81 protein-coding genes, 1 tRNA gene and 1 pseudogene (1 of these 83 running past the window's edge) are annotated in these 81,142 nt (G+C 59.7%); 32 read left to right on the plus strand and 51 right to left on the minus strand.

Going from position 1 to position 81,142, the window contains the following annotated elements; genetic code table 11:
* Positions 1 to 933, minus strand: partial view of a DUF475 domain-containing protein gene (locus PY650_RS07450; protein ID WP_285878432.1) — the 5' portion only. The gene continues 168 nt to the left of window position 1, outside the view; only the first 933 of its 1,101 coding nucleotides appear in the window; its start codon is at positions 931 to 933; its stop codon lies beyond the left edge, outside the window.
* 424 nt (positions 934 to 1,357) lie between these two features.
* Between PY650_RS07450 and PY650_RS07455 the strand changes: the two genes are divergently transcribed.
* Complete coding sequence (locus tag PY650_RS07455) at positions 1,358 to 1,600, plus strand: hypothetical protein (RefSeq protein ID WP_285878434.1); 243 nt, start codon at positions 1,358 to 1,360, stop codon at positions 1,598 to 1,600.
* A gap of 102 nt (positions 1,601 to 1,702) precedes the next feature.
* Here the strand turns inward: PY650_RS07455 and PY650_RS07460 are convergent, their stop codons facing one another.
* On the minus strand, positions 1,703 to 2,206 hold the full coding sequence (locus PY650_RS07460) for a hypothetical protein (RefSeq protein WP_285878435.1): 504 nt from the start codon (positions 2,204 to 2,206) through the stop codon (positions 1,703 to 1,705).
* Between the two features lie 93 nt (positions 2,207 to 2,299).
* Entirely contained in the window at positions 2,300 to 2,530 is a 231-nt protein-coding gene (locus PY650_RS07465; RefSeq protein WP_285878437.1) for a hypothetical protein, read from the minus strand.
* Between the two features lie 216 nt (positions 2,531 to 2,746).
* Between PY650_RS07465 and PY650_RS07470 the strand changes: the two genes are divergently transcribed.
* The gene (locus PY650_RS07470; RefSeq protein ID WP_285878439.1) at positions 2,747 to 3,055 is read left to right on the plus strand and encodes a hypothetical protein; all 309 of its coding nucleotides are present in this window, start codon (positions 2,747 to 2,749) and stop codon (positions 3,053 to 3,055) included.
* 87 nt (positions 3,056 to 3,142) lie between these two features.
* Here the strand turns inward: PY650_RS07470 and PY650_RS07475 are convergent, their stop codons facing one another.
* The 3 genes from PY650_RS07475 to cpdR1 form a co-directional block, all read right to left on the minus strand.
* Positions 3,143 to 3,478: a hypothetical protein gene (locus tag PY650_RS07475; RefSeq protein ID WP_285878441.1), complete on the minus strand. Its 336-nt coding sequence runs from the start codon at positions 3,476 to 3,478 to the stop codon at positions 3,143 to 3,145.
* A gap of 243 nt (positions 3,479 to 3,721) precedes the next feature.
* Positions 3,722 to 3,796: transfer RNA gene (locus tag PY650_RS07480), tRNA-Val, on the minus strand.
* An 84-nt stretch (positions 3,797 to 3,880) separates the two neighbouring features.
* A complete protein-coding gene (cpdR1, locus tag PY650_RS07485; protein ID WP_004117561.1) occupies positions 3,881 to 4,243 on the minus strand; it encodes a response regulator CpdR1 in 363 nt (120 codons plus the stop codon).
* A 287-nt stretch (positions 4,244 to 4,530) separates the two neighbouring features.
* Here cpdR1 and PY650_RS07490 point away from each other — a divergent pair, with 287 nt between their 5' ends.
* Complete coding sequence (locus PY650_RS07490) at positions 4,531 to 5,415, plus strand: N-formylglutamate amidohydrolase (RefSeq protein WP_285878524.1); 885 nt, start codon at positions 4,531 to 4,533, stop codon at positions 5,413 to 5,415.
* A gap of 496 nt (positions 5,416 to 5,911) precedes the next feature.
* Positions 5,912 to 6,685: a histidinol-phosphatase gene (gene hisN, locus PY650_RS07495; protein WP_285878443.1), complete on the plus strand. Its 774-nt coding sequence runs from the start codon at positions 5,912 to 5,914 to the stop codon at positions 6,683 to 6,685.
* A 144-nt stretch (positions 6,686 to 6,829) separates the two neighbouring features.
* Here the strand turns inward: hisN and PY650_RS07500 are convergent, their stop codons facing one another.
* Complete coding sequence (locus tag PY650_RS07500) at positions 6,830 to 7,804, minus strand: alpha/beta fold hydrolase (protein WP_285878445.1); 975 nt, start codon at positions 7,802 to 7,804, stop codon at positions 6,830 to 6,832.
* Positions 7,805 to 8,014: 210 nt separating this feature from the next.
* On the opposite strand from PY650_RS07500, the gene PY650_RS07505 reads away from it, so the two are divergent.
* On the plus strand, positions 8,015 to 8,749 hold the full coding sequence (locus PY650_RS07505) for an SDR family oxidoreductase (protein ID WP_285878446.1): 735 nt from the start codon (positions 8,015 to 8,017) through the stop codon (positions 8,747 to 8,749).
* Here PY650_RS07505 and PY650_RS07510 read toward each other — a convergent pair.
* From PY650_RS07510 to PY650_RS07520, 3 genes are all read right to left on the minus strand, one after another.
* Positions 8,700 to 9,638 (minus strand): LysR family transcriptional regulator, encoded by a 939-nt coding sequence (locus tag PY650_RS07510; RefSeq protein ID WP_285878447.1) that lies wholly within the window; start codon positions 9,636 to 9,638, stop codon positions 8,700 to 8,702. The genes PY650_RS07505 and PY650_RS07510 overlap by 50 nt on opposite strands.
* 114 nt (positions 9,639 to 9,752) lie before the next feature.
* Positions 9,753 to 10,820, minus strand: coding sequence for a cyclic nucleotide-gated ion channel (locus tag PY650_RS07515; RefSeq protein ID WP_285878449.1), 1,068 nt, complete (start codon positions 10,818 to 10,820; stop codon positions 9,753 to 9,755).
* A 128-nt stretch (positions 10,821 to 10,948) separates the two neighbouring features.
* Positions 10,949 to 11,428 (minus strand): Lrp/AsnC family transcriptional regulator, encoded by a 480-nt coding sequence (locus tag PY650_RS07520; RefSeq protein WP_285878452.1) that lies wholly within the window; start codon positions 11,426 to 11,428, stop codon positions 10,949 to 10,951.
* A gap of 133 nt (positions 11,429 to 11,561) precedes the next feature.
* Between PY650_RS07520 and PY650_RS07525 the strand changes: the two genes are divergently transcribed.
* Both PY650_RS07525 and PY650_RS07530 read left to right on the plus strand, forming a co-directional pair.
* Positions 11,562 to 11,978, plus strand: a complete 417-nt coding sequence (locus PY650_RS07525; RefSeq protein WP_285878453.1) for a DUF2000 domain-containing protein — start codon at positions 11,562 to 11,564, stop codon at positions 11,976 to 11,978.
* Positions 11,979 to 12,329: 351 nt separating this feature from the next.
* The gene (locus tag PY650_RS07530; protein WP_285878455.1) at positions 12,330 to 12,794 is read left to right on the plus strand and encodes an Hsp20 family protein; all 465 of its coding nucleotides are present in this window, start codon (positions 12,330 to 12,332) and stop codon (positions 12,792 to 12,794) included.
* 106 nt (positions 12,795 to 12,900) lie between these two features.
* Here the strand turns inward: PY650_RS07530 and PY650_RS07535 are convergent, their stop codons facing one another.
* Positions 12,901 to 13,917 (minus strand): bile acid:sodium symporter family protein, encoded by a 1,017-nt coding sequence (locus tag PY650_RS07535; RefSeq protein ID WP_285878457.1) that lies wholly within the window; start codon positions 13,915 to 13,917, stop codon positions 12,901 to 12,903.
* Between the two features lie 106 nt (positions 13,918 to 14,023).
* On the opposite strand from PY650_RS07535, the gene PY650_RS07540 reads away from it, so the two are divergent.
* Positions 14,024 to 14,881: a LysR family transcriptional regulator gene (locus tag PY650_RS07540; RefSeq protein ID WP_285878459.1), complete on the plus strand. Its 858-nt coding sequence runs from the start codon at positions 14,024 to 14,026 to the stop codon at positions 14,879 to 14,881.
* 412 nt (positions 14,882 to 15,293) lie between these two features.
* Here the strand turns inward: PY650_RS07540 and PY650_RS07545 are convergent, their stop codons facing one another.
* The gene (locus PY650_RS07545) at positions 15,294 to 16,340 is read right to left on the minus strand and encodes a threonine aldolase family protein (protein ID WP_285878460.1); all 1,047 of its coding nucleotides are present in this window, start codon (positions 16,338 to 16,340) and stop codon (positions 15,294 to 15,296) included.
* 569 nt (positions 16,341 to 16,909) lie between these two features.
* Here PY650_RS07545 and gltB point away from each other — a divergent pair.
* Together gltB and PY650_RS07555 are read left to right on the plus strand one after the other, a co-directional pair.
* Positions 16,910 to 21,634 carry a glutamate synthase large subunit gene (gene gltB, locus PY650_RS07550; RefSeq protein ID WP_285878461.1) on the plus strand — a complete coding sequence of 1,575 codons (4,725 nt, stop codon included), beginning with the start codon at positions 16,910 to 16,912 and terminating at the stop codon, positions 21,632 to 21,634.
* Between the two features lie 176 nt (positions 21,635 to 21,810).
* Positions 21,811 to 23,265: a glutamate synthase subunit beta gene (locus tag PY650_RS07555; RefSeq protein ID WP_285878462.1), complete on the plus strand. Its 1,455-nt coding sequence runs from the start codon at positions 21,811 to 21,813 to the stop codon at positions 23,263 to 23,265.
* Positions 23,266 to 23,322: 57 nt separating this feature from the next.
* On the opposite strand, the gene PY650_RS07560 is transcribed toward PY650_RS07555, so the two are convergent.
* The 3 genes from PY650_RS07560 to PY650_RS07570 all read right to left on the minus strand — a co-directional run bounded on the left by PY650_RS07560 (position 23,323) and on the right by PY650_RS07570 (position 26,943).
* Complete coding sequence (locus PY650_RS07560; protein ID WP_285878463.1) at positions 23,323 to 24,354, minus strand: serine hydrolase domain-containing protein; 1,032 nt, start codon at positions 24,352 to 24,354, stop codon at positions 23,323 to 23,325.
* 90 nt (positions 24,355 to 24,444) lie between these two features.
* Complete coding sequence (locus PY650_RS07565; RefSeq protein ID WP_285878464.1) at positions 24,445 to 25,632, minus strand: SGNH/GDSL hydrolase family protein; 1,188 nt, start codon at positions 25,630 to 25,632, stop codon at positions 24,445 to 24,447.
* Between the two features lie 87 nt (positions 25,633 to 25,719).
* On the minus strand, positions 25,720 to 26,943 hold the full coding sequence (locus PY650_RS07570) for a lytic murein transglycosylase (RefSeq protein WP_285878465.1): 1,224 nt from the start codon (positions 26,941 to 26,943) through the stop codon (positions 25,720 to 25,722).
* A 205-nt stretch (positions 26,944 to 27,148) separates the two neighbouring features.
* Between PY650_RS07570 and galU the strand changes: the two genes are divergently transcribed.
* Positions 27,149 to 28,036 (plus strand): UTP--glucose-1-phosphate uridylyltransferase GalU, encoded by an 888-nt coding sequence (gene galU, locus PY650_RS07575; protein WP_285878466.1) that lies wholly within the window; start codon positions 27,149 to 27,151, stop codon positions 28,034 to 28,036.
* A gap of 52 nt (positions 28,037 to 28,088) precedes the next feature.
* Here the strand turns inward: galU and PY650_RS07580 are convergent, their stop codons facing one another.
* Entirely contained in the window at positions 28,089 to 29,615 is a 1,527-nt protein-coding gene (locus PY650_RS07580) for an outer membrane beta-barrel protein (protein WP_285878467.1), read from the minus strand.
* 197 nt (positions 29,616 to 29,812) lie between these two features.
* Between PY650_RS07580 and PY650_RS07585 the strand changes: the two genes are divergently transcribed.
* Entirely contained in the window at positions 29,813 to 30,808 is a 996-nt protein-coding gene (locus tag PY650_RS07585; protein WP_285878468.1) for a KpsF/GutQ family sugar-phosphate isomerase, read from the plus strand.
* On the opposite strand, the gene PY650_RS07590 is transcribed toward PY650_RS07585, so the two are convergent.
* Positions 30,809 to 31,267: an NfeD family protein gene (locus PY650_RS07590; protein ID WP_285878469.1), complete on the minus strand. Its 459-nt coding sequence runs from the start codon at positions 31,265 to 31,267 to the stop codon at positions 30,809 to 30,811.
* Position 31,268: 1 nt separating this feature from the next.
* Positions 31,269 to 32,291, minus strand: coding sequence for an SPFH domain-containing protein (locus tag PY650_RS07595; RefSeq protein WP_285878470.1), 1,023 nt, complete (start codon positions 32,289 to 32,291; stop codon positions 31,269 to 31,271).
* A 405-nt stretch (positions 32,292 to 32,696) separates the two neighbouring features.
* On the opposite strand from PY650_RS07595, the gene PY650_RS07600 reads away from it, so the two are divergent.
* The gene (locus tag PY650_RS07600; RefSeq protein WP_285878471.1) at positions 32,697 to 33,605 is read left to right on the plus strand and encodes a S1C family serine protease; all 909 of its coding nucleotides are present in this window, start codon (positions 32,697 to 32,699) and stop codon (positions 33,603 to 33,605) included.
* Positions 33,606 to 33,634: 29 nt separating this feature from the next.
* Here the strand turns inward: PY650_RS07600 and hemH are convergent, their stop codons facing one another.
* Positions 33,635 to 34,660, minus strand: coding sequence for a ferrochelatase (hemH, locus tag PY650_RS07605; RefSeq protein WP_285878472.1), 1,026 nt, complete (start codon positions 34,658 to 34,660; stop codon positions 33,635 to 33,637).
* A 99-nt stretch (positions 34,661 to 34,759) separates the two neighbouring features.
* A complete protein-coding gene (locus tag PY650_RS07610; protein WP_285878473.1) occupies positions 34,760 to 36,955 on the minus strand; it encodes a 5'-nucleotidase C-terminal domain-containing protein in 2,196 nt (731 codons plus the stop codon).
* A 241-nt stretch (positions 36,956 to 37,196) separates the two neighbouring features.
* Here PY650_RS07610 and PY650_RS07615 point away from each other — a divergent pair, with 241 nt between their 5' ends.
* Positions 37,197 to 37,379, plus strand: coding sequence for a hypothetical protein (locus PY650_RS07615; protein WP_285878475.1), 183 nt, complete (start codon positions 37,197 to 37,199; stop codon positions 37,377 to 37,379).
* On the opposite strand, the gene omp10 is transcribed toward PY650_RS07615, so the two are convergent.
* The 8 genes from omp10 to PY650_RS07655 all read right to left on the minus strand — a co-directional run bounded on the left by omp10 (position 37,366) and on the right by PY650_RS07655 (position 44,994).
* A complete protein-coding gene (gene omp10 / locus PY650_RS07620; RefSeq protein ID WP_285878476.1) occupies positions 37,366 to 37,737 on the minus strand; it encodes an outer membrane lipoprotein Omp10 in 372 nt (123 codons plus the stop codon). The two genes, PY650_RS07615 and omp10, sit on opposite strands and share 14 nt — an antisense overlap.
* A 181-nt stretch (positions 37,738 to 37,918) precedes the next feature.
* Positions 37,919 to 39,370, minus strand: coding sequence for a homospermidine synthase (locus PY650_RS07625; protein ID WP_285878477.1), 1,452 nt, complete (start codon positions 39,368 to 39,370; stop codon positions 37,919 to 37,921).
* Positions 39,371 to 39,506: 136 nt separating this feature from the next.
* A complete protein-coding gene (locus PY650_RS07630; RefSeq protein ID WP_285878478.1) occupies positions 39,507 to 40,409 on the minus strand; it encodes a heme-dependent oxidative N-demethylase family protein in 903 nt (300 codons plus the stop codon).
* Between the two features lie 9 nt (positions 40,410 to 40,418).
* Positions 40,419 to 40,787, minus strand: a complete 369-nt coding sequence (locus PY650_RS07635) for a nuclear transport factor 2 family protein (protein ID WP_285878479.1) — start codon at positions 40,785 to 40,787, stop codon at positions 40,419 to 40,421.
* 10 nt (positions 40,788 to 40,797) lie between these two features.
* Positions 40,798 to 41,082 (minus strand): YciI family protein, encoded by a 285-nt coding sequence (locus PY650_RS07640; RefSeq protein ID WP_285878480.1) that lies wholly within the window; start codon positions 41,080 to 41,082, stop codon positions 40,798 to 40,800.
* A gap of 3 nt (positions 41,083 to 41,085) precedes the next feature.
* Entirely contained in the window at positions 41,086 to 41,727 is a 642-nt protein-coding gene (locus PY650_RS07645; RefSeq protein ID WP_285878481.1) for an aminotransferase class IV family protein, read from the minus strand.
* Complete coding sequence (locus PY650_RS07650; protein ID WP_285878482.1) at positions 41,712 to 42,872, minus strand: aminodeoxychorismate synthase component I; 1,161 nt, start codon at positions 42,870 to 42,872, stop codon at positions 41,712 to 41,714. Before PY650_RS07650 ends, PY650_RS07645 begins: the two co-directional genes overlap by 16 nt.
* Before the next feature lie 271 nt (positions 42,873 to 43,143).
* A complete protein-coding gene (locus PY650_RS07655) occupies positions 43,144 to 44,994 on the minus strand; it encodes a M3 family oligoendopeptidase (protein WP_285878483.1) in 1,851 nt (616 codons plus the stop codon).
* Positions 44,995 to 45,218: 224 nt separating this feature from the next.
* Between PY650_RS07655 and PY650_RS07660 the strand changes: the two genes are divergently transcribed.
* Together PY650_RS07660 and PY650_RS07665 are read left to right on the plus strand one after the other, a co-directional pair.
* The gene (locus tag PY650_RS07660; protein WP_285878484.1) at positions 45,219 to 46,802 is read left to right on the plus strand and encodes a sigma-54-dependent transcriptional regulator; all 1,584 of its coding nucleotides are present in this window, start codon (positions 45,219 to 45,221) and stop codon (positions 46,800 to 46,802) included.
* Between the two features lie 174 nt (positions 46,803 to 46,976).
* Positions 46,977 to 48,947, plus strand: a complete 1,971-nt coding sequence (locus PY650_RS07665) for a peptidoglycan L,D-endopeptidase MepK (protein ID WP_285878485.1) — start codon at positions 46,977 to 46,979, stop codon at positions 48,945 to 48,947.
* A 146-nt stretch (positions 48,948 to 49,093) separates the two neighbouring features.
* Here PY650_RS07665 and PY650_RS07670 read toward each other — a convergent pair whose 3' ends face one another.
* From PY650_RS07670 to PY650_RS07690, 5 genes are all read right to left on the minus strand, one after another.
* Entirely contained in the window at positions 49,094 to 49,429 is a 336-nt protein-coding gene (locus PY650_RS07670; RefSeq protein WP_285878486.1) for a hypothetical protein, read from the minus strand.
* The gene (locus tag PY650_RS07675; RefSeq protein WP_285878487.1) at positions 49,416 to 49,757 is read right to left on the minus strand and encodes a helix-turn-helix transcriptional regulator; all 342 of its coding nucleotides are present in this window, start codon (positions 49,755 to 49,757) and stop codon (positions 49,416 to 49,418) included. Before PY650_RS07675 ends, PY650_RS07670 begins: the two co-directional genes overlap by 14 nt.
* Before the next feature lie 478 nt (positions 49,758 to 50,235).
* Positions 50,236 to 50,499 carry a DUF2312 domain-containing protein gene (locus tag PY650_RS07680; RefSeq protein WP_120705364.1) on the minus strand — a complete coding sequence of 88 codons (264 nt, stop codon included), beginning with the start codon at positions 50,497 to 50,499 and terminating at the stop codon, positions 50,236 to 50,238.
* Between the two features lie 94 nt (positions 50,500 to 50,593).
* The gene (locus tag PY650_RS07685) at positions 50,594 to 50,899 is read right to left on the minus strand and encodes a DUF1244 domain-containing protein (protein ID WP_285878525.1); all 306 of its coding nucleotides are present in this window, start codon (positions 50,897 to 50,899) and stop codon (positions 50,594 to 50,596) included.
* Between the two features lie 61 nt (positions 50,900 to 50,960).
* Positions 50,961 to 51,758 (minus strand): N-formylglutamate amidohydrolase, encoded by a 798-nt coding sequence (locus PY650_RS07690; protein ID WP_285878488.1) that lies wholly within the window; start codon positions 51,756 to 51,758, stop codon positions 50,961 to 50,963.
* 205 nt (positions 51,759 to 51,963) lie between these two features.
* Between PY650_RS07690 and PY650_RS07695 the strand changes: the two genes are divergently transcribed.
* The 7 genes from PY650_RS07695 to PY650_RS07725 all read left to right on the plus strand — a co-directional run bounded on the left by PY650_RS07695 (position 51,964) and on the right by PY650_RS07725 (position 58,857).
* Positions 51,964 to 52,452, plus strand: a complete 489-nt coding sequence (locus PY650_RS07695; protein ID WP_285878490.1) for a DUF1036 domain-containing protein — start codon at positions 51,964 to 51,966, stop codon at positions 52,450 to 52,452.
* Complete coding sequence (pyk, locus tag PY650_RS07700) at positions 52,452 to 53,891, plus strand: pyruvate kinase (RefSeq protein ID WP_285878491.1); 1,440 nt, start codon at positions 52,452 to 52,454, stop codon at positions 53,889 to 53,891. The genes PY650_RS07695 and pyk overlap by 1 nt, the downstream gene beginning before the upstream one ends.
* Before the next feature lie 345 nt (positions 53,892 to 54,236).
* Positions 54,237 to 55,631 (plus strand): selenium-binding family protein, encoded by a 1,395-nt coding sequence (locus PY650_RS07705; RefSeq protein ID WP_285878492.1) that lies wholly within the window; start codon positions 54,237 to 54,239, stop codon positions 55,629 to 55,631.
* 26 nt (positions 55,632 to 55,657) lie between these two features.
* Complete coding sequence (locus tag PY650_RS07710; RefSeq protein WP_285878493.1) at positions 55,658 to 56,287, plus strand: hypothetical protein; 630 nt, start codon at positions 55,658 to 55,660, stop codon at positions 56,285 to 56,287.
* 140 nt (positions 56,288 to 56,427) lie between these two features.
* Positions 56,428 to 57,312 carry an NAD(P)-dependent oxidoreductase gene (locus PY650_RS07715; RefSeq protein WP_285878494.1) on the plus strand — a complete coding sequence of 295 codons (885 nt, stop codon included), beginning with the start codon at positions 56,428 to 56,430 and terminating at the stop codon, positions 57,310 to 57,312.
* Positions 57,313 to 57,465: 153 nt separating this feature from the next.
* Positions 57,466 to 58,092 carry a LysE family translocator gene (locus PY650_RS07720; RefSeq protein WP_285878496.1) on the plus strand — a complete coding sequence of 209 codons (627 nt, stop codon included), beginning with the start codon at positions 57,466 to 57,468 and terminating at the stop codon, positions 58,090 to 58,092.
* Between the two features lie 129 nt (positions 58,093 to 58,221).
* Positions 58,222 to 58,857: a LysE family translocator gene (locus PY650_RS07725; RefSeq protein ID WP_285878497.1), complete on the plus strand. Its 636-nt coding sequence runs from the start codon at positions 58,222 to 58,224 to the stop codon at positions 58,855 to 58,857.
* A gap of 3 nt (positions 58,858 to 58,860) precedes the next feature.
* Here PY650_RS07725 and PY650_RS07730 read toward each other — a convergent pair whose 3' ends face one another.
* The 4 genes and pseudogenes from PY650_RS07730 to PY650_RS07745 all read right to left on the minus strand — a co-directional run bounded on the left by PY650_RS07730 (position 58,861) and on the right by PY650_RS07745 (position 61,286).
* Positions 58,861 to 59,832, minus strand: a complete 972-nt coding sequence (locus PY650_RS07730; protein ID WP_285878526.1) for a threonine ammonia-lyase — start codon at positions 59,830 to 59,832, stop codon at positions 58,861 to 58,863.
* Positions 59,833 to 59,920: 88 nt separating this feature from the next.
* Positions 59,921 to 60,493, minus strand: a complete 573-nt coding sequence (locus PY650_RS07735; protein WP_285878498.1) for a DUF4865 family protein — start codon at positions 60,491 to 60,493, stop codon at positions 59,921 to 59,923.
* A gap of 3 nt (positions 60,494 to 60,496) precedes the next feature.
* Positions 60,497 to 60,891: pseudogene (locus tag PY650_RS07740) on the minus strand (cupin domain-containing protein).
* Between the two features lie 5 nt (positions 60,892 to 60,896).
* Positions 60,897 to 61,286 carry a tautomerase family protein gene (locus PY650_RS07745; protein WP_285878499.1) on the minus strand — a complete coding sequence of 130 codons (390 nt, stop codon included), beginning with the start codon at positions 61,284 to 61,286 and terminating at the stop codon, positions 60,897 to 60,899.
* Between the two features lie 110 nt (positions 61,287 to 61,396).
* On the opposite strand from PY650_RS07745, the gene PY650_RS07750 reads away from it, so the two are divergent.
* Positions 61,397 to 62,338, plus strand: a complete 942-nt coding sequence (locus tag PY650_RS07750; protein ID WP_285878500.1) for a LysR substrate-binding domain-containing protein — start codon at positions 61,397 to 61,399, stop codon at positions 62,336 to 62,338.
* Here PY650_RS07750 and PY650_RS07755 read toward each other — a convergent pair.
* From PY650_RS07755 to PY650_RS07780, 6 genes are all read right to left on the minus strand, one after another.
* The gene (locus tag PY650_RS07755) at positions 62,317 to 63,369 is read right to left on the minus strand and encodes an alpha/beta fold hydrolase (RefSeq protein ID WP_285878501.1); all 1,053 of its coding nucleotides are present in this window, start codon (positions 63,367 to 63,369) and stop codon (positions 62,317 to 62,319) included. The genes PY650_RS07750 and PY650_RS07755 overlap by 22 nt on opposite strands.
* Positions 63,370 to 63,458: 89 nt before the next feature.
* Positions 63,459 to 64,088 (minus strand): tetratricopeptide repeat protein, encoded by a 630-nt coding sequence (locus PY650_RS07760; RefSeq protein WP_285878502.1) that lies wholly within the window; start codon positions 64,086 to 64,088, stop codon positions 63,459 to 63,461.
* 97 nt (positions 64,089 to 64,185) lie between these two features.
* The gene (ykgO, locus tag PY650_RS07765; protein WP_003582204.1) at positions 64,186 to 64,311 is read right to left on the minus strand and encodes a type B 50S ribosomal protein L36; all 126 of its coding nucleotides are present in this window, start codon (positions 64,309 to 64,311) and stop codon (positions 64,186 to 64,188) included.
* 152 nt (positions 64,312 to 64,463) lie between these two features.
* A complete protein-coding gene (locus PY650_RS07770) occupies positions 64,464 to 65,522 on the minus strand; it encodes a 5-(carboxyamino)imidazole ribonucleotide synthase (protein ID WP_285878503.1) in 1,059 nt (352 codons plus the stop codon).
* A complete protein-coding gene (purE, locus tag PY650_RS07775) occupies positions 65,519 to 66,013 on the minus strand; it encodes a 5-(carboxyamino)imidazole ribonucleotide mutase (RefSeq protein ID WP_285878527.1) in 495 nt (164 codons plus the stop codon). The genes PY650_RS07770 and purE overlap by 4 nt, the downstream gene beginning before the upstream one ends.
* Before the next feature lie 19 nt (positions 66,014 to 66,032).
* Positions 66,033 to 66,236 carry a YdcH family protein gene (locus PY650_RS07780; RefSeq protein ID WP_028752913.1) on the minus strand — a complete coding sequence of 68 codons (204 nt, stop codon included), beginning with the start codon at positions 66,234 to 66,236 and terminating at the stop codon, positions 66,033 to 66,035.
* 229 nt (positions 66,237 to 66,465) lie between these two features.
* Here PY650_RS07780 and PY650_RS07785 point away from each other — a divergent pair, with 229 nt between their 5' ends.
* Positions 66,466 to 66,639 carry a YdcH family protein gene (locus PY650_RS07785; RefSeq protein WP_081670329.1) on the plus strand — a complete coding sequence of 58 codons (174 nt, stop codon included), beginning with the start codon at positions 66,466 to 66,468 and terminating at the stop codon, positions 66,637 to 66,639.
* 205 nt (positions 66,640 to 66,844) lie between these two features.
* Here the strand turns inward: PY650_RS07785 and PY650_RS07790 are convergent, their stop codons facing one another.
* On the minus strand, positions 66,845 to 67,105 hold the full coding sequence (locus PY650_RS07790) for an ArsR/SmtB family transcription factor (protein ID WP_107109154.1): 261 nt from the start codon (positions 67,103 to 67,105) through the stop codon (positions 66,845 to 66,847).
* Between the two features lie 251 nt (positions 67,106 to 67,356).
* On the opposite strand from PY650_RS07790, the gene PY650_RS07795 reads away from it, so the two are divergent.
* Together PY650_RS07795 and PY650_RS07800 are read left to right on the plus strand one after the other, a co-directional pair.
* Entirely contained in the window at positions 67,357 to 68,010 is a 654-nt protein-coding gene (locus PY650_RS07795) for a thiamine phosphate synthase (RefSeq protein ID WP_285878504.1), read from the plus strand.
* Positions 68,011 to 68,019: 9 nt separating this feature from the next.
* Positions 68,020 to 69,258, plus strand: a complete 1,239-nt coding sequence (locus PY650_RS07800) for a tetratricopeptide repeat protein (RefSeq protein WP_285878505.1) — start codon at positions 68,020 to 68,022, stop codon at positions 69,256 to 69,258.
* Between the two features lie 134 nt (positions 69,259 to 69,392).
* Here the strand turns inward: PY650_RS07800 and PY650_RS07805 are convergent, their stop codons facing one another.
* Entirely contained in the window at positions 69,393 to 71,141 is a 1,749-nt protein-coding gene (locus PY650_RS07805; protein WP_432761502.1) for a chemotaxis protein, read from the minus strand.
* Positions 71,142 to 71,489: 348 nt separating this feature from the next.
* On the opposite strand from PY650_RS07805, the gene PY650_RS07810 reads away from it, so the two are divergent.
* Complete coding sequence (locus tag PY650_RS07810) at positions 71,490 to 71,759, plus strand: hypothetical protein (RefSeq protein ID WP_285878506.1); 270 nt, start codon at positions 71,490 to 71,492, stop codon at positions 71,757 to 71,759.
* Positions 71,760 to 71,965: 206 nt separating this feature from the next.
* Here PY650_RS07810 and PY650_RS07815 read toward each other — a convergent pair whose 3' ends face one another.
* Both PY650_RS07815 and PY650_RS07820 read right to left on the minus strand, forming a co-directional pair.
* Complete coding sequence (locus PY650_RS07815) at positions 71,966 to 72,700, minus strand: SDR family oxidoreductase (RefSeq protein WP_285878507.1); 735 nt, start codon at positions 72,698 to 72,700, stop codon at positions 71,966 to 71,968.
* A 75-nt stretch (positions 72,701 to 72,775) separates the two neighbouring features.
* Positions 72,776 to 73,354, minus strand: a complete 579-nt coding sequence (locus tag PY650_RS07820; RefSeq protein WP_285878509.1) for a TetR/AcrR family transcriptional regulator — start codon at positions 73,352 to 73,354, stop codon at positions 72,776 to 72,778.
* Positions 73,355 to 73,621: 267 nt separating this feature from the next.
* Here PY650_RS07820 and PY650_RS07825 point away from each other — a divergent pair, with 267 nt between their 5' ends.
* The 3 genes from PY650_RS07825 to PY650_RS07835 all read left to right on the plus strand — a co-directional run bounded on the left by PY650_RS07825 (position 73,622) and on the right by PY650_RS07835 (position 76,638).
* Positions 73,622 to 74,422 carry an inositol monophosphatase family protein gene (locus PY650_RS07825; RefSeq protein WP_285878510.1) on the plus strand — a complete coding sequence of 267 codons (801 nt, stop codon included), beginning with the start codon at positions 73,622 to 73,624 and terminating at the stop codon, positions 74,420 to 74,422.
* 134 nt (positions 74,423 to 74,556) lie between these two features.
* Entirely contained in the window at positions 74,557 to 75,603 is a 1,047-nt protein-coding gene (locus PY650_RS07830) for a flagellar motor protein MotA (RefSeq protein ID WP_285878511.1), read from the plus strand.
* Between the two features lie 3 nt (positions 75,604 to 75,606).
* A complete protein-coding gene (locus PY650_RS07835; RefSeq protein WP_285878513.1) occupies positions 75,607 to 76,638 on the plus strand; it encodes a peptidoglycan -binding protein in 1,032 nt (343 codons plus the stop codon).
* Positions 76,639 to 76,641: 3 nt separating this feature from the next.
* Here the strand turns inward: PY650_RS07835 and PY650_RS07840 are convergent, their stop codons facing one another.
* The 4 genes from PY650_RS07840 to PY650_RS07855 form a co-directional block, all read right to left on the minus strand.
* Positions 76,642 to 77,889, minus strand: coding sequence for an RNA polymerase sigma factor (locus PY650_RS07840; protein WP_285878514.1), 1,248 nt, complete (start codon positions 77,887 to 77,889; stop codon positions 76,642 to 76,644).
* 7 nt (positions 77,890 to 77,896) lie between these two features.
* The gene (locus tag PY650_RS07845; RefSeq protein ID WP_285878515.1) at positions 77,897 to 78,235 is read right to left on the minus strand and encodes a YciI family protein; all 339 of its coding nucleotides are present in this window, start codon (positions 78,233 to 78,235) and stop codon (positions 77,897 to 77,899) included.
* A gap of 252 nt (positions 78,236 to 78,487) precedes the next feature.
* Positions 78,488 to 78,670, minus strand: a complete 183-nt coding sequence (locus tag PY650_RS07850; RefSeq protein WP_285878516.1) for a YegP family protein — start codon at positions 78,668 to 78,670, stop codon at positions 78,488 to 78,490.
* 109 nt (positions 78,671 to 78,779) lie between these two features.
* Positions 78,780 to 80,600 (minus strand): ABC transporter transmembrane domain-containing protein, encoded by a 1,821-nt coding sequence (locus tag PY650_RS07855; RefSeq protein ID WP_432761503.1) that lies wholly within the window; start codon positions 80,598 to 80,600, stop codon positions 78,780 to 78,782.
* A 175-nt stretch (positions 80,601 to 80,775) separates the two neighbouring features.
* Here PY650_RS07855 and rpmE point away from each other — a divergent pair, with 175 nt between their 5' ends.
* A complete protein-coding gene (rpmE, locus tag PY650_RS07860; protein WP_120705332.1) occupies positions 80,776 to 80,997 on the plus strand; it encodes a 50S ribosomal protein L31 in 222 nt (73 codons plus the stop codon).
* Positions 80,998 to 81,142 lie beyond the last annotated feature (145 nt).

Here is an 81,142-nt window from a genome sequence, read left to right on the forward strand (position 1 = left end):
CGAGAGAATCAGGATGGCGTAGAAGGCGCCGTGTTCCAGGTAGCGATAGTGGGCGAGCGTGCCTTTTTCCACCAGCATGATCGTCATCGAGCGCACATACATGGCGCCGATGCCGAGGCCAATGGCGATGACGAAGAGATTCTGGGTCAGCGCGAAAGCGCCGATGACACCGTCGAAGGAGAAGCTGGCATCGAGGATTTCCAGGTATAGGAAGGCTCCGAGACCACCCCTTGCGGCAGCGCTCATCGTCTTTTGCGAGGCATCCAAAAAGCCGCTTACGACCTCCACCAGAAGAAAGGTCACGAGACCGTAGACGGAAGAATAGAGGAATGTCGTCGCATCCTCGCCGCCGAGCAGCGTGGCAAAGATCAGAACGAAGATCAGCACCAAGGCGATTTCGATGCCTTTGACGGTGGCGAAATGGGCCATCGCCCTTTCGACAAAGGCGATCCAATGGACATCCTTCTCGCGATCGAAGAAATAGGTAAGGCCGACCATCATCAGGAAAGTGCCACCGAAAGCGGCGATAGGCAGGTGGGCGCCGTTCATGACCTCGGCATATTGCGCCGGTCTGGTAGCTGCGAGCTTCAGTGCTTCCCACGGATTGATATGGGCGGCGATCGCGACGATCGCCAGCGGAAAAACGATGCGCATGCCGAAGACAGCGATGATGATACCCCAGGTCAGGAAGCGATGCTGCCAGACAGGCGTCATTTCCTTCAGCTTGTTGGCATTGACGATGGCATTGTCGAAAGAGAGCGATATTTCGAGCACGGCCAGCACCAAGCAGATGACAAAGGCTGTCGCCAAGCCGCCGAGCGTGCCGGTCATGTTCCAGCCGAGCACTCCACCGAGGACGAGACCGGCTATGGTGACGATGAAAGCCCAACCGAAATAGCCGAGCGCGGATTTGGAGGAAGAGGACCGCGTCATCGACGCACCTCGTCAGAGCCGGAAAAGATGTGTGCGGTGTCAGGGCACAGCCGCATGCCAGAGACGGCATGCGGGCGAGGCATGGTCAGACTATTCATGAAAAGAAATCCGCCGGCTCATCTGCAGGCGGTACCGACATCGCGAGAGCGCCGTTTATACTCTCGCCAGAGGGGCCCGGCACCAAAGTTCACTCCGCAGCCGATGTCAGAAGGCGCGGAGATACTACCATTAGTTAGTGAAAATATGGCGCCCGTCAAGAGCTTGCCCCGGTTCGCCGCGGTCATTGTCGCAGGGCAGGAAATTGCGGAACCAAACGGAGAAGCGGGCGTTTGGCCTTCAGGCGGGCAGGACGATGTCCGTTGCAAGACAGATCCATCCCGGATTTCAGTGTCGGATAGAGAGCAGCGGCCAAGGAGGACCTTCCATGAGCCCCCATCCCATTCATCACAAATCAAAGGAAAAGAAGCCGGAAGCACCGGCCCGGCACAAGCGTGCACGCCCGAACGTTCTGCGCCAGGCACAGGTGTTGCCACCGCACAATGTCGACCTGACACTGCAGCCCGCGGCACATGAAGATGTCCATGTTCCAGCCCATGTCAGCGGTGCTGACCTATCCCGCGAGGCCCCGGGGGACGCCAACCACGGCGGGAAGCACAAAGGCCATTAGAAAGAAAATTTGGCTCAGTAAAATTTGGCTCAGTAAATTTTGGAAGCCGGAGGTATTTCGGGCCGACGCAGGTCCAGTGGCCCCCGGGAGAGGGCGCTTTGCCTATTTGGCCCGGGGCTTGCCGCTCGACGGGGGCTTGCCGCTCGACGGGGGCTTGCCGTTGGACTGGAAGCTGCCGGTGAAGCTCAACTCGGTCGATTTTGCCGAGCATTCGATGGCAATGGGCTTACCCGAATAAGGGTTCGCGAAGGTGCAGACGCCCTTGGCCTCGACCTGGCCGGTCATCTTGTTGCCGGCGCCAGTGGAAATGACGTCGATCGGCAATTGCGCAGTCCCATTTTTCGCGCCGGGCTTGATTGCACGCCCATTGCCCTGGAAGCCAAGCATCTTGCCACCGGATGAAAAAATGAAAGTGACCGAGCCGTCCGGTCCGGTCACACTGGCGATCTCCGCCTTGCAGCCCTTCGAGGCATCGAGCTTGCCGACGACGAGCTTGGAACACGTGCCGCTGATGACGGCCACACCCGGCCCAGGAAAATTCTGTGCGGCGGCGCTGCCGGAAACGGTCACGACTGTCAATCCAATAGCGAGGCCTGCGAATCTCATGAATGGCTCCCTTCAAGCCCGCGCAAGTTTGCCGATGGAAATGTGGCAGTCAATCCCGGTGCGATGATGCGCGCGTGCAGTCAAGGGCGCTGGTCATTCCGGGACGAGCGTTCCGATCAACTGCAGCAGGGCGTTCTGGCGGTTGCCGCCGCCGGCGAGAAATTCGTAGAGCGTCATCTTCTTTTCGGTGCCACCGTCGACAAGGTAGTCGGATTGGCGGATGACGAAGACCTCGCCACTTTCGGTGTCTCGGGCAAGGTGAAACAGATATTCGTCGCCGTTGGGCTTGTGGTTTTTATAGAACTGTTTCTTCACGATCGCCATCTGGTCCTCCCGCACGATCAATGCTTTAGCATGACAGTAGTGTGACAGCGCGATCGGAAGTCAAGGGACTTTTGGATAGAAGCGATGCCTGCGCCCCCGCCTGCAGAGCATTTCAGCGCTGGGCATCAGCATGTGATTGGATATCGATAAAAAGAGCATTATTCTCAACCCGCGCGATCGAGTTTTCGAGACGCCATCAGCAAGAGGTCAAAGCAAATGAGAATGATGTTAGCGTTAGGAGCGGTACTAAGTTTAGCTTGCGTCTCTGCAGGCGAAGCGCCCTCGAACTATCAGTCATATCACGGTGTCCGCGTCGATGCCGATCCAGTGCTTTTAGCGAGATACGACAGGGCTCTGCACTATTGCGAACCGGAGGCCTATTCCTGGCACAGGGGGTCTCCCGATCCAAACAGCACCATGTATATACTGGCATTGAGAGATTGTTTATATCGGCACAGCTTTGTAGATCGCGGCGCCTATGCCTATCCAACAACGGCTTGGTACCGGCACCTTCTGGATCGCTGATCGCCAAAATTCAGCCCCGCCAGATGATGGGCTTTGGCGCCGCGTATAACGGCGCCTTCGCTCCTCGAGCTAAACGTTTCGCTGCTCTCAATCACAGACGCGCAGTCGTTCGTAGTGGTATCCGTCGTCATATTCGTTTTGAACCGGGCGGCTCTCATACCAGCATCTAGGCGGCGGTGGGGCAGTCTCATAGGCTCCACCGTTTGCGATTGCGCCGCCAATCAAACCACCGATGAGCCCGGCCGCTACGCCGCCGGCGATTGCACCGCCATAATTGTGATGGTGATGATGCCGTTCCCAATCGCCATGACGATACGTGGTCCGGCCATCATATTGCTGCGCTTGTGCGTAGCTGCCCGGGATTACAGCACCACTTGCAAACGCTGCAGCGATGAAAACCGAGAGAATTGTCTTCTTAATCATGACCACCTCCGGCGGAATGCGCCATATTTCACTAATGTTCGACTCACCCAAACAACGCTTTCAAGCATGATTGTGTTCAAATGAACACCGCCTGAACGCTGGATTAGCTGCGGTAACTTCCAAGCGCCGCAATTGAGTTATCGGTAGGGCCGTCCTTGTTGTAGAGGAGATTCCATGACCTGCCGATCACATGAAAAAAGGCCATTCGATCTCTCGAAAGGCCTTTTATATCAGAAACTTGGATGGTGGGCGTGACAAGGATCGAACTTGTGACCCCTACGATGTCAACGTAGTGCTCTCCCGCTGAGCTACACGCCCATCCGATGGCGGCGCATAGATCACAAAACCTTGGTGGCCGTCAATAGGCTTTTTTTCGGTTTTGTGACGTTGCTGCCAGAAGTCCTATGCAGCAAGGAGTTTGTTGACCTCGTCGACCAACTCGCGCAGGTGAAAGGGCTTGGAAAGAACCTTGGCATCCTTCGGCGCCTTCGAATCAGGGTTCAGCGCCACTGCAGCGAAGCCGGTAATGAACATCACTTTCAAGTCCGGATCGAGCTCGGTGGCGCGGCGCGCCAGTTCGATGCCATCCATCTCCGGCATGACGATGTCGGTAAGCAGCAGCGAAAAGGGCTCTTCGCGCAGCCGGTCATAGGCGCTTGCTCCATTGTCAAAGGACAGGACCTTGTAGCCGGCCTTTTCCAGCGCCTTCACAAGGAAGCGACGCATGTCGTTGTCATCTTCGGCAAGGAGTATCTTCTGGGTCATCATCTGTTCGCTAATCAACTTTTGTCTGGTTGGACTTGTCCAGCGTCCAACATAGTCGTTGGCCGTAAACAAGCGGTGAATGGTCTGCCAAGGGCACAGCCATTCGTGTTCGTTCGTTGCGTCCCGATTGCGTCCAAAACCGCTTTGCGCATCTTGGGATCGTGCTTTCGGGCATTACGCTGCGACCCATTGTATTAAGGCCATTTTGCTTAAGTTAGTATGGACTTGCGGGCGAGCAACTGGCAACATGGATGCTGCGACAAGTTGTTGACATGGTAAAGACGTTGATGTCCGCAGAAATGCGTAATTTCGAGATTTTTGAGGTATTGGAGCCCGTCTCTCAGACAATCCCCTTTGTCTACAGCTCACCCCATAGCGGTCGCATCTATCCACCCGATTTTATTGCCCAGTCCCGCTTGCAAGGCATCGCCATCCGCCGCTCGGAAGATCACTACGTCGATGAGCTGTTTTCGGCGGCGAGCGGCCTCGGTGCGCCGTTGCTGTTCGCCAATTTTCCACGCGCCTATATCGACGTCAACCGTGAGCCCTATGAGCTCGACCCTCGAATGTTCGACGGCGTGCTGCCGCCTTATGCAAATATCAATTCGCTGCGGGTTGCCGGCGGCCTTGGCACCATTCCGCGCATCGTTGCGGAAAACATGGAAATCTACGCCCGTCGCGTACCGGTCGAGGATGCGCTGAAGCGCATCGATACGATATACAAGCCTTACCATGCGACCCTTCGCCGGCTGATTGCCCGTACGCATGTCAAATTCGGTTTCGGCGTTCTGGTCGACTGCCATTCGATGCCGGGCAATATCCGCATTGTCGGCAGCAACGTGCGCCCCGATTTCATCCTTGGCGATCGCTACGGGACCAGCGCTTCGGCAGACCTTTCGCGCGCTGCCATGCAGATCCTTGAAGAACTCGGCTTTAACGCTGTGCGCAATAAGCCCTATGCCGGCGGCTTCATCACCGAGCATTATGGGCGTCCCTCTCGCGGATTGCACGCCCTCCAGATCGAAGTCAATCGCTCGCTCTATGTCGATGAAACGACGCTGGAGAAGCGGTCGGATTTCGATTCGGTGGCCGCCGCCATCACCCTGTTCATGAAGCGCATGGCCGAGCATGTGGAGTCCTACGCAGGCGATCCGGCGTTGGCGGCGGAATAATGCAAGGCCCCTTCGCCCCCGCAAGGCGGGGAGAAGGTAGTCCGGAAACATTGAGCTGGGCGAAACGTCGACGGATGAGAGGCCGTTTCGGACCTTTCAGAGCGAATTGAATCTGTCGATCCATTTGGCGATGGTGATGGTCAGGCGAGGTTGTCGTTGTTGCGCGCTGGTGTCTGATGCCTGGCCCCTCATCCTGACCCTCTGTCCACAAGCGCGGCGAGGGGACCCCTCCAACAAAAAAAGAACCGCGCTTTTGGCGCGGCTAAGTCTAGGGAGGAAACACCCAAGGAGGGTATTTACAGTCAGAAGACTGTAAGCGGATATTGCTATTGCATTGCACAAATGTCAAGCAGATTATTGCGATGCAAAATATTTGGGCATTCGCCGAATTTCTGCCTGATCGCCGGGCAATCCGCCTCTCGTATCGGCATTTGGTTTGCTTCCTGACGTTTATGCGCTATGACTTCGCCCGTCCCGTCATTTATCCGGATCGACGATGCTTCCTGACCGTACGTTCTTCTATCGTCTGGCCGAGGCGGCCAAGGCTGAGACCCTACCGCGCTTCCGCGCCGGTATCGACGTGGTCAATAAGGAGGCCAAGGGGTACGACCCGGTGACCGAGGGCGATCGTGCCGCCGAACTTTCGATCAGGGCACTCATCGAAGCGGAATTTCCCGATCACGGCATCCTGGGTGAAGAGCACGGCAATGTCGGTCTCGATCGCGAGCATGTCTGGGTGATCGATCCGATCGATGGTACCCGCGCCTTCATCTCCGGGGTGCCTGTCTGGGGGACGCTGATCGGCCTGCAGAAAAACGGCCGCGCCATTATGGGCATGATCGACCAGCCGTTTACCGGCGAGCGCTATTTCGCCGACAGCAATGGCTCGACCTACACCGGCCCGGATGGTGAAAAACGGCTGCAGGTGCGCGATTGCGGCCGCCTGTCGAACGCCATTCTCTTCACCACCTCGCCGCATCTTTTCGTTGGAGAAGAGTTGGCGAAATATCGAGAGATCGAGAGTGGGGTGCGCCTCTTCCGCTACGGCACGGATTGCTACGCCTATGCGCTGCTCGCCGCCGGGCACGTCGATCTGGTCATCGAAAATTCGCTGAAGCCCTATGATGTCGGCGGCATCATCCCCGTCATCGAGCAGGCGGGCGGCATTATCACCACTTGGGATGGCGGCCGGCCGGAAATGGGCGGCAGCATCATCGCCGCGGGCAGCCGTGCGGTCTATGATGAGGCAAGGGCGATCCTGTCGCGATAGAGCGGGAAAGCGTTTCACGGAAGCGCTTTCCCGCTCTATCGCTTGGTTTTTACGCATTCCGGGCGGAAAACCACTTCGACTTATCCCGGAATTGTTCTAGCGGCACATTTTCGGATTCGCGATCCCGCGGCGCGAGATTCCGCTTTAAATCCCGACCCCCGCCATATCCGTATTCGCCTCAGCATCGCTACCGGGGATAAAGGCGTTGATGGCGGCGAGTGCCGCGTTGCGATAGACGTCCCGCTCCTGAAGAATCTCGTGTTTCGCGCCGTGGACGGGCACGAGCTGTGCTGCGCGGAAATAGCGCGACAGTCGTTCCTGGTCGGCATAGGGCACGACGCCGTCGCGAGTCGGCGCGATCAGCACGGTCGGAATGGCGATAGAGAAAAGATGCTCCGGCGTATTGACGTGCTCGATCGTCCGGAACGCTTCCAGCAGCCAGCGCGCCGTTGGCGGTCCGAGGGCGAGCTGCGGATAGGTCGTTGCGATGGCGATATTGCGCCGATATCGTCGTTCGTCCGTCGTCAGCGGGTTTTCGGCGAAAGACCTTTCCTTGAATCTTTTGCTGAACTGCATCCGGCCGAGACCAACGGCGCTGACCGAGCCGGAGAGGAAACGCACAAGGCGAGGCGAAGCGCCGTGGCCCGTGAGGCCAACGAAGGGTGCAGATAACACCATGCGCTCGATCCGCGTGGTCAGCCGCGGTGCCGCCGACAGTGCGATCAGCGCGCCGGTCGAATGTGCCAGCAGATAGAAGGGCAGGCGCGTATCCGGCAGCACGATCTTTTCGAGGAAAGCGCTAAGGTCCCGCTCATAATCGGAAAAGTGGCGGACATGCCCGCGCAAGGGGTCCTTCAACAGCCGCTCGGAACCGCCCTGGCCGCGCAGATCAAAGGTCGCGACCCACAGTCCCTTGGCGGTCAGATCGCGGATCGTCTCGAAATATTTCTCGATGAACTCGTTGCGGCCTTGCAGCACCACCACGGTGCCCTTGGCGACCGGCTGTTTGCAGCGGAAGACGACATAGCGCAGCTTGCGCTCGTCAAAGGTTTCAAAGAACCCCTCGGTGCGGTTTTCCGGCACCGGATTGTCTGCTGTGGAATAGAGGATCGAATCCATGACGATGTCGCGCCTCGCTGACGGAATCTCCTTCTCAAGGGGATAGCGCAGGCTGGGGGAATTGCAACTGGTTTGTTGGCGTGCCCGGCGCCCGCGCGACGATGTTCCTCCATCGGCGTTTCCGATGACACTATCGTTTTTCTCCGTTTCCCCTCCTTGCGTGTCTCTGCGAATTTTCCGCCGTAGTCATCAATTGCAGGTAAGAACGACATGACAATTGCCGAAATCGCCAATTCAAGAATTCTTATTGTCGGCGGCAGCTCCGGAATGGGCCTGGCACTGGCGAAGCGCTTGCTCGCCGTTGGCGCCGAGGTCGTCATCGCCGGACGGAACGAGGAGAAACTTCAGTGCGCTTGCGCGGAACTCCAAAGTCCGGCGCTCTGCGCAGTGACGGTCGATATCACGCAGGAAGGCCAGGTCGCCGATCTCTTCAAAAGGGTCGGTCGGCTCGATCATATCGTGAGCACAGCCGCCGATATCGAAGGTGCTTATGAGCTGCTGCCTTCGCTAGATCTCAGGGCCGCGCAAAAGGTCGTGGAAAGCAAACTCTATGGGCCGCTATTGCTGGCGAAATATGGCGCGCCTTTATTCTCCACCACCGGTTCTATCACCTTCACATCCGGAATCGCGGCCTATCGTCCATTGGCGCGGGGGGCGGTCGTCGCCGCCGTCAACGCGGGCCTGGAGGGCCTGGTCCGCGCGCTAGCGGTTGAGTTGGCGCCAATCCGTGTGAATGCCGTGTCGCCTGGCTGGGTCGACACGCCCATCTGGAGCCTTGTTGCCGGAGACAAGAAAGAGGAGACACTGGGCGCCATGGCAAAACGACTGCCGGTGGGGCGAGTGGGACAACCGGAAGACATCGCCGACGCCATCAGCTTCCTAATGGGCAATGCCTTTACAACGGGGACGATACTGCATGTCGAAGGCGGGCATCGGCTGGTCTAGCCGGCGCGAAATTGTCGCCCGTGGCCGCCAGCAACAGCTTCAGGGCTGGCGGCTGAACACGCCTGCGCCGCCACACCATCACAAGCGATGCCGTCCGCACTGGACCCGGCCAGGGCATCTCGCTGAATTCGCCACGGTCGAGTGCGTCGGCGACCGCAAGCCGTGGAACCAGACTTGCGCCGGTGCCGGCTGCCACGAGCCGAGCAATTGTGCCGATGCTGCCGACTTCAGCGGCGAGCTTCGGTGCCGTGAGCCCTGCCTCAGCGAATGCCTTGTCGAAGAGGTGTCGATAGATGCAGCCGACTTCGGTTGCCACGAAGCTCACGGAGGCCAGTGCCGTAAGATCGCCTCTTTTCATTGCGGTTTCCTGCTCGCGAGGCGCAATAAGGATCAGCGGCTCCGCTGATATCACCCGCTTTACCAGGCGTTCATCGAGACCGTCCCTGTCAAAACAAAAGGCGACATCGATCTCGCCGACTTCGAGCTTGCGCAAGAGATCGCCGCTGCCCGCGACTTTCACCCTTAGGCTGATATCAGGATGTTCACTTTGAAAAGCCGGCAGCCATTGCGCAAGACTGATGGAAGCAATTGTCTCCGGCGCGCCGATCGTCACCGTCCCAGCCGCAGCGCCAGAGGCTGCTTCGACGGCGGCGCGTGCCTCGTCCGCGACCGTCAGGATTTCTTCGGCATAGGGCCTTAATGTCTCGCCTGCTGCCGTCAGTGCGAGAGCCGATCTCGACCGGACAAAAAGCGCGGTACCCAGTTCGGTTTCGAGCGACTGGATCTGATCGCTCACGCTCGATTGCGCGAGATGAACCTCCTCGGCCGCACGGGTGAAATTTCGGGTTCGGGCAACCGCGAGGAATGTCTTGAGCAGTCTGGGGTGCATCGAGTTCGTTCCATACTAGGGTCAGAACAAGCGCCATCCTGTCACGAGACAGCGCCCTATATGGACGACGCTGCCATGTCGCTTATGCCACCGTCAACATCACGTTGTTCTGTGTCAGGACTTCGGGGTGGTGCCGCCTCGCTCGAGTGCGGTTTTGCGAATGATATCGGCGATCTCCGGGCTGCTGCTGGACAGCATCTGGAAATCCGCCGCGTAAAGCGACAGCAGGGAGACCTCGGTTACGGCACTGACGGTCGCCGAGCGAGGTTCGCCGCTGATCAGCGCCATTTCGCCGAAGAAGCTGCCGGCGCCGAGTTCCACCGGGTTCGGTGTCGCGACGCTGACCCGGCCCTCAACGATGAAGAACATCTGGTCACCGGTCTCGCCTTTGCGGCAGATGATGCCGCCGGCCGGCACGACGCGGGACCTCAATGCCCGCACGATCTCGATGAGGACCGCCGAACCAAGCTTCTGGAACAACGGCACCGCCGCGACCAGTTGCCAGTTGCGCACGAAGTCCTGGCGGCGAACTTCGTCGTAGAAGCCGGTGGCGATAATGCCGGCCCAGAGTCCGAAAATGGCGATTCCGCTCATCATGACCAGCCCGGCAAGTATACGGCCGGCGAAACTTTGTGGGATCTCGTCGCCATAGCCTGTGGTCGACAGCGTAACCACTGCCCACCACATCGCCAGGGGTATGCTGCCGAACTTGTCGGGTTGGACGTCGCGCTCGATGATATAGGCTATGAGAGCCGCGCCAAATAGAACGATGCCGAAGATCGAGGTGACGCCGATCAGGTTGCGAGCCTCCTTGGACAGGACCCTGCCCAGCAGGCGGAAGAAGGTCGAACCGCGCAGCGGTTTCAGCAGCCAGACGGCACAATAGAGACTCTGATCGCGCCCGCCGACAAACAGGAACGCGGCCAATGGGACTAAAACGGCAAGCACATCGATTGTTATTTCCGGCGCCCTGACGCCAATGTCTCTCGCGCGCTGCCCGATCAGCGTCTCGGTCAGTTGCAGAACATAGGCAGCCCAGATGCCGATGAGCAGGAATTCCAGAATGAGCCTGGTCTGTCCGGTCATGTTCGGCGTCGTGAGCGCAGCCACGGTCAAGAGACCGATTATAGCGAGCAGCGCGTTCAGCGGTGCGGAAATCTTCGAGAACGGGAGCGCCGACATTCAATACCCCCCGACCGACCTGCCACTCATCCAGAATAGAATGCCTTCGGTCCAAACGTAAAGGGCTGGCGAAACATGCGCGGCAGCCAAGTGTCGACCATTGAATGAGCAATTTCGCCTTGGGGCCGTCATCGCTTCCCGACATCAAGCGGAAAACCCTTGAAAGGCTTGATTTCCTTGAGCACGAACGTCGTCTGCATCTCCTTGATGCGCGGCAATCGGCGAACGACCGCCATGGCGAAATCAGCATAGCTGTCGAGGTCTGCGGCAACGACCTGCAGTAGGAAGTCCGCGTCTCCGGCGATGCTGTAGCACGCCACGACTTCGCTCAACTTGAGGACGTCGTGCGAGAATTCTTCAGCTTCCGCCTCGCTGTGGCTGTCGATCTTCACTCTGATGAACGCCAGGACGCCGAGGCCGACCTGGCGTCTGTCGAGGGTTGCCATATAGCTTTGGATGACTCCGGTCTCTTCCAATTGGCGCACACGCCGCCAGCATGGGGAGGTGGAGAGTCCGACTTCGGACGAAAGCGCCTGATTTGTCAGGCGTCCGTCTTTCTGGAGTGCTGCGAGGATTCTCAGGTCGATCGGTTCAAGTGCGGCGGGCATATGTCACCTTGTTATGGATCGATATTGGTAGGGTCTACCACATATAACCAACCATCAGCAATAAAAGGTATGTTTCTCCGCGGCGCCGAAGATATTATTTTTGGGAACACCGACACCAAGCCACAGGCTTCCCATGCTTCCCGATATCCGCCTCGCCATCGTCATCAATCCGGATTTGCCGCTCGGGCTGATCGCCAATACCGCCAGCGCTATCGCGATTGGGCTGGGGGCGCGATTTCCCGCGCTTGCCGCGCGGCAACTGATCGATTGCGAAGGGCGGGCCATCGACATCAGTTCGAACATGCCGGTTCCGATGCTGCAGGCGGACGCCGGCACCATCCGATCGCTGCTTTTGAAGGCATTGCCACCGCAGGGTGAGCGGGCGGTCGTCGCCTTCCCAGCCTTTGCGCGCTCACTGCACGACTACACCCAGTACGAGGCAACTTTCCCCGACCGTGACCTCAAAATGGAAGTGATTGACGGTCTCGGAATAGCGGGTCCATCGAAATGGGTGAAGTCGCTGACAGGCTCGCTGAAGCTGTTGCGCTGACGCGGGAAGAAAAAAGGCCGGCTTGCGGAGATAGAGAGTTCCGCGTCGCCGGCCGAGCAAGGACTGAAGAAGAAGGGACGATACACTTCAGTCATCGGACAATCATGCATCCGATGGCTCTATTGGTAGTCCGGCCAGCCTGAACGGACCCCGAACCGAGCGTTCATCTGCGGTTCACGCGGTTTTCTGTGTGAATTTCGTTACAAACCAATGGGGTCTTGAACTCCCGAAAGGGGATCCCCATCTCCGTTCTGCGGGTGCCAAACGGGCTCGCGTAACTGCCCTAAGGCCGCCCAGAGCGGGGTCGTGGGATAAAAACTGAATTGCAATCGTCGCTCACAGGAGGACATTATGCGTCACGTAGACTTCTCTCCCCTTTACCGTTCCACCGTCGGTTTCGACCGTCTCTTCACCATGCTTGACAGCCTTGCGCAGCCGGACCAGGCTCAGACCTATCCGCCCTACAACATCGAGCGCACCGGTGAGAATACCTATCGCATCACTATGGCCGTTGCTGGTTTCGATGAAAAGGAACTGAGCATCGAGACCCATGCCCATGTTCTCCAGGTCAAGGGTGAAAAGAACGCCGAGCCGACCGAGGCCAACGAATATCTCTATCGCGGTATCGCCAAGCGCGCTTTCGAGCGTCGTTTCCAGCTTGCCGATCATGTCGAGGTCCAGGCGGCTTCGTTGAAGAATGGTCTGCTGCACATTGATCTGTTGCGCAACATTCCGGAAGCCATGAAGCCCCGCCGTATCTCCATCGCCGCCGAGGCGGTCGATACCCCGAAGGCGATCGAGGCTCACATCAACTAACGGCCTTCGACAGATAGCCCGAAGACCGATCCTCCCAAGGTCATAAAAACAAGGCGGCGCTCCGTTGGGCGCCGCCTCTTTATTTTGGTAGTGTCTGAAACGGTAGCTAAGCCGCGTTCGTGGCACCGTTCGCCTTGGCTTTGGCCTTTGCTGCTTCCCGGCTCTTGGCGGCATCGGCATATTTTTGAGCGATGACGGCACAGGCCATGAGCTGGATCTGGTGAAATAGCATCAGTGGCAGGACGATGGCGCCGATGCCCTGGCCGGCGAAAATGACGTTGGCCATTGGTACGCCGCTCGCCAGAGATTTCTTCGAGCCGCAGAAGGTGATGGTGATCTCATCGGCCTTGGAGAAGCCGAGTGCGCGGCTGCCGAACATGGTGATGCAGAGCACCAGCGCCAGAAGCACCATATTGGCGACGATGACCGTGATGATATCCACCAGCGAGAAGGTATGCCAGAGCCCCTCGGCGACGGCCTCGCTGAAGGCTGAATAAACGACCATCAGGATCGAGCCGCGGTCGACCGGCATCAGGATCTTCTTCTTCGAGCGTATCCAGTTGCCGATCCACGGCTGCAGGATCTGGCCGGCGATGAAGGGCGCCAGCAGCTGCAGCATGATCTGCTCCAGTACGTCCCAGGAGAATCCACCGCCATGGCCGCCGACCGAGAAGAGCACGCCGACGAGCAAGGGCGTCAGGAGCATGCCGAAGATGTTTGAGGCCGACGCGGCGCAGATTGCGGCCGGCACATTGCCGCCGGCAATCGAGGTGAAGGCGATCGATGACTGCACTGTCGAGGGGAGTACGCTGAGGAACAGAATGCCGGTGTAAAGCGCTTGCGGCAGAATGGTCGGTACCAGCACGCCCATCGCGAGCGCAAGAAGCGGGAAAATGCCGAAAGTGGTCAAAAGGATGACCAGGTGCAGCCGCCAATGCAGCATGCCGGCGATAACGACATCACGCGACAGTCGCGCACCGTGTAGGAAGAACAGCAGGCCTATGGCAAAGTTGGTGGCGATGCTGAAATAGTGAGCGCTCGCCCCGTGCACGGGGAAGAAGGTTGCCGTGATCACGGTGAGCACAAGCAGCATCGTGAAGGTGTCTGGAAGAAAGCGGCGCATGTGCCAATCCCAATCGCAATTACAAGCCGTAAGATTAATTCTTGCACATAGACCTATCGTGATCCACGATGCAAGAAATAACAGTTATCGTGAAATGGGATGACCGATGCTTGATCTCATACAGCTACGCAGCTTCGTCGCCGTTGAGCAGATGGGGAGTTTCACGCTTGCTGCCGAGCGGCTCGGCCTTGGTCAATCCACGGTCAGCCAGCATATCCAGCGGTTGGAAACCACTCTCGGCCGCAAGCTCCTGGCGCGCGACACGCATCGGGTGGTGTTGACCGGCGATGGCGAGGCATTGCTCGGCCATGCCCGGCAGATGCTGTCGATCGAGGGCGAGGTCCAGCAGCTTTTCGCCGGCAACAGCCTGCGCGGCAATCTACGGCTCGGCGTCTCGGAGGACTTCGTAACCAGCCAGTTGCCGGATGTGCTCGAAGAGTTCGTCCGCTCGCACCCTTCCGTCGATCTCGAGTTGACGGTCGCCCTCAGTGGCACCCTTTATGAGATGCAGGACAATGGCGATCTCGACCTCGTACTTGCCAAGCGTCGTCTCGGGGATATCCGGGGAAAACTGGTCTATCGCGAGCCACTGGTCTGGCTGGCGCGTGACCCGGAGCGCATTCGCACACTTGCGGCGCCCCTGCCGTTGATTGCTTTTCCTGCGCCGAGCGTTACCCGCGCCGTGGCCCTTGAAGCCCTGCGCCGACAGCAGGTGCCTTGGCGAATCGTCTGTACCTGCGGCAGCCTTAGCGGCCTGACGGCCGCCGCCCGCGCCGGCATGGGTGTCCTTGTTCAACCCCGCAGCATGGCGCCCACAGGGCTGTCGGAAATCGCACCGGGATGGCTGCCGTCATTGGAGGACGTCGAATTCGTGCTAGTGCCGCGAAAAGGGGCGGACACGCTGCTGGTCAGTGCCTTGTCGGAGGATATTTTGGCGAAGGTGAGGGGGCTGACATCGACCTAAGGTAACTGATCGGGTAAATCCTGATCCAGAAATCCATTATAAATCATGGAGATAAGATTGAGTAGGCCATTGTAGTTCCTTTGCCGGCTTCTGTCTCTCTTTTGGCGTGTCCCGTCCTTTAAACTCGCCCCTTCAGGTCGGCGTCAGTTTCCGTTAGTATCATCGAAACAACTAAACGAGCTGAGTCGAGGAAAATCAGCCCGATGAAATATGGTGCAATGTTTATTTGTGGCTTGATCGCCTGTGTGATGGCGATGACGGCCATAACCCGCCACATGCCAGGTCGGTCTGGTCAAGAGGTTTCACGTTCCGCCCTATTTATGCACCAAACGGAAAATTAGCTCTCCAAATGAGGAGTTGAGCGCCGCGTATGTCCCAATGGGCCATTGCGGCGCTCCTTTTTATCCGAAAATCAGGTGAGGCAAGCCAGGAAGCCGGTGACATCGTCATCGGTGGTGGCAAAGCTGGTGACGAGGCGGATCAGGGTCTCGTGTTCGTTCACCAGTTCGGGCTCAGATTCTGGGATCGGCCATTCGTAGAACTTTGCACCCTTGTCCTCGGCAGTCTTGCTAGCCGATTTCGAAATGATCGCAAAGACCTCGTTTGATGCCGTCGGCCAGGCGAGGCGTGCGGTGGCGGCGTGCTCGATGCCGGCGCGCAGGCGATCGGCCATGCGGTTGGAATGGCGGGCAAGGTCGAGCCAGAGGCCACCGTCGAAATAGCCGTCGAACTGGGCGGCAATGAAGCGCGACTTGGAGAAAAGCTGGGCGGCGCGTTTGCGGATAAAATGCATTTCCTTCGCCTGCTCCTTATCGAAGAAGACGATCGCCTCAGCGCACCAGCACCCGTTCTTGGTGCCGCCGAAGGAAAGAATGTCGACGCCGCGCTTCCAGGTCATTTCCGCCGGGCTGACGCCAAGCGCCACCAACGCATTGGCGAAGCGGGCGCCATCCATGTGCAACGGCAGGCCGTTCGCCTTGCTGATGGAGGCGATTGCGTCTATTTCAGCGAGCGAATAGACCGTGCCGATTTCCGTCGCCTGGGTGATGGTCACTGCCGCGGCGCGGCCGTGATGCACGGCGTCCTGCGGGAAGCGGGCGACTTTGGTGGCAAGCGCCCTCGGGTCGATCTTGCCGGCGGCGCCATCGACGGTTGCCAGCCGCGCGCCGCTGAAGAAATCCGGCGCGCCGCATTCGTCCTCGGCGACATGCGCTTCCGTGTGGCAGAAGCTGATGCCGCCGGGCTTCTGGACACTCGCGAGCGACAGCGAGTTGGCGGCCGTGCCGGTCGCGACGAAAAAGACGGCGACCTCACGCTCGAAGATTTCGCTGAACTTGGCTTCGACCTTCCGGTCGAGATCGCTGGTGCCGTAGGCTGCGGCGAAACCGCTGGATTCGGTGAGCAGACGTTCGGCGATCTTGGAATGGGCGCCGGCCCAATTATCGGAAGCAAAGAACATGGGTATGTACCAACTGAAACTACGGGATTTGCGGGAGGGCTAACTGAGGTCCGCCGGACATTAATCCAATGCCGTAGCGGATCAAGAGTGCTGCGCTGAAGGACTCATCACAGAAATTGATCTACGCAATCAACAAACAAAATGATGCAGCGCGGCGAAACTTTCTTGCTCGAATTTCGAAGCATTGGCAATCTTCCGTCGTCCGTTGACGATATTTTGCCGTTTTGCTCTTGCGAAACCCGTCGCTTTCTGGCATAGAGCTGATGAATTAGGACAGTGTTGCTGTCCTATTTTGGCCGCCAAGGCCGAAGATGCGCTAGAGGGTCCTGACGATATCGGGATTTCGGGCTATAGTTATCGCGAGCACGCCCTAAGGGAGCCGTTGGGCGACCAGGCGGGGCGGCGGTGGAATAAGCAGGGCGCGGAACGCTGACGACGGGCTCCACCGAAGGGGCATGGTCTGTGGCCGATCTTCACAATGCAACAGCGCTGTCGCGCGTCGGACCCGATAATGGGACGGCGCGGGACGAAGGATCGCCCGCGAAGCGGGCCTTACCGGAGGGAAGACGATGACGAACAGGACAACGTCCATGACTTTTGACCAGACCGCTGCAGCCCGTGCTGCCGCTACGGCCAAAACGTCGAAACGCGCTGTCGGCATCCCGCCGAAACAGGGTCTTTACGATCCGCGCAATGAACATGATGCCTGCGGCGTCGGTTTTGTCGCGCATATGAAGGGCCAGAAGTCGCACCAGATCGTACGGGATGGCCTGTTCATCCTGGAAAACCTGACGCATCGCGGTGCCGTCGGTGCCGATCCGCTGATGGGTGACGGCGCCGGCATTTTGGTACAGATTCCAGATCGCTTCTTCCGTGAGGAAATGGCCCTGCAGGGCGTCATTCTGCCGAAGGCGGGCGAATATGGCGTCGGCCATTTCTTCCTGCCGCGCGACGAGGCGCTCATCGAGCACTTCAAGACCGCCATCAAGCAGGTGGTCGAAGAGGAAGGCCAGGTTCTGCTCGGCTTCCGCGACGTGCCGGTCGACAATTCATCGCTCTCTAAGGCCCCTGATATTGCCGCCACCGAGCCATTTCATGTGCAGGTCTTCATTGGCGCTGGCCGCGATGCCGGTAGCCATGAAGAATTCGAGCGCCGCCTGTTCACCCTACGCAAGGTGATCTCCAACCGCATCTATGCGGAATATGAAGGCGAAGAGAGCAACTTCTATCCGGTCTCGCTGTCGAGCTCGACCGTGGTCTACAAGGGCATGTTCCTCGCCTACCAGGTCGGCGCTTACTACAAGGACCTCTCCGATCCGCGTTTCGAATCGGCGGTCGCGCTTGTGCACCAGCGCTTTTCGACCAACACCTTCCCGTCATGGAAGCTGGCGCATCCCTACCGCATGGTGGCCCATAACGGCGAAATCAACACGCTGCGCGGCAACGTCAACTGGATGGCGGCGCGTCAGGCGTCGGTATCCTCGCCGCTGTTCGGCGACGACATCTCCAAGCTTTGGCCGATCTCCTACGAGGGACAGTCGGATACCGCCTGCTTCGACAACGCGCTCGAATTCCTCGTTCGCGGCGGCTACTCCATGGCGCATGCCGTCATGATGCTGATCCCCGAAGCCTGGGCCGGCAATCAGCTGATGGCGCCGGAACGCAAGGCGTTCTACGAATATCATGCTGCCCTGATGGAGCCGTGGGACGGTCCGGCTGCGGTCGCCTTCACGGACGGCAAGCAGATCGGCGCGACGCTGGACCGTAACGGCCTGCGTCCGGCGCGCTATCTCGTCACCAGCGACGATCGCGTCATCATGGCGTCCGAAGCTGGCGTTCTGCCGGTCGAGGAAGAGAAGATTATCCAGAAGTGGCGCCTGCAGCCGGGCAAAATGCTGCTCATCGATATGGAGAAGGGCCGGATCATCTCCGACGACGAGGTGAAGTCCGAGCTTGCCACCAAGCATCCCTATCGGAGCTGGCTCGACCGAACGCAGTTGATCCTCGAAGACTTAAAGCCGGTGGAGCCGCGGGCACTGCGTCGCGACGTGTCGCTGCTCGATCGCCAGCAGGCTTTCGGCTACACGATGGAAGACACCAAGATCCTGATGTCGCCGATGGCAACGACGGGGCAAGAGGCGATCGGCTCCATGGGCACGGATACGCCGATCTCGGCCATGTCCGACAAGCCGAAGCTGCTCTACACCTATTTCAAGCAGAATTTCGCTCAGGTCACCAACCCACCGATCGACCCGATCCGCGAGGAGTTGGTGATGAGCCTCGTCTCCTTCATCGGCCCCCGCCCGAATCTGCTCGACCATACCGGCATGGCCAACGCCAAGCGGCTGGAAGTGCGCCAGCCGATTCTGACCAACGGCGATTTGGAAAAGATCCGCTCGATCGGTCATACGGAAGATCGCTTCGACACCAAGACGCTCGACTTCACCTATGACGTCGAGCGGGGTGCCGAAGGCATGCCGGACATGCTCGACCGTCTCTGCGAGCGCGCCGAGGCGGCCGTTCGCGGCGGCTATAACATCATCGTGCTCTCTGACCGCCAGATCGGACCGGACCGCATCGCAATCCCGGCGCTACTGGCGACCGCCGCCGTGCACCATCACCTGATCCGCAAGGGGCTGCGCACCTCGGTCGGTATCGTTGTCGAAACCGGCGAGCCGCGCGAGGTGCATCATTTCTGCCTGCTGGCGGGCTACGGCGCGGAAGCGATCAACCCCTATCTCGCCTTCGACACTCTGCTCGACATGCATCAGCGCGGCGAATTCCCGAAGGAGGTCGACGCGAGCGAAGTCGTCTACCGCTATATCAAGGCGGTCGGCAAAGGCATTCTCAAGGTCATGTCGAAGATGGGCATCTCGACCTATCAGTCCTATTGCGGTGCCCAGATCTTCGATGCGATTGGCCTGCAGCAGGAACTGGTTGATCAATATTTCTTCGGCACGGCGACGATGATCGAAGGCATCGGCCTCGAAACCATCGCCGAGGAAACCGTCGCCCGTCACAAGTCGGCCTTTGGCCGTGACCCGATCCTGGCGAGCACGCTCGACGTCGGTGGCGAATATGCCTACCGCATGCGCGGCGAGAGCCACGCCTGGACGCCGGATGCCGTCGCCGCACTTCAGCATGCCGTGCGCGGCAATGCCGAGGATCGCTATCGCGAATTCTCGGAGATGGTCAACCAGTCGGCGCTTCGGATGAACACCATCCGCGGCCTCTTCAAGATCAAGGGTGCGGACGCTCTCGGCCGCAAGCCGATTTCGGTCGACGAGGTCGAGCCGGCCGCCGATATCGTCAAACGCTTCTCGACGGGCGCCATGTCCTTCGGCTCGATCAGCCGTGAGGCACACACGACTCTCGCCATCGCCATGAACCGGATCGGCGGCAAGTCGAACACCGGCGAGGGCGGCGAAGAAGCCGATCGTTACACGCCGCTCTTCGACGGCTCGCCGAACCCGGAACGCTCGGCGATCAAGCAGATCGCCTCCGGCCGTTTCGGCGTGACTACCGAATATCTGGTCAATGCCGATGTACTGCAGATCAAGGTGGCTCAGGGTGCCAAGCCTGGTGAAGGCGGGCAGCTGCCCGGCCACAAGGTCGACGCGACCGTCGCCAAGACCCGGCATTCGACGCCGGGCGTCGGCCTGATCTCGCCGCCGCCGCACCATGACATCTACTCGATCGAAGATCTGGCGCAGCTGATCTTCGATCTGAAGAACGTCAACCCGACCTCGGATGTCTCGGTCAAGCTTGTCTCGGAGGTCGGTGTCGGCACGGTCGCCGCCGGCGTTGCCAAGGCGCGCGCCGATCACATCACCGTTGCTGGCTTCGACGGCGGCACCGGCGCATCGCCGCTTACCTCGCTGAAGCATGCCGGCAGCCCTTGGGAAATCGGCCTTGCCGAAACCCAGCAGACACTGGTGCTGAACGGGTTGCGCTCACGCGTTGCCCTGCAGGTGGACGGTGGCCTTAAGACCGGCCGCGACGTCATCGTCGGAGCGCTGCTTGGCGCAGACGAGTTCGGTTTCGCCACCGCGCCGCTAATCGCGGCCGGCTGCGTCATGATGCGCAAATGCCACCTCAACACCTGTCCAGTCGGCGTCGCCACGCAGGACCCGGTTCTGCGCAAACGCTTCAAGGGCACGCCGGAGCATGTCATCAACTACTTCTTCTTCGTCGCCGAGGAAGTGCGCGAAATCCTCGCCTCGCTGGGCGCGACCAAGCTGGACGACATCATCGGGGCTTCGGAACTGTTGGAGAAGGACGACATGCTCGCCCACTGGAAGGCCAAGGGGCTCGACTTCAGCCGCATCTTCCACAAGGTCGACGCGCCGAAGGAAGAGACCTATTGGACGACCGTGCAAAAGCACCCGATCGTCGACATTCTCGACCGCAAGCTGATCGAGAAGGCGGAGCCAGCGCTTGCCAGCAAGACCCCGGTTGCCTTCGACGTCGACATCAAGAACGTCGACCGTTCGGCCGGTGCGATGCTGTCCGGTGCTGTCGCCAAGCGTTACGGTCATCGTGGCCTGAAAGACGACACCATCCATGTCACGCTGAAAGGCACCGCCGGCCAGTCCTTCGGCGCGTTCCTCGCGCGCGGTGTCACCTTCAATCTCGTCGGCGACGGTAACGACTATGTCGGCAAGGGCCTCTCGGGCGGCCGTATCATCGTCCGTCCACCGGAAAATTCGCAGATTGCGGCCGAACACTCGATCATCGTCGGCAACACCGTGCTCTATGGTGCGACCGAAGGCGAATGCTACTTCCGTGGTGTCGCCGGTGAGCGTTTCGCGGTGCGCAACTCCGGCGCTATCGCCGTCGTCGAAGGCGTGGGTGACCATGGTTGCGAATACATGACCGGCGGTGTCGTCGTGGTACTCGGCGAAACCGGCCGCAACTTCGCGGCCGGCATGTCGGGCGGCGTCGCCTATGTGCTCGACGAAAAGGGTGATTTCGCCCGACGCTGCAACATGGCGATGGTCGAACTGGAACCGGTTCCGGAAGAGGATGAGTTGCTCGAGAAGCTGCATCATCACGGCGGCGACCTCATGCACAAGGGACGCGTCGACGTCTCCGGTGACATGACGCGCCACGATGAGGAACGCCTCTATCAGCTGATTTCGAACCATTTCCACTACACCGGTTCGATGCGTGCAAAGGAAATCCTTGATCATTGGGCCGACTACCGCCCGAAATTCCGTAAGGTCATGCCGGTCGAATACCGTCGGGCGCTGGAAGAGATGGAGCGGAGCCGGATGAGCGTGGCGGCGGAATAATCCGCGGCGGCTTGTCTCCCAATCGAGGGTTTCGTGTCCGATTGCGATCGCCGGGGAGGCGATCGCAACTGTCGAATAGCGGAATCGAATTTGAATTACAGTGCCGGACAGGGCAGCGGATTTGCCTGCAGGCACAGGAGCCATCGGCTCCCCTACTAGAGTGAGGAAACGAAAGCATGGGCAAGGTAACAGGCTTCCTGGAAATCGACCGGCAGGTCGGCAAGTATCAGCCGGCGTCTGATCGCATCCGGCATTTCCGCGAATTCACGATCCCCATGTCGGACCAGGAAGTACAAAAACAGGCCGCGCGTTGCATGGACTGTGGCATTCCCTATTGCCACGGCCCGACCGGCTGCCCGGTTCACAACCAAATTCCGGATTGGAACGACCTCGTCTACAACAACAACTGGGAAGAGGCGATCCGCAACCTGCATTCGACCAACAACTTCCCGGAATTTACCGGTCGCGTCTGCCCCGCACCTTGCGAGGAAGCCTGCACCCTGAACCTCGAGGATGCTCCGGTCGCGATCAAGACGGTTGAGCAGGCCATAGCTGACAAGGCCTATGAGCTCGGCTTCATCCGCCCGGAACCTGCAACCGTCCATACGGGCAAGAAGGTTGCCATCATCGGCTCCGGCCCCGCTGGCATGGCTGCGGCTCAGCAGCTCGGCCGCGCTGGCCATGAAGTGCACGTCTACGAGCGCGAGACGAAGCCCGGCGGGCTATTGCGCTACGGCATTCCAGACTTCAAAATGGAAAAGAACTTCATCGACCGCCGCGTCGAGCAGATGAAGGGCGAAGGCGTCACCTTCCATTGCGGCGTCAATGTCGGCGTGGACGTCAAAGTCGAGCAGCTTCTCACAGACTGTGACGCGGTTCTCTATTGCGGCGGCTCTGAAACCCCGCGCGAGGCCGGTATTCCCGGCACCGGGCTTGCCGGCGTTCATGATGCAATGCCCTATCTCGTGCAGCAGAACCGCCGCATCGGCCGCGAAAACATCGATAGCATCGGCTGGCCGTCAGATCCGATCCTCGCCGGCGGCAAGCATGTCGTCGTCGTTGGCGGCGGCGACACGGCGTCGGACTGCGTCGGCACCGCTTTCCGCCAGGGTGCCGTCAAGGTGACGCAGCTCGACATCCGCCCGCAGCCGCCGGAAAGGGAAGACAAGCTCGCCGTTTGGCCCTTCTGGGCTACGAAGATGCGCACGTCCTCTTCACAGGCCGAGGGCGCGGTGCGCGAATTCCAGGTCGCAACGCTGGAATTCATCGGCGAAGACGGTGTGCTGACCGGCGTGAAGTGCTGCGAAGTAGATGAGCGCCGCCAACCCATCGCCGGGACGGAATTTGTCATCCGCGCCGATCTCGCTTTCATCGCCATCGGCTTCCGCGGCCCCTTCACCGACAGCGTCTTGAAGGAGCTCGAAGGCAAGCTGACGCTCAATACCGACAGGCGCGGCTCAACCAATATCGTTGCCGACGACAAAAGCTACAAGACCTCGGTCGACAAGCTCTGGACCGCCGGCGACGTCCGCCGCGGCCAGTCCTTGGTCGTCTGGGCCATCCGCGAAGGCCGCCAGGCCGCCCGCGCGATCGACGAGACCCTGATGGGCTCGACTGTATTGCCGCGGTAGGGAGCGCACCGCTTTATGGAGAGTAAGAAAGGCTCTGCTTCGGCGGAGCCTTTTCGTCTAGCGGTTAGTTGCGGCAGGAAGCAGAAAACGCCGGAGAAGGGTATCTCCGACGACCGGTTGCAGCATGGTATTATCGTATAGCCCCGCCAACACGACGGCCGTCACGTCCAAGCTCGGAATGACATAAAGTCTTTGCCCGCCCCAACCAATGGCCGCAGCCCAGCTCATTTCTCGCCGATCGATCAGCGATCTTCCGAGCCACCACTGAAACCCGTAGAAATACAGGCCTTCTCCCTGGATTTGCGCTGACGTAGCCTGGTCAATCCACGCCGTTGAAAGGATCCTGGTCTTGTTCCAATCGCCTCTGTTCAACACCAGCTGACCGATCTTGGCGAGATCGCGGGGCCACATGCGCAGGCCGGACGTGACATTGGGCGCGCCGTCCGGATAGCGAACCCATTCTACGTCTTCGATGCCAAGGGGATCGAAGAGATATTCCTTCCCAAGTTGATCCGGCGGCCGGCCAGATACCCTGAGCAGAATGGCGCCGAGTAGAGCGGTCAAGCCACCATTATAGGTATAAACGGCGCCGGCCGGCCTGGTGATTGGTCGTTCCAGCACGTAGCGGTGTCGGTCGGCGGCCTCCATCATCCGGCGCTCGCTGTTGGTTGGATTGCTATAGGGCAGCTCCTCGCTCCAGGCTAAGCCAGCGGACATCGTGAGCAGGTGGCGGAGCGTTATCCCATCCTTTTGCGATGTGCGGAGATCGGCGTGATCGGGAAAGAAGGAGAAAACCGGCGTGTCAAGGTCGGTGATCCAGCCGTTTTCGAAGGCGACGCCGACGAGCAAAGAGGTGATGCTTTTGGTGATTGAGCGGATATCGTGTCTGAGGTCTGCATGGTAGGTCACGCGGCCAAGCGGGGTCGCCCATGCCCTGTCCTCGCCGGTAAAATAGTGCTCATAGACCAGTTTACCGTGGCGGGCGACGACGACCGCGTGCAAGTTTGCTTCAGTCCATGCCTCGAAATGCGGGCCGATCTCTCGCAATCTGTCCGCGTCGAAACCGTGCTCCTCAGGGCTAGACGACATCCATCCGTCCGCTAATACTTCCGGTAGACCAAGGTCTGCGTGCGATTGTAGCATGCGGATTGCCTTCGTTTTGTTGCTACCTGGTGGTGGTTACGGAGCAGTTGCAGCCGGTAGCCGATAATCGTCGACGCGTCCGGTCGGCGCCGGGGCCATTTGGCCTTTTTCGACGAGGAGGTCGCGAGGCGATGGTGTGACGGGATTGCGCAGGGGAGCTCCGCCCAGAAGCTGTGTGCCGCCGTCGAGATTGGGATCGGAGAGGCTCACCGGCTGTGTACGGGTAATCTTGTCCATCTCCCCCGGCGGCAAGTTTGCCTGTTCGGCTGGGAGCGGATTGCCAGTGTCGAGGCGGATGATATCCGGGCTCGCCTGATCGCCAAGCAGCCGGCGCGTGGGTTTTTCGACGTAGAAGGCGACCTTGCGCTTGCCCGCTGCCGTTAAATTGATGCCGTCGGCCGTTCTAAGCCGCACCTGCTGACCGTTGATGTCGGAGCCGGTGATAATGAACCGGCCGTTCTGGTCCGTGAACCCGTCCCAAATATCGATGAACTCACCGCCGACACTTTGGACCTGGCTCTGATAGAGCTGATTGAGCTTCACCGCGTCCGCCGTCATTTGGTCAGAGCCGAACGGCGGCAGGCCGACCCAGAGCAATGGGATATGCCGGCTCGTCACCAGCTTGCCGAATTCCTGGATGCGCTCCTCATAGGCGAGGAACCAAGGGTCGGTGCCGTATTTTTCGTTGAGGCCATCACCAACCATCTGCTGGCGATCATTGGCGCCGATCATCACGACGACCATGGCTGGTCTGACTTGATCCAGCATGACGGGCAATTGCTGTGGCCAATTGTAAAAGTCCTGCCGGACCAGGCCGGAGGCGACAGTGCTGTGTGTCTGGACGACGACGCCGGGTGAGGTGGAAAAGGCATCTTCCAGCCCGACACCCAGGCCACCTGCCAGGAAATCACCGACGACGAGGATCGACTTGGCGTCAGGCAGCTTTCGGACCTGGGGCGGCGTTTCCGGTTGAGCGACCACCTGGCGGGGCGGCGGCGGGGCAATCCGTTTGCGCGGCGGCCGAATAGTGCGTCTGGGCGCAGGCTGCTGCTCGGGAATATCGGGCTCGGAACGGCCGAACAGCATCTCAAGTAAAGTTCGGCGCCGCGGTTCCTGCGCCTCAGCCGACGACAGCAGACACGTGAGCGTGAAACAGGCGGCAAGAAGCGTCGCAAGGATCGCTTTTGCGGCAACCATGATGGCGCGGGCAGGCTGGTTTTTCATCGGGCTCTTTTCCGCTCACTGCCCCATGGTCGCATGAAGACGGCCGTGCCGTCCAGCAAATCCAAGGCTCATGCAGACGGTGGCGACCTATTTGCGCAGTGCCTTCAACAGGTTCAGCGACGGCTCACCGTCGGCGCTCATGCCGAAATGCTGCTGGACGGCGGTAATGGCGGCCTTGGAGCCGGAACCGAAATTGCCGTCAACGACGCCGTCGTAGTAGCCGAGTTCCTTCAGTCGGGTCTGCAGCTCGAATTTCTGTTTCATGTCAAGCGCGCCGCTCGGGCGCGGCCAAGATTGCTGCATGCCACCGTATCCAGCGATTTGATCGGCGAGCAGGCCAACGGCGAGCGCATAGCTGTCGGATGCGTTGTAGCGCTTGATGGTGAAGAAGTTGCCGGCCATCAGGAAGCCTGGGCCGCCAGGTCCGCCAAGCAACTTCAGTTGCGCGCGATCGGCGCTCTGGTTGAAGCCCTTGCCGTTCGGTCGGACAAAGCCAAGAGCTGCCCACTCAGCGAGAGTATGAGTCTTGCCAGCCTGTGCGTTGCCGCCCGGCGGCACGGTCACTTCGTAGCCCCAGGTGCGGCCGGTGCTCCAACCGTTCTTCGCCAGCAGATTGGCGGTCGTCGCGAGCGCGTCGGGAACAGAGTTCCAGATGTCGGCATGGCCGTTGCCATCGGCGTCGACGGCATAGAGCAAGTAACTGGTCGGGATGAACTGCGTATGGCCCATAGCACCGGCCCAGGAGCCGTTGAGCTCTTCGCGCGGCACATCGCCGCTCTGCAGAATCTTCAGCGCCGCAATCAATTGTTTTCTGGCATAGTTGGCGCGCTTCGGATCTGCATAGGCAAGGGTCGCCAATGCGCGGGGTACATAATGCAGCTTCTCGTCCTTGGCCAATACCGCGCCGTAGTTCGATTCCATCGACCAGATGGCTAGGACAATGTTGCGGTCCACGCCGAAATGCTGTTCAAGTGTACGCAGGGTCGAACCGTATTTGGCCGCCATCTTCCGGCCAATATCAACGGTATAGGGATTGACGCGGGAATCCAGATAATCCCAAATCGGGGTTGTGAATTCCGGTTGGTATTGAGCTTTTTCGAGGACCGTGGGGTCGGGGTCCGTAACGCCGGCAAATGCTTTGCGATAGGTTGACTGCGTGATACCGCTTTTAGCCGCGGTATCGTAGAAACCCGCGATCCATTTCTGGAACCCTGGGTCTGCATTGGCGTTAACGGGAGCAAGTCCCGCAAAGGCACCGAGCGCGAGCGCCAGAGCGAGACCACGAAGGGAGAATTTGCGGTTTGGGGTCATCAACAGCCGTGTCCATCAATACTTGGATTTCGGTGCGGCGATGCCCGTGGCATTCGCCCAAGCGTGACATTACAGGAACGAAGTCAACAAATTCTTTACCATGGAAGTCGGGGTCAGTCATCATTTGCGAAACAGTAGCATTTTTATACTACTGACCCTCGGAACAGTTTTGGCGCGATGCCACGTAATTCCCCAGGAGGTATGAGTGAGACAGCATAAAAAGGTGCGTAAGGCAGTATTTCCAGTCGCAGGACTTGGAACGCGGTTCTTGCCGGCGACCAAAGCGGTGCCGAAGGAAATGCTGACCGTCGTCGACAAACCGGTGATCCAGTACGTCGTCGATGAGGCGATGGAAGCGGGTATCGAGCATTTCGTATTCGTGACAGGCCGCAGCAAGCATGTCATCGAGGACTATTTCGACATTCAGTTCGAGCTCGAGCACACGCTGCGTCAGCGAAATAGGAACGCCGAGTTGTCGCTGCTGAACGGCCTGCTGCCGAAGGCGGGCACCGCAAGCTTCACGCGTCAGCAAGAGCCGCTCGGCCTCGGCCATGCTGTCTGGTGCGCTCGCGAAATCGTCGGCGACGAGCCGTTTGCGCTGCTGCTGCCCGACATGGTCATGCGCGCCGAAAAGGGTTGCATGAAGGGCATGATCGAGCTTTATGAGCATAGCGGCGGCAACGTCATCTCCGTTGAGGAATGCGCTCCGGATCAGACCCACAAATACGGCATTGTCGGCGTCGGCGACAGCGTCGGCAACGGCTTCCGGATCACCGAAATGGTGGAAAAGCCGGCCAAGGGCACGGCTCCGTCGAATTTCTTCATCAATGGCCGCTATATCCTGCAGCCGGAGATCTTCCATATCCTGGAAAGCCAGGAGCGCGGCGCCGGCAACGAAATCCAGTTGACGGACGGCATGCTGAAGCTTGCGCAAGAGCAGGATTTCGCCGGCTATCACTTCCGCGGCCAGACTTTCGACTGCGGCTCCAAGGATGGCTTCATCCTTGCCAACGTCGCCTTCGCGCTCGCCCGCGCGGATATCCGTCCAACCATCGAGGATGGGTTCAAGGCGCTGATCGAGGCACTCAAGTAGAGGCCTGAGCCCTCTTGCCCCGCGCCTGCGGGACAAGAGGGCGGCCGATGCCCTACCTTTTCACGGTCAATCCCACGCCCGCCTGAAGCTGTTTGGTATCATCACCGGTCTTTCGCGACGTTAGCTGGTAGCCGACGTTGCTGGTCAGATCGAGGTAGCGGTTGATGCCCCAGGTGAGGCCGAGCGCGGCATTATATTCGGTTTCGTCTAATGTGGTGCTGCCGGACGGGTAGTCGCGCCAGATCGTGCCGCCAGTCAGCTTGGCGGTGAGGTCGTCGCGCAGTTCCTGGCTCAAGGTGCTCGTCAACTGATAAGCGGTGTAGCCACTTTCGCCCGCTGTCGTGGAGGGTTGGACGCTGGTTGACAGACCGATACTGACATCTGTGCCACGCTGCGGCGACCAGGCTAGATTGCCGTCGACGGTCGGCGAATCGATCGAGGCCAGGCGCGAATCGTCGAATTCCGTGTGTTGATAGCCGAAGCCTAACTCGCCCTTCATCTTGTCGCCGAGATCGAGTTCCATGCCCGCCTTGCCGCCGTAACTCTGGTTCGAACGGGCGTAGCCGTTGCTATCGTGCGACTGGTCATAGAAGGTGCGGCCGAGATCGGCTTCCAGGAAGGGGATCAGGACGGGTGACAGTTCGTAACCGATGCGCCCGCGCCAGGTGCCGGCCGTCTGGTTGCGGTCGCTGAGAGTGACCTGGGTTCCGTCCGATAGGGTGGCATCGGAATAGATGGTACGAGTGAGCGCCAGGGCGGTCGTGCCGCGCAGCAGGCCGAAATCGCGCTCCAGCGACGCACCGGCATCGAACTGGTTGACGGCCGATTGCTTGGAGGCCCCGGCAATGGCGTTCGGATCGCTTGTGTCTTCACGGAAGAATTGATAGCCGGCGGTGATATGCGCCGTCGTATCGGCGGGCAGGTCGAGGCGCAGATCGGCCTTGATGTCGACAGTCGGCTGTTCCGCGCCGCTGCCGCTCAGGTTTTTCTGCCAAACACCCTCGCCGGTAATGGTCAGGGCATGGCGATCCCAATCCGATTTCAGCGTGCTGCGCAGATCGGTCTGCAGGAAGCTGCGGTCGTCATTGATGGAGCCGGTGCGGTTGCGCTCGACATTGATGGATTGGTTGACGGAGGGGCGCAGGGTGAATGTGCCGAGCGGTATGCCCTGTACATCCTCGCGATCCGGATGCTGTCGCGCCTTCAGGTCATCGGCGCTGGTCTCGCGCAAATTGACGCGGCGCAAATCGTCATCAAGGGTGGAGCCCGTGGTCGTCGGGTCGATGCCGTCGAGCCGGAGGCGGGCATTGGGCGAGGTACCTGTCGTTGGCTGATTGGCGGCCTTGGCCGCCTTCGATTGGGAGGATGCCGTGGCCGTCGAGCCTGAACCGGGGAGATCGAGGCCGTCTATGTCGGTCGAAGCTGCCGTCAGATTGACGTTGGAACTCTGGTTGGTATCGAGCGATTGCGCATGAACCGGCATCGGCACGGCGAGCACGCCCCAGCCCAGCAGAGCGGATGCAGCGCACGCCGTCAGCCGGAGGGAGCGACCACCCGCTTTGTTCTTGCCAACGTCCATTTGATCCTATGTCTGACCTTACTGGAAATGTCTTAAATCGTTACCCAACCGTAAAGGCCCATGGTTAACGCTTCCTTGCCAGCCGACTACAAGGAGTCATGGTGTCGGAACCGGCTGTGGTGGCACGACAACCTATCTCCGTTGCACAAAATCGATCTCGGGTGGACAGAAATAGAGAAAAGCGGTACCCCTCCGTCATGAATAAGAGAGCTGTAAGACTCATCGAGAACGGTGCGATCGAGTCCGCGATGCGGACGATCGAGACCGAGAGACGGGGCATGGAGGCGCTCGAACGCGCACTGACCAATGGTCTAGCCGAGCCCTTCAGCCGTGCTGTCGAGATCATCGGCGATATCACCGGCCGCGTCATCATCACCGGTGTCGGCAAGAGCGGCCACATCGGCAACAAGCTTGCCGCCACGCTTGCCTCTACGGGGACGCCGGCTTTCTTCGTCCATCCGGTCGAGGCCAATCACGGCGATCTCGGCATGATTACACATGACGACGTCATCGTCGCCATGTCGTGGAGTGGCGAAAGCGCTGAATTGCGCGGCATTATCAGCTACTCCCGTCGTTTCTCGATCCCCATGATCGCTATTACCGCCGGCGAGACTTCGACGCTGGCGCGCGAGTCGGATGTGGTCCTGTTGCTCCCCAAGGAGCAGGAAGCCTGCCCGCACGGGCTGGCGCCGACGACGTCGACGCTGTTGCAGCTTGCGATCGGCGATGCGCTTGCTGTGGCGCTATTGGAGGCGCGCGGTTTCACCGCGGAGGACTTCCGCACCTTCCATCCCGGCGGCAAACTGGGGGCCAGCCTCTCGCATGTCGCCGATATCATGCACAAGGGCGATCGCGTACCCCTGGTCAAGCTTGGCACCGGCATGCGGGAAGCCGTCACGACGCTGGCGCAGATGCGCTTCGGTTGTGTCGGCGTCATCGATGATGAAGGGTGCCTTTGCGGCATTGTGACGGATGGCGATATTGCCCGCAACCTCGGCAACAGCCTTGCGGAGATGTGCGTGGACGATGTGATGACGCGCAATCCGAAGACGGTGAAGGAAACGACGCTGGCGACCGGGGCGATGGCATTGCTGAACCGTCACAACATCTCGGCACTGATCGTTGTCGACGACGTCCGGCGGCCTATCGGGATCGTCCACTTCCACGATCTGCTGCGTATCGGTGTTGCCTGATCAAGCGGGTTCGACCGTAAGGTCGCGGCCGCTGCTGGCGACAACCTTGACGCGGGTGCCCACGGGCAAATCCGGTCCCTTGACCGTCCAATAGGTATCGTTCAAGCGAATGCGTCCCCGGCCTTCGGTGATCGGTTGGTCGAGCGTTGCGGTGCGTCCGACCAGGCTGGCGCTACGCTGGTTCAGGAAAGGCTCGTCGGTGGCCTGGTTGCTGCCATAGAGGTAGCGACGACCGAGCAGGGTGACAATCACGGCCGTGGCAGCGAAGACAAGTCCTTGCACCTGCCAGATCCAGAAGGCGCTATCCCAGAAAACCAGCGACAAAGCGCCGACGATGATGCCAGCCAAGCCGATCCAAACCAAAAAGAAGCCTGGCAAGATCAGTTCAGCGGCGAGCAGCACCAGGCCCGCCAGCCACCAGCTCCAAGGGCCGAGTTCGACGACGAGATTGTCGAACATCTCAGCTCTCCCTGGGCGATAAAGGATTGATCGAAGGCGTGGTGCGCGTGAGGCCCGTGCGCGGACGAGGCGGCTGCGGCTCGCCGTTGCCGTTGCCATTGCCATTGTCGCCGAAGACTTCGCGGGCGATGGCGCCGATGCCGCCCAGTGAACCGATAATGGAGCTGGCTTCCATCGGCATAAGCACGATCTTCGAATTGCTGGCGGAGCCGATCGCGCTCAAGGCTTCCGTGTACTTCTGCGCTATGAAGTAATTGATCGCCTGTACATTGCCCTCCGCAATGGCCTCAGACACCACGCGCGTCGCCTTGGCTTCTGCCTCGGCGAGGCGCTCGCGGGCCTCGGCATTGCGGAACGCTGCCTCGCGCTGGCCTTCAGCCTGGAGAACTGCAGCCTGCTTGGCGCCTTCGGCGCGCAGGATCTGTGCATTGCGCAAGCCTTCCGCTTCTAGAACCTGGGCGCGCTTTTCGCGCTCGGCCTTCATTTGCCGCGCCATGGCATCGACGAGATCCTTCGGCGGCTGGATGTCCTTGATTTCCACGCGAGTCACCTTGATGCCCCAGGGCTCGGCTGCTTCATCGACCACGCGTAGCAGCCGCTCGTTGATGGCGTCGCGATTCGATAAGAGTTCGTCAAGATCCATCGAGCCCATGACGGAGCGGATGTTCGTCTTGGTGAGATTGAGGATCGCGGTTTCGAGATTGGTGATCTGATAGGCAGCCTGAGCCGCATTCAGCACCTGGAAGAAGGCGACTGCATCCGCGGCGATGCTGGCATTGTCCTTGGTGATGACCTCCTGTGTCGGGACGGCGAGGACCTGTTCCATCACATTCATGCGTGCGCCGATCGTCTCGATGAAGGGCACGATCAGGTTGAGCCCCGGCTCCAGCGTGCGGATATAGCGGCCGAAGCGCTGGACCGTGTAGCGATATCCCTGCGGCACGGTCTTGATCCCTGCAAACAGCACCAGGATGACCAAGACAACCAAGGCAACCACAACGATGCTGAACCCACCGATTACCATAAAATCCTCCCTGGACGCTCCCGCACGACGCAGGGTTTACGTCACTTCAAAGACCTGCCACGATATCAGCCCATTCGGATGAATAGGGCTGCGCAGCAGCTCAATCAGATGTGGTGGGTTAGCATGTTCTCGGCAAGGGCGGAATGGGTGGCGCCATCAGACCGTTTGCCCTGTTTCACGGCATGAAATACGGGCGGAGACGTTAATTTGCCGGGCCGAATGGGCAGCTCCCGTCGCCCACTCGCCTGCGGAATAGATTCAGCCGAAGGTGACGGAGACACTCAATCTCGCGCAAGGTCTTGCACTGGGCATCCATCGTCATACCTTAAGGGTAGGAAAAGTATCCGGATTCTGCCGACGCGTAGCCTTCCCAGCCATCGCATGGCGCATCACGAGGGTGAGACAATGAATATCGATAGGACTTTGCGGTCAATCGTGGCTGTACACGCTTCAATCCCGGAAGATGCCTTTACAGCCGGGGCGTTAGGGACGCGGCGGGAGGGCAGCGGTGTGGTCATCAGAGGCAATGGCCTGGTGCTCACGATCGGCTATCTTATCACCGAGGCCGACGAGGTCTGGGTGACGACCAATGACGGTCATGTAGTTCCTGCTCATGCGCTTGCCTACGATCAGGAAACTGGTTTCGGCCTGGTCCAGGCGCTGGGTTCGCTTGGTGTTCCCGCCCTGGATTTCGGCGACGCGGCCAAGGCCGAGATCGGCGATCCGGTGGTGATTGCCGATGGGATCGGTCAATTCGTCCGCGCAAACATCGTGGCCAAACAGGAATTCGCTGGTTATTGGGAATACCTGCTGGACGAGGCGATCTTCGTCGCGCCCGCCCATCCTTCATGGGGCGGCGCCGCGCTCATCGATAGGGACGGCAAGCTTTTGGGTATCGGCTCGCTTCACCTGCAAATGGCTTCCCAAAACGAGGAAACTGCCGATATCAATATGGTTGTGCCGATCAATCTGCTGCCGCCTATTCTTGATGATCTGCTCAACAGAGGCCAGGTCAACAAGCCGCCCAGACCCTGGCTCGGCGCTTTCTCGGCCGAGAGCAACGGCGAGGTCGTGGTCATGAGCGTGGCGGAAGGCGGTCCGGCTGCTCAGGCGGGCTTGCGTCGGGGCGACGTCATCTCCGAGATCCGAGATGGGGAAGTTGATAGTCTGGCAGATTTCTATCGCAAGGTGTGGGAAAGCGGCCCTGCCGGCGCGGAAATCCCCATGAGGATATTGCGCGACGGTCGCGAAGCATGGCTGCGCGTCAAATCGGCTGACCGCAACAGTTTTCTTCGGAAACCGCAACTGCAGTGAGGCCCGCGGGCGCATTGGAGCTTTGGGTGCTAAGCCCAGCCCAACAGCTCCCGGCGCACCACCTTTTCCAGCACACGCATGCCATCCTCACTGTCGTTCAGGCAGGGGATGTGCGTGAATTTCTCGCCGCCATTGTGGTGGAAGGATTCGGCGGCTTGTTCGGCGATTTCTTCGAGTGTTTCCAGGCAATCCGAGACGAAGCCGGGATTGAGGACGGCGATGCGCTTGGTGCCTTCCTTCGCGAGGCGTTCCACCGTTTTGTCGGTATAGGGCTGAAGCCATTCTTCCGGGCCGAAGCGGGATTGGAAGGTGACCATGAGCCTGTCTTCGGAAACCCCGAGCTTCTCGCGCAGCAATTGAGTGGTCTCGATGCATTGGCCGTAATAAGGATCCCCCTTTTCGGAATAGGAAAGCGGAATACCGTGGAACGACGCAAGGATCTTTTCCGGTTGCCAGTCGAGCGTGGCGAGATGCCGGGCGACGGAGTTGGCGAGTGCCTCGATATAGGTGGGATCGGTATGATAGTCGGGCACGGTGCGCAGCGCCGGCTGCCAGCGCATGGCCATCAGTTTCTCGAAAGCCTTGTCATTGACAGTAGCGGTTGTCGCGGCCGCATATTGCGGATAGAGCGGAAACACCAGAATGCGGTCGCAGCCCTGATCCTTCAGCACTTGGATGCGCTCGCCGATTGCGGGCTTGCCATAGCGCATCGCCCAATCGACGACAATGCCGGGCAAGTCCGTCAGCCGCTCGGCCATCAAATTTGACTGGTTGCGGGTATAGGTGCGCAGGAAACTTTCGTTCTTTTCCTTGTTCCAGATCGTCTCATAGGCCTTGCCAACCTTGCCGGGGCGGGTGTTGAGGACGATGCCGAACAGGATCGGGTACCATTTCCACGCAGACCATTCGATGACCCGCTTGTCGGTCAGGAATTCACGTAGATAGCGGCGCATCGAGATGTAGTTGGTGCCGTCTGGCGTGCCGAGATTGACGAGAAGGACGCCGATCTTGCCGGATTTCTGTTGTGACTGGCCGGTCGGGGCTTCTGCGGTCATCGGTTGTATTCCTCTCAACGAAACGAAGCACCTCACATAGAAACAAAAGCCGGACCGGAAAAGCCCGGACCGGCCGACTTTTTGCGAGACAAATCGTCCTTACTTGGCCGGAATCTTCAATTCACGGCCGATGGCAAGGTGGTGTGGCCTGAGATTGCGGTTGGCGGTTACGAGTCTGCGCCATCCATTGGCATCGCCGTAGTAGGTCCTGGCGATGTCCCAAAGAGTATCTCCGGCGGCGATGACATGGGTGGTCGGCGGCGTTTTCGGCGGCTCGCTGGTCGGAGACGCCGGTGCTGTCGTCTCCGGTGCCGTTGTCGTGGTAGCAGGGGCCGTTGTCGTCGGCAATGTGGTGGTTGTTGCCGGAGGCGTCGCGCCGGGTGCTGTGGTCTGAGACGTTGAGGTGTCCGGTGTCGTGTTGGCGTCGGGTGTTGAAGCCGGCGCTGTCGTTGTCGTTGCTGGAGAGGTGGCGGCGGGAGCTGTTGCTGTCGGAGCGGTCGTCATGGCCGGTGGGGTAGCGGGTGTCGTCGTCTGAGCCGTTGACGTGGTGGGCGCGGAAGCAGCGGGAGCCGTTGCGGAGGGGGCTACGCCGGCGTCGGCCGCAGCCGGCGCGGGCTTCTGATCCGATGCTGCCGCCTTTTGTGCGTCAGCCGGTTTTGCCGCCTCCGGTTGGGTGTTGGCTGGGGTTCCACCGACTTGGGTCACGCGGCCATCCGTATAGGGCTTGTAGGGATTGTGCGCTGCCAGATAGTCGGCGACGACTGCTTCGAGGTCCGGGCCGAAATCATAGGCATTCTTGCCGTTCTGCGCGAAGACGACGTAGCCGTCCCCACCGGCACGCATGTAATTGTTGCTGACGATGCCGTAGGTCTTGTTCGGATCAAGCGGCACGAACTCCGTGCCTTCCTGCACCAGGACTGAAACGACACGGCTCCCGGGTGGCTCTGATTTATCAAAAGTGTATTTGAGGCCAGCGACCTGCGGGAAACGGCCAGCGCCGTCCTCGATCTGGCTAAGGCCGTTTTCCAGTGCTGCCCTTATGTCAGCGCCGGTCAACTGGAAGGTGGCGACCGTGTTCTGGAACGGCAGAACGGTCAGCACGTCACCCATGGTGACGTTGCCGCTGCCGATGGAGGCGCGCAGCCCGCCGCCGTTTTGAATGGCGATAGTGACGCCCTGATTTTTGGTGCGATCGAGCATGGCGTCGGCCACGAGATTGCCCATTGGGCATTCGGCTGCGCGGCAGACTTCGCGCGATCCATCGATCGGGTCGGTGGAGGAGCCGATGACCTTATGGCGCAGATCCTCGATGGGCTTGGCCATTTCCTGGATACGGGCTGATATCGCGGGGTCCGGTTTGACCGAAGAATCGAGCAGGATCGGATCGCCCCTGGCTTCCTTGACGACGCCGTTGTCATCGAAGGTGATGACGATATCGCCGAGATATTTGCTGTAGGAGGCAGCCTGGACGACCGGAACCTTATAGCCGGCCGGATTGTCGACCATCGTCGGATAGGGGCCGGCGGCTTTCGGGTCGGTGTTCGACAGCAGCGTATGCGAATGGCCGCCGACGACGACATCGACGCCGGCGATCCTGGCGATCTTCTCGACATCGCGCGGATAACCGACATGGGTGAGCGCGATAATCTTGTTGACGCCCTGCGACTTCAGCCCGTCTACCTCGGCGCTGATGGCGGCGGCATCGTCGGTGATCTTGACGTGAGGGCCGGGCGAGGCGAGCTCGGGCGTCTCGGTCGTGACCGCGCCGACGATACCGATTTTCTGGCCGCCGATATCGAGCACGATGGATTTCTTAATGCGGTCGCCGATTTTCGATTGGTCGTCGACCACCAGATTGGCGGTGACGACGGGGAATTGCGCCTTGTCGAGGAAGCCGGCAAGCGGGCCTTCGCCATCGTCAAACTCATGATTGCCGACGGTCATGGCGTCGATCTTCATATCGTTGAGGAATTCGACCTCGGCGGCGCCTTTGTAGGTGGTGTAGAACAGCGAGCCCTGGAAATTATCGCCGGCATCGAGCACTAGCACATTCTGGCCGGCAAGCGCGGCACGACGCTGGTCGATCGCCGTCTTCAGTCGCGCTACCCCGCCAAAGCATTCGTTCTTGGCTTCCTCGGCTGCGGAGCAGGTGGCGTCGAACTTGTTGATCGACTCTATGCGCGAATGCAAATCATTGAAGTGCAGGATGTTGAGCTGATAGTCCGCGAAGGCGGCGCTGCTGTTGAGCGCCAGAAGCGTGGCGGACAATAAACCCACTGCGAAGGGCTGCTTCATCTGTCTCTCCTGTTGGCCATCACATTCCGGCCCGCCCGTGCCCTAAGGCGGTCCGCCACACAGATGTTTTCATCACGTTGGAGTGAGCGCAAGCAAAAGCTGTTGGCTTCATTAGGATTTTACAAAGGGGCCGAATATCCCGCCGGATCAGGCACATGCTTCGGTGGAAGCGGGACCATAGGTGTCCCGCAACCCGGCCGCGGCACTCCATCCGAGGAAGCAAAAGACGGGCAGGGCGATGATGAAAACGCCCATCGGCCCGTGGCAATCGAGCGCCGCAACGCCCCGCATCCTGTTGTCGCTATTGGCGGGGGAGAGCCAACGCCGGGAGGGCGAGCGGCAATCAGGCGGCGAGAACACCAGCGCCATCCTGCGCCTGGCGCCTATCCGTCTACGCCGCCTGTTTCAGCTTATCGGCGATTGAGAGAAAACTGCTTCCCCGCATCGGAGGTGCAGTTGAGCTGGTAGGGGCTGATCAGGGCGCAGTTGATCTTGGACTGTGTCTTGCGCACCAGCGAGGTCATATTGATCTCGATCAGGCCGGGGGAAACGTTGGTATAGGTGCCCGAAGCCAGAACCGAGTTGCTGTCGGTCGTGTGAGTCGTGAACGTACCGGCCTGGAAGGTGGAAATGAGGCCGTTTGCATCGCTCCAATTGCCTTCCACTCCTTGCGGCTGCACGCTGGCGCGGGTGGCAGGCGGAGCCCTCGATCCGCCGAAATCAACGCAGGCGGACAGCGCTGCCGCAGCGGCAATAAGAGCAAGGCTGGTTCTGATCTTCATAAATGTCTCCCGCGATTGAAGGCGGACTTGTGTCGTGTTGGTTGCGAGAAACATGGCGCGGCCATCTGTTGAAAGCAAGGCTCCAGAATCTATCACCTTGATTTATCCGGCGAGCGTAACAAAAATGCCCGCACAGCCTGTGCGGGCATTTCAATCTTCGACTTTTCAAATGATCCGTCGATCAACGAACCAGGATGTTCTTGAACTGCCACGGATCCTTGGTGTCGATGTCTTCAGGGAACAGGCCCGGGCGGCCATCAAGCGGCGTCCAATCGGTGTAGTGGCCTTCAACCGGGCCGAGATAGGGCAGCTGCACTTCGAGGCAGCGCTTGTAGTCGACTTCGTCGGCTTCGACGATGCCTGCGGTCGGATTCTCCAAGGCCCAGACCATGCCGGCGAGCACAGCCGAGGTCACCTGCAGGCCAGTTGCATTCTGGTAGGGGGCGATGCGGCGGGTCTCATCGAGAGACAGACGCGAGCCGTACCAATAGGCGTTCTTGGCGTGGCCATAGAGCAGCACGCCGAGTTCGTCGATGCCGTCCTCAAGCTCGTCCTCATCGAGGACGTGATGGACCGGCTGCGCCGTGCCGCCGTTGCCGAACATTTCATGCAGCGAGAGCACGGCATCATTGGCCGGATGATAGGCATAATGGCAGGTCGGGCGGAAGGTGACTTCGCCGTCCTTGTCGCGGACGGTGAAATAGTCGGCGATCGAGATCGACTCGTTGTGCGTGACGAGGAAGCCGTACTGCGGGCCAGGCGTCGGGCACCATGTGCGGACGCGGGTGTTGGCGCCCGGCTGTTCCAGATAGATTGCGGCCTGGCAGCCCTTCTTGTGCTTCTTGGCGTTCTTCGGCATCCATTCTTCGTGGGTGCCCCAGCCGAGTTCGGCCGGCTGCAGACCTTCGGAAATGAAGCCTTCGACGGACCAGGTGTTCCAGAACACGTTCAACGGCTTCGGATGCTTGGTGCGCTGCGTGTCGCGCTCTGCGATGTGGATGCCCTTGACGCCGACCTTCTTCATCAGCTTGGCCCAGCCTTCGCGGTCATGCTGATCGGGCTCTTCGAATTTGAGGCCGAAGTCGTTGGCGAGATTGACGAGCGCCTGCTTGACGAACCACGACACCATGCCCGGGTTTGCGCCGCAGGTAGAAACCGCCGTCGCGCCGCCGGGGTTCTTTGCCTTTTCCTTGCGCACGGTCTCACGCAGCGCATAGTTGGTGCGGTCAGCGTTCTTCATGTTTTTGTCGAAATAGAAGCCGAGCCAGGGTTCGACCACGGTGTCGATGTAAAGCACATCGTGCTTGCGGCAGAACTTGATGAGATCGAGCGACGAGGTGTCGACCGAAAGGTTGACGCAGAAACCCTGACCGCTGCCTTCCGTCAAGAGCGGCAGCAAGAGGTCTTTGTAGTTGTCCTTGGTGACATATTCCTGGATGTAGCGGACCCCGTGCTTCTCGAGGATCGCCAAGTGGGCGGCGTCCAATTGCGGATCGATGACGACCATCCGGCTCTTGTCGAATTTGAAGTGGCGCTCGATCAGGGGCAGGGTGCCACGGCCGATGGAGCCAAAGCCGATCATCACGATCGGACCGGTAATTTCGGCATATACCGGATAGTTCTGTTCCGTCATTCTTTTCTCCTTCGAAAGGCAGGACGCCGTTCGGCCTGTGAAATTCAATCAATATTTGCGCGAAAATGCGATTTGAACGGCTCTAACCATAAATTGATGTCACAATAAAGAGCCGTTCCGGGTTATCGGGCAAATGTCAAGCGTGGGAAGTAGCTTCTGCCAGCATTCGCAATTGCCTCACCAGCTCCGCTTTCTGATGAACCAGACCTTTATAGGCTCCTTGCGATTCGTCCAACGCATCCAATTGCGCGGCGAAGCTCGATGCCAGCTCCGAGGCTTTGGGATGGTTCGCGATCGCGGCAATCGGGTCGACGTAGATGCGGATGGTAAAGAGGATATCGCCCGATACCGGAAGCTTGCGCAATGTTTGTCGCTCGATGCGCGCGAAGCGTTCATCGAGCGTAAAGGCCTCGCCGGCCTTTGGCCGGACAGGCGGAAACGGCAGATGGAGATTGCTGCTGGCGCCGACGGACCAGTTGAACCGCTCGACCGGCTGCGTCACCTGAAGATTGTCGAAGATGCGGTTAATGAGCACGGCATTGCGGGTTCCGTCGCCGAAGCCGGGCACATCGCCATGAATGGCCTGCATAGGCCGTCCGAATTTCTCGACAAGGGACCATGATGAGGGAAATGCGACGTGGCCGGCAACGAGATGCCAGCCGTCCGCCTTGCGCCGCATGATCACGAGATCATCGGCAACGAGCGAGCCGGCCTTCAGAAGCGGCGGCAGGCTTGGATCGGCAAGATCGACGGAGTGCCCCGCGGCGGAGACGATGTCGCCTTCGCGGCGATGGGTGCCGGGATGCTGCTGGCAAAGATATCCAGCAAGGAGATCGAGCGCCTCCTGCTGCGTGTCCTGCGTGTCGTCCTCGGCAACGAAAATTTCGTTGAGACGAATGCTGGAAAGGCGCTTTTTTTCATTAAGATAGAGCTCGAGATCGGCATCGGGTTCGATCCAACGGACAAGGTCTAGCGAAGCTAGGCCGATGGTGAAGGGCTTGGCGGAGCCGTCATAGGGTGTGTGAATCAGTTGTGTCATGGAAAGAGCTTATCGCGTCAACGTTCCCTGATGGAAGAGCATCCGCCATTTGCCATCCGCTTCGAGCCGCCAGATCGAACTTCTGAGCGTTCTAACCGTAGCCTTGTCGGGAGATGCGCGGGAGGCCCGATAGGTGACGAGAGCGATCCCCTGCGAAAGCAGTCGAGCGTCGAAGTCCTCAAGTGTCCGCGAGGCGATATTCTCCGGATCTGCCGCAAGCTCGGTCAGGACGTCCGCTAGGTCGAAGAGCCGGCCGGAGCTGCCGATCTCGCGGAAGTCAGCAGAGAGCAGTTCCACCAGCATCTGCCGCGAGCCACGCACCGCGGGTTCGAAGAGCCGTTCCTCCAGGTCTTTCAATTGCGCATGTAGATCGTCCAACGGGCTTTTCTCAGCTCTTCAACGCCTCTAGTCCCTCGGTCACAGTCGTCAGAGCGATTTCCGTGACTTCATAGGCGGCAACACCGTGGATGGTGAAGGGGTCGGCTGCGACATAGGCTTCCAGTTCGGCGCGGTTGCCGCGTGCGAAGATAATGCCGCCGGTGCGCGGCACCTTGCGGCCGGAAGCGAGGAACCAGCCCTTGGCGTAGCCCGCCTTCACCCAGGCCATATGCGGCTCCATGTGCTTGTCGGCTTCGTCATTGCCCTTGAGATAGGTCAGCGAAAGGATGAACATCAATCAATTCCGTAGGAGTTGCGCGCGGATCAGTCCGCGCAGGGAGTTTCCGATATAAAGGCTGCCGTTTTCCAGATCGTCCAGCCCCATGCGGCCGACGCGAGCCTTGCGCTGGCATATGAGCTCGGTGCGCAAGACGCCGGCGAGCAGCCCTGAAGAAATAGGTGGGGTCCGCAACACGCCGAAGCCATCGTCTAGGAAAATCGAGGTGATCGTACCCTCACAGACATCGCCCTTTTCATTGAGCAATAGCACCTCGTCTGCCTCTGTCGGCGAATATTCGGCGCGGGCGGCTTCATAAACAGACCGACGGGTCGTTTTCATGCGCAGCAGTTTGTCAGCGGAATCGAGGCGCGCCTGCGCGATCCGGACGCGCCAGACCGCATCCGCTGCGAGGGGCGTGAAAGGGGCGGCGCTGATTTCCGTTTGTCCGGCTCGACCAAACGTCAGCCGGACACGCAATGGTGCGCTCGCGCCAACAACGACCGCATTTAGTTTCGTAAGCGCATCCCTCGGTGCTGGAAAGCCTAGACGTCGGGCGGACCGCTGTAGCCGGGCAAGATGTAAGCGTAGGCGCACGAAGCCTGTTTGCGGTTCATAGCGCAACGTCTCGATCAGCGAAAAGTCGTCTAGCGCTTGATCCATCGATCTCCTACCGCGAAGCGTGCCTTCAACAGGCATTCTTCATATTCCGCCTCCGCCGTCGAATCGAAAACGATGCCGCCCCCGACATTGAACACTGCGCGGCCGCCATCGAACAGCGTGATCGTGCGGATTGCCACGGAAAAACGCATGGCGCCGGACGGTGAAATCATGCCGATCGCCCCGCAATAGACGTCGCGCGGCCCGTCTTCGAGATCGTGCAGGATTTCCATCGCACGCATTTTCGGTGCGCCGGTGATCGAGCCGCAGGGAAAGAGGGCTGCGAAGACATCGCGGATGGTCATGGCGGGGCGCAGTTTCGCCTGTACGTGGCTGACCATCTGATGCACGGTCGGATAAGTCTCAATTTCGAAAAGTTTCGGCACATCGAGCGTACCGACTTCGGTGATGCGCGAGATGTCGTTGCGCAGGAGATCGACGATCATGCGGTTTTCCGCTTGCGTCTTCTCATCAGAAAGCATGGCGGTGATGATCTCTTCATCCTCGGCGGCATTCGCGCCCCGCCTGGCGGTACCTTTCATCGGGTGCGTCTCGATCCAGCCGTCCTCATCCGTACGGAAGAAGAGTTCGGGCGAGCGCGACAGGATGATCGGGCCGCCGAGATCGACCAGCGCCCCATACTTTACCGGCTGACGCTCGATCAGCGACCAGAAGGCAGCGCGGGCGTCGCCACTCCACCGGGCCGTGATCGGCATCGTAAGGTTCGCCTGATAGCAGTCACCCTGGCGGATATGCCAATGCAGCCGGCCGAATCTCTCTTTATATGTAGGGAAGTCCCATGCTGCCGTGGCGTCGGTCAGGAACTCCTCGTTTTCAAGGCGTTGCAATGGCTGGGTGAGGGGATGGTCGCCGGTTGCCGGAGCATCGAAAACGCCGAAGCAGAGCAGCGGCGTCTCGCGGTTCTCCTCGGCAAAAGCCGCAAGCTTATCCTCAAAGAGGTGGCCGGCCTCATAGGCCATATAGCCCGCCAGCCATTTTCCCCGTCGCTTGGCCTTTTCCATGCGATCCAGCGCATCGAAGAACTGCGCACGCGTATGCGCCATGATGATCTCGGCTGGTTCGGTGAAGATCATCACCTGTCCTGTGCTGTCGTCCCTGAAGAGGACGTAGGGTACGGCATCGGCCATGCGCGGATTTCGATCGTGTTCTCGTCGTTTCGGTTGTCAGGCGGCGGCCTGTGTGCCGCAACCGGGCGCTTAGCCACTCACCCAAGCCCTCTCGCCAGTGGAGACGAGGGGGACCCATCCGGCATTTGCCGCACCATTTGCGCCAAATGATGTGAAGGCTGCTGCCGCAGCTCCCTCTCCCCGCATGCGCGGGGAGGGGTCGGGTGAGGGGCCATGCGCAAGGATGCGGCGATGGCAGACGTTGCTGCTGCTCCTGCCAGCAGGTGGAACTTCAGTTCTTATCTAGCGCTTCCAGCTCATCGATGAGCCCTTCGATCATCGACAGTCCCTTGCTCCAGAACGACGGATCGGTGGCATCGAGGCCGAAGGGTTTCAAGAGTTCGGAGTGATGCTTGGTGCCGCCGGCCTTCAACATCTCGAAATATTTGGCCTGAAAGCCCTGTTCGGCATTCTGGTAGACGGCGTAGAGGGAGTTGACCAGGCAGTCGCCGAAAGCATAGGCATAGACATAGAAAGGCGAGTGGATGAAGTGGGGGATATAGGACCAATAGGTCTCATAGCCCTCGGAAATCTTGATTGCAGGCCCGAGGCTCTCCGACTGGACGGAGAGCCACAGCTCGCCAATATCATCCGATGTCAGCTCGCCGTTTTTGCGGGCGGTGTGAACCTTGCGCTCGAATTCGTAGAAGGCGATCTGGCGGACGACCGTGTTGATCATGTCCTCGACCTTCTGGGCCAGCATCGCCTTGCGCTCGCGCTTGTCCTTGGTCTTGTCGAGCAGGGCGCGGAAAGTCAGCATTTCACCGAAGACAGAGGCGGTTTCCGCCAAGGTCAGCGGCGTCTGGCACATCAGCGCGCCCTGGCCGCCGGCAAGCACCTGGTGCACGCCATGGCCGAGTTCGTGTGCCAGCGTCATGACATCGCGCGGCTTGCCCATATAGTTGACAAGCACGTAAGGGTGGGCTGAAGGAACAGTCGGATGCGCGAAGGCGCCCGGTGCCTTGCCGGGACGCACTGGCGCGTCGATCCATTCCTCGTCGAAGAAGCGCTTGGCGATTGCAGCCATTTCCGGGGCGAAATTGCCATAAGCGGAGAGAACCGTCTGCTTCGCCTCAGTCCAGGGGATCAGCGCGTTGGGGGTCTCGGGCAGCGGCGCGTTGCGGTCCCAGAAGTTCATCTGTTCCATGCCGAGCCACTTGGCCTTCATCTTGTAGTAGCGGTGCGAGAGGCGCGGATAGGCGTCGCGCACCGCCGCCGCCAATGCGTCGACGACTTCGCGCTCGACCCGGTTGGCCAGATGCCGGCTGTCGGCGATATCCGCGAAGCCGCGCCAGCGGTCTGCAATGTCCTTATCCTTGGCGAGCGTATTGGTGATCAGGGTGAAGACGCGCAAATTGGCCCTGAAGGTCTCTGCCAGAGCCATTGCCGCCTTGCGGCGCAGCTCCGGATCTTTTTCCTGCAGCATGTTCAAGGTAACTTCCAACGGCAGTTTCTCGCCGTCGACGTCGAAGCGTAGTTCCGCCATGGTCTCATCGAACAGGCGATTGAAGGCCGCGGCACTGGTCATGGATTTTTCCAGGAACAGCTGTTCGAGCTTATCGTCGAGCTGATAGGGCTTGTCCTTGCGCAGATCGATGATCCAGGGACGGTAGTGGCCTGCGGCCGGATCGTTCGCCATGCACGCATCCATCACCGCATCGTCGATACGGTTCAGTTCCAGCGGGAAGAACAGCAAATGCGCGGAATAATCGGTCAGCCGCGCCTGCACGTCGCCATAAAGCTTGCCATTGGCTGGATCGCTGGTATTGGAGAAATAGGTCAGTCCGGCGAAGGAGCCGAGGCGGCCCATGATATCGTCCAACGCTTCATATTCCTTCAGCGCGGCGCCGATGCCGGCGTCACCGGTCTTGGTCGCGGCGTCGGCGAGCTTGCCCTTCCATTTTTCCTCGAAGACGATCGCCGCCTTGCCAACCTTTTCCATGTCGCTGACGAAGGCGGTGGATGTGGCGGAAGGGTAGAGATCGCTGAGCTTCCAGGCGGGCAGGTCGCCGAGTTCGGCATTGGTCGCCGCCGCCGGGCCAGCGGAAAAGTTAAGGGATGAATAGAGCGAGGTGGGGCTCATGGGCGGTATTTCCTCTGCTTTTCATTGCGGGACAGTCCGGTCCGTCCGTGTCTATTCGGCTGAAAAGGCTGCGGCAAGAGGCGTATTTCCTTGGAGCCGAATAACCGGACTCTCACGCAATGTTACATTCGTCGCAATGATTAAAATGCGATGCTTTGGCAAAACTTCATGTTCAAGCCTTTCTGCGAATGTCGGCATCAGGTTTCGCATGAAGTGAGGCACCAATGACCGTATTTAATAGCGCCAAGGGGGGCGCGCAGATTCTCGTTGTTGAGGATGATCCGATTCAACGGCGTCTGCTGAAAAACGCTATCGAGCGGCACGGACACGTTGCTCATATGGCAGAGAATGGCCGTTTCGGCCTGGAGATTCTGAAGCGCAACAGCGAGCAGATCAATGTGATCGTGCTCGATCTCATGATGCCGGAGATGAATGGTATCGAGTTTCTGGGCGCCCTGCGAGATATGGGTACCGATGTGCCCGTCATCGTGCAGACGGGGCAGGGCGGTATCGAGACCGTGGTGCAGGCCATGCGGGCCGGCGCTTTCGATTTCGTCGTCAAGCCGGTATCGCCCGAACGGATAGCGGCCTCGATCGCCAATGCGTTGAAGCTCGATCAGCGCGAAGCAAGAGCTCGTGCCGGTCGCAGGGTGCGCTCGAGCACGATCAGTTTCGACGACATCGTCTCGGCGAGCCCGGCGATGATGCGCGTGGTCGACCTTGCTCAGAGAGCTGCACAATCGAACATCCCCGTGGTGCTGGAAGGGGAATCCGGTGTCGGCAAGGAACTGGTGGCGCGTGCCATCCAGGCCGCCAGCGACCGGGCCGGAAAGCCGTTCGTGACGGTGAATTGTGGCGCGATTCCGCACAATCTTGTCGAGAGCATTCTCTTCGGCCATGAGAAGGGCGCCTTTACCGGCGCCGCCGAGCGACACGTCGGCAAGTTCATGGAAGCAGACGGCGGCACGCTGTTTCTTGACGAAGTCGGCGATCTGCCGCTGGAGGTGCAGGTCAAGCTCCTGCGCGCCGTGCAGCAGGGCGAGATCGAGACGGTCGGCGCGCGCGTCGCGCAGAAAGTCAATGTCCGGTTGATCTCGGCCACCAACAAGGATTTGATCGAGGAGGTGAAGGCCGGTCGGTTCCGTGAAGACCTCTATTATCGCCTCAACGTCTTCCCGGTCACCATGCCGGCGCTGCGCCGCCGCAAGGAAGATATTCCGTATCTTGCCCGCGCCTTCGCCGACCGATTTGCGCTCGAACAGAAGCTAGGTCATTCGCTTTCGATCAGCCCTGGCGCCCTTGCGCTGCTAACGGCCTATGACTGGCCGGGCAATATCCGCCAGCTCGAAAACGCGATCTTCCGCGCCGTCGTGCTGTCCGAGGGATCGGAATTGATTGAAGCGGATTTCCCGCAGATTGCGGCACAGCTGCCGGGCTATTTCACTGCTGAGCATCCGACTTTAGTTGTGGATAATTCGAAGACTTTCGGCGCCGATGTGGACGCAACTGAAAGATTTGAGCACGGCATGCGTGTCATTTCTTCGGAAGTGATTACAACTACGCCGCTGTCCATCGCCGAAACATCATCTGTTCTTATATCAGACAATGTCATCGCCAGCACCGACCCGTCCGGCGACGTCAGAAAGCTCGCAGATGTTGAGGAAGAGCTCATTCGATTCGCTCTCAAATTCTATCGAGGGCAAATGAGTCAAGTGGCAAGGAAGCTCGGAATCGGCCGTTCTACCCTCTATCGCAAGTTGAAAGACTATGGGATAGACCCGGATGACCCGCAGAAACATGCAGCCTGAGAGTATTTTAACGTTTAGGCAAGCATATTTTGTTACCTGTCGTAAAGCACTTGTTAGTGCATCGTTCACCATGTATGAAGGTGGCGACCATGTGTGGCATTTTTGCCATCGTGTCACCGCAATTGACAGCCATTTGGAACACGATGCGACATTGTCTGTCGGACGGGGATCGAATTGCCGAATCTGATTGGGAATACCAAGCTTAATAGCTTGAGCAGGCTTTCTGCGTGCTCTGAGATATTTCGTAAGGTGGCCAAGGTCGTAGCCGTTGGTCTGCTTGCGATGGCTGTTTCCACTCCGGTTTTCGTTGGCACCCCATCCCAGGCAGGCGGCGAGACTCGAAGCCTAAAGATTTATTACGTACATACAGGCGAAAAGGCGGTCATCACCTACAAGCGCAATGGAAAGTTCGATCCGGACGGTCTGGAGAAACTGAACCGCATCCTGCGCGACTGGCGTAAAAACCAGCCGACCAAGATGAACCCGCGTTTGTTCGATTTGATTTGGGAGGTCTACCGCGAAAGCGGCTCCCATGAGTTCATCTATGTGGTCTGCGGATTCCGTTCGCCCGGTACCAACGAGATGCTGCGCACGCGTTCGGCTCATACGGGTGTCGCGAAGAAGAGCCAGCATATGCTCGGCAACGCGATGGATTTCTATATTCCCGACGTGAAGCTGACGAAGCTGCGCGAGATCGGGATGAAGTTGCAGGTCGGCGGCGTCGGCTATTATCCAACGTCCGGCTCGCCCTTTGTCCACATGGACGTTGGCGGCGTTCGCGCATGGCCGCGCATGGATCGTCAGGATCTCGTCCGTCTCTTCCCGGATGGCAAGACCATGCATATTCCGGCCGACGGACGGCCGTTACCGGGTTATCAGGAGGCGGTCGCCGACTATAAGCGCCGCATGGCCTCCGACGATATCCAGATCGCCAGCGCTTCGCATTCGCGTCGCGGCTTCTTCGCCAGGCTGTTTGGCGGCGGCGGTGCGGATGAGGAAGAGGACAATGCGGATGAAGGCGCACCGGCAACGGCGGCTCCGACCACCACGATGGTTGCCAGCAATAAGAAGACTGAGCAGGCTCCGGCAGCAGCCGACGAAGGCGACGACAGCCAGCCGCAGACGCAGGTTGCCAGCATAAACGCGCCTGTTCCGCAGGTTCGTCCAGCCTTCGGCAATCAGCCGGCGGGAAGCGAAGTCGCTTCGGCTCTGATGTCGCCACCGCAAAACGCCGCTCAGGATGCGATGGCCGCAGCCATGCCGAATGGCCAGCAGGACCAGCAACAATTTGCCGATCTTCGCGCCTATCACGTTCCCGTGCCCGCATTGCTTGAGCGCGGTTCGCCGGGCGATGCCGAGCTAGCGTCTGCTGACGCTGACGCGAAGGATCAGACTGCCGACGTGCCGCTTCCGGCCGAGCGTCCGGAAGTCGCCGAAAGCCTCCTGGCTTCGGCCGATGCCGATCCGGATGCCGTCGATGATGCGGCGGACGAGGGCACATTGTCGCCCTCGATCGTTGCTGCTCTCGAACAGCATCGCGTCGATCAAACGGGTGCCAATGTCGGCGTTCCCGTCGCTGTGGCTGCTGCTAACAACGCCACATCCAAGGATGAAATACCGCCGAAGCAGCCCGCGCCCGCCAACGACAATGCCGTTGCCGACAATGACGCGGTGCGGGCGATCGCTGCGGTCTCGCCGCAGAAGAGATCGGGTCAGCAGATGCCGATGCAGGTGGCAGCACTTGCACCGACGGCCAACGAGATCAAGGTCAGCAGCGGCCGTATTAGGGACAATTTCGAGATGGCGGTGCCGCAGGAACGTCCGATTGCGGCTGGTATAGCGACCAAGGGCGGACGTCCGAACAAGCAGGATGCCGCAGTGGCTGACGCCGGCCGCGCAACGGTGACAACCGAGCCGAAGCTGACTGAAAAGATGATCTCGCAATGGGCGATCGCCAATGCCCGCGTCGAGATTGTCAACCGCCCGGTCAAGGCTCCGCGCTTTGTCAGCCCAACGCTGCGTGCCCAGCCGACCGCCGTCTATACCGAAGGCTTCAAGGTTCAGACTGCATCGATCGACCCGGAACGCTTCAGCGGTTCGGCCGTGAACTTCCTTCAAGTGAAGAAGTTCAACTCCGTCGAATAGCCGCTCCTAAAAACTCCATCGCGCACCATTGCGTCGGCAATTTCCTGTAATTGCGCAAGATCAATGGTTTTGTTGAAATGACGGCTCGGAGCGGGTGGCTCTACATTTAAACCGAATCCCAACGCTCCCGCTCGGTCGTCCGGGGACTAGAGCAGATAGTCTATCTCCCTCAGCGGGGCTTTCCCGACGTATTTTTCAATTAGTCTGCGCCCCCAGTGGTCTGGCCCTGCATCACGCAGCGATCCAAATATCCCCCCCATTGCCGCTGTTTCATAGGCTCTAGCGGCGATTTGCAGTTCGGCCGGATCAATCTCAACAGCGTCGGGGTTGTCGCGGTAGCTGCGACCGTAGACAAATTGCCCAACGCTTGTACCTCGCCGATCTTGCTTTAGGGAGAAGCGCCCAACAGTTACGGGCGTGGTCTTTTCTGGAAGTGTTATATAAACAAAGCAGTCGGTTGGACTCTCTTTAGAAGTTGTCATCTAGTGAAGTCTCCTGTCGTGATCGCCGAGGCGCACGTGTCCTTTCGAGTGCCTTTCCTTCCTGGTCTGACTCAGGATCGGCAACTTGGGAAAGTTGCTCCGTAAGTCCGTATGCCCAGAGGAGTGCTGCGTATACGGCTATTGTGGTTGAAGGCTTCCCCTTCTCGGCATTTGAAACCACACCCCTGTCTACGCCAATTTTTTCACCGACCTCCGCGGCCGTTAGGTTTCTACGAAGGCGCGCTGTGCGCAGGTTTGCCCCCAAAACTTTCAACGATTGCTCCACCGGATAAGGTGGTGCTAGAAGTAGTGGACTTTTGGCCACCATGTTGCCTTAAGGCCTCCTTAACCGAGATAATGCTACCTTAAGACTACATTTAACAGAAATGGTCTGCCATGGCCGCCTTCTTTAGCAAATTTGCAGAACCTTCAGCACTCTACCCAGGCCTTGCAGAAGAGTGAGGTATCCGTCGAGCATCCAGTCCACCCGGCAGGGGGTTTGCTGGCTTCCAGTCAAGCTACCCCATTGATCTTCCACATCTGCGGCGACGCCGAAGTTCGGGCAATGCGGGTTCTTGCAAAAGTGACGTTCACTCACTGGAAGGGGAGAGCCATCGAGGTCGCTTTGGGTCTTCCGAAAAAATCTCCGACGTAAGCAATACCCCCGAAACCGGCGTTACAAGGGGTATTGCTGAAGATGGTCCAATGATTCCACATTTAAGTAAGTGGCTGGGAAGCGAACCGGCGGTTTTTCTATTTCAGGTGCCCGAAGCTTAGGCTTTGACGGGTTCAGCCTTCGACGAAGCTTACGCTTCCGGCGGTGCTTCGATCATGCCGAGGGCGTGGAGATAGGTGTCGAGAATGAGGTCTTCCTCCATCCGCTCCTGATCGTCCTTCTTACGCAACGCGATGACTTTTTTCAGGATCTTGGTATCGAAGCCCATGCCCTTGGCTTCGCCGTAGACATCCTTGATGTCGTCGGCAATAGTCTTCTTCTCTTCTTCCAGCCGTTCGATGCGCTCGACAAAAGCGCGAAGCTGATCGCGGGCGACGCCATGAGCATCTGACATCATTGTCTCCTGATTGCGTGGGATTTTGAATTCGATGGGCCGTTGACCTGCCGCGAAAGGAGCGCAAGGTCAAGCCATCTCGATGGAAGTGGCCCTATTCTTTCGGCTTGTTCAGCTCAAAAGCGGCTTTTTGCACAGCGGAAGCTTCCGTTTGATGCAGATTTTTCCAGTCCTCATAGGGCATGCCGTAGACCATTTCGCGCGATTCGTCCTTGGTTATCGGCAGCCCGGCTTCTTCGGCGGCCTCGCGATACCAGTTGGACAGACAGTTGCGGCAGAAACCGGCGAGGTTCATCAAGTCGATGTTCTGCACGTCGCTGCGTTCGCGCAGATGGGCAACAAGGCGCCGGAAGGCGGCCGCTTCCAGTTCGGTCTGCTGTTTTTTAGTGAGTTCGGTCATCTCTTTTTCCTCAAGCCGCTTAGCCGCCAGGATCTTGTCCAAACCGCGTCACGCCTTAGCGTCACGCCTCGTCATAGGGTCCGGTGCGCGACGGGTAGTACTTGTATTCATGCAGCGCCGGATCGTCGTTCATCGCTGAAAAGATCGGTGCCAGCCGATCGGCCCATTCGCTGATGCCCGCCTCATCGCCGATCAAATCCTGGCGGACTTCCAGCAGCGCATGCGCGATGCCTTTGACCATGCAATGGCGATACATGGTGTCGTTCCTCAGCGCCCCGTCATAGGGCTCATTGTCGCCTATAACGAAATTGGTGTCGGCGCGGAGCTTTGCAAGAAGCGGCAGGACGGCGCGCTCGTCGCTGTCCCAGAGCACGCTCGCGTGCCAGGGGCGCGGGACACCCTTCCAGGCCGGTGTGAAGGAATGCAGCGACAGCACCAGCGGCGCCGTCTTTGTGGCCTCCGCGACCGACGCAATCGTCTCATCCACGGCGCGGTGATAGGGCCGGTGGAAAGCTTCGATGCGATAATTCCACTCTTCCTCGGTGATCGGATGATTGCCCGGGATAATCGCCCCGTCGGAAATCTTCATGATCAGCGTGGGGTCGTCTTCGCCGCGGTTCGGATCGATCAGCAGACGCGAAAAGCCGCCGAGCACGGCGGGCACGCCGAGCCGCGCCGAAAGCTTGCGGCAAAGACCTTCGATGCCAATGTCATAGGCGATATGCCGCGAAAAGGCGGTTTCCGGCAGGCCAAGCCGTTGATAGCGTTCGGGGAGGTGCCGCATCGCGTGATCGCCGAGGATGACCATGCCTTTGTCACGATTGCCGGATATGATTTCGTAAGATTTGAAGTCATTCATGTGGATTGTCGAATATCGCATTTTCAGCCCGTTGTTTGATTGCATGCGCGGGCAGAAGGTGCAAGGCTCGGCCTATTGAATGGGCAAGGAACGGACCGCTTGGTACCGTCACCATCCCGTGAAGGAAATATAATCGATTAGAGTTGCGTTGACATTCCATGGATGGCAGCGCAAGAAGACACAACAACGAATAACCGGGAGCCCATTGGAAGCCGTGTTCAGCCAAGTCGCGCCAAGTTTCGTTACGCGGTCGGGGCCGCTTGCCCGATTCGCATTTTTCATCCTTGCCGCCGCCGCGCCGTTTTTCCTCATGCCAAATGCAGCTCATGCCGATTTCCGCGTCTGCAACGGTACGCAGAATCTTGTGGGGGTGGCGATCGGTTATCGTGCGAAGGAAGGCTGGGTGACCGAGGGATGGTGGCAAGTTCCGGCCACGACCTGCGCTACTTTGATCGAAGGGCCGCTCCAATCCCGCTATTATTACCTCTACGCAGAAGACGCAGCTCGCGGCGGCCGCTGGACTGGCGATGTCGAAATGTGCGTAGCGGAAAATGAATTCAAGATCCCGGGCGTCAAGGATTGCTACGCGCGCGGTTACCAGAAAATGGGATTCAAGGAATACGACACAGGGCGTCAGGCGAGTTGGATGGTTCAGCTCTCCGATACCCCGGGCAGCCAAGAGAGCCAGAATTGATGAAACGCAACCGAAAAGTCAAAATCCTAGCGACGCTCGGCCCAGCTTCCTCCGAAGAGGAGATGATCCAGAAGCTGCATGAGGCCGGTGCCGATCTGTTCCGCATCAACATGAGCCATGCCAGCCATGATCTGATGCGCACGCTGATCCAGCGTATCCGTTCCGTCGAAGCCCGCTGTGGTCGTCCGATCGGTATTCTCGCCGACTTGCAGGGTCCCAAGCTGCGCGTTGGCAAGTTTGCCGAAGGCAAGGTCGATCTCAAGCCAGGCCAGACCTTCACGCTCGACAACAACGACGCGCCCGGCGACAACACGCGCGTATTCCTGCCGCATCCGGAAATCCTGGAATCGGTTCAGCCCGGTCATCGGCTGCTGATCGACGACGGCAAGCTCGCGCTCCGCGCGGAAAAGTGCGACGGCAAGAGCATTGTCGCGACCGTCATTTCCGGCACGAAGATTTCCGACCGCAAGGGTGTCAGCCTGCCGGATACGCTGCTCGGTGTCGGCGCGCTGACTGAAAAGGACCGCGTTGATCTCGACGCGGTGCTCGCCACCAATGAAGTCGACTGGGTGGCGCTCTCCTTCATCCAGCGCCCGGAGGATCTGTCCGAAGTCCGCAAGATCTCGCGCGGCCGCGTCGGATTGATGTCGAAGATCGAGAAGCCGCAGGCCGTTGAGCGCATCGAGGAAATCATCGAGCTTTCCGATGCACTGATGGTCGCCCGCGGCGATCTTGGCGTCGAAATGCCGCTGGAAGCCGTTCCCGGCATTCAGAAGCAACTCATCCGCGCCTGCCGCCGTTCCGGCAAGCCGGTAGTCGTCGCCACGCAGATGCTGGAATCGATGATCTCCGCGCCGGTTCCGACCCGCGCCGAAGTTTCCGACGTCGCGACCGCCGTGTTCGAAGGTGCCGACGCCGTCATGTTGTCGGCCGAATCCGCCTCAGGTGACTATCCGGTGGAGGCAGTAGCAATGATGGCCTCGATCGCCAGCACGATCGAGCGCGAACCCCATTATCCGGGCATCATTTATGCCCAGCGCGCCCAGCCGGAAGCAACCGGCGCCGACGCGATCTCTCTGGCTGCCCGCCAGATCGCGGAGACGCTGAAGCTTGCCGCCATCGTCTGCTACACCTCATCGGGCACCACCGGCCTGCGCGCCTCGCGCGAGCGCCCGCAGGTTCCGGTGCTGGCGCTGTCGCCGATCATCCAGACGGCTCGTCGCCTGTCGGTTGTTTGGGGCATGCATTGCGTCGTTACCCATGACGCCACCGACCTCGACGATATGGTCAACAATGCCTGCCGCATCGTCGCGGAGGAAGGCTTCGGCAAGCCGGGCGACCGCATCATCATCTCGGCCGGTGTGCCGCTTGGCACCCCTGGTGCCACCAACATGCTGCGTATCGCTTACATCGGCTCCGACGGCCAATCGGGCGTTTAACGGCCGGGAACCTCGTCAGTATCCAAGCCCGCTGCCTGAAACAGGCGGCGGGCATTTGCGCTATCAGGTAGCAACCGTTCACCGCATCAGCCCCGCCGTGAAGAGACAGCCCCGCGACCGTGATGAGCGTGGCGGCGAAAAAGACTGCCCAAACCCGCCTTTATCTGAGATAATCGCCCCTGGGGAACGTTGCCTCTGCGGCCCATTTGGGGGGCGAGGACAGTCTCGAATCGATATCCCATTGAAGCATTTGATCCTGCCCCTCCGCAGCGAGGGGGCTGTTGTCGGCATGCATCCAGTGAACTTTCTTCATTGTTTAGCAAACGCGAGCCAGGAGCCCTTCACATGGAAACGTGGAAACCCGATCCAAGCTTTTATCCGTCGCCGCGAATGGCCATGAAGGCCGCGCCGGAGACGCTCGCCTATGTCGCAGCCTTCGATCCGACGCGAGCGGTTCCAGACGAGCTCGCGGTCATCGATGTCGATCCCAAATCGACCTCTTACGGTCAGATCGTTACGTCCGTTGCGATGCCCAATGTCGGGGACGAGCTGCATCATTTCGGCTGGAACGCCTGCTCATCCTGCCTTTGCCCGAATGCGCCGCATCCGCATGCGGAGCGCCGCTATCTGGTCGTGCCGGGATTGAAATCCTCGCGCATCCATATCATCGACACCAAGCCTGATGGCCGGAAGCCAACGATCGTCAAGGTCATCGAGCCCGGTGAAGTCGCCGAGCGAGCGGGATACACGAGGCCCCATACCATTCACTGTGGGCCAGAAGGGATCTATATCGCCGCACTTGGCAATGCCGAGGGGAAAGCGCCGGGCGGCGTGTTCCTCATGGATCACCAGACATTCGAGGTGCGCGGCCAATGGGAAATGGATCGCGGACCGCAAGAGCTTTCCTATGACGTCTGGTGGCACCTTGGTCACGACACACTCGTCACCAGCGAATGGGGCACGCCGGATACCTTCGAAAACGGCCTGATCCCGGAGGTCCTGCTCGGCTCGAAATACGGCCACCGTCTGCATTTTTGGGATCTGCACAAACGCAAGCATTTGCAGATGATCGATCTCGGTGAGAAGTATCAGCTCGTGTTCGAACTCAGACCCGCGCACAACCCGACCAAGGCCTATGGTTTCGTCAACTGCGTTCTCAGCCTCGAGGACCTGTCCTCGTCAATCTGGGTCTGGCATCGCGACGGTGAGAAATGGGTGGTGACGAAGGTGATCGACATTCCGGCGGAGCCGGCTGATCCGGAGCTGTTGCCGCCGATACTCAAGGGTTTCAGCGCCGTGCCGCCGCTCGTCACCGATATCGACCTGTCGATGGATGACAGATTTCTCTACATCGCCTGTTGGGGAACCGGAGACTTGCATCAATATGATGTGTCCGATCCGTTCAAGCCGAAGCTGACAGGCAAGGTGCGGATCGGAGGCATCGTTTCACGCGCCTCGCATCCGGGAGCGAAGAACGGCGCGCTGAATGGCGGCCCGCAGATGGTCGAGATCAGCCGCGACGGCCGCCGCGTCTATTTCACCAACTCGCTTTATGGCGCGATCGACGAGCAGTTCTATCCTGATGGCGTTTCCGGCTGGATGGTGAAGCTTGACGCGGGTGCTGACGGCGGCATTGCCTTCGACGAGAAATTCTTCGTCGAGTGGCCAAAGTCGCATCGTCCGCACCAGGTCCGCTTGCAGGGCGGAGATTGCTCGTCGGATTCCTATTGTTATCCGTGAGCGAAGGTCTGCCGAATGAGGCGCCAATGAACGAACTCTGGCCTTGGATACTGCTGGCGGGACTGGGAGCCTTTCATGGTCTCAACCCGGCGATGGGGTGGCTGTTCGCCGTGGCGCTTGGCGTTCATCGGCAGAGTTCTGCTGCGGTCATTCAGGCAGTGCCGGCCATCGCACTTGGACACGCTGCATCCATCGCGCTGGTGGCGGGAGCCGTAGTCGCGATCGGTCTTTTCGTGGATCAGGGTGCCGTGCGCACGGCCACGGGAGCGGGCCTCGTCGCTTGGGCTTTCTGGCATTATTTCTTCGGACATCGGCATCGCGTTTGCATTGGCATGCGTACCGGGCTTGCCGGCCTCGTGCTCTGGTCGTTCTTGATGGCGACAGCCCATGGTGCCGGGCTCATGCTCCTGCCAGCTTTGATGCCGCTCTGCCTTGCAGGGTCGCCATTGCACGACATCGGCGGAGATACGACGGCGGCCATCACGATCGAAGCGGTCGGCGTTCACACCCTTGCAATGTTGGCGGTCACTAGTCTCATTGCGCTGGCGGTCTATCGCTGGGTCGGTCTCGAGATATTGCGGAGCGCCTGGATCAATATGGATCTCGTATGGACGCTGGTGCTGCTTGGTACGGGTACTATACTATTGATTGTCTAGCGAAGGCGAAAAGATGCGCTGACATCAGGGAGTAATCTGCCCAGGTGTTCTTCGGCATAATCTCGCCCGAAAGCCGGCTCACCCATTTTTGGACGATGCTCTACGCTTCAATGAAATCATTCACGAATGGAGAATTTCCAATGAAGATCGGATTTATCGGATTGGGCCAGATGGGCAGCGCCATGGCGGCGAACCTGTTGAAGGCCGGGCACGATGTCACGGTTTACAATCGCTCGCGCGACAAGGCGGAAGCGCTCGTCGGCGGGGGCGCTAAGATCGCCGCAACGGTCGCAGAAGCCTGCCGCGGCGAAGCGGTATTCACCATGCTTGCCAATGACGATGCGCTGTCGGCTCTCGTTCATGGTGAAGGCGGTGTGCTGGCGAGTCTCCGTAAAGGCGCGATTCATATTTCATCGAGCACGATCAGTGTCGCCCTCTCGGAACGACTGACGAAAGAGCATGCGGCGGCCGGTCAGCGTTTCGTCGCAGCCCCGGTCTTCGGCCGTCCGGAAGCGGCTGCTGCGGCCAAGCTCTTTGTCGCCGCTGCGGGCGAGCCTGGCGCCATCGAAGCCGCGACGCCGCTGTTCGAAGCGATCGGACAGCGCACTTTCGTTCTCGGTGACGAACCGAAGGCCGCCAATCTCGTCAAGCTCAGCGGTAATTTCCTGATCGCCTCGGTGATTGAGTCGCTCGGCGAAGCCATGGCATTAGTGGAAAAAGGTGGTGTCGACCGGCATCAATATCTCGACCTTTTGACATCGACGCTGTTCAACGCACCGGTCTACAAGACCTATGGCGGCCTGATCGCCGACCGCAAATTCGAGCCGGCCGGCTTTGCCGCGCCGCTTGGTCAAAAGGATATCCGCCTTGCACTTGCCGCCGGGGAGGCGCTGAACGTGCCGCTGCCGCTTGCAAGCCTGCTGCGCGACCGCTTCTTGACCTTGCTGGCTCACGGCGGCGAAGATCTTGACTGGTCGGCAGTCGGAGCGCTCGCGGCAAAGGATGCCGGTCTGGATCGCGAATAGCATCGGGTTTCGGCTGATTGCCCAAGCAAAATGCCATGCGGGCTTTCGGTTCGCGTGGCCCTTGCGCCGGCAATCGATCTAAGGCTTAGTCTGTGGCGGAAATCATGGGTTGGCGCTCAGCATGCCCGGACATTTGTTGCCCCGGAGGATTGAATGATCGATTTTCACACGCTGATCACCTATGTGGCGGTGGTTCTCGGGCTGTTTCTCATCCCCGGTCCTGCCGTATTGATGGTTCTCAGCCGGGCAACGACGGGCGGCCGCGGCGTCGGCATTGCGACCGGACTTGGCATTGCGACGGGGGATCTGGTTCACGGGGCCATGGCGACCTTCGGTCTGTCGGCCATCTTGATGACCTCGGCTCTTGCATTTGAAATCGTCAAATATGCGGGTGTCGCATATCTCGTTTATCTCGGCATCCGCGCCTTCTTCGAAACGAGCGGCTCGCTGTCCATCCCACGCAACGGCGTCATAACGGCCTCGCGCGCTTTCCGACAGGCGATCCTGACGGAAATGCTCAATCCGAAGACCGCGCTCTTTTTTCTCGCCTTTCTCCCACAGTTCGTTCGTCCGGAGAATGGTTCAGCGATCGCGCAGCTTGCGGTTCTCGGCCTGGTATTCGCGGGCATGAGTGCGGCCTATACCAGCCTGATCGCGCTGGGCGGCACGGCTTTCGCGCGACTGATCGGCCGCCACGGCACTGTCGGGCGCTGGCAAGGCAAGGTTGTCGGGGTGATTTATATCGGACTTGGCGCGCGCCTGGCGCTGCAACAGCGTTAAGCTCCGAGCTCACTCGATTGATCCGATGCCGGGAATGCCGACGGCACGGGCTTTCCTCAGGGGCATCCGATCCGCTTGCCAACCAGCGCGGTCCGTGCAAGTTTTCGATCGCTACTCGAGGAGGGGATCATGCACGCTGCGGCACTCTTTGCCTTCATCGCCGTTTCTTTCATTGGCATCGCGACGCCAGGACCGACCGTGCTGTTGGCGTTGACCAATGGTTCGCGTTTCGGCGTACGCGGCGCCTTGGCCGGCATGGTCGGTGCCGTGCTGTCGGACTTCGTGCTGATCGGCTCGGTCGCCATCGGCCTCGGTGCATTGCTGGCGGCCTCGGAATTCTGGTTCTCGATGCTGAAATGGATGGGTGCCGCCTATCTCGCCTTCCTCGGCATCATGATGCTGCGCTCGAAGGGGACGATCGACGGCATGCTCAAGGCCAATGCTGAACATGCGAAGGGCACGGTGCTTTCTATTTGGATGAAGAGCTTCATGGTCGCGGTGACCAATCCCAAAGGTTACCTGTTCTTCTCGGCTTTCCTGCCGCAGTTCATCGATCCGTCCGCGCCGCAGATGCCACAATATGCCATCCTCGCGCTGGTCTTCGCCTCGCTCGATTTCGCGATCATGTTTGGTTACGCAGTTTTCGGCTCGCAAGCCGTCCGCTTCCTCAAAACAGAAGGTACGACGTTGCTCGAACGCGCCTGCGGCGGCGCGCTCCTGGCTCTGGCGGGTTCGCTCGCGCTTTATCGCCGCGCGGCGAATTGACGGTCAGTGGCGGCGCAGCGCCGTCTCGAAGACGTCGGTATCGACATTGCCACCAGATGTGACCGCGATGACCGTGTCGCCGTCAATCTCCCCGCCATGAAAGAGGGCTGCCGCCAGCGCTACGGCGCCACCCGGCTCGACGACGATCTTGAGGCGAGTGAAAGCGAGCGCCATCGCGTCAAGCGCTTCTTCATCGGTTACGACCAGACCGGGGCCGCAGAGACGCTTCAGGATAGGAAAGGTGATGTTGCCGGGCTGCGGGGTGATGATGGCGTCGCAGATCGAGCCCTGAAGGGCGGCATTGCGTTCGATCTTGCCGGAGGCGAGCGAGCGTGTCGTGTCGTCAAAATCCTTGGGTTCGCAGGGGCGGACCTTAAGGCGGGGGGCGCGAGCCTCAAGCGCCAGCGCGATGCCGGATGTCAGGCCGCCGCCGCCGCAGGGGACGAGTATGGTCGCGGTATCGATACCCTCTTCAGCCGCCTGTTCGGCGATTTCCAGCCCGGCCGTTCCTTGGCCGGCGATGACCAGCGGTTCATCGAAGGGCCTGATCAGCGTCAGCCCGCGCTCCTTGGAGAGCCGCGCACCGATCTCGTCGCGATCCTCCTTGATGCGATCGTAAAGCACCACTTCGGCGCCGAAGGCACGCGTGTTGGCGATCTTCAATTTCGGCGCATCCGTTGGCATGACGATGACGGCGGGGACGCCGTGCAGTTGCGCGGCGAGCGCCACGCCCTGGGCATGATTGCCGGAGGAAAAGGCGATGACGCCCTTGGCGCGCACGGAAGGTTCCAGCGCTGACACCGCCGACCAGCCGCCGCGGAATTTGAAGGAGCCGGAATGCTGCAGGCATTCCGCCTTCACGAACAGCCGCCGCCCGGCGATCTCATCGAGGAAGGGGGAGGAGAGAAGGGGCGTGCGCCGGGCGCGACCGCCGAGGCGAGCACGGGCGGCTTCTATCATTGAAATATCGACCATGGAGGGAACACTCTTCTGCTGCGGAAAGCTGTTCATCCATAAAACGCCGCGAGTGTCTTTAAAACAACGACTTTGTCCCGGTGACACTTCAACCGACATCCGGCAAGGAAAGGTGACCGACATCGTAGGTCTGAACGCCGGAACGCAACATGCTTTTCGGCAGATCGGCAAGCAGACGGAAACGCACGCGCGTCCAGCTCGTCGGTTCGAAGGCGGTGACGGAGGCGAGTGCTTCGCCGCGTGCGACTTCGCCAACGGCTTCATCGCTTTCACGCTGGCGAATCTCGGCAAGCGGCGCATAGGGCTCCGTCCGGACGATCTCGCGGGTTGCGAACCGGGCATCGCGGATGTCCGGCGAGACATCGGCGCGCCACACGATCCATGTCCTCACTTGCGGCCAACCGAAGCTATCCGTCAGCCCGACAAAACCGGGGCCGCAGATGAAATTGCTCAAGCCCTCGTCCTTCTCCCAGACATAGAAGGGTGCATAGAGATTTTCGCGGCTTTCCGTCGCTCCATCGTCTTTCCGGGCCATGAGATAGGCCTTGAATTTCAGGCCAGGAAAATTGTCCAGCATAGGCCCTTTATCGCGGATGCGGCGGTCGATGATCGCCATGTCATAGTCTGCAGGCAGGGTGAAGCTGTATTGGATGGCGATCATGGGTCAATCCTCCAGCCAGTTCACGGCCGTGCCGTTCTGTACGGGCTGGATGCTGATATAGGCGAAGATGCTGCCCGGCGCAGCGCCATGCCGATGACGCTCGCCGGGCCCAAAGGTAATGCAGTCGCCGGCGCGCAGTTCCTCGGCTGGTTTGTCGTCCCGTTGGGCAAGACCGACGCCCGACAGGACGTAGAGGATCTGGCCGTGCGGATGCGTGTGCCAACGGGTCATGGTGCCGGGTTCCAGCGTGCAGCGCATGGCGCTAAGGCTGCCTTCTTCACTGCTTTCAACCAGCATTTCCACCCAGAAGGGGCGCTGGCGATACCGTCGGGCGAACGCTGGGTGGTGGTGCCGGCGCGGTGGATCGCAAGCGGCTGTCGAACGCTTGTCTGGTTCATCGTCGTCAGGCCTGTTCGATCATCTGTGCGATGCCGCTTGCGAAGGACCAGTCCTCACGCGTCGTCGTGACGATGTTGACCATGACATCCTCGGGCCGCACGCCCGACTCATCCGCAAGCAACGCGACGAGACGGCGATAGAAGGCCTTCTTGACTTCGATGGAGCGCGGCTTGCCGATGGTGATCTGGAAGAAGACGTAATCGTCCGAGCGCGGACCGCCGAAATAGGTGCGGTCAAAGATCAGCTCGCCGGGTTCCAACTGATGGATCTCCTGAAAGCGATCGGTGGGTGGTACCTCGAATGTCTCCACCATTGCGCGATGGAAATTATCCGAAAGCCTCTGCAGATAATCGGGCGACTTGCCGCGAAGAAGGGAAATGCGCGTGAACGGCACGGGAAACTCCTATCATCTGTCCACTTGACGGTCTGATCATGCCACGGGATAATCGTTCGGAAAATCAGATAATATTGCATCGATAGTCCCAAAAATACGGATCGTTGACCATGCGGAAAGTTATTTTCGATCTCGATGTCCTGCGCAGCTTCGTGACGGGCATGGAGCTTGGTAGTTTCGCCAAGGCCGCGGACCGGCTCGGCCGTTCGACGTCCGCGATCAGCGCGCAGCTCAAGAAGCTGGAAGTGCAGGCCGGCGCGCCGATTTTCCGCAAGGCCGGACGCGGGTTGGCGCTGACGGAGGCGGGCGAGACCATGCTTGCCTATGCGCGGCGAATGCTGGATCTCAACGACGAAGCGGCGACTGCGATCCAGGGGGCCGATCTGGAAGGTTGGGTGCGGCTCGGTTTGCAGGAGGACTTCGGCGAGACGCTGTTGCCGGAGGTGCTCGGCCGCTTTGCCCGCGCGCATCCGAAGGTGCGCATTGAGGCGCGCGTGGTTCGCAATGCCGAACTGATCGAGCGCGTGACCTCCGGCAAGCTCGATTTGGCGCTCGCCTGGAGCGACGGGTTTCGCACTGCCCATACCGATCGGATCGCCGAAGTGCCGATGTGCTGGGTCGGGCCGGCGCATGGCGCTATTCATTGGCATGCCGACGGCGGAGAGCCGCTGGCGCTTGCGTCTTTGGAAGCGCCTTGCCTGTTGCGCACCATCGCGACCAAGGTGCTCGATCACGCCGACATCGGCTGGCGCATCTCCTTCGTCAGTCCCAGCCTTGGCGGGCTCTGGGCTGCGACGGCGGCGGGGTTGGGATTGACCGTGCGCACACCGCTTGGTTTGCCGGATAAGGTGCGCCTGTTGACGCTGGGCGAAGCAGGCCTCCCACCGCTGCCGAAGCTCGACCTCGTGCTGCATCGCGCCGGAGCGGAGGCAAATCCCGCGACAGAGCGGTTGGCCTCGATCATGCTGCAAGCCGTGCGACAGACGGTTGACGCCACGCCGCAGGGGCGGGTGCTTGCCGATGCACCAGATTATGAACCCGTGACCGCTTGAGGCGAGGGGGCAGCCGCGGTCGACAGCGAGGCCTTATGGCTGGCGAGGCGGGCTTCCGCCTCTTGAGCGAGGGCCTGGAGATCGCGTGACTGGCCGGCGAGGTGTTCCATCGCGGCGATAACGACATCGGTCGCCGCATAGTCCGGCTTGTGGCCGATATGGCGAATCGTGACGAGTTCGGCGCCGACGATGTCGCGCGCCAGTCCGCGCGAATGCAGCTCCTCCATCACGATATCATCGCTGTCGCCGGTGATGATGACAGTTGGCGCGGTGATCTCGCGGTAGCGCGGCGCTTGCGCCGAAACATAGGCGAAGAGATTGGCGACGTCGGCCGCATTGTTGCGAAAGGTTCTTGGCCGCAGCACCAATTCCGGTGCTGTTTTTTCGATATAATCGGCGGGCCGCTCGTTGGGGCTGAAGACGCCGAGCGTGCCACTTTCGACGCGGCGCAGGCCGATCGGCATTACCAACAGATGGGTGAAGAGCCAGCCGAAGACTGGCATGGCGGCAAGCGTGTAATACCAGTCGATGCCTCCCGGCCACGGATGAGTAGCCGGTGCGAGGAAGAGGAGGCCGATCGTCTTGTCGGGATGGCGCATGCCGAAGGCTGCGGCGATGGCTCCGCCGAAGGAATGGCCGACAATAATGGCGCTTTCGATGCCACGTTTCTCCATCAATCTGGCGATTGCGTCGGCTTGACCCGAGGGTAGGGCGTTCTCTGCGCCGCCACGTTCGGAATAGCCGTGACCGGGCCGATCGACGAACAGCATTTCCGCCCGGCCAGCGAGTGGGTCGGCAAAGGCTTCGAACTGGTCGCGCAGATTGCCGCTTGCACCGTGGATGAAGATCAGCGGCGGCAGGTCGGCGGTGGCCGGGCGCGGAAGATGCAGGGCGTTCATGCGCAAACCGCCGATATCGGTCAGCTCGCCTATATTGGGATAGGCCTGCTCTATGGCGCGCGCCTTGTAGGCCGAAAAGCCGGCACCGACGGCAAGAAGGAGAACAACGGCGAGAAGCAGGACATCGATCATTGCGGTATGAAGCAGATATTGGGGACTATCAGCCTATCCGACTTTCATGATCTTTCGTTCGTCGTTGGCTTGCCCGCTGTTGACAAACCTCACGTTCGGCTTCCGGCGATTTTTTCGGAGAGGCTATTGACCTGCTCCTGAGCCGCACGATTGGCCGGATAGATTTCAAGGAAGCGTTCCCAGGCCTTCAATGTCAGCTCGTCGTTCCCGGCTTCGCTCAGGATTGCGGCCATGCCGGCGAGGGCGCCGAAGTGGCGCGGCTCTATCCGAAGGACCTGATTGATGTCCTCCATCGACTTGCGATAGTCGCCGATGGCGTAGTTCAGCGTGGCGCGGCGATTCCATCCCTCGGCATAGTCGGGCTTCAGCGCGATCACCTGATCAAGAAAATCCATAGCAGCCGCATTACGCTTCTCCTGGATGGCCTTGTCGGCCCATTGCATCAGGAGATTGATCGTCGCGCTGCCGGAATCGTTCCATTCCATGCGGATCTGGTCGGCGATGAGGCTCGCCTGCTCAGGATCGCGTTGGCGCTTCAAAGCTGTGAAAAGATTGTCGATCTGCTGCTTCGGCGACAGGCTGCCGGACGAGGCGTTCAGATCTTTCTTCTCGACGATGCTCGAATCATCCGCCACGGCGACATGCGGCCCGACAACGGTCAAAGCAAAGAGAATCGGTAGGGCCAGACGTGACAAAGCAAAAATGTGCATGGCGGGCATAGTAACCCGCCAGTGTCGAAGATCAAAACAATTTTGATGTGATCATCTCATGCGACCGAACGGTCGACCTGGCCATGGGGCCAGGCGCCACGCAAAATCAGCCCTGACGAGCCTTGTAGCGCGGGTTCAGCTTGTTGATGATGTAAATGCGGCCCTTGCGGCGGACCAGACGGTTGTCACGGTGACGCGCCTTGAGCGACTTGAGCGAATTCTTGATCTTCATTTTTCTGATCCGCGATGTTTGAGGGGGAATGTCACATTCGCCCAATGTCTTTAACAATCAAAAGCGCGCTCAGGGCGCGCTCTTTAGGGTGGGCAGCAAATACCCTGTCGCCTGGGTCCTGTCAACCACGTCAGGGGTTTTTCCCTGCGCTGTTAACGGCGAAGCTGTGTGATATGGCCCATTTTGCGGCCCGGACGCGACTCCGTCTTGCCGTAGAGATGTACCAGCACGTCGTCTTCGCGCAGCCACTCAGCAACCGAATGGATATCGTCGCCGATCAGGTTCTGCATCACGCAGTCGGAATGGCGCACTGGATTGCCGAGCGGCAGGCCGGTAACGGCGCGGATATGCTGCTCGAATTGCGAGACGACGCAGGCCGCTTCCGTCCAATGGCCGGAATTGTGCACTCTGGGAGCCATTTCATTGGCGATCAGGCTTCCGTCGGAGAGTGCGAAAAACTCGATGCCGATGACACCGACATAGCCGAGCGCGGCCAGAATTTTTTCCGCCGCCACACGCGCCGCAGCCGCCGTCTCGGCGGAGATATTGGCGGGGAGGGTCGAAGTGTGGAGGATGCCGTTGCGGTGAATATTTTCCGCCGGATCGTAGCAGGCGACCGAACCGTCCAGCCCTCGGGCGGCTATGATGGAAATCTCCCGCTCGAACGCCACGAAGCTTTCGAGAATCAACGGCACGCCGCCGAGCGCGGCATAGCTGCCTTCAGCGCTGTCGGCAGACGATCGATAGACGCGCTGGCCTTTTCCGTCATAGCCGAGGCGGCGAGTCTTGAGCACGCCCTGTCCGCCGAAATCGGCAAGCGCCGCGTCTAAGTCGGTCTGGCTGTCGACGGCGTGGAAGCGGGCGGTCAGAATGCCGCAATCGTTGATGAAGCGCTTTTCGGTGAGCCTGTCCTGCGCTATCTCCAGCGCCTTCGGCGGTGGGTAGACGGCAATATCCTCGGCGAGTTTGTGGGTAGCGGCGACCGGCACGTTCTCGAATTCATAAGTGACGAGGTCGCAGCGCTTTGCCAGCTCGGCGAGAGCGGCGGGATCGTCGTAGGCCGCCACGATCTGATCGTTCGCCACCTGGGCGGCCGGGCAATCGGCTTGCGGTTCCAGGATGATCGTACGGAAGTTCAAGCGGGCCGCAGCCATGGCCAGCATGCGGCCGAGCTGGCCGCCGCCGATGATGCCGATCGTTTTCGCCGTCATAGGTCGTCCATCGGATATTCAGCGACTGCAGCGCTCTGGCGCGCGCGCCATTCGTCCAGCCGCTCGGCAATATCCTCGTCTCCGAGTGCCAGGACGGCGGCGGCAAGAAGGGCGGCATTGATCGCGCCGGCCTTGCCGATCGCCAGTGTGCCGACGGGAATGCCTGCTGGCATCTGCACGATGGAAAGAAGACTGTCCTGGCCGGATAAGGCGCGCGACTGCACGGGCACACCGAAGACCGGCAGCGGCGTCATCGCGGCAGCCATGCCCGGAAGGTGGGCGGCGCCGCCCGCGCCGGCGATGATCACTTTAAAGCCTTCGTCGCGTGCGCCCTTGGCGAAGTTCGCCAGCCGGTCCGGCGTGCGGTGCGCGGAGATGATGCGCGCGTCATAGGCGATCTCCAGCGCTTCCAGCGTGTCTGCGGCATTTTTCATGGTTTCCCAGTCGGACTGGCTGCCCATGATGATGGCGACGGGTGGTCTTTCTGTCATCATCGTCGCGTCTTACTCCTCAGGCGATAATGTCGGGGATGATCTGGTCTTCCAGCTTGGTCAGCTTGTCCTTGATGACGAGCTTCTTCTTCTTCATGCGCTGGATGCGAAGGGCATCGCAGCCCGTCTGGATCATGGCGTCGATTGCGGCGTCGTAATCCTCATGTTCCTGACGCAATCGCGCCACGATCAACCTGATTTCCGCCTGTTCCTGATCGGCCATGCCCATTTCCCCAATGCCTTGCACAATCGCGCGCGTTGCGCCTCATGATTTCCGCAAGCTCCTATCACCAAATGGCGATGACTGGAAGTTATCCTTCATCACGAATTTGCCGCCCGTAGGCCACGTTTTGGCCTTCGACAAGGGTTCAATATTATGGCACACTGATAGGGTTGACACCTAGAGCCCTGGCGATGGATGGCCAGGGAACGCATGAGGAAGGAAGGGTCATATGACTGTTCAAGCTCATCTTGAATCGCTCGAAAAGAAACATGTCGCTCTTGAGGAGGAGCTACATTCCGCACTGACATCTCCCTCTATCAATGATACCGAAATAGCCGATATCAAACGCAGGAAACTGCGCCTTAAAGACGAAATCCAACGTCTAAGATCGTCAGTCCACTGACGCAACGTCTTCCAAAGGACAAAAGCCGCCGATCGTGGCAAGGAAGACAGGCGGGCCGGAGGGCCCTGAAACAATTCCCTTGTAAGAGACGGTGACTGCTCCCAGTCGAAACGAATGCGCCAACTTCAAAACGTGAGGAGTGGGGGTTGGCGCACTTTCGCGAGCAAGATCGGAAAATTTTGGTAAAAGCGCGCAGGGGCCGCTATCAGGCCCAGAATTGATCCAGCCACAAATTGAGCTTGTCGAAACCGCGGCTGTTGACCGCGTAAATCCGTTTCGTGCCTTCGGTGGTGACGGAAACGAGATTGCTGTCGAGCAATGCCTTTAGATGCTGTGAGACAGCGGGACGGCTGATTGGCAGGCCCTGCGCCAGTTCATTGACCGTTTTCGGTGCGCGCCGCAGCTCCTCCAGCAAATAGCGCCGGTTCGGATCCGCGATGGCTGCGAAGGGGTCCATGGTCGACATGCGGAAAAGCTACGTCAAACGCCCAAGAGCGGCAAGTCAATTGTGCGCCGCAATGATGCGTTGTGTAGTCGGCCCTTGAAATATTTCGGTTAGAAACGACTTTCGAGCCTCTGCGGCGTCGGATGGTACGGGTTGCAATGGGCTGGTTTCAACGCCGTGCCCCTTGTCAGACCGCCCTAACGGATTTACTCACAAACATCGGACGGGATGCCCAATCCCTGGCGATCGAACCCGCAAACATGGAAACTCGCATGACCGTACCTGAAGATCGCTGCCGCCTCGTTCTCATCGTTCCCGACATCGCCGATATGGATGAGCAGGCGAAGATGGTAGCCGATGCGCTGAGGGGCGGGGATGTGGCCTCGGTCATCATCCCGCAATATGGGCTCGATGACGGCACTTTTCAGAAACACGCGGAAAAGTTGGTGCCGGTGGTGCAGGCCGCGGGAGCGGCTGCGCTGATTGCCGGGGACAGCCGTGTCGCGGGCCGTGCGAAGGCCGACGGGTTGCACATTACCGGCAATCTCGCCGAATTCACTGAGGCGGTCGAGAAATTCGTGCCGAAGTTGATCGTCGGCGGCGGTAGCGCCGCAGACAGGCACAACGCGCTCGAGATCGGCGAGCTGCGGCCCGACTATATCTTCTTCGGCAAGCTCGGCGGCGACATCAAGCCAGAAGCACATCCGAAAAACGTCGCACTCGGCGAATGGTGGGCGTCAATGATCGAGATTCCCTGCATCGTCATGGGGGGCACAGATCCGAAATCGGCGCTGGAGGTGGCTTTGTCGGGCGCCGAATTCGTGGCGCTGCGCACCGCTGTTTTTGCCGATCCTTCGGCCGCGCCTTCCATCGTTGCGGAAGTGAATGCGCTTTTGGACGAAAAAGCGCCACGGTTTGAAGATTGATAGCAAGCCATGTCGCTCACGCCTCGACTTCGCCACCGTTCCTTTCTTGCTGCGCTCGCCGTTGGGCTGACGGCATTGCCACTAATGGTTGTGGCGCAATCGAGCAATAACGATACGTCGCTACCCGGTATCACAACCCAGCCCGACAAGGGCAGCCGGCCCGCCGATAGCCGGCAATCCGACGATGCAGCGCAGCCCGACGACACCACGGTGCCGAGTGGCGCGCCGACGCATGACGATAGCGTGATGACGCGGCCATTGAACGCCGAAGCCGGTTCCTTCAAGAGCGAGAAGATCCAGCCGGGCGCCGAGCCGAAGGCGGACGACGGCATCAAACCCTCGCAAGGTGTGGGCGTCTTTGATCGCATGGGTGCGAAACTGCCCGACCTGCCGCCGGAGAAGCCTTTCAAAGGGAAGGTCGACGATGCCTACGGCGCCTTCCAGCGCGGTTATTACCTGACCGCGTTTCAGAAAGCTCTGCCGCGGGCGCAGCTCGGCGATCCCGCAGCCCAAACCCTGCTTGCCGAATTGATGTCGCAAGGCCTGGGCGTCAAGCGCGACACCAAGGACGCTGCCTTCTGGTATGGCAAAGCGGCCGAGGGAGGTGATGCCACCTCGATGTTCAAATATGCGCTGCTCTTGATGGAAGGCCGGGATGTGCCGCGCGACCAGAAGAAGGCGGATGAATGGATGAAGAAAGCGGCCGATGCCGGCCAGGCATCCGCCGAATTCAACTGGGCGCAGAGCCTGACGGCTGACAATCCCGGCATCAAAGGCCTGCAGATGGCTCTTCCATATTATGAAAGGTCTGCGGAGCAGGGCATTGCCGATGCGCAATATGCAGTCTCGCAGCTCTACCTTAATTTGCCGGACCTGCCTGCGGAGAAGAAGGCGCAGGCGCGTGAATGGCTATCGCGCGCCGCAAATGCGGGCTACGACACCGCGCAGCTCGACATGGGCATCTGGCTGATCAACGGTATCGGCGGCAAGCAGGACCTGGAGAACGGGTTTAACTGGATGAAGGTGGCCGCCTATCGCGGCAATGTCGTCGCACAGAACAAGCTGGCACATCTCTATATCAATGCGCTCGGCACGAAGCAGGATCCGGTTGCCGCAGCCACCTGGTATGTCATCTCGCGCCGCGCCGGTCTGAAAGATCCGGAGCTCGAGGATTTCTACGAGGGCATCGAGGACTTTCAGCAAAAGGCCGCAATCGACGCTGCGAACAAATTTCGTAGGGCCCAGTAACGCCCTGGAGGGTTTGCGTTCATTTGAACGCACAAAGGTTACTCTGGTCTTTTGATTCGATTCCACTGCATCTTATCCGCTTGCAGGTGATTCCACCTAAAAGCCGGGATGCTCCGGGCGAAAGTCCGATTTCGTTAGAATAGAGCGTCGGCGAAAAGATCGTCGTCGTCCGTCTTGGCCGGCGCAGCAACGGCTGGCGCGACCCTATCGTCCATGGCGATGATGTCGCGATGGATATTGCGTTCCTGAGCCATGGTATAGACCTTGAAGATGCGGGCGCCGAGCGGCACGATGATGTCCTCCAAATCGTTCACCTCGGCCATTTCGCTGCCGGCCATGTCGCCCAGCCTATCGGCGCAATTTGCCAGGGTCTCGCCGAGATCGCGCTGGAAGTCGAGTTTGCCGATCGAAAGCATGATCTTATTTGCCACTTCGCGGCCATGCCCCGACAGTGCCTCCAACTCGCCGTCCATGATGTTGGCGGCGCAGCGTATCGTGTCGACGGCCGAGATCAGCCTCTCGTCGAGGCGATGGTCCGAACCTTCCTGGCCGGAGGCGACGTGGCCGGCCGCCTTTTCGAGAGATGCGAGGCCTGTGACCATCGCGTCGGCGGATTCATCGAGTTTTGCCGCAAAGATGCGCAGTTCGGCGGTCACGACGTTGATCGAACGGCCTTCCTCGCCCATGCGGCTGCAGCGCAGATTGGTGTTGAGCGCCATATAGTGGATATCCGTCTTGACGGCGCGGATGGTCTCGATGCGGCCGAGCAGGTTCGAGGCCGTGCCGAGTGTCGATTGGCTGATGCCGTCGGCCTGCACACGCGCCGTTTCGACCTGTTTGACGATGGTGTGGGCAGCGGAGACGCTTTGTTCCAGTGCACGCAGCACGTTGCCGTCGCTACTTCCCTCGGGCTTCATGGCGTCGCGCAGTTTGAGGATTTCCTGGGTATCGTGGCTGAAGCTGGCGATCGTCTTGACGACATTGCCCGACTCCCGCTGGAAGTCCGCGACCATCTCGCGCATCTGCGCCGCCGTCAGGTGATGAATGACATTTGCGAGCCGCTGGCGGGCATCGGCATCAAGCTTGCTCCCTTCGTCGCTCGCGAGATACTCTTCGAGAAAGGTGAAGGAGCTTTGCACGTGCTCGATGCGCTGACGGGTGATGTCGCCGATCTGCAGGGCCGAGAGGGTGGTAGCGACCTTGCTTTGCACGCCGCGGGCGATGGCGCCAACCTCGGCGGCGTTCACGGCGAGTTCTTTACGGTGAGCAGCGATGGTGCGGGCATCCTTTTCCAATGCTGCGACCACTTGCGGAACATTGCGGTCATAGGCCCTTGCGGTGGTGGCGCCAAAGGTCATGGCGACCTTCAGCTCACGTTCGAGGGCGCCGAGCTGTTGGGCGAAGGTGTTGACTTCATCGGTGCCGGAATGAATACGCTCCAGGATTTCCTGCGCAAAACCGGCAAATTCGGCAATCCCTGCGCCGGTGATCTTCACAGTGATGGCGAAGGTGCGCAGGTAGCGCATGGTCTCTTGCATATCGGTAACATGGGCGTGCAGCTTGGAGCCGGCCTCGGCGAGAACCTCGAAATTTGCCTGGCGTCTGGCTTCGAGGCCGGGCAGGTCGGACAGGCCGCTCACTGTTTGTAACAGATCAGCCGTGGTATCGCTGGCGCCATCGCTGTCGAGCGCCTTGGTCAACCGGTCGAGGGATGACAAGAGTTGGTTCAGAACCTCCATCACCGACAAGAGAACGGTGCCGCCGTCGAGAAAGCGTTTCTCGACTTCGGTGCGCGCCGCTTCCAGGATACGGCTGACATCCATTGCTTGCGGGAATCCCCTTGGGCGATCGATGCGGCGTGCCAGAGCTGTTCCGTTTTTCATGTCTGTCCCTTTACTTGGAGAAAGGCTTGTTTGACTCAACTCTTAAATGTGGGATGGAAAATTCCGGTAAATTCTCAGGACTCGTAAGCGTTGCATCCCGGGCTTTCGCCGGCAGGGTTAAGATTCGCTCACCGGAAGGGCAGTGTTTTAGTCTTTTCGATTTAACTATGTGAATTTCAACCATATTTTTCATCATAAGATTCTTATGGTCATTTATGCCGGGTGAGAATTCACAGCCTCCGAAATGATGAATTGTACAACCTACATTTACTACCTGTTAAGGTTAGGTTGACATGAGATTCAATAGTTATTGCTCAAGTATTTTTTGCTAGCGGGGCCGAACTTGAAATGTCCGATAAATATTCCGAATCTATTTCTCTGCCAAAAACCACCCTGAACATCAGGAATATTTCCGAAATTCATCAAAGTATGACTTTGAAGTTTCGGGACAGCAAGATGCTTGTCCTCGAAGTCGCTGACGATGCGGAAGCCGATTTGAGCTTCGTACAGTTGGTCCAGTCAGCGCGGATCGAGGCGAAGGCCTCCGGCAAAACACTTCGCCTTTCTCGCGGTCAGCGGTTCTATTTTGAAAGGCTTGCAGAGGGGTGGGTTCATTGACGCCTTTACGGCGGAGGACACGCAATTCTGGCTCCATAAAGATGTACATACCATGAGTGCGAAGATTTTGACTGTCGATGAATCTGCCAGCGTCCGTCTGACGACCAATCGCCCGCGAGATCCTGATGGCGCAGCAGAAATTCTGAGCGTGATCCTGACTGGGGGGCCGCGAAAAGTCTTCGGATAAGATCATGCGCGGACAAGAGCTAAGCCAGGTAGCCACCGTCGATCGTAAGAGCCGAGCCTGTGACGAAGGCGGCCTCTGGGCTGCAGAGATAGGTGACAAGGGCCGCGATTTCCGTGTCCTTACCAAGTCGGCCGACAGGCAAGAGTGGCTTCAATATCTCGCCGGCATCGACGGTCATGCCACTCAGGGTCGGACCGGGTTGAATGGTGTTGACGGTGATGCCGCGCGGGCTTAAGTCGCGGGCGAGGCCGCGGGTCATGGCCGCAACGGCGCCCTTTGTGGCGCTATAGACCGAGGCCCCCGGAAAACCGGCGCGCTCCGCGGCAACGCTGCCGATGGTGATGATGCGGCCCCCCTCGTTCATGTGTTTGATCGCGGCCTGCGCGGCAACGAAGACAGCGCGAACGTTGACGGCGAACATGCGGTCGAAATCGGCAAGATCGTAATTGTCGACCGTTTCGCGGATCAGGATGCCGGCATTGTTGACCAAGATATCGAGGCCGCCGAACCGCTCAACCGTTCGGATGATCGCGGCGCGCACGGCATCCGGATCGGCGCTATCGGCTCTGATAGCGATCGCCGCGCCGCCGGCTGCATCGAGATCACGCACTAGGGCTTCCGCCTTGTCCGGTGAGGACGAGTAGGTGAAGGCCACCTCGACGCCATCTGCGCTCAGCCGGCGGACGATCCCTGCGCCAATGCTGCGCGAGCCGCCGGTGACGAGGGCAACCTTGTTGGCGAGGGACTGGGACATGATATTTCCTTTCGTTTTTTTGGACAGTTTGGTCTAGAATTGTGTATGCGAAAACGGCGGAAGCCGCGCGCGGCTTCAGATCAAGCTTTTAAGGGCCATATGGGCGATTGAGGTAAGCGTCTCGGGAGATGCGCCGCCTCGGGCGCCGACTTTCATCCCTGAGAGTGTGGCGCCGAGAAAATGAACGGCACTTGTGACGTCGAGATCGGCGGCAAAATCGCCACTGGCAATGCCGGCCCTGATGACGCTTTCTAGCGAGGAGGAAAGGATCCGCGAGGCTTCGTCGGTTAGCGTTGCGACCTCGGCATCGGCGCGGCCGAATTCGCAGATGGCGCTGACGCCGAGGCAACAGCGCGTCGCTTCGCTGGCCGGACGTGCCGCAAAGGCCACGAGCGCGACTTCAATTCGCGCCAACGCCGAACGGTCTCCCTTAAGGTCCGCCAGGATGCGGGCGAGGCTGTCGGCATTGTATCGCTTAAGCGCTTCGAGATAGAGGCTGCGCTTGTCGCCGAAGGTATCATACATGCTCTGCCGGCTGATCTTCATGGCCTTCAGCAGATCGTCCGTCGACGTGCCTTCGTATCCATGGTCGGAGAAGACCCGGATGGCGGCGCTGAGCGCCTCGTCGCGGTCAAATTCCTTGTGTCGTGCCATGTGGGCGTTGTAGCGATTCCAGACTGATTAGTCTAGAAAAAATTCTAAGAAAGTGCGGTGCATCATTTTTTGGTGGATTTGCATGTCAAACAAGCAAGCGAACTCCTCGGCTTGACGAGAAATCCGGACCTTCCGGCTCGCTGTACTTGAAATTCCCCCGATTTTGTGGTCTTGAGGCCGCCAATCTTTAATGCGCTGCCGATCCCGCTCCGCCGGGGCCTGTTATCGGGTCCGGCCAGCGCCTCCTATTTTACCCAAGGAAGCCCGATGGCCCGTTCTGCTCTTCTCAATGTTATGGTTCAGGCTGCCCTCAAGGCAGGCAAGTCGCTCAGCCGCGATTTCGGCGAAGTGCAGAACCTGCAGGTTTCGGTGAAGGGACCGGGCGATTTCGTCAGCCAGGCTGATTTCAAGGCGCAGAAGATCATTCACGACGAGCTGCTGAAAGCACGGCCGACGTATGGCTTCCTCGGTGAGGAAAGCGAAGAGATCAAGGGCACCGACGGCGCGCATCGCTGGATTGTCGATCCGCTCGACGGCACGACCAACTTCCTGCACGGCATTCCGATGTTCTCCGTGTCGATCGCATTGGAGCGGAACGGCGAAATCGTCGGCGCCGTTGTCTTCAACCCGGCAACGGACGAACTTTATACGGCCGAGCGAGGCGGAGGCGCCTTCCTTAACGATCGCCGTCTGCGCGTCGCCTCGCGGCGCGTGCTGTCAGACTGCGTCATCGGCTGCGGTGTCCCGCATCTTGGCCGCGGCAATCACGGCAAGTTCTTGGTCGAACTACGCCATGTCATGGGCGAAGTCGCCGGCATCCGCCGCGTCGGCTCCGCAGCGCTCGATCTCGCTTATGTCGCCGCTGGTCGTTTCGACGGCTTCTGGGAAGTGGGCCTGTCGCCCTGGGACATGGCTGCCGGTATTCTGCTGGTGCGCGAAGCCGGCGGTTTCGTCTCGGATTTCAACGGTGGGACCGATATGCTCGGCACCAGCTCGATCATCTGCGGCAATGAGCATATTCAAAAGGCGCTGGCCGAGGTCATCAAGCGACCGATCCCAACGAAATAAGGATCGTCCTCCGCCAATCGCCCTGCGGCAATACAGGCTGTTGCCAATGGCTGGTTTTGTGTTTTCCGTCTCTTCAATTCGGCACAATGTTGCTCTAGTCTCCGGCTGCGGAAAATCCGGAGGCTAAGCGTGCAATGGAAAATGTAAATCTGGGGGATCTAGGTTCGACCGACAATGTGTCGGCCAACTACACGTATAAGCTCTCCAGCCCAATGGCCTTCTTTTGGACGATGATCCTTTTCCTGGTCATCGTCGGGTTTATCGTGGCGATCCTGTTTCGCCAAGCCCAAGTCGCCTTCTTGCACAATCCCGGCCTCAATGGCTTGATCCTTGGTGTGCTGGCCGTCGGCATTCTGCTGGTCTTCAATCACGTCCTGATGCTTAGGCCGGAGGTCCGGTGGTTCAACCATTTCCGCGCGGTTGGCAATGTTGCCGACAAGGTCGGGCGCAATCCGCGGCTTCTGGCGCCAATGCGGGCGCTGATCGGTAATCGTCGCGGCATGTTGTCGACGGCGACGCTGCGCTCCATCCTCGATTCCATAGCCACCCGTCTCGATGAATCTCGCGACACTTCGCGCTATCTCATCGGCCTGCTTGTCTTCCTCGGCCTGCTCGGCACCTTTTGGGGTCTGATCGGCACGATTGGCTCGATCAACGACGTCATCCAAAGCCTCGACGTCGGTTCCGGCAACACCGGCGATATTCTTGGCGCCCTCAAAACCGGCCTTTCCGGCCCGCTGGTCGGCATGGGCACGGCGTTTTCGTCCTCGCTGCTTGGCCTCTCTGGCTCGCTGATCCTCGGTTTTCTCGATCTTCAGGCCGGGCGTGCGCAGAACCGCTTTTATACCGAACTGGAAAACTGGCTTTCCTCCGTTACCGATGTCGGCTCGGATATCACTCCCGTCATCGAAGGCACCGGCGGCGCATCCTCGGAGGATGTGCGGGTGCTTTCGGAATATCTGCGCAAGATTGCGGAAGAGGGCGGTGGCGGCCAGCGTTCGGTAACGGCGATGGCGAACCTCGCAGAGGGCATCCAGGGCCTGGTGAAGAACATGCGCAACGAACAGCAGATGCTGCGCGACTGGATCGAGGCGCAGCAGGAAGAGGCGAAGTCGATGCGCCGGACGCTCGACCGCCTAGCCGACCGCATCAGCCATACCGAGAAGACCGGGAGCAAGTAAATCATGGCGCTCGCACGCAACAGTCGCCATAAGAGAACGGTCGATTATTGGCCGGGATTCGTCGATGCGCTCTCGACACTACTGATGGCGATCATGTTCCTGCTGACGGTGTTTGTCGTCGGCCAATTCATTCTGAGCCGCGAAATTTCCGGCCGCGACGAGGTGCTGAATCGCCTCAACAGCCAGATTAACGAATTGACGCAGGCATTGGCGCTTGAAAAGAGCGGGAAGCAGGATCTGGAAGATTCGGTCGCCAATCTGCAGGCCTCGCTTTCGGCGGCAGAGGGTGAACGTTCGCGCCTACAGACGCTCCTCGATGCCGGATCCGGCAGCAATCAGGCCGCGCAACAGCGGGTAGGGACCCTGACGCAGCAGCTCGATGAGCAGAAGCAGGCGAGTGCCCGCGCGCTCAGTCAGGTCGATCTTCTCAACCAACAGATTGCCGCGCTCCGCAGCCAGATTGCCGCTGTCGAGGCCGCCTTGCAGGCGTCGGAAGAGAAGGATCAGACATCGCAGGTGAAGATCGCCGATCTCGGTCGGCGGCTGAATGTGGCGCTGGCGCAGCGCGTGCAGGAACTCAACCGTTATCGTTCCGACTTCTTCGGGCGGTTGCGCGAAATCCTCTCCGACCGCGATAATATCCGCATCGTTGGTGACCGCTTCGTCTTCCAGTCGGAAGTGCTGTTCCCCTCCGGCTCTGCCGATCTCAATCCGGAAGGTCAGGCAGAAATGACCAAGCTTGCCGCCGCGCTGATCGATCTTTCCAAGGAAATTCCGCCTGAGATCAACTGGGTATTGCGCGTCGACGGTCACACGGACAACGTACCGCTCTCCGGCAGTGGCCGCTATCCTGACAACTGGGCACTGTCGTCGGCTCGCGCGATCGCCGTCGTCAAGTTCCTGATCGTCCATGGCGTGCCTTCGGACCGGCTCGTCGCCGCCGGCTTCGGCGAGTTCCAGCCGATCGCTCCGGGCGATACGCCGGAAGCCCGGGCCACCAACCGCCGTATCGAGCTGAAGCTGACGGAGAAGTAATCGTCAGCTTCGATCGGCCAGAACGGTATCGAGGCGCTCCTGCAAGAATTTGCGGATGGCGGAGCTGCCGCTGAGCCCTATCGCCGTGCGATACGCCATGACGGCACTCCCGGTTTCTCCAACTTCCACCAGCAGGTGGGCGCGAACCGCCCAATAGGGCTGATAGCTGACGATATCGCGCTCGGTTATCTGGTTCAGATGATGCAATCCGGTGGCCGGCCCTTGCGCCCGGCCGACAACGGCGGCTTGGCTGACGCGGGCACCGACGGTTGGTGTCATCAGGACGAGTGCGTCGTAGAGCATTGCAAGCGCCGTCCAGTCGGTCACTCCAGTGCGCCGCCGCTCGGTGTGGACGGACTGGATCGCCGCCTGGCACTGGAATGGGCCGAAGCGGTCGAAAGTGCCCGCCTGCCGCAGCAGGCCATCGGCCTCGGCGATCATGATGGCGTTCCAGCGTGCCGTGTCCTGTTCATCGAGCGGCACATACTGTCCATCCGCGTCCCGGCGAGCGGTACGGCGGGCTTCGCAGTAAAGCATCAGGGATAGCAATCCCATGGCTTCCGGCTCCTGCGCCATGGTGGCGTTCAGGGCGCGGCCGAGCCAGATGGCTTCGTCGACCAGCGAGCTGCGCTTGCCATCTCCGCCATCGAGCCCGTCCCAGCCAAGACCATAAGCAGCATAGATTGCCGAGAGCACGCTGGTCAGCCGCTCCGGCAGCGCGCAACGGTCGGGAACGGCAAAGGGAATATGGGCCTCGCGGATCTTGATCTTTGCCCGAACCAGCCGCTGGCTCATCGTCTCCGGCGAGACGATAAAGGCCTGCGATATGGTCCTGGCGTCAATGCCGAGAACCGTCTGCAGCATCAGCGGCGTATGCACGGATTGGTCGATGGCCGGATGGGTGCAGGTGAAGAGCAGCTTCAGCCGCTCGTCTGGGAAAGTCGGGCCATCCGCATTCATGCGCTCTTCCGCCTCCTCGAAAGCAAGGCTGATCGTATCGCGGGCGGCGGCTTTGACGCTTGCATGTCTTGCGGCGCCGTAAAGATTGCGTCGCGCCGCGACCAATAGCCAGGCCTCGGGATTGTCAGGAATGCCGCGCTCCGACCAAACGTTCAGCGCTTTCGCAAGCGCCTCCGACAGCGCGTCCTCAGCTGCCGGGACGTCGCCCGAGCGGGCTGCGAGAAAGGCGATCAACTTGCCGTAGGATTGACGCGCCACCCGCTCGGTGGCGCGTCCAACGTCGTGATCCATGGCCATCTCACATTTGCAGTCGCGGCCGCACTTCGACGGAGCCATTCTGGGAAACCGGCACGCGCACGGCCCACTCCAACGCTGCGTCCAGGTTCGGCACGTCAATCAGATAGAAGCCGCCGAGCTGCTCTTTGCCTTCCGGAAAAGGACCGTCCTGCACATCGTGGTGTTCGCCACGGCGGCGGACGACCGTTGCGGTTTCCGGGGCCGTCAGTCCGGCGCCGCCGGTCATGATGCCGGCCTGGACGAGCGCCTGCGTATAGGCGATCCAGCCGTTCTTATAGGTGGGATCCTCGCGCCGCTTAAAATCCTCGGCCGATTCACGGATGATCAAGGCATACTGCATGGGATAACTCCTGCTGGCTTTGTTGGCGACAATCCGGACGGGACGCTGCATCTAAGGAGCGAATGCCAAAATGTGCAACACCGTCGGCGAAGCGGCTTCATGCCGTTCCGATACAATGAGCCGCGATCAGGGCCGATTTCGACAGGCCGATGCATTTTTCAGAATATTCGACGGTCAAAATAAAAAAACAGCCAGGCGCGCCTGAAGGCGGCCGGCTGCAAAAGGCTGCATAGCAGCGCTCGACGCGAAGTCTTAGGCGGTGGTCTGATCGTCGATGGAGGCGCCGCCGACGTGGGCCTTGATCGATTCAATAGCATGGAGGGCCGAAGCCTTCGCCTTATAGCCTTCGGAGGCAAACATGGTTTCGCCGTTCGAGGCCTTGAACCGGAAGCGGAATTCGCCAGCCTTGTCCTTGTAGACTTCAAATTTATACATGGTTCCCGTCTCCTAGAATCGCATCAGCGCGAGATGACGTGAAAAAATCTAGCGCAACTTTAAAGCTATTTCCACCTGTTGTATTCCGCTTACCTTGGTCAATCCGTCTCTATTTGACGGCAAGCATCCGGCCCTCGATGCCGGCGTCGAATTGCAGGCGCGCCAGCTTGGCGTAGATGCCGCCCTGCTGGATCAGGCTCTGATGCGTACCTTCTTCGACGATGCGGCCCTGATCGAGGACCAGGATACGGTCGGCCTTCAGCACGGTCGCCAGGCGATGGGCGATGACGAGGGTGGTGCGCGTTTCCATCAGACCGTCCAGCGCCTTCTGAACTAGCGTCTCGCTCTCGGCGTCGAGCGCCGATGTCGCTTCGTCGAGCAGCAGGATCGGCGCATTCTTCAGGATGGAACGGGCAATGGCGATACGCTGACGCTGGCCGCCGGAAAGAGTTATGCCGCGCTCGCCCACCTGCGTGTCGTAACCCTGGCCGAGGCGTGAGATGAACTCATCCGCCTGCGCAGCCATCGCGGCGGCGCGAACTTCGTCGCGCAAGGCGCCGGGGCGACCGAAAGCGATGTTGTCATGGATCGAGGCGGCAAAAATCGTTGTGTCCTGCGGCACGATGGCGATGCGGCCACGCAAGGCATCCGGGGAGACGCGGCTTACATCGACGCCGTCGACCGCGACGCTACCCTGTTGCGGATCGTAAAAGCGCAGGAGCAGCGAAAAGACCGTGCTCTTGCCGGCGCCGGAAGGACCGACGATCGCGACTGTTTCGCCCGGCTTGACGGAAAGGGACAAGCCATGCAGCGCGGATTTTTCAGGCCGCGAGGGATAGGAGAAATGCACATCGGAGAATTCTACCCGACCCTGCGGCGGTTGCGGGAGGGGCAACGGATCGGAGGGGGCAGCGACCGGCGAGACTTCGGCCAAAAGTTCGCCGAGCCGATCGGCCGCGCCGGCAGCTTGCGATAGTTCGCCCCAGACTTCCGATAGTGAGCCGAGCGAGGAGCCTGCGATAACCGAGTAAAGAAGGAACTGACCGAGCGTTCCTGCCGACATCGTGCCGGCGAGCACATTCTGTGCCCCGACCCAGAGCACGGCGACAATGCTGCCGAAGACCATGGTGATGGCAAAGCCGGTCAGCAGCGAGCGGGATTTGATCGCGGCGCGCGCGGCTTGATAGGCATCCTCGACCGCAGCGCCGTAACGCTGCGCGGCCGCTGCCTCGCCGTTGAAGGCTTGAATGGTGCGGCTGGCGGCGATGGTTTCGTTGGCATAGGCCGACGCATTGGCCAGCGTATCCTGTGCGGCGCGCGAGCGCTTACGCACCGAGCGACCGAAGCTCATGAGCGGCAGCACGATAATCGGAATGGCGATCAGTACGATGCTCGACAGCTTGGGGCTAGTGACGATCATCATAACCACGGCGCCGAGACAGAGAATGAGATTGCGCAGTGCGACCGAAGCCGTCGAGCCAACGGCGGACTTGATCTGCGTCGTGTCGGCAGTCAGCCGCGAAACGATTTCGCCGGATTGATTGACATCGAAGAAGGCGGCCGACAGCCGCGTCACATGGTCGAAGACCTCGCGGCGCATATCCGAGACGATACGCTCGCCAATGCTAATGACAAAATAATAGCGAAGCGCGCTTGCCAACGCGAGGATGACGGCCATGACCATAATCGCGGCGAAATAGCTGTCGATGAGGCCACGATCGGATTGATCGAAGCCGTGGTCGATCATGCGCCGGACGGCAAGCGGCAGGGCGAGGGAGGTGACGGCGGCAGCGACCAATGCGATAAGCGCGCCCAACACCATGCCGCGATAACGCCTGAGATAGGGTGTCAGGCGCAGAAGCGGCCGAATAGATCTGCGGTTTTTGTCGTCTGCCTGGCCCGTCTCTGACAAGTCGTCTCCAATCCCCATATCAGCAAGGGACTTCGCTCTTTCGCCCCTTGTTATCCTTGCTGCCTTCATGTATAGGCACGCCATCTTAATTGGAAGCCGTGGCCTCAATCGGACTGCGGCTTCATTTATTCAATCGGTTCGGTTGCCGCAATGGCTTGCGACAAATGGACCCTGGCATGACAGGAAGATTGTTATGAAGGCCAACATCCATCCCGACTACCATACCATCAAGGTGGTCATGACCGACGGCACCGAATACGAAACCCGCTCGACCTGGGGTTCGGAAGGCGCCGTCATGAACCTCGAAATCGACAGCAAGTCTCATCCGGCCTGGACGGGCGGCAATCAGCAGCTCGTAGACCGCGGCGGTCGCGTTTCCAAGTTCAACAAGCGCTTCGGTGGTCTCGGCATCTAATCGCTTCGCGATCTGGTGTTTTGAAAAGAGCCCGGCCCTGCTGGGCTTTTTTGTTGGTGCGTCCAGCATGGGCGCATTCTTGTGGGTGGAAGTCCCACCGTGAGCTGGTCATGGCGAGCGAAGAGAAGCGCAACTGCGGAAGGGC

It is taken from the genome of Martinezella calliandrae (genome assembly GCF_030272695.1).
GTDB classification, from domain to species: Bacteria; Pseudomonadota; Alphaproteobacteria; order Rhizobiales; family Rhizobiaceae; genus Rhizobium; species Rhizobium calliandrae.

Bases quoted from the DNA above. Each gene is read 5' to 3' on its own strand.
- PY650_RS07645 (WP_285878481.1), bottom strand. From the start codon at position 41,727: ATGGATCAAGCGCTAGACGACTTTTCGCTGATCGAGACGTTGCGCTAT.
- PY650_RS07720 (WP_285878496.1), top strand. From the start codon at position 57,466: ATGATCGATTTTCACACGCTGATCACCTATGTGGCGGTGGTTCTCGGG.
- PY650_RS07675 (WP_285878487.1), bottom strand. From the start codon at position 49,757: ATGGTGGCCAAAAGTCCACTACTTCTAGCACCACCTTATCCGGTGGAG.
- PY650_RS07460 (WP_285878435.1), bottom strand. From the start codon at position 2,206: ATGAGATTCGCAGGCCTCGCTATTGGATTGACAGTCGTGACCGTTTCC.
- PY650_RS07655 (WP_285878483.1), bottom strand. From the start codon at position 44,994: ATGAGCCCCACCTCGCTCTATTCATCCCTTAACTTTTCCGCTGGCCCG.
- pyk (WP_285878491.1), top strand. From the start codon at position 52,452: ATGAAACGCAACCGAAAAGTCAAAATCCTAGCGACGCTCGGCCCAGCT.
- PY650_RS07580 (WP_285878467.1), bottom strand. From the start codon at position 29,615: ATGGACGTTGGCAAGAACAAAGCGGGTGGTCGCTCCCTCCGGCTGACG.
- PY650_RS07535 (WP_285878457.1), bottom strand. From the start codon at position 13,917: ATGCGCCGCTTTCTTCCAGACACCTTCACGATGCTGCTTGTGCTCACC.
- PY650_RS07735 (WP_285878498.1), bottom strand. From the start codon at position 60,493: ATGATCGCCATCCAATACAGCTTCACCCTGCCTGCAGACTATGACATG.
- rpmE (WP_120705332.1), top strand. From the start codon at position 80,776: ATGAAGGCCAACATCCATCCCGACTACCATACCATCAAGGTGGTCATG.
- PY650_RS07595 (WP_285878470.1), bottom strand. From the start codon at position 32,291: ATGGTAATCGGTGGGTTCAGCATCGTTGTGGTTGCCTTGGTTGTCTTG.
- PY650_RS07610 (WP_285878473.1), bottom strand. From the start codon at position 36,955: ATGAAGCAGCCCTTCGCAGTGGGTTTATTGTCCGCCACGCTTCTGGCG.
- PY650_RS07755 (WP_285878501.1), bottom strand. From the start codon at position 63,369: ATGATCGATGTCCTGCTTCTCGCCGTTGTTCTCCTTCTTGCCGTCGGT.
- PY650_RS07800 (WP_285878505.1), top strand. From the start codon at position 68,020: ATGTCGCTCACGCCTCGACTTCGCCACCGTTCCTTTCTTGCTGCGCTC.
- PY650_RS07615 (WP_285878475.1), top strand. From the start codon at position 37,197: ATGAAAACGCCCATCGGCCCGTGGCAATCGAGCGCCGCAACGCCCCGC.
- PY650_RS07505 (WP_285878446.1), top strand. From the start codon at position 8,015: ATGACAATTGCCGAAATCGCCAATTCAAGAATTCTTATTGTCGGCGGC.
- PY650_RS07750 (WP_285878500.1), top strand. From the start codon at position 61,397: ATGCGGAAAGTTATTTTCGATCTCGATGTCCTGCGCAGCTTCGTGACG.
- PY650_RS07810 (WP_285878506.1), top strand. From the start codon at position 71,490: ATGTCCGATAAATATTCCGAATCTATTTCTCTGCCAAAAACCACCCTG.
- purE (WP_285878527.1), bottom strand. From the start codon at position 66,013: ATGACAGAAAGACCACCCGTCGCCATCATCATGGGCAGCCAGTCCGAC.
- PY650_RS07670 (WP_285878486.1), bottom strand. From the start codon at position 49,429: ATGACAACTTCTAAAGAGAGTCCAACCGACTGCTTTGTTTATATAACA.
- PY650_RS07590 (WP_285878469.1), bottom strand. From the start codon at position 31,267: ATGTTCGACAATCTCGTCGTCGAACTCGGCCCTTGGAGCTGGTGGCTG.
- PY650_RS07730 (WP_285878526.1), bottom strand. From the start codon at position 59,832: ATGGTCGATATTTCAATGATAGAAGCCGCCCGTGCTCGCCTCGGCGGT.
- PY650_RS07465 (WP_285878437.1), bottom strand. From the start codon at position 2,530: ATGGCGATCGTGAAGAAACAGTTCTATAAAAACCACAAGCCCAACGGC.
- PY650_RS07585 (WP_285878468.1), top strand. From the start codon at position 29,813: ATGAATAAGAGAGCTGTAAGACTCATCGAGAACGGTGCGATCGAGTCC.
- PY650_RS07785 (WP_081670329.1), top strand. From the start codon at position 66,466: ATGACTGTTCAAGCTCATCTTGAATCGCTCGAAAAGAAACATGTCGCT.
- PY650_RS07780 (WP_028752913.1), bottom strand. From the start codon at position 66,236: ATGGCCGATCAGGAACAGGCGGAAATCAGGTTGATCGTGGCGCGATTG.
- ykgO (WP_003582204.1), bottom strand. From the start codon at position 64,311: ATGAAGATCAAGAATTCGCTCAAGTCGCTCAAGGCGCGTCACCGTGAC.
- PY650_RS07795 (WP_285878504.1), top strand. From the start codon at position 67,357: ATGACCGTACCTGAAGATCGCTGCCGCCTCGTTCTCATCGTTCCCGAC.
- PY650_RS07640 (WP_285878480.1), bottom strand. From the start codon at position 41,082: ATGTTCATCCTTTCGCTGACCTATCTCAAGGGCAATGACGAAGCCGAC.
- PY650_RS07680 (WP_120705364.1), bottom strand. From the start codon at position 50,499: ATGTCAGATGCTCATGGCGTCGCCCGCGATCAGCTTCGCGCTTTTGTC.
- PY650_RS07625 (WP_285878477.1), bottom strand. From the start codon at position 39,370: ATGACGGAACAGAACTATCCGGTATATGCCGAAATTACCGGTCCGATC.
- PY650_RS07685 (WP_285878525.1), bottom strand. From the start codon at position 50,899: ATGACCGAACTCACTAAAAAACAGCAGACCGAACTGGAAGCGGCCGCC.
- PY650_RS07660 (WP_285878484.1), top strand. From the start codon at position 45,219: ATGACCGTATTTAATAGCGCCAAGGGGGGCGCGCAGATTCTCGTTGTT.
- PY650_RS07510 (WP_285878447.1), bottom strand. From the start codon at position 9,638: ATGCACCCCAGACTGCTCAAGACATTCCTCGCGGTTGCCCGAACCCGA.
- PY650_RS07835 (WP_285878513.1), top strand. From the start codon at position 75,607: ATGGCGCTCGCACGCAACAGTCGCCATAAGAGAACGGTCGATTATTGG.
- PY650_RS07600 (WP_285878471.1), top strand. From the start codon at position 32,697: ATGAATATCGATAGGACTTTGCGGTCAATCGTGGCTGTACACGCTTCA.
- PY650_RS07820 (WP_285878509.1), bottom strand. From the start codon at position 73,354: ATGGCACGACACAAGGAATTTGACCGCGACGAGGCGCTCAGCGCCGCC.
- PY650_RS07515 (WP_285878449.1), bottom strand. From the start codon at position 10,820: ATGTCGGCGCTCCCGTTCTCGAAGATTTCCGCACCGCTGAACGCGCTG.
- PY650_RS07825 (WP_285878510.1), top strand. From the start codon at position 73,622: ATGGCCCGTTCTGCTCTTCTCAATGTTATGGTTCAGGCTGCCCTCAAG.
- PY650_RS07760 (WP_285878502.1), bottom strand. From the start codon at position 64,088: ATGCCCGCCATGCACATTTTTGCTTTGTCACGTCTGGCCCTACCGATT.
- PY650_RS07520 (WP_285878452.1), bottom strand. From the start codon at position 11,428: ATGCCCGCCGCACTTGAACCGATCGACCTGAGAATCCTCGCAGCACTC.
- PY650_RS07815 (WP_285878507.1), bottom strand. From the start codon at position 72,700: ATGTCCCAGTCCCTCGCCAACAAGGTTGCCCTCGTCACCGGCGGCTCG.
- PY650_RS07845 (WP_285878515.1), bottom strand. From the start codon at position 78,235: ATGCAGTATGCCTTGATCATCCGTGAATCGGCCGAGGATTTTAAGCGG.
- PY650_RS07725 (WP_285878497.1), top strand. From the start codon at position 58,222: ATGCACGCTGCGGCACTCTTTGCCTTCATCGCCGTTTCTTTCATTGGC.
- PY650_RS07500 (WP_285878445.1), bottom strand. From the start codon at position 7,804: ATGGATTCGATCCTCTATTCCACAGCAGACAATCCGGTGCCGGAAAAC.
- PY650_RS07715 (WP_285878494.1), top strand. From the start codon at position 56,428: ATGAAGATCGGATTTATCGGATTGGGCCAGATGGGCAGCGCCATGGCG.
- PY650_RS07790 (WP_107109154.1), bottom strand. From the start codon at position 67,105: ATGTCGACCATGGACCCCTTCGCAGCCATCGCGGATCCGAACCGGCGC.
- hisN (WP_285878443.1), top strand. From the start codon at position 5,912: ATGCTTCCTGACCGTACGTTCTTCTATCGTCTGGCCGAGGCGGCCAAG.
- PY650_RS07455 (WP_285878434.1), top strand. From the start codon at position 1,358: ATGAGCCCCCATCCCATTCATCACAAATCAAAGGAAAAGAAGCCGGAA.
- PY650_RS07565 (WP_285878464.1), bottom strand. From the start codon at position 25,632: ATGAAAAACCAGCCTGCCCGCGCCATCATGGTTGCCGCAAAAGCGATC.
- PY650_RS07530 (WP_285878455.1), top strand. From the start codon at position 12,330: ATGCGTCACGTAGACTTCTCTCCCCTTTACCGTTCCACCGTCGGTTTC.
- PY650_RS07770 (WP_285878503.1), bottom strand. From the start codon at position 65,522: ATGACGGCGAAAACGATCGGCATCATCGGCGGCGGCCAGCTCGGCCGC.
- PY650_RS07830 (WP_285878511.1), top strand. From the start codon at position 74,557: ATGGAAAATGTAAATCTGGGGGATCTAGGTTCGACCGACAATGTGTCG.
- PY650_RS07850 (WP_285878516.1), bottom strand. From the start codon at position 78,670: ATGTATAAATTTGAAGTCTACAAGGACAAGGCTGGCGAATTCCGCTTC.
- PY650_RS07855 (WP_432761503.1), bottom strand. From the start codon at position 80,600: ATGGGGATTGGAGACGACTTGTCAGAGACGGGCCAGGCAGACGACAAA.
- PY650_RS07470 (WP_285878439.1), top strand. From the start codon at position 2,747: ATGAGAATGATGTTAGCGTTAGGAGCGGTACTAAGTTTAGCTTGCGTC.
- PY650_RS07705 (WP_285878492.1), top strand. From the start codon at position 54,237: ATGGAAACGTGGAAACCCGATCCAAGCTTTTATCCGTCGCCGCGAATG.
- PY650_RS07840 (WP_285878514.1), bottom strand. From the start codon at position 77,889: ATGGATCACGACGTTGGACGCGCCACCGAGCGGGTGGCGCGTCAATCC.
- PY650_RS07570 (WP_285878465.1), bottom strand. From the start codon at position 26,943: ATGACCCCAAACCGCAAATTCTCCCTTCGTGGTCTCGCTCTGGCGCTC.
- PY650_RS07630 (WP_285878478.1), bottom strand. From the start codon at position 40,409: ATGACACAACTGATTCACACACCCTATGACGGCTCCGCCAAGCCCTTC.
- gltB (WP_285878461.1), top strand. From the start codon at position 16,910: ATGACGAACAGGACAACGTCCATGACTTTTGACCAGACCGCTGCAGCC.
- PY650_RS07475 (WP_285878441.1), bottom strand. From the start codon at position 3,478: ATGATTAAGAAGACAATTCTCTCGGTTTTCATCGCTGCAGCGTTTGCA.
- PY650_RS07525 (WP_285878453.1), top strand. From the start codon at position 11,562: ATGCTTCCCGATATCCGCCTCGCCATCGTCATCAATCCGGATTTGCCG.
- hemH (WP_285878472.1), bottom strand. From the start codon at position 34,660: ATGACCGCAGAAGCCCCGACCGGCCAGTCACAACAGAAATCCGGCAAG.
- PY650_RS07540 (WP_285878459.1), top strand. From the start codon at position 14,024: ATGCTTGATCTCATACAGCTACGCAGCTTCGTCGCCGTTGAGCAGATG.
- cpdR1 (WP_004117561.1), bottom strand. From the start codon at position 4,243: ATGACCCAGAAGATACTCCTTGCCGAAGATGACAACGACATGCGTCGC.
- PY650_RS07805 (WP_432761502.1), bottom strand. From the start codon at position 71,141: ATGAAAAACGGAACAGCTCTGGCACGCCGCATCGATCGCCCAAGGGGA.
- PY650_RS07560 (WP_285878463.1), bottom strand. From the start codon at position 24,354: ATGTCGTCTAGCCCTGAGGAGCACGGTTTCGACGCGGACAGATTGCGA.
- PY650_RS07710 (WP_285878493.1), top strand. From the start codon at position 55,658: ATGAACGAACTCTGGCCTTGGATACTGCTGGCGGGACTGGGAGCCTTT.
- PY650_RS07545 (WP_285878460.1), bottom strand. From the start codon at position 16,340: ATGTTCTTTGCTTCCGATAATTGGGCCGGCGCCCATTCCAAGATCGCC.
- PY650_RS07650 (WP_285878482.1), bottom strand. From the start codon at position 42,872: ATGGCCGATGCCGTACCCTACGTCCTCTTCAGGGACGACAGCACAGGA.
- PY650_RS07690 (WP_285878488.1), bottom strand. From the start codon at position 51,758: ATGAATGACTTCAAATCTTACGAAATCATATCCGGCAATCGTGACAAA.
- PY650_RS07490 (WP_285878524.1), top strand. From the start codon at position 4,531: ATGTCCGCAGAAATGCGTAATTTCGAGATTTTTGAGGTATTGGAGCCC.
- PY650_RS07555 (WP_285878462.1), top strand. From the start codon at position 21,811: ATGGGCAAGGTAACAGGCTTCCTGGAAATCGACCGGCAGGTCGGCAAG.
- omp10 (WP_285878476.1), bottom strand. From the start codon at position 37,737: ATGAAGATCAGAACCAGCCTTGCTCTTATTGCCGCTGCGGCAGCGCTG.